Origin of the sequence: Streptomyces sp. NPDC057877, assembly GCF_042796855.1 — a bacterium.
GTDB lineage: Bacteria > Actinomycetota > Actinomycetes > Streptomycetales > Streptomycetaceae > Streptomyces.
In genome coordinates, this window is record NZ_JBHVMS010000002.1 from 511,215 (window position 1) to 624,287 (window position 113,073).

Annotated in this window: 104 protein-coding genes, 3 pseudogenes and 1 riboswitch (2 of these 108 running past the window's edge); of the genes and pseudogenes, 72 read left to right on the plus strand and 35 right to left on the minus strand. The window is 72.6% G+C overall.

Going from position 1 to position 113,073, the window contains the following annotated elements; all coding sequences use genetic code 11:
- A protein-coding gene (locus tag ACFVQG_RS06120) for an ATP-binding protein (RefSeq protein ID WP_383377365.1) crosses the window boundary here: on the plus strand, positions 1-93 show its 3' portion. Its footprint begins 2,601 nt before the window's first position; the window shows 93 of its 2,694 coding nt (coding positions 2,602-2,694); the start codon falls outside the window, past its left edge; it ends in the stop codon at positions 91-93.
- 7 nt (positions 94-100) lie between these two features.
- Here the strand turns inward: ACFVQG_RS06120 and pcaD are convergent, their stop codons facing one another.
- From pcaD to ACFVQG_RS06155, 7 genes are all read right to left on the minus strand, one after another.
- A complete protein-coding gene (pcaD, locus tag ACFVQG_RS06125; RefSeq protein ID WP_383377367.1) occupies positions 101-1,225 on the minus strand; it encodes a 3-oxoadipate enol-lactonase in 1,125 nt (374 codons plus the stop codon).
- Complete coding sequence (gene pcaB, locus ACFVQG_RS06130) at positions 1,222-2,562, minus strand: 3-carboxy-cis,cis-muconate cycloisomerase (RefSeq protein WP_383377369.1); 1,341 nt, start codon at positions 2,560-2,562, stop codon at positions 1,222-1,224. Before pcaB ends, pcaD begins: the two co-directional genes overlap by 4 nt.
- Positions 2,559-3,164, minus strand: a complete 606-nt coding sequence (gene pcaG, locus ACFVQG_RS06135) for a protocatechuate 3,4-dioxygenase subunit alpha (RefSeq protein ID WP_383377371.1) — start codon at positions 3,162-3,164, stop codon at positions 2,559-2,561. Before pcaG ends, pcaB begins: the two co-directional genes overlap by 4 nt.
- Positions 3,165-3,171: 7 nt before the next feature.
- Positions 3,172-3,945, minus strand: coding sequence for a protocatechuate 3,4-dioxygenase subunit beta (gene pcaH, locus ACFVQG_RS06140; RefSeq protein WP_383377373.1), 774 nt, complete (start codon positions 3,943-3,945; stop codon positions 3,172-3,174).
- Between the two features lie 67 nt (positions 3,946-4,012).
- The gene (locus ACFVQG_RS06145) at positions 4,013-5,215 is read right to left on the minus strand and encodes a thiolase family protein (protein ID WP_383377375.1); all 1,203 of its coding nucleotides are present in this window, start codon (positions 5,213-5,215) and stop codon (positions 4,013-4,015) included.
- Positions 5,212-5,856 (minus strand): CoA transferase subunit B, encoded by a 645-nt coding sequence (locus tag ACFVQG_RS06150; RefSeq protein WP_383377378.1) that lies wholly within the window; start codon positions 5,854-5,856, stop codon positions 5,212-5,214. The genes ACFVQG_RS06145 and ACFVQG_RS06150 overlap by 4 nt, the downstream gene beginning before the upstream one ends.
- On the minus strand, positions 5,856-6,611 hold the full coding sequence (locus ACFVQG_RS06155; RefSeq protein WP_383377379.1) for a CoA transferase subunit A: 756 nt from the start codon (positions 6,609-6,611) through the stop codon (positions 5,856-5,858). Before ACFVQG_RS06155 ends, ACFVQG_RS06150 begins: the two co-directional genes overlap by 1 nt.
- A 233-nt stretch (positions 6,612-6,844) precedes the next feature.
- Here ACFVQG_RS06155 and ACFVQG_RS06160 point away from each other — a divergent pair, with 233 nt between their 5' ends.
- Complete coding sequence (locus tag ACFVQG_RS06160; RefSeq protein ID WP_383377381.1) at positions 6,845-7,309, plus strand: MarR family winged helix-turn-helix transcriptional regulator; 465 nt, start codon at positions 6,845-6,847, stop codon at positions 7,307-7,309.
- An 11-nt stretch (positions 7,310-7,320) separates the two neighbouring features.
- On the opposite strand, the gene ACFVQG_RS06165 is transcribed toward ACFVQG_RS06160, so the two are convergent.
- Complete coding sequence (locus tag ACFVQG_RS06165; RefSeq protein WP_383377383.1) at positions 7,321-8,277, minus strand: DUF3048 domain-containing protein; 957 nt, start codon at positions 8,275-8,277, stop codon at positions 7,321-7,323.
- 281 nt (positions 8,278-8,558) lie between these two features.
- On the opposite strand from ACFVQG_RS06165, the gene ACFVQG_RS06170 reads away from it, so the two are divergent.
- Positions 8,559-9,749 carry a zinc-dependent alcohol dehydrogenase gene (locus tag ACFVQG_RS06170; protein WP_383377385.1) on the plus strand — a complete coding sequence of 397 codons (1,191 nt, stop codon included), beginning with the start codon at positions 8,559-8,561 and terminating at the stop codon, positions 9,747-9,749.
- On the opposite strand, the gene ACFVQG_RS06175 is transcribed toward ACFVQG_RS06170, so the two are convergent.
- On the minus strand, positions 9,746-10,819 hold the full coding sequence (locus tag ACFVQG_RS06175; protein ID WP_383377387.1) for an ATP-dependent DNA ligase: 1,074 nt from the start codon (positions 10,817-10,819) through the stop codon (positions 9,746-9,748). The two genes, ACFVQG_RS06170 and ACFVQG_RS06175, sit on opposite strands and share 4 nt — an antisense overlap.
- A gap of 83 nt (positions 10,820-10,902) precedes the next feature.
- Here ACFVQG_RS06175 and ACFVQG_RS06180 point away from each other — a divergent pair, with 83 nt between their 5' ends.
- Together ACFVQG_RS06180 and ligD are read left to right on the plus strand one after the other, a co-directional pair.
- Positions 10,903-11,301 carry a PPOX class F420-dependent oxidoreductase gene (locus tag ACFVQG_RS06180; RefSeq protein ID WP_383377389.1) on the plus strand — a complete coding sequence of 133 codons (399 nt, stop codon included), beginning with the start codon at positions 10,903-10,905 and terminating at the stop codon, positions 11,299-11,301.
- 74 nt (positions 11,302-11,375) lie between these two features.
- The gene (gene ligD, locus ACFVQG_RS06185; protein WP_383377392.1) at positions 11,376-12,386 is read left to right on the plus strand and encodes a non-homologous end-joining DNA ligase; all 1,011 of its coding nucleotides are present in this window, start codon (positions 11,376-11,378) and stop codon (positions 12,384-12,386) included.
- Positions 12,387-12,442: 56 nt separating this feature from the next.
- Here ligD and ACFVQG_RS06190 read toward each other — a convergent pair whose 3' ends face one another.
- Entirely contained in the window at positions 12,443-14,653 is a 2,211-nt protein-coding gene (locus tag ACFVQG_RS06190; protein WP_383377393.1) for an OmpL47-type beta-barrel domain-containing protein, read from the minus strand.
- Positions 14,650-17,100: a ThuA domain-containing protein gene (locus ACFVQG_RS06195; RefSeq protein WP_383377395.1), complete on the minus strand. Its 2,451-nt coding sequence runs from the start codon at positions 17,098-17,100 to the stop codon at positions 14,650-14,652. The genes ACFVQG_RS06190 and ACFVQG_RS06195 overlap by 4 nt, the downstream gene beginning before the upstream one ends.
- 248 nt (positions 17,101-17,348) lie before the next feature.
- On the opposite strand from ACFVQG_RS06195, the gene ACFVQG_RS06200 reads away from it, so the two are divergent.
- From ACFVQG_RS06200 to ACFVQG_RS06215, 4 genes are all read left to right on the plus strand, one after another.
- Complete coding sequence (locus ACFVQG_RS06200; protein WP_383377397.1) at positions 17,349-18,341, plus strand: multicopper oxidase domain-containing protein; 993 nt, start codon at positions 17,349-17,351, stop codon at positions 18,339-18,341.
- Positions 18,342-18,482: 141 nt separating this feature from the next.
- Positions 18,483-19,532 (plus strand): LacI family DNA-binding transcriptional regulator, encoded by a 1,050-nt coding sequence (locus ACFVQG_RS06205; protein WP_383377399.1) that lies wholly within the window; start codon positions 18,483-18,485, stop codon positions 19,530-19,532.
- Positions 19,533-19,583: 51 nt separating this feature from the next.
- Positions 19,584-20,759: a sensor histidine kinase gene (locus ACFVQG_RS06210; protein WP_383377401.1), complete on the plus strand. Its 1,176-nt coding sequence runs from the start codon at positions 19,584-19,586 to the stop codon at positions 20,757-20,759.
- Complete coding sequence (locus ACFVQG_RS06215) at positions 20,756-21,418, plus strand: response regulator (protein ID WP_383377403.1); 663 nt, start codon at positions 20,756-20,758, stop codon at positions 21,416-21,418. Before ACFVQG_RS06210 ends, ACFVQG_RS06215 begins: the two co-directional genes overlap by 4 nt.
- Positions 21,419-21,443: 25 nt before the next feature.
- Here the strand turns inward: ACFVQG_RS06215 and ACFVQG_RS06220 are convergent, their stop codons facing one another.
- Both ACFVQG_RS06220 and ACFVQG_RS06225 read right to left on the minus strand, forming a co-directional pair.
- Positions 21,444-21,857 (minus strand): DUF6223 family protein, encoded by a 414-nt coding sequence (locus ACFVQG_RS06220; protein ID WP_383377405.1) that lies wholly within the window; start codon positions 21,855-21,857, stop codon positions 21,444-21,446.
- Between the two features lie 269 nt (positions 21,858-22,126).
- Positions 22,127-22,927 (minus strand): VOC family protein, encoded by an 801-nt coding sequence (locus ACFVQG_RS06225; RefSeq protein WP_383377406.1) that lies wholly within the window; start codon positions 22,925-22,927, stop codon positions 22,127-22,129.
- Between the two features lie 453 nt (positions 22,928-23,380).
- Here ACFVQG_RS06225 and ACFVQG_RS06230 point away from each other — a divergent pair, with 453 nt between their 5' ends.
- Positions 23,381-23,623 carry a WhiB family transcriptional regulator gene (locus tag ACFVQG_RS06230; protein WP_383377408.1) on the plus strand — a complete coding sequence of 81 codons (243 nt, stop codon included), beginning with the start codon at positions 23,381-23,383 and terminating at the stop codon, positions 23,621-23,623.
- A gap of 4 nt (positions 23,624-23,627) precedes the next feature.
- Here ACFVQG_RS06230 and ACFVQG_RS06235 read toward each other — a convergent pair whose 3' ends face one another.
- From ACFVQG_RS06235 to ACFVQG_RS06250, 4 genes are all read right to left on the minus strand, one after another.
- Complete coding sequence (locus ACFVQG_RS06235) at positions 23,628-24,602, minus strand: acyl-ACP desaturase (RefSeq protein WP_383377410.1); 975 nt, start codon at positions 24,600-24,602, stop codon at positions 23,628-23,630.
- A 206-nt stretch (positions 24,603-24,808) separates the two neighbouring features.
- Positions 24,809-25,585, minus strand: a complete 777-nt coding sequence (ddaH, locus tag ACFVQG_RS06240) for a dimethylargininase (RefSeq protein WP_383377412.1) — start codon at positions 25,583-25,585, stop codon at positions 24,809-24,811.
- A gap of 163 nt (positions 25,586-25,748) precedes the next feature.
- Positions 25,749-28,010 carry an ATP-binding cassette domain-containing protein gene (locus tag ACFVQG_RS06245; protein ID WP_383377414.1) on the minus strand — a complete coding sequence of 754 codons (2,262 nt, stop codon included), beginning with the start codon at positions 28,008-28,010 and terminating at the stop codon, positions 25,749-25,751.
- 10 nt (positions 28,011-28,020) lie between these two features.
- Positions 28,021-29,646: an ABC-F family ATP-binding cassette domain-containing protein gene (locus ACFVQG_RS06250; RefSeq protein WP_383377416.1), complete on the minus strand. Its 1,626-nt coding sequence runs from the start codon at positions 29,644-29,646 to the stop codon at positions 28,021-28,023.
- A 331-nt stretch (positions 29,647-29,977) separates the two neighbouring features.
- Here ACFVQG_RS06250 and ACFVQG_RS06255 point away from each other — a divergent pair, with 331 nt between their 5' ends.
- Complete coding sequence (locus ACFVQG_RS06255; RefSeq protein ID WP_383377418.1) at positions 29,978-30,820, plus strand: isocitrate lyase/phosphoenolpyruvate mutase family protein; 843 nt, start codon at positions 29,978-29,980, stop codon at positions 30,818-30,820.
- On the opposite strand, the gene ACFVQG_RS06260 is transcribed toward ACFVQG_RS06255, so the two are convergent.
- On the minus strand, positions 30,817-31,233 hold the full coding sequence (locus tag ACFVQG_RS06260) for an SsgA family sporulation/cell division regulator (protein ID WP_383377419.1): 417 nt from the start codon (positions 31,231-31,233) through the stop codon (positions 30,817-30,819). The two genes, ACFVQG_RS06255 and ACFVQG_RS06260, sit on opposite strands and share 4 nt — an antisense overlap.
- A 235-nt stretch (positions 31,234-31,468) precedes the next feature.
- Between ACFVQG_RS06260 and ACFVQG_RS06265 the strand changes: the two genes are divergently transcribed.
- The 3 genes from ACFVQG_RS06265 (at position 31,469) to mmpA (ending at position 32,888) form a co-directional block, all read left to right on the plus strand.
- Entirely contained in the window at positions 31,469-31,792 is a 324-nt protein-coding gene (locus tag ACFVQG_RS06265; RefSeq protein ID WP_383377421.1) for a plasmid stabilization protein, read from the plus strand.
- Positions 31,793-31,847: 55 nt separating this feature from the next.
- Positions 31,848-32,540, plus strand: coding sequence for an endonuclease V (locus tag ACFVQG_RS06270; protein ID WP_383377423.1), 693 nt, complete (start codon positions 31,848-31,850; stop codon positions 32,538-32,540).
- A gap of 201 nt (positions 32,541-32,741) precedes the next feature.
- Entirely contained in the window at positions 32,742-32,888 is a 147-nt protein-coding gene (mmpA, locus tag ACFVQG_RS06275) for a morphogenic membrane protein MmpA (RefSeq protein WP_383377425.1), read from the plus strand.
- 28 nt (positions 32,889-32,916) lie between these two features.
- Here mmpA and ACFVQG_RS06280 read toward each other — a convergent pair whose 3' ends face one another.
- Positions 32,917-34,095: a saccharopine dehydrogenase family protein gene (locus ACFVQG_RS06280; RefSeq protein ID WP_383377426.1), complete on the minus strand. Its 1,179-nt coding sequence runs from the start codon at positions 34,093-34,095 to the stop codon at positions 32,917-32,919.
- Positions 34,096-34,303: 208 nt separating this feature from the next.
- Between ACFVQG_RS06280 and ACFVQG_RS06285 the strand changes: the two genes are divergently transcribed.
- From ACFVQG_RS06285 to ACFVQG_RS06295, 3 genes are read left to right on the plus strand one after another with little or no spacing between them, the layout of a single operon-like run.
- Complete coding sequence (locus ACFVQG_RS06285; RefSeq protein ID WP_383377428.1) at positions 34,304-35,485, plus strand: CaiB/BaiF CoA transferase family protein; 1,182 nt, start codon at positions 34,304-34,306, stop codon at positions 35,483-35,485.
- Positions 35,482-36,696 (plus strand): acetyl-CoA C-acetyltransferase, encoded by a 1,215-nt coding sequence (locus tag ACFVQG_RS06290; RefSeq protein WP_383377430.1) that lies wholly within the window; start codon positions 35,482-35,484, stop codon positions 36,694-36,696. Before ACFVQG_RS06285 ends, ACFVQG_RS06290 begins: the two co-directional genes overlap by 4 nt.
- Positions 36,697-36,729: 33 nt before the next feature.
- Positions 36,730-38,916 (plus strand): 3-hydroxyacyl-CoA dehydrogenase NAD-binding domain-containing protein, encoded by a 2,187-nt coding sequence (locus tag ACFVQG_RS06295; protein WP_383377432.1) that lies wholly within the window; start codon positions 36,730-36,732, stop codon positions 38,914-38,916.
- On the opposite strand, the gene ACFVQG_RS06300 is transcribed toward ACFVQG_RS06295, so the two are convergent.
- Positions 38,902-39,606 (minus strand): MerR family transcriptional regulator, encoded by a 705-nt coding sequence (locus ACFVQG_RS06300; RefSeq protein WP_383377434.1) that lies wholly within the window; start codon positions 39,604-39,606, stop codon positions 38,902-38,904. The two genes, ACFVQG_RS06295 and ACFVQG_RS06300, sit on opposite strands and share 15 nt — an antisense overlap.
- Positions 39,607-39,679: 73 nt before the next feature.
- On the opposite strand from ACFVQG_RS06300, the gene ACFVQG_RS06305 reads away from it, so the two are divergent.
- Positions 39,680-40,159, plus strand: a complete 480-nt coding sequence (locus ACFVQG_RS06305; protein WP_383377436.1) for a macro domain-containing protein — start codon at positions 39,680-39,682, stop codon at positions 40,157-40,159.
- 50 nt (positions 40,160-40,209) lie between these two features.
- Entirely contained in the window at positions 40,210-40,701 is a 492-nt protein-coding gene (locus tag ACFVQG_RS06310; RefSeq protein WP_383377438.1) for an ATP synthase F0 subunit B, read from the plus strand.
- Between the two features lie 165 nt (positions 40,702-40,866).
- Here ACFVQG_RS06310 and ACFVQG_RS06315 read toward each other — a convergent pair whose 3' ends face one another.
- Positions 40,867-41,823 carry an FAD-dependent oxidoreductase gene (locus ACFVQG_RS06315; RefSeq protein ID WP_383377440.1) on the minus strand — a complete coding sequence of 319 codons (957 nt, stop codon included), beginning with the start codon at positions 41,821-41,823 and terminating at the stop codon, positions 40,867-40,869.
- A gap of 66 nt (positions 41,824-41,889) precedes the next feature.
- On the opposite strand from ACFVQG_RS06315, the gene ACFVQG_RS06320 reads away from it, so the two are divergent.
- Entirely contained in the window at positions 41,890-42,918 is a 1,029-nt protein-coding gene (locus ACFVQG_RS06320; RefSeq protein ID WP_383377442.1) for an oxidoreductase, read from the plus strand.
- A 36-nt stretch (positions 42,919-42,954) separates the two neighbouring features.
- Positions 42,955-44,595, plus strand: a complete 1,641-nt coding sequence (locus ACFVQG_RS06325; RefSeq protein ID WP_383377444.1) for an ABC-F family ATP-binding cassette domain-containing protein — start codon at positions 42,955-42,957, stop codon at positions 44,593-44,595.
- 2 nt (positions 44,596-44,597) lie between these two features.
- Here ACFVQG_RS06325 and ACFVQG_RS06330 read toward each other — a convergent pair whose 3' ends face one another.
- From ACFVQG_RS06330 to ACFVQG_RS06340, 3 genes are all read right to left on the minus strand, one after another.
- The gene (locus tag ACFVQG_RS06330) at positions 44,598-45,764 is read right to left on the minus strand and encodes a serine hydrolase domain-containing protein (RefSeq protein ID WP_383377446.1); all 1,167 of its coding nucleotides are present in this window, start codon (positions 45,762-45,764) and stop codon (positions 44,598-44,600) included.
- Between the two features lie 114 nt (positions 45,765-45,878).
- Positions 45,879-48,254 carry a Tex family protein gene (locus ACFVQG_RS06335; RefSeq protein ID WP_383377448.1) on the minus strand — a complete coding sequence of 792 codons (2,376 nt, stop codon included), beginning with the start codon at positions 48,252-48,254 and terminating at the stop codon, positions 45,879-45,881.
- 78 nt (positions 48,255-48,332) lie between these two features.
- A complete protein-coding gene (locus tag ACFVQG_RS06340) occupies positions 48,333-48,470 on the minus strand; it encodes an LPFR motif small protein (protein ID WP_383377450.1) in 138 nt (45 codons plus the stop codon).
- Between the two features lie 193 nt (positions 48,471-48,663).
- On the opposite strand from ACFVQG_RS06340, the pseudogene ACFVQG_RS06345 reads away from it, so the two are divergent.
- Positions 48,664-48,975 (plus strand): annotated as a pseudogene (locus tag ACFVQG_RS06345) (DJ-1/PfpI family protein); the annotation flags it as partial.
- Here the strand turns inward: ACFVQG_RS06345 and ACFVQG_RS06350 are convergent.
- Complete coding sequence (locus tag ACFVQG_RS06350) at positions 48,962-49,711, minus strand: enoyl-CoA hydratase/isomerase family protein (RefSeq protein WP_383377452.1); 750 nt, start codon at positions 49,709-49,711, stop codon at positions 48,962-48,964. The pseudogene ACFVQG_RS06345 and the gene ACFVQG_RS06350 overlap by 14 nt on opposite strands.
- 66 nt (positions 49,712-49,777) lie before the next feature.
- On the opposite strand from ACFVQG_RS06350, the gene ACFVQG_RS06355 reads away from it, so the two are divergent.
- Both ACFVQG_RS06355 and ACFVQG_RS06360 read left to right on the plus strand, forming a co-directional pair.
- On the plus strand, positions 49,778-50,395 hold the full coding sequence (locus ACFVQG_RS06355; protein WP_383377454.1) for an HdeD family acid-resistance protein: 618 nt from the start codon (positions 49,778-49,780) through the stop codon (positions 50,393-50,395).
- Between the two features lie 183 nt (positions 50,396-50,578).
- Positions 50,579-51,088: an ATP-binding protein gene (locus tag ACFVQG_RS06360; RefSeq protein ID WP_383377960.1), complete on the plus strand. Its 510-nt coding sequence runs from the start codon at positions 50,579-50,581 to the stop codon at positions 51,086-51,088.
- Between the two features lie 41 nt (positions 51,089-51,129).
- Here the strand turns inward: ACFVQG_RS06360 and idi are convergent, their stop codons facing one another.
- The 3 genes from idi to galE all read right to left on the minus strand — a co-directional run bounded on the left by idi (position 51,130) and on the right by galE (position 54,026).
- The gene (gene idi, locus ACFVQG_RS06365; protein WP_383377457.1) at positions 51,130-51,723 is read right to left on the minus strand and encodes an isopentenyl-diphosphate Delta-isomerase; all 594 of its coding nucleotides are present in this window, start codon (positions 51,721-51,723) and stop codon (positions 51,130-51,132) included.
- A gap of 230 nt (positions 51,724-51,953) precedes the next feature.
- Positions 51,954-52,898 carry a cation diffusion facilitator family transporter gene (locus ACFVQG_RS06370; RefSeq protein ID WP_383377459.1) on the minus strand — a complete coding sequence of 315 codons (945 nt, stop codon included), beginning with the start codon at positions 52,896-52,898 and terminating at the stop codon, positions 51,954-51,956.
- 156 nt (positions 52,899-53,054) lie between these two features.
- Positions 53,055-54,026 carry a UDP-glucose 4-epimerase GalE gene (gene galE / locus ACFVQG_RS06375; protein ID WP_383377461.1) on the minus strand — a complete coding sequence of 324 codons (972 nt, stop codon included), beginning with the start codon at positions 54,024-54,026 and terminating at the stop codon, positions 53,055-53,057.
- Positions 54,027-54,365: 339 nt separating this feature from the next.
- On the opposite strand from galE, the gene ACFVQG_RS06380 reads away from it, so the two are divergent.
- The 20 genes and pseudogenes from ACFVQG_RS06380 (at position 54,366) to ACFVQG_RS06475 (ending at position 75,805) form a co-directional block, all read left to right on the plus strand.
- Positions 54,366-56,159, plus strand: coding sequence for a DUF5941 domain-containing protein (locus ACFVQG_RS06380; RefSeq protein WP_383377463.1), 1,794 nt, complete (start codon positions 54,366-54,368; stop codon positions 56,157-56,159).
- A complete protein-coding gene (locus tag ACFVQG_RS06385) occupies positions 56,156-56,908 on the plus strand; it encodes a sugar phosphate nucleotidyltransferase (RefSeq protein ID WP_383377464.1) in 753 nt (250 codons plus the stop codon). Before ACFVQG_RS06380 ends, ACFVQG_RS06385 begins: the two co-directional genes overlap by 4 nt.
- Complete coding sequence (locus ACFVQG_RS06390; RefSeq protein WP_383377466.1) at positions 56,896-57,957, plus strand: iron-containing alcohol dehydrogenase family protein; 1,062 nt, start codon at positions 56,896-56,898, stop codon at positions 57,955-57,957. The genes ACFVQG_RS06385 and ACFVQG_RS06390 overlap by 13 nt, the downstream gene beginning before the upstream one ends.
- Positions 57,935-58,714, plus strand: coding sequence for a CDP-alcohol phosphatidyltransferase family protein (locus tag ACFVQG_RS06395; RefSeq protein ID WP_383377468.1), 780 nt, complete (start codon positions 57,935-57,937; stop codon positions 58,712-58,714). Before ACFVQG_RS06390 ends, ACFVQG_RS06395 begins: the two co-directional genes overlap by 23 nt.
- 47 nt (positions 58,715-58,761) lie before the next feature.
- On the plus strand, positions 58,762-59,607 hold the full coding sequence (locus ACFVQG_RS06400) for a glycosyltransferase family 2 protein (protein WP_383377962.1): 846 nt from the start codon (positions 58,762-58,764) through the stop codon (positions 59,605-59,607).
- Positions 59,608-59,683: 76 nt separating this feature from the next.
- Positions 59,684-60,622, plus strand: coding sequence for an ABC transporter permease (locus ACFVQG_RS06405; protein WP_383377470.1), 939 nt, complete (start codon positions 59,684-59,686; stop codon positions 60,620-60,622).
- Entirely contained in the window at positions 60,615-61,430 is an 816-nt protein-coding gene (locus ACFVQG_RS06410; RefSeq protein ID WP_383377472.1) for an ABC transporter ATP-binding protein, read from the plus strand. Before ACFVQG_RS06405 ends, ACFVQG_RS06410 begins: the two co-directional genes overlap by 8 nt.
- A gap of 334 nt (positions 61,431-61,764) precedes the next feature.
- Positions 61,765-62,697: a squalene synthase HpnC gene (gene hpnC, locus ACFVQG_RS06415; protein WP_383377473.1), complete on the plus strand. Its 933-nt coding sequence runs from the start codon at positions 61,765-61,767 to the stop codon at positions 62,695-62,697.
- Positions 62,694-63,644, plus strand: coding sequence for a presqualene diphosphate synthase HpnD (gene hpnD / locus ACFVQG_RS06420; protein WP_383377475.1), 951 nt, complete (start codon positions 62,694-62,696; stop codon positions 63,642-63,644). Before hpnC ends, hpnD begins: the two co-directional genes overlap by 4 nt.
- A complete protein-coding gene (locus ACFVQG_RS06425; protein WP_383377477.1) occupies positions 63,644-63,787 on the plus strand; it encodes a DUF6380 family protein in 144 nt (47 codons plus the stop codon). The genes hpnD and ACFVQG_RS06425 overlap by 1 nt, the downstream gene beginning before the upstream one ends.
- Entirely contained in the window at positions 63,784-65,211 is a 1,428-nt protein-coding gene (gene hpnE, locus ACFVQG_RS06430; RefSeq protein ID WP_383377481.1) for a hydroxysqualene dehydroxylase HpnE, read from the plus strand. Before ACFVQG_RS06425 ends, hpnE begins: the two co-directional genes overlap by 4 nt.
- Before the next feature lie 71 nt (positions 65,212-65,282).
- Positions 65,283-66,347 (plus strand): polyprenyl synthetase family protein, encoded by a 1,065-nt coding sequence (locus ACFVQG_RS06435; protein ID WP_383377964.1) that lies wholly within the window; start codon positions 65,283-65,285, stop codon positions 66,345-66,347.
- A gap of 119 nt (positions 66,348-66,466) precedes the next feature.
- Complete coding sequence (shc, locus tag ACFVQG_RS06440) at positions 66,467-68,476, plus strand: squalene--hopene cyclase (protein ID WP_383377485.1); 2,010 nt, start codon at positions 66,467-66,469, stop codon at positions 68,474-68,476.
- Positions 68,476-69,117, plus strand: coding sequence for a 1-hydroxy-2-methyl-2-butenyl 4-diphosphate reductase (locus tag ACFVQG_RS06445; RefSeq protein WP_383377487.1), 642 nt, complete (start codon positions 68,476-68,478; stop codon positions 69,115-69,117). Before shc ends, ACFVQG_RS06445 begins: the two co-directional genes overlap by 1 nt.
- Before the next feature lie 5 nt (positions 69,118-69,122).
- A complete protein-coding gene (gene hpnH, locus ACFVQG_RS06450; RefSeq protein WP_383377489.1) occupies positions 69,123-70,145 on the plus strand; it encodes an adenosyl-hopene transferase HpnH in 1,023 nt (340 codons plus the stop codon).
- A 4-nt stretch (positions 70,146-70,149) separates the two neighbouring features.
- On the plus strand, positions 70,150-71,325 hold the full coding sequence (gene ispG, locus ACFVQG_RS06455) for a flavodoxin-dependent (E)-4-hydroxy-3-methylbut-2-enyl-diphosphate synthase (RefSeq protein ID WP_383377491.1): 1,176 nt from the start codon (positions 70,150-70,152) through the stop codon (positions 71,323-71,325).
- Positions 71,326-71,362: 37 nt separating this feature from the next.
- Positions 71,363-73,234 (plus strand): annotated as a pseudogene (gene dxs, locus ACFVQG_RS06460) (1-deoxy-D-xylulose-5-phosphate synthase); the annotation flags it as partial.
- Positions 73,235-73,536: 302 nt separating this feature from the next.
- Complete coding sequence (locus tag ACFVQG_RS06465) at positions 73,537-74,988, plus strand: aspartate aminotransferase family protein (protein ID WP_383377493.1); 1,452 nt, start codon at positions 73,537-73,539, stop codon at positions 74,986-74,988.
- A 69-nt stretch (positions 74,989-75,057) separates the two neighbouring features.
- Entirely contained in the window at positions 75,058-75,687 is a 630-nt protein-coding gene (locus ACFVQG_RS06470; RefSeq protein ID WP_383377495.1) for a helix-turn-helix domain-containing protein, read from the plus strand.
- Complete coding sequence (locus tag ACFVQG_RS06475; protein WP_376736078.1) at positions 75,680-75,805, plus strand: DUF6126 family protein; 126 nt, start codon at positions 75,680-75,682, stop codon at positions 75,803-75,805. Before ACFVQG_RS06470 ends, ACFVQG_RS06475 begins: the two co-directional genes overlap by 8 nt.
- 19 nt (positions 75,806-75,824) lie before the next feature.
- On the opposite strand, the gene ACFVQG_RS06480 is transcribed toward ACFVQG_RS06475, so the two are convergent.
- Complete coding sequence (locus ACFVQG_RS06480) at positions 75,825-76,622, minus strand: tyrosine-protein phosphatase (RefSeq protein ID WP_383377497.1); 798 nt, start codon at positions 76,620-76,622, stop codon at positions 75,825-75,827.
- Positions 76,623-76,813: 191 nt separating this feature from the next.
- Here ACFVQG_RS06480 and ACFVQG_RS06485 point away from each other — a divergent pair, with 191 nt between their 5' ends.
- From ACFVQG_RS06485 to ACFVQG_RS06495, 3 genes are all read left to right on the plus strand, one after another.
- Positions 76,814-78,895 carry an alpha-galactosidase gene (locus tag ACFVQG_RS06485; RefSeq protein ID WP_383377499.1) on the plus strand — a complete coding sequence of 694 codons (2,082 nt, stop codon included), beginning with the start codon at positions 76,814-76,816 and terminating at the stop codon, positions 78,893-78,895.
- A 306-nt stretch (positions 78,896-79,201) separates the two neighbouring features.
- Positions 79,202-79,361, plus strand: a riboswitch (cyclic di-AMP (ydaO/yuaA leader).
- A gap of 4 nt (positions 79,362-79,365) precedes the next feature.
- Positions 79,366-80,328 (plus strand): peptidoglycan DD-metalloendopeptidase family protein, encoded by a 963-nt coding sequence (locus tag ACFVQG_RS06490; RefSeq protein ID WP_383377501.1) that lies wholly within the window; start codon positions 79,366-79,368, stop codon positions 80,326-80,328.
- A 192-nt stretch (positions 80,329-80,520) separates the two neighbouring features.
- Positions 80,521-81,306 carry an SGNH/GDSL hydrolase family protein gene (locus ACFVQG_RS06495; RefSeq protein ID WP_383377966.1) on the plus strand — a complete coding sequence of 262 codons (786 nt, stop codon included), beginning with the start codon at positions 80,521-80,523 and terminating at the stop codon, positions 81,304-81,306.
- 12 nt (positions 81,307-81,318) lie between these two features.
- On the opposite strand, the gene ACFVQG_RS06500 is transcribed toward ACFVQG_RS06495, so the two are convergent.
- Entirely contained in the window at positions 81,319-81,921 is a 603-nt protein-coding gene (locus ACFVQG_RS06500; RefSeq protein WP_383377503.1) for a TetR family transcriptional regulator C-terminal domain-containing protein, read from the minus strand.
- A 102-nt stretch (positions 81,922-82,023) separates the two neighbouring features.
- A complete protein-coding gene (locus tag ACFVQG_RS06505) occupies positions 82,024-83,208 on the minus strand; it encodes a Glu/Leu/Phe/Val dehydrogenase dimerization domain-containing protein (RefSeq protein ID WP_383377505.1) in 1,185 nt (394 codons plus the stop codon).
- A gap of 145 nt (positions 83,209-83,353) precedes the next feature.
- On the opposite strand from ACFVQG_RS06505, the gene ACFVQG_RS06510 reads away from it, so the two are divergent.
- Positions 83,354-84,580 (plus strand): MBL fold metallo-hydrolase, encoded by a 1,227-nt coding sequence (locus tag ACFVQG_RS06510; RefSeq protein WP_383377507.1) that lies wholly within the window; start codon positions 83,354-83,356, stop codon positions 84,578-84,580.
- A 30-nt stretch (positions 84,581-84,610) separates the two neighbouring features.
- Here ACFVQG_RS06510 and ACFVQG_RS06515 read toward each other — a convergent pair whose 3' ends face one another.
- On the minus strand, positions 84,611-86,155 hold the full coding sequence (locus tag ACFVQG_RS06515; protein ID WP_383377967.1) for a SpoIIE family protein phosphatase: 1,545 nt from the start codon (positions 86,153-86,155) through the stop codon (positions 84,611-84,613).
- 345 nt (positions 86,156-86,500) lie between these two features.
- Between ACFVQG_RS06515 and ACFVQG_RS06520 the strand changes: the two genes are divergently transcribed.
- Together ACFVQG_RS06520 and ACFVQG_RS06525 are read left to right on the plus strand one after the other, a co-directional pair.
- Complete coding sequence (locus ACFVQG_RS06520) at positions 86,501-86,965, plus strand: Crp/Fnr family transcriptional regulator (RefSeq protein ID WP_383377509.1); 465 nt, start codon at positions 86,501-86,503, stop codon at positions 86,963-86,965.
- A 148-nt stretch (positions 86,966-87,113) separates the two neighbouring features.
- On the plus strand, positions 87,114-87,725 hold the full coding sequence (locus ACFVQG_RS06525) for a hypothetical protein (protein WP_383377511.1): 612 nt from the start codon (positions 87,114-87,116) through the stop codon (positions 87,723-87,725).
- Between the two features lie 102 nt (positions 87,726-87,827).
- Here ACFVQG_RS06525 and ACFVQG_RS06530 read toward each other — a convergent pair whose 3' ends face one another.
- Positions 87,828-88,493 carry a CBS domain-containing protein gene (locus tag ACFVQG_RS06530; protein WP_383377513.1) on the minus strand — a complete coding sequence of 222 codons (666 nt, stop codon included), beginning with the start codon at positions 88,491-88,493 and terminating at the stop codon, positions 87,828-87,830.
- Positions 88,494-88,867: 374 nt separating this feature from the next.
- Between ACFVQG_RS06530 and ACFVQG_RS06535 the strand changes: the two genes are divergently transcribed.
- The 4 genes from ACFVQG_RS06535 to ACFVQG_RS06550 all read left to right on the plus strand — a co-directional run bounded on the left by ACFVQG_RS06535 (position 88,868) and on the right by ACFVQG_RS06550 (position 93,569).
- Positions 88,868-90,274 carry an APC family permease gene (locus ACFVQG_RS06535; RefSeq protein WP_383377969.1) on the plus strand — a complete coding sequence of 469 codons (1,407 nt, stop codon included), beginning with the start codon at positions 88,868-88,870 and terminating at the stop codon, positions 90,272-90,274.
- Between the two features lie 126 nt (positions 90,275-90,400).
- Entirely contained in the window at positions 90,401-91,615 is a 1,215-nt protein-coding gene (locus ACFVQG_RS06540) for an arginine deiminase (protein ID WP_383377515.1), read from the plus strand.
- Positions 91,616-91,640: 25 nt separating this feature from the next.
- Positions 91,641-92,642, plus strand: a complete 1,002-nt coding sequence (gene argF, locus ACFVQG_RS06545; protein WP_383377517.1) for an ornithine carbamoyltransferase — start codon at positions 91,641-91,643, stop codon at positions 92,640-92,642.
- A gap of 3 nt (positions 92,643-92,645) precedes the next feature.
- The gene (locus ACFVQG_RS06550) at positions 92,646-93,569 is read left to right on the plus strand and encodes a carbamate kinase (protein ID WP_383377519.1); all 924 of its coding nucleotides are present in this window, start codon (positions 92,646-92,648) and stop codon (positions 93,567-93,569) included.
- A gap of 86 nt (positions 93,570-93,655) precedes the next feature.
- On the opposite strand, the gene ACFVQG_RS06555 is transcribed toward ACFVQG_RS06550, so the two are convergent.
- Positions 93,656-94,033, minus strand: coding sequence for an STAS domain-containing protein (locus ACFVQG_RS06555; protein ID WP_383377521.1), 378 nt, complete (start codon positions 94,031-94,033; stop codon positions 93,656-93,658).
- Positions 94,034-94,252: 219 nt separating this feature from the next.
- On the opposite strand from ACFVQG_RS06555, the pseudogene ACFVQG_RS06560 reads away from it, so the two are divergent.
- The 5 genes and pseudogenes from ACFVQG_RS06560 to ACFVQG_RS06580 form a co-directional block, all read left to right on the plus strand.
- A pseudogene (locus ACFVQG_RS06560) lies at positions 94,253-94,687 on the plus strand (pyridoxamine 5'-phosphate oxidase family protein); the annotation flags it as partial.
- Positions 94,688-94,843: 156 nt separating this feature from the next.
- The gene (locus ACFVQG_RS06565) at positions 94,844-95,473 is read left to right on the plus strand and encodes a hypothetical protein (RefSeq protein WP_383377523.1); all 630 of its coding nucleotides are present in this window, start codon (positions 94,844-94,846) and stop codon (positions 95,471-95,473) included.
- A 102-nt stretch (positions 95,474-95,575) separates the two neighbouring features.
- Entirely contained in the window at positions 95,576-98,266 is a 2,691-nt protein-coding gene (locus ACFVQG_RS06570) for a GNAT family N-acetyltransferase (RefSeq protein ID WP_383377525.1), read from the plus strand.
- Between the two features lie 26 nt (positions 98,267-98,292).
- Positions 98,293-99,027: a CBS domain-containing protein gene (locus ACFVQG_RS06575; RefSeq protein ID WP_383377527.1), complete on the plus strand. Its 735-nt coding sequence runs from the start codon at positions 98,293-98,295 to the stop codon at positions 99,025-99,027.
- Positions 99,028-99,043: 16 nt separating this feature from the next.
- Positions 99,044-99,553: a flavodoxin domain-containing protein gene (locus ACFVQG_RS06580; protein ID WP_383377529.1), complete on the plus strand. Its 510-nt coding sequence runs from the start codon at positions 99,044-99,046 to the stop codon at positions 99,551-99,553.
- Positions 99,554-99,640: 87 nt separating this feature from the next.
- On the opposite strand, the gene ACFVQG_RS06585 is transcribed toward ACFVQG_RS06580, so the two are convergent.
- Positions 99,641-100,129, minus strand: a complete 489-nt coding sequence (locus ACFVQG_RS06585) for a universal stress protein (RefSeq protein WP_383377531.1) — start codon at positions 100,127-100,129, stop codon at positions 99,641-99,643.
- A gap of 267 nt (positions 100,130-100,396) precedes the next feature.
- On the opposite strand from ACFVQG_RS06585, the gene ACFVQG_RS06590 reads away from it, so the two are divergent.
- The 13 genes from ACFVQG_RS06590 to ACFVQG_RS06650 form a co-directional block, all read left to right on the plus strand.
- Positions 100,397-101,380, plus strand: coding sequence for an Acg family FMN-binding oxidoreductase (locus ACFVQG_RS06590; RefSeq protein ID WP_383377534.1), 984 nt, complete (start codon positions 100,397-100,399; stop codon positions 101,378-101,380).
- A 404-nt stretch (positions 101,381-101,784) separates the two neighbouring features.
- Positions 101,785-103,581, plus strand: a complete 1,797-nt coding sequence (locus ACFVQG_RS06595; RefSeq protein ID WP_383377537.1) for an ATP-binding protein — start codon at positions 101,785-101,787, stop codon at positions 103,579-103,581.
- Positions 103,582-103,664: 83 nt separating this feature from the next.
- On the plus strand, positions 103,665-104,099 hold the full coding sequence (locus ACFVQG_RS06600) for a roadblock/LC7 domain-containing protein (protein WP_383377539.1): 435 nt from the start codon (positions 103,665-103,667) through the stop codon (positions 104,097-104,099).
- A 2-nt stretch (positions 104,100-104,101) separates the two neighbouring features.
- The gene (locus tag ACFVQG_RS06605) at positions 104,102-104,473 is read left to right on the plus strand and encodes a DUF742 domain-containing protein (protein WP_383377971.1); all 372 of its coding nucleotides are present in this window, start codon (positions 104,102-104,104) and stop codon (positions 104,471-104,473) included.
- 196 nt (positions 104,474-104,669) lie between these two features.
- Complete coding sequence (locus ACFVQG_RS06610) at positions 104,670-105,230, plus strand: ATP/GTP-binding protein (protein WP_383377973.1); 561 nt, start codon at positions 104,670-104,672, stop codon at positions 105,228-105,230.
- A 60-nt stretch (positions 105,231-105,290) separates the two neighbouring features.
- Positions 105,291-105,863, plus strand: a complete 573-nt coding sequence (locus ACFVQG_RS06615) for a GAF domain-containing protein (protein WP_383377541.1) — start codon at positions 105,291-105,293, stop codon at positions 105,861-105,863.
- 159 nt (positions 105,864-106,022) lie between these two features.
- On the plus strand, positions 106,023-107,051 hold the full coding sequence (tdh, locus tag ACFVQG_RS06620; RefSeq protein ID WP_383377543.1) for an L-threonine 3-dehydrogenase: 1,029 nt from the start codon (positions 106,023-106,025) through the stop codon (positions 107,049-107,051).
- A 79-nt stretch (positions 107,052-107,130) separates the two neighbouring features.
- A complete protein-coding gene (locus tag ACFVQG_RS06625; protein WP_383377545.1) occupies positions 107,131-108,330 on the plus strand; it encodes a glycine C-acetyltransferase in 1,200 nt (399 codons plus the stop codon).
- A gap of 18 nt (positions 108,331-108,348) precedes the next feature.
- Complete coding sequence (locus tag ACFVQG_RS06630; RefSeq protein ID WP_383377547.1) at positions 108,349-109,251, plus strand: LysR substrate-binding domain-containing protein; 903 nt, start codon at positions 108,349-108,351, stop codon at positions 109,249-109,251.
- A 107-nt stretch (positions 109,252-109,358) separates the two neighbouring features.
- Positions 109,359-109,886, plus strand: coding sequence for a (2Fe-2S)-binding protein (locus tag ACFVQG_RS06635; protein WP_383377549.1), 528 nt, complete (start codon positions 109,359-109,361; stop codon positions 109,884-109,886).
- Positions 109,883-110,869 (plus strand): FAD binding domain-containing protein, encoded by a 987-nt coding sequence (locus ACFVQG_RS06640; RefSeq protein WP_383377551.1) that lies wholly within the window; start codon positions 109,883-109,885, stop codon positions 110,867-110,869. Before ACFVQG_RS06635 ends, ACFVQG_RS06640 begins: the two co-directional genes overlap by 4 nt.
- Positions 110,869-112,977: a xanthine dehydrogenase family protein molybdopterin-binding subunit gene (locus ACFVQG_RS06645; protein WP_383377553.1), complete on the plus strand. Its 2,109-nt coding sequence runs from the start codon at positions 110,869-110,871 to the stop codon at positions 112,975-112,977. Before ACFVQG_RS06640 ends, ACFVQG_RS06645 begins: the two co-directional genes overlap by 1 nt.
- A gap of 63 nt (positions 112,978-113,040) precedes the next feature.
- On the plus strand, positions 113,041-113,073 hold the start of the coding sequence (locus ACFVQG_RS06650) for a helix-turn-helix domain-containing protein (protein ID WP_383377555.1). Its footprint extends 546 nt past the window's final position; 33 of the gene's 579 nt are visible here — the first part of the coding sequence; it begins with the start codon at positions 113,041-113,043; its stop codon lies beyond the right edge, outside the window.

Consider the following 113,073-nt stretch of genomic DNA (forward strand, 5'->3'; position numbering starts at 1 on the left):
CTGGCCCTGGCCCGCTCCTGCGGCGCCGACGGACTGGCCCAGCAGGCGCTGACGGCCCGCCGCACCCTGGAGACCGGCAGCGCCCTGCCGTGACGGCACGTCAGCTGCCGGGGTCGTCCTCGGCCAGCACCCGCTGCGCCACCGAGAACGCCGAGTTCGCCGCCGGAACCCCGCAGTACACCGCCGTCTGCAGCAGCACCGCGCCGATCTCCTCGGGCGTGAGCCCGTTGCGGCGCGCCGCGCGGACGTGCATCGCCAGCTCGTCGTAGTGCCCGTGCGCGACCAGCGCGGTCAGCGTGACCATGCTGCGCTCGCGGCGGCTGAGCGTCGGGTCGGTCCAGATCTCGCCCCAGGCGTAGCGGGAGATGAAGTCCTGGAAGCGTGCGGTGAAGGGCGTCTGCCGTTCCTGCGCCCGGTCCACGTGCGCGTCGCCCAGCACCTCGCGCCGTACCGCCATGCCCCGTAGCGCGCCCCCGCCGAAGTGCGCCCGCAACGCGGTCAGCACGGCCTCGGGGCGCTCGGCGGGCGCCAGATGCGAGGCACCGGGGATCTCCACCAGCGCGGCGCCCGGCACCGCGTCCGCGATCTCCCGCAGGTGCGCGGGCGGGGTCGCCGGGTCCTCGCGCCCCGCCACCAGCAGCGTCGGCACCGTGATCCCGGCAAGCGCGTCGCGCAGATCGAACCCGGCGAGCGCGTCACAACAGGCCGCGTACGCCTGTGGATCGGCGTCCCGGTGGTCCCGCACCAGCTCCGGCACGCTGAACCCGGGCGTGAACCAGCGGTCGGGCGCCCCGTCGGCCAGCGCGCCCAGCCCTTCCCGCCGCACCAGCGCCGCCCGCTCCCGCCAGGGCCGCTCCCCGTCGAAGTGGGCGGAGGAACAGAGCACGGCGAGGGACGTCAGCCGCTCGGGATGGTGGACGGCGAGGTACAGCCCGACCGCGCCGCCCAGCGACACACCCGCGTAGGCGAACCGCTCGACGCCGAGCGCGTCCGCGAGCGCCAGCACCAACGCGGCCAGATCGCCGACGGTGGCCCCCGGCCCGACCAGCTCCGCCGCCGAACCCCCGTGCCCCGGCAGGTCCCAGCGCACCACCCGGTGCGTGCTCGACAGCTCGGGCGCCACCTTGTCCCACAGCGCGTACGACGTCCCGAGCGACGGTCCGAGCAGCAGCGGGGGAGCCGAGGGGGGCCCTTCGGCACGGTGGTTGAGGAGTTTCCCGGTCAACGTCGCTCCAGCGCACGGTCGGTGAGGGCTCCGGCGGAGCCGGTGTAACGGGCGGGGTCGGTGAGGTCGCCGAGGTCGACACCTCGCAACTCCGGCTGTTCGGAGAGGAGTTCGGCGAGCGTGCGGCCCTCGGCGTGGGTGCGCCGGGCCAGCTCGGTGAGCAGTTCCCTGGCGCGGGCGCGCCCGAGGACCGGCGCCAGCTCGGCGGACAGCCGCTCGGAGACGATCAGCCCCTGGGTGAGGCCGAGGTGGTCGCGCATCCGCTCCGGGAACACCCTTAGCCCCCCGGCCAGTTCGGCGGCGTCCCGCGCGGCGCCGCCGACCAGCCGCAGCAGGTCCCGCAGCGGCTCCCACTCGGCGTGCCAGGCCCCGGCCGGACGCTCGTCCTCCGCCGCCAGCGCGCCGTACAGGACCGCCGCGAGCTGCGGCGCCCGCCGGGCCGCGGCGGCGATCAGCGTGGCCCGTACCGGGTTGGCCTTGTGCGGCATCGCCGACGAACCCCCGCCGCCGCCCTCGGCGTCCTCGGCGATCTCCGCGATCTCGGTGCGGGACAGCACCAGCACATCGGCGGCGAGCTTGCCCAGCGCGCCCGCCGTGAACGCCAGACACCCGGCGAGATCGGCGACGGGCGTCCGCAGGGTGTGCCAGGGCAGTACGGGTTCCCGGAGCCCGAGTTCCCGCGCGTACGCGCCGGGAAGCGACAGCGGCTCCTGGACGCCGTACGCCCCGAAGGCGGCCAGCGTCCCGGCGGCGCCGCCGAGCTGGGCGGGCAGGGAGCCTCGTACCGCCGTCACCCGGTCGCGGGCGTCCAGCACCAGGGAGCGCCATCCGGCCGCCTTCAGCCCGAACGTCGTCGGTACGGCGTGCTGCGTGAGCGTCCGGCCGGGCAGTGCCGTGTCCCGGTGGTCGGCGGCGAGCCGGGCCAGCGCCCGTTCGGTGCGGGCCAGGTCGGCGAGGACCGGTTCCAGGGCGCGCACGGCGACCAGCATCGTCGCCGTGTCCATGATGTCCTGGCTGGTCGCGCCCTGGTGCACATACGGCCCGTACTCCGCGCCGACCGCCTTGGTCAGCTCGGCGACCAGCGGAATGACCGGGTTGCCGCCCGCTCGGGCCCGACCGGCCAGTTCGCGTACGTCGAACCGCCCGGCGTCGGCCGCCCCGGTCACCGCCGTCGCCGCCCCGGCCGGGGCCTGCCCGAGCGCGGCCTGCGCGCGCGTGAGGGCGGCCTCCGCGTCGAGCAGCGCCCGCAGGAAGGCGGTGTCGCTGGTCGCGGAGGCGGTGGCGGAGCCCGCCCAGCCGGGGGCGAGCAGGCCGGTGCCGTCGTCGTCAGCTGTCACTGGTACTCCAGGAAGACCGTTTCGCCTTCGCCCTGAAGGCGGATGTCGAAACGGTAGGTGCCCCTGCCGTCATCGGCGGCGACCAGCGTGGCGCGTCGCTCCGGGTCCAGCCGGGCGAGCAGCGGATCTGCGGCGTGCGCGGCCTCGTCGCCCGGCAGGTAGATCCGGGTGAACAGATGGACCAGCAGGCCGCGCGCGAACACGCACACACTCACGTACGGCGCACTGGTGCCGCGCGCTCCGGGCCGCAGCGTCCGCGCGTACCAGTGGCCGTTGGCGTCGGTCTGGACGCGGCCCCAGCCGGTGAACTCCACGCCGTTGCGGCCGAGGTAGCCGCCGGTCGCCGGGTCGCGCCGGATGGAGCCGTCCACCTGCGGAACCTGCCCGTCCGGGTCGGCGCCCCACAGCTCCACGAAGGCGTCGGGCAGCGGTGCGCCCTCGCCGTCCAGGACGTGACCCTGGAGGGTGATGGTGTCCGGGTGGCCCACCGGGGCGATGTCGCCGCCACCGGGGAACGGCAGCGCGTAGCCGTAGAAGGGGCCGACCGTGTGCGAGGGGGTGGGCAGCACGTTCTCCGGGCCGCTCGTGTCGGTCTTCGTCATCTCGGGGTCAGCGTCCTTCTTCGATCCAGGTGGCGTTCGGGCCGTCGAGCACGATGTCCCAGTGGTAGCCCAGCGAGAACTCCGGCACCGAGAGGCCGTGGTCGTAGGTGGCCACCAGCCGCTGCCGGGCGGCGTCGTCCGTCACGGACTGGAGGATCGGGTCGTAGGGGAAGAGGGGGTCGTTCGGGAAGTACATCTGGGTGACCAGGCGCTGGGTGAACGCCGTCCCGAAGAGGGAGAAGTGGATGTGCGCCGGACGCCAGGCGCCCACGTGGTTGCGCCAGGGGTAGGGGCCGGGCTGGATGGTGGTGAACCGGTAGAACCCGCTGTCGTCGGTGAGGGTGCGGCCGACGCCGGTGAAGTTCGGGTCCAGCGGGGCGTCGTGCTGCTCGCGTTGGTGGGCGTAGCGCCCGGCCGAGTTCGCCTGCCAGATCTCGACGAGCTGGCCGCGGATCGGCTTGCCGTCGCGGTCCAGCAGCCTGCCGGAGACGGTGATGCGCTCCCCGATCGGCTCGCCGTGGTGCTGGCGGGTCAGGTCGTTGTCGATCTCCGTGATGTCGCGCTCCCCGAAGGCGGGGGAGGACAGCTCCACCAGCTCCGGGTCCTTGGTGACGTCGATGGTGACCGGTGGCTGGTGGGGGTGGCGCAGCAGCGAGGAGCGGTAGGGGGCGTAGTCGCGGCGCGGGTGGTGTTCCACGGGGCCGCCGTCGGCGACCCGCTTGCCGTACGCCGCGTGCTCGGCCGCGATCTCGGCGTCGATGTCGTGCTGGGTGAGTGTCATGGGGGTTCCCGTGGGGTGACTGGCGGCGGGGGCGGTCTTCTCGGTGCTCGCGGCTTTCCGGGCGCTCTCAGCGTTCGAGGACGAGGGCGAGGCCCTGGCCGACGCCGATGCAGAGGGTGGCGACACCGGTTCCGGTGCCCTTGCGGGCGAGCTGGTGGGCGACCGTACCGGCGAGCCGGGCACCGGAGGCGCCGAGGGGGTGGCCGAGGGCGATGGCGCCGCCCTGGGGGTTGAGGACGGCCGGGTCGAACTCGGGCCACTCGGCGACACAGCCCAGCACCTGCGCGGCGAACGCCTCGTTCAGTTCGAGGACGTCCAGGTCGGCGAAGGTGCGGCCCGCCTTGGCGAGCGCCCGGTTGACGGCTTCGACGGGGGCGAGGCCGAAGTAGTCGGGGTCCAGGGCGTGCACGCCGGTGGCGGAGATCCGGGCGAGGGGCTCGCGGCCGGTGGCCTTCAGGCCCTCCTCGTCGGTGAGGAGCAGGGCGGCGGCGCCGTCGTTGAGCGGGGAGGCGTTGCCTGCTGTGACGGTGCCGCCGTGCTCGCGGAAGGACGGCCTGAGCCGGGCCATCGCGGCGAGGGAGGCGTCGGGGCGGACGCATTCGTCGGCGGCGCAGGGGACGGGGTCGCCCTTGCGCTGGGGGACGGGGACGGGGGTGAGTTCGGCGTCGAAGAGGCCGTCCGCCTGGGCCCGGGCGGCCTTGCGGTGGGAGGCGAGGGCGTACTCGTCCTGCTGCTCGCGGGTGATCTTGTGCCTGTCGGCGATGAGTTCGGCCGACTCGCCGAGCGGGATGGTCCACTGCGGGTCCATGGCCGGGTTGACCATGCGCCAGCCCAGGGTGGTGGAGTACAGCTCGGTGTGCCCGGCGGGGAAGGGGCGGTCGTTCTTGGGCAGGACGTAGGGGGCGCGGGTCATGGACTCGACGCCTCCGGCCACGGCGACGGAGGCGTCCCCGACGGCGATGGCACGGGCGGCCTGGACGACGGCCTCGAGGCCGGAGGCGCACAGCCGGTTGACGGTGACGCCGGGGACGGAGGTGGGGAGCCCGGCGAGGAGGGCGGCCATGCGGGCGACGTTGCGGTTCTCCTCGCCCGCGCCGTTGGCGTTGCCGAAGTAGACGTCCTCGATCCTTGCCGGGTCGAGGGCGGGGGTGCGGGCGAGGAGCGCGCGCAGGGTGTGGGCGGCGAGGTCGTCGGGGCGGACGGACGCCAGGCCGCCGTTGTACCTGCCGAACGGGGTGCGTACGGCGTCGACGAGGTAAACCGGGTTCACAGCAGGTTCTCCGCGATGGTCAGTTTGGCGTCGGTCCTGGTGGTGATCTCGTCAACGGACACCCCGGGGGCGGTCTCGACGAGCCGCAGCCCGTCGGGTGTCACGTCGATCACCCCGAGGTCGGTGATGACTCGGTTCACACATGCCCGGCCGGTCAACGGCAGCGCGCAGTCCTCCAGGATCTTCGGGGAGCCGTCCTTGGCGGTGTGCGTCATGACGACGATGACGGTACGGGCGCCGTGCACCAGGTCCATCGCCCCGCCGATCCCGGTGATCATCTTCCCGGGGACGGCCCAGTTGGCGAGGTCACCACGGGCGGAGACCTGCATCGCGCCCAGCACCGCCACGTCGATGTGGCCGCCGCGGATCATCCCGAAGGACAGCGCGGAGTCGAAGAAGGAGGCGCCGGGCAGAACGGTGACCGTCTCCTTGCCCGCGTTGATCAGATCCGGGTCGACGGCGTCCTCGGTGGGGTAGGGGCCGGTGCCGAGGATGCCGTTCTCCGACTCCAGGACCACCTCCACGCCCTCGGGCAGGTGGTTCGGGATCAGCGTCGGCAGCCCGATGCCGAGGTTGACGTACTGCCCGTCGCGCAGCTCGCGCGCGGCACGGGCCGCCATCTGCTCGCGTGTCCAGGCCATCAGGCGCTCACCGTCCGCTGCTCGATCCGCTTGTCCGCCGCCTGCTCGGCGGTCAGGGCGATGACCCGCTGCACGAAGACGCCGGGCAGGTGCACCGCGTCCGGGTCGATCCCGCCGGGCTCGACCAGCTCCTCCACCTCGGCGATCGTCACGCGTCCGGCCATGGCGGCGAGGGGGTTGAAGTTCCGGCTGGACTTGTTGAAGACGAGGTTGCCGTGCCGGTCCCCGCGGGCCGCGCGGACCAGCGCGAAGTCGGTGCGGATGCCGTGTTCGAGGACGTACTCGGTGCCGTCGAACTCCCGTACCTCCTTCGGCGGGGAGGCGAGGGCGACGCCGCCGGAGCCGTCGTAGCGCCAGGGCAGCCCGCCGTCGGCGACCTGGGTGCCGACCCCGGCCGGGGTGTAGAAGGCGGGGATGCCCGCGCCACCGGCGCGCAGCCGCTCGGCCAGCGTGCCCTGCGGGATCATCTCGACCTCGATCTCCCCGCCCAGGTACTGCCGGGCGAACTCCTTGTTGCCCCCGATGTAGGAGCCGGTCACCCGGGCGATCCGTCCGGCCGCCAGCAGGACCGCGAGGCCGGAGTCCAGCGCCCCGCAGTTGTTGGAGACGACGCTCAGCCCGCCGACGCCCCGCTCGTGGAGCGCCTGGATCAGTACGTTCGGCACCCCGCTCAGCCCGAACCCGCCGACGGCCAGCGACGCGCCGTCCGGCACATCGGCCACGGCCTCCGCGGCCGTGGCGACCACCTTGTCCATGCGTGCAGTCCCATCTCTCCCGAGCGTCCGGACCCCGATCAGTCAGGGCTGATCAGTCAGGGCACTGACTATTTCAGTGAAGTTTTCTTCACGCTGCCATCAGCGCGTCTTGGCGTCAAGGGCCGGGTATTGTTCAGTGCACCGATCGACATCGCTTAGCTCACTGACGACATTGCTCAGGGCACTGACGACATTGCTCAGGGCACGGACGACATCATGACCAGGGGGCGCGCATGGCCGCGGTGGACCTCTCCAACCACCCCGGGCACCTGGCCCGGCGGCTCCAGCAGGCGCACCACCTGCTGTGGACCACGATGGTCTCCGAGAAGACCACCTCGCCGCAGTTCGGCGTCCTCAACGTGCTCGTCTTGGAGCCGGGCCTCGACCAGCGCACGGTGGGGGAGCGGGTGGGCCTGGACCGGTCCACCATCGCCGAGGTGATCAGCAGGCTGAGCCGCCGGGGGCTGCTCGACAAGGTCCGCGACCCCCAGGACGGCCGCCGCTTCCTGCTGCGCCTGACCGAGGACGGCGTCCGCGTCCACCGCAAGCTGGCCGTGCGCACGGCCCGGATGAACCAGGTCCTCCTGGCCCCGCTCTCCCCGGCGGAACAGGCCGTCTTCCTCGATCTCATCCGCCGGGTCGCGGACGCGGCCGAGGGGCTCCGCAACCCCGCGGAACCCCTCGTCACCCAGTCCTGAACGACGGCCCCTCAGGCCTTCACGAACACCACCCACACCTGTCCGTCGGCGAAGTTCATCGGCGTACCGTCCTCGGTCGTGAACCGGGTGCCGTCCGTGGCGACCTCGCGCTTCCAGTGGGCGTCGTAGGCCTTCCCGTCGCGCAGCACCTCGGCCCGCCCGGAGCCCACCGTCTCGATGAACGGCGTGTAGTTGCCGTTGGAGTCGTGGAAGTCGGACGGGCGGATGTGCACGTGCTGGACGACGACCGTCGCGGGGGCCAGCTGGAGCCCGTCCGTGGGCTTCGCGTCCGCCCCGTCCATCGCGACCAGCCAGCCGTCGCGGCGGTCGGACCAGGTGAAGGTGAAGGAGGCCGCGGGGAAGCGGACGGTGCGCGCGTTCTCGGGTGTGCCGCCCGTGGGCGCGGGGCCGTAGCGGAAGCCGGTGCTCAGGGCGTACGGGCCGGGCGCGGAGTCCAGCAGCCGGGTGGGCCGCAGGAAGAGGTTGTGCGGGGCGGGGCGGTCGGTACCGCGGAAGTAGGCCTCGCGGGTGCGGCCGGGCGGCTCGGCCTGCAGGGGCGCCTCGTCGATCAGCGGCAGCAGCTTGCGCTGTGCCCCCGAGAAGGCGAGCGTGGGCCGGTGGAACTGGCGCAGCAGCTCCAGGTCGGACTCCCGGGCGCTGCGCACCGGCCCCACGACCTTCGGCAACCGGGTGGCGTAGACCGCCATCAGTCGGCTGAGTCCGCCCTCGACCTGCTCGGCGTAGACGATGTCGGCGGCGTCGAGCCCGGTGTGGGGCCGTGCCTTGCGGGCGTTGTCGATCTTCACGGCCAGCACCGGGCCCGCGTCGGGCGGGGTGCCCTCGGCGGCCCGGGAGCTGGATGCGGAACCCCGCTCCGGCGCCCGGCCGTCGTCGCGGTCGTCACCGCCCGGGGAGCAGCCCGCCGTCAGGGACGCCGTCAGCGCGACGGCCAGCGTGGCCGCGGTCATGGCGGCGCGCGCCCCGCGCCCATGTCGTCTCGAACCCTGTCTGGAACCCCGCCGTGTACCCACCGCTGCCACCCGCCCTGCCTGTGCCATTAATTGTGCGCTTATAGATGCATCGATGGCCATACCCGAATGGATATGACTACTTCTGCCACTCCATGGCGAATCCACCGTCGGACAGCAGCCGCTACGCCGAACGGCGCACGGCCCGCGCCCACCCCATGCTTCGGCTCCGGACGGCGGGGGTACCCGGGCGGCCCACGTCAAGGAGGGAGCGGGACGCGATGAAGGCAGTGACCTGGCAGGGCAAGCGCGACGTGCGCGTGGAGGACGTGCCCGATCCGCGCATCGAGGAACCGACCGACGCCGTCATCCGCGTGACCTCCACCGGGTTGTGCGGTTCCGACCTGCACCTCTACGAGGTGCTCACCCCGTTCATGACCCCGGGCGACATCCTCGGCCATGAGCCCATGGGCATCGTCGAGGAGGTCGGCGCCGCGGTGCCGGACCTCCAGGTCGGCGACCGGGTGGTGGTGCCGTTCCAGATCGCCTGCGGCAACTGCTGGATGTGCCTGACCGGGCTGCCCACCCAGTGCGAGACCACCCAGGTCACCAGCGAGGGCATGGGCGCCGCCCTGTTCGGCTACACCCGGCTGTACGGCGCGGTGCCCGGCGGCCAGGCCGAGTACCTGCGGGTGCCCCAGGCCCAGTTCGGGCCGATCAAGGTGCCCGAGGGCCCGCCCGACGACCGCTTCGTCTACCTCTCCGACGTCCTGCCCACCGCCTGGCAGGCCGTCGCCTACGCCGACGTCCCGCAGGGCGGCAGCATCGCCGTCCTCGGCCTCGGCCCCATCGGCGACATGGCCTGCAGGATCGCCCAGCTCCGGGGCGCCGGGCGGGTGTTCGGCGTCGACCTGGTGCCCGAGCGGCTGGAACGGGCGAGGTCGCGCGGCGTGCAGACGTACGACCTCAGGTCCTTCGACAAGGAAAAGGACCTCGTCGCCGCCATCCAGGACGAGACCGACGGCCGGGGCCCGGACGCCGTGATCGACGCCGTCGGCACCGAGGCGCACGGCAGCGCCGCCGCCCGGCTGGCGCAGCAGGCCACGTCCGTGCTGCCCCGCGCGGTCAGCGGCCGTCTCGCCGAGCGCATCAGCATCGACCGGCTGGCCGCCCTGTACCTCGCCATCGACCTGGTGCGGCGCGGCGGCACCATCTCGCTGTCCGGGGTCTACGGCGGCACCGCGGACCCGCTGCCGATGCTCACCCTCTTCGACAAGCAGATCCAGCTGCGGATGGGGCAGGCCAACGTGCGGCGCTGGAGCGACGACATCCTGCCGTACCTGACGGACGAGGACCCGATCGGTGTCGAGGACTTCGCCACCCACCACGTCCCGCTCACCGACGCGCCGCACGCGTACGAGATGTTCCAGCGCAAGCAGGAGGGCGCGGTGAAGGTGCTGATGCGGCCCTAACGCCCGGGCGCGCCGAAGATCTCCCCGAGGTCGTAGCGGACCGGCTCCTCCAACTGGCCGTAGGTGCAGCTCCGCGGGGTGCGGTCCGGGCGCCAGCGGCGGAAGCGGGCCGTGTGGCGGAAGCGCTGGCCGTTCTCCATGTGGTCGTAGGCCACCTCGGCCACCCGCTCCGGTCGCAGCGGTACCCAGGACAGGTCCTTCTTGCCCGACCAGCGGCTCGGCGCGCCCGGCAGCCGGGCCGACTCGTGCGCCGCCTCGTCCGCCCAGGCCGCCCACGGATGCCCGGCCACGTCGTCCATCCGCAGCGGCTCCAGCTCGTCGACCAGCTCACGGCGCCGCTGCATGGAGAAGGCGGCCGACACGCCCACGTGCTGGAGGGCGCCCTGGTCGTCGTAGAGGCCGAGCAGCAGTGAGCCGACCACGGGGCCGGACTTGTGCAGCCGGTAGCCCGCGACGACCACGTCCGCCGTGCGCTCGTGCTTGATCTTGAACATGGCGCGTTCGTCCGGCCGGTAGCGCAGCGTCGGCGGCTTGGCGATCACGCCGTCCAGCCCTGCCCCCTCGTACCGCTCGAACCACTCCCGCGCCACCTCGATGTCCGTCGTCGCGGGCGCCACGTGCACCGGCGCCGTCACCTGGCCGAGCGCGGTGAGCAGCAGCGCGCGCCGCTCGCTCAGCGGTACGTCCATCAGCGACTCGTCACCGAGGGCCAGCAGGTCGAACACCACGAACGACGCCGGGGTGCGCTCGGCCAGCGTCCGCACCCGGGAGTCGGCCGGATGGATCCGCTCGGTGAGCGCGTCGAAGTCGAGGTGCCCCTCCCGCGCGATCACGATCTCCCCGTCCAGCACACACCGCTGCGGCACCCGCTCCCGGAGCGCCGCCACCAGCTCCGGGAAGTACCTGGTCAGCGGCTTCCCGGTACGGCTGCCCAGCTCCACCTCGTCGCCGTCGCGGAACACGATCGCCCGGAAACCGTCCCACTTCGCCTCGTACTGCATGCCCGGGGGGATCCTCGCCACCGACTTGGCGAGCATCGGCTTGACCGGGGGCATCACGGGGAGGTCCATGATGCAACTCTGTGCGGACGCCGAGAGCCCCGCAAACGGTCGGGGCGGGTGACACGGCAGGGGGCCCGTGGCTCCATGGAGAGATGAACGCCCCCGGCACCGGCCCGGAACTCCGCGTGTTCAGCAAGCCCTACGCCGCCCTGCTGACCACCTGCAGAAGGGATGGCACGGGCGTCGGCACCCCCGTGAACCTGGCCGTCGACGGCGACCACGCCTACTTCCGTACCCCGGGCACCGCCTGGAAGGTCGAACGCCTCCGCGACAACCCGGAGATCACCCTCGCCCCCTGCACCGTCCGGGGACGGCCCACGGGACCGACGATCCAGGCCCGGGCCGGCGACCCGGAGGACCGGCGCGCGGCCCGGCTGCCGCGCCGCAGGCACCCCGTCCTCCAGGGGCCGGTGGTGCCGCTGATCCACAGACTGTGGCGGACGGGCACCCTGCACTACGAAGTGCGCTCGGTGGGCGGACCCGAGGCCTGACGCCGGGGCGGAGCGCTCGACCGCGACCGCCGGTCGGTGTGCGCGGTTTGTCCCTTGCGCCTACCGTGGCTCGCATGGGTGAAGCGGTGGAGCTGGAGGTCGACGGGCGGACCGTACGGCTGTCCAACCCGGGGAAGGTCTTCTTCCCGGAGCGGGGCTACACCAAGCTGGACCTCGCCCGGTACTACCTCGCCGTCGGCCCCGGCATCCTGCGCGCCCTGCGCGACCGGCCCACCACCCTGGAGCGCTACCCGGACGGGGTGGGCGGGGAGTGGTTCTACCAGAAGCGGGCGCCCAAGGGCATGCCCGAGTGGATCCCGACCGCGCACATCACCTTCCCCAGCGGGCGCAGCGCCGACGAGATGTGCCCGACCGAGGTGGGCGCGGTGGTGTGGGCGGCCCAGTACGGGACGCTGACCTTCCATCCGTGGCCGGTGCGCCGGGCGGATGTCGACCGGCCCGACGAACTCCGCATCGACCTCGATCCGCAGCCCGGCACCGACTTCGCGGACGCCGTGCGCGCCGCGCAGGAACTGCGCGCCGTCCTCGACGAGTTCGGTGGACTGCGCGGCTGGCCCAAGACCTCCGGCGGACGCGGGTTGCACGTCTTCGTGCCCATCGAGCCGCGCTGGACCTTCACCCAGGTGCGGCGGGCCGCCATCGCCGTGGGGCGGGAGCTGGAGCGGCGGATGCCCGAGAGGGTCACCACCAAGTGGTGGAAGGAGGAGCGGGGGCGGAAGATCTTCGTCGACTACAACCAGACCGCCCGGGACCGCACCATCGCCTCCGCCTATTCCGTACGGCCCAGGCCGCACGCCCCCGTCTCCGCCCCGCTGCGCTGGGAGGAGGTCGACGACGCCCGACCGGAGGACTTCGACCTCACGACCATGCCCGCGCGCTACGCCGAGGTCGGCGATGTGCACGCGGGCATGGACGACCACCGTCACTCGCTGGACGCGCTGCTGGAGCTGGCGACGCGCGACGAGCGGGAGCACGGGCTCGGCGACCTGCCGTACCCGCCCGAGTACCCCAAGATGCCGGGGGAGCCCAAGCGGGTACAGCCGAGCCGGGCCCGCAAGCCCTGACGGGGCCTGCGGTTCTGTTCCGCGCCGTTCCTTCGAGCGGTCTCTCGCAGCGGGTACTACAGGTCCCTGATCCGGATGTCGCGGAACGAGACCACATCCGTCGTGCCGTGGACCTGGAGCCCGATGTAACCGGACGCGAACCGCCGTCCGTCGGTGCCGGGGTCGTCCGCGCGGGGCGGGGTGAACTCCTGGCCGCCGATGTTGTCGAACTCGTTGATCAGCACGCCGTTGCGGTAGATCGCGTAGTGCTGGTCGACCACACGGATCTCGTAGTCGTTCCAGGTGCCCTTCTGGGTGACCCCGGCTCCGGCGAGGCCCACCCGGTCGAAGCCGTACACCGACCCCGTCTTGTACATGTCGCCGTCGGGCCGGTCGAACACCTGCACCTCGTGCCCGTACTTGATGGCCGCCCACTCGGGACGTGACTCCTCGGGGTGGTCATGGACCCACGGGAAGCGCACGAACACACCGGAGTTGGCGTTGCCGGTGCCCGGTGCGTCGTCACGCCACTGCAGGCGCAGCGAGAAGTCGCCGTACTTGCGCTGCGGGAACCAGAGCATGCCGAGGCCGGACTTCGTGGTGCCGCTGGTCATGGACCCGTCGGCGTTCAGTCCGAAGGAACCGCCGCCCACGTGCTGCCACTGCGCGAAGGTCTCCGCGCTGCCGTCGAAGATCTTCCGGTAGCCCTCGGTCTGCCCGGGCTTGCCGATGCCGGACTGCCGGGCGGCCTTGGTGACCGCGTTGTACTCGCGCTGGTCGACGACGCCCTGCCGGAGCAGCCCGTCGAGGACCGACTTCACATGCTTGAGGAACAGCGCGTGGGACGTCCAGTCCTTCTCGTCCTCGATCAGCTCGCCGATCCGGCACCGGTTGCCGGTGACCCGGTTGGGCACCCCCGAGTCGACCGTGCCGACGAAGACCGTCAGCCGCTCGTCGTACTCCGGGCAGTTGGGCGGCGGGACCGGGCTCGACACCACGGTGAAGCTGACGGTGCGGGCGGCGGCGGTGTTGCCCGCCTTGTCGGTGGCGCGGTAGGCGAGGGTGTGGGCTCCGGCGCGGTCGACAATGACCGGGTTGCTGTATGCGATGTACGGTCCACCGTCGAGTGAGTACTCGATCCGGTCGACACCCGACCCGCCCGCGTCGGTCGCCGTCACCGTCACCTCGGCCCGGCCGATGTACGCCCCGTCCGAGTTCCGGTCACCGGCCACGGCCACCCCGGTCACCGGCGGAGTGGTGTCCGTCGGCGGCGCGCCGACGACCGTGAACTGCACGCTCCGCTCGGCCGCGACGTTGCCCGCCTTGTCGGTGGCGCGGTAGCGGACGGTGTGCGTGCCGACCTGATGGACCATCACCGGAGCGGTGTACGGCTGCCACGCGCCGGACGCGCCGATCGCGTACTCGACGGTGTTCACCCCCGACCCGGTGTCGGAGGCGCTGACGGTGACCGTCGCCATGTCGATGTACGTACCGTCCGGATTCCGTTCACCGGCGACCGTCGCCGAGGTCTCCGGCGGGGTCGTGTCCTCCGACTGCGGGGCGACGACCGTGAAGCCGACGCTCCGCTCGGCGGAGACGTTGCCCGCCTTGTCGAAGGCGCGGTAGCGGACCGTGTGCTCGCCCACCTGGTCGACGACGACCGGTGCGGTGTACGGCTGCCAGGCGGTCGAGTCGTCGACGGCGTACTCGATACGGTCGACACCCGACCCGCCGTCGTTGTCGGTCGCCTCGACGGTGACGGTCGCCGATCCCACGTAGGCGCCGTCCGTGTTCTGCGTGCCGCTCACCCGCGCCGTGGCCCCGGGCGCGGTGGTGTCCTCGCCGCCGCCCTCGGTCACCACGAGGATGCCCTGCATCTGGCCGTGGCCGGGGATGGTGCAGTGGTAGAAGTAGCGGCCCGGGGTCAGGGTGACCTCGGCGGTGTGCTTGCCGCCCTGGGCGTCGTTGGGACTGGCCAGGATGTTCAGCTGGACATCGCTGTTGAACTCCGGGTCGCTGGTGACGAACGTCAGCGTGTGCGGCATGCCCGTGGTGTTGCCGGTCGCCGCGCTGTTCTCGAAGACGATCGTCGCCGGACCCGCCACCGCCGTGGCCGGAGCGGAGGTGTACTTGGTGATGTCGTCGTTCGCCGTCCAGGTCAGCACCTGGGCCGCGGCGGCCCCGGCACTGTCCGACGGCTCGCTCCCGACGGCGGGAGCCGACTGCAGACCCAGGATCACCAGGACGGCCGCCAGCAGGGCCGTCCACACTCTTCGTCGGCCCGTCACTGCGCCGCCCCTCTCGCCAACTGGTCGGCGGCCGGGGTCGCCCCGCCACCGGTGTACGTGACCCGCCACAGCGCGGACTTGGCGTCCGAGGTGAAGAAGCCACGGCCGTAGTCGAGGACGTACAGCGCCCCGTCCGGGCCGAACTTCCAGTCCATGAGGTTCTTGATGCCGTCGTTGCCGATCGGCACGATCCTCTTCAGCGACTCGGAGTGCACCGGCAACCCGCCGTCGCCCTGGTTCCTCGGATCCATCAGCACCGCGTTGCGCGGCTGGTCGGAGTCGTAGAAGTCGCCGACGAACCACTTGCCGTCCCAGTACGCGGGCCACTTGACCGCGCTGTCGCCCTGGACGTCGTCGTACCGGTAGACCGGCCCGTTCATCGCGGCCTGCCCGCCGCCCTTGAGCCACGGCAGCCGGTACGTCGCCTCGTCCTGCTGGTACGACGGCACACCGGCCGCGTCGCGCGGGAAGTCGGGGGCGCCGCCCTGGGGCGAGTACCAGATGTTGTTGCCGGTGACCGGCGGGAGGTTGACGAGGCCGTCGTTGTTCGGGGACTCGTTCTTCGGGTGGTCGCAGTCGTACCAGCCCAGCGGCTGCGTCGGGTCCGGCAGATTGCGGTCGCGGTAGGGCTGCTTGTTGCCCATGCAGTACGGCCAGCCCCGGTTGCCCGCCTCGGTGATGGCGGCGAAGGTGTCGTACTTGGCCGGGCCCCACACCGGCGACGGCGCCGAGGCGTCCGGGCCGACCCAGCCCGCGTACAGGACGTCGGTGCGTTGGTCGACGAAGATGCGCGCCGGGTTGCGCACGCCCATCACATAGATCTCGCCGCGCGTCTTGCCACCGCCCTCGTCGGTCTCGCGGCCGGTGAAGAGGTTGCCCTCCGGCAGGGTGTAGGTCCCGTCGGGCTCGGGGTGGATGCGCAGGATCTTGCCGTTGAGGTTGTTGGTGTTGCCGGCGGTGCGGCGCGCGTCCGCGAAGGAGACGCCCTGGTAGTGGGGCTGCGGGTTGTTGCCGGAGTAACCGTCGCTGAAGCGGCTGGAGTTGTTGTCGCCGGTGGCGATGTACAGGTTGCCCTTGGAGTCCCAGGCCATCCCGCCGCCCGCGTGGCAGCAGCTGTGGATCTGCACCGGCCACTCCAGCAGCACCTTCTCGCTGCTCAGGTCGAGCCGGTCGGTGGCCGGGTCGAGGGTGAAGCGGGAGACGCGCCGCTGCGCCATGCGGGTGTCGCGGTCGATCTCCGAGTGGGGTGTGTAGTGCAGGTACACCCAGCCGTTGCGCTCGAAGTCCGGGTCCAGCTCGATGCCGAGCAGGCCCTCCTCGACCTTGACCAGCTCGTCGCCGCCGCCCTTGTTGCCGAACACCGTCAGCTCGCCCGCGAGGGTGACCTGCTTGGTCTTCGGGTCATAGACGTGGATCTGGCCCTTGCCCTTGCCGATGTCCGGGTTGTTCCAGTCGGTCACCACGGGCTGGGTGGAGTCGCCGCCGCCGCGGCCGATGTAGAGGACGCGCCCGTCGGGGGCGGTGACCAGGCCGTGCGGCTCGCCGATCTGGTCGCTTTGGCCCGGCTGGTTGGGCCGGGTGAGGCGCTCGGCCTTGTAGTTGCCGGTGATGGTCGCCTTGCAGTCCGCCTGGGCGATCCGCGTGGTCCACAGCAGCGCGCCGCGCAGATGGGTGCGGAAGTCCGTCTCGTCGTAGGACGAGACCGTGCCGCCCATGCCGGTGTAGAAGGACCGGCCGCCGTCGTAGTCCCGGCACCAGCTGATCGGATGGTCCCAGCCGTTGGCGGTCGACCCCGGCTGGTAGGTCGTCTCCCGTACGCGGGCGACTGTATGCACGTCACCCGAGGGATTCCGTGTCCAGTTCAGCCACCGGTCGGGCCGCTTCCACTCCACCGGCAGGTCCTTGGTGGCCGGATGACGCCGGTCGCCCACCTCGACGGTGGCCCGCTGTACGGCAGTTGGTGAGGACGCCGCCGGGCGGGCGCCGATCAGCCCGGTGAACCAGTCCGAGTACGGTTCGGCGCGGGCCGCGTCATGGAGGCCGACGAAACCGCCGCCCGCCTCCATGTAGGCCTCGAGACCGGCCTCCTGCTCCGGGTCGAGGACGTCCCCGCCCCCGGTCAGGAACACGATCGCGTTGAACCGGCCCAGCTTCGTCTCGTTGGTGAAGACCGAGGCGTCGTTGGTGGCCTCGACCTTGAAGCGCTCGTTCGCCGGTCCGGACAGGCCGATCCGTTCGATCGCCTCGATCCCGGCATTGACCAAGGGGGACTCGTCGCCGGGCGCGGCGGAGCCGTGGAAGAGCAGCACTCGTACGTTCGCGCCGCCCGGGGGCGACTTCACGGACATCGTTGTCAGCGTGGGCTCGGGCGCCGGACGCGCGTTCGCGGCGGTGCCGGTGAGCAGCCCCGCGGTGACGAATCCGGCGGTCAGTACGGCCGCCAGCATCCGTCTCCGGCGGGTCAGTCGTCGGGATTTGTCGGGCCGTTGGTGCGAAGTGGACCGCATGTGGTCACCCACCCCTCGTCGGTCACAGCAACAGCGCCAAGGAAGCTAGACCTCTTTGCGTGGTTCGCCAAGGGGTATGACCGGAACAGAACAAACTTTGTCCTGAGTGTGGATAAACGGGCCGAGCCCGGCTACGGTCTCAAGGCCCGTACCGGAGTGGGGAGTTCGACCGGAGTGGGGAGTTCCGTATGGATGGACGTGAGTTCGACAGACGTGGGTTCAACCGTCGGGTGCTGCTGGGTGGCGCGGTCGTCGCGACATCGTTGTCCCTGGGCCCGGAGGCGGGTACCGCAGAGGCCCTGCCCGCCCGGTCCGCACCGGCGGGCGGCGAGGTCAGACACCTCAGGCTCTACATGGAACGGCTCTCGGACGGCCGTATGGGCTACGGCCTGGAGAAGGGCAAGGCGACCATCCCCGGCCCGTTGATCGAACTCAACGAGGGCGACACCCTGCACCTCGAGGTCGAGAACACCATGGACGTGGCGGCCAGCCTCCATGTCCACGGCCTGGACTACGAGATCTCCAGCGACGGCACCCGGCAGAACAAGAGCCACGTCGAACCCGGCGACACCCGCACCTACACCTGGCGCACCCACGCCCCCGGCCGCCGCAAGGACGGCACCTGGCGGCCCGGCAGCGCGGGCTACTGGCACTACCACGACCATGTCGTCGGCACCGTGCACGGCACGGGCGGCATCCGCAACGGCCTCTACGGCCCCGTGATCGTCCGGCGCAAGGGCGACCTCCTGCCGGACCGGACCCACACGATCGTCTTCAACGACATGTCGATCAACAACCGTGCCCCGCACACCGGCCCCGACTTCGAGGCCACGGTGGGCGACCGGGTGGAGTTCGTGGTGATCACGCACGGCGAGTTCTACCACACCTTCCATATGCACGGTCACCGCTGGGCGGACAACCGCACCGGCCTGCTGACCGGCCCCGAGGACCCCAGCGCGGTCATCGACAACAAGATCGTGGGCCCGGCGGACTCCTTCGGCTTCCAGGTGATCGCGGGGGAGGGGGTCGGCGCGGGGGCGTGGATGTACCACTGCCATGTGCAGAGCCACTCCGACATGGGGATGGTGGGGCTGTTCCTGGTGAAGAAGACGGACGGCACGATTCCCGGGTATGAGCCGCATGATCCCCACGAGGGCCACGAGGGCCATGAGGAGCACTAGGCCTACGGCATGCACCCCACCCGGGCCGCACGAGAAGTACTAGGCGCGCCCACTGGGCGCGCCTGGCGGGGCGAGAGCGCTCTCACCTCCCCTCCCGCCCGCGGCTATCCTGATCCGCAGCCGCGCAGGAGGGTGCTCGAAGTGACCGAGGCAGTGTCGCGTCCCACGCTGGAGGCAGTCGCCGAGCGGGCGGGCGTGTCGCGGGCCACCGTCTCCCGGGTGGTCAACGGCGGCACCGGCGTGCGCAAGGCCCTCGCCGAGCGGGTCCGGCGGGCCGTGGAGGAACTCGGCTACGTCCCCAACCAGGCCGCCCGCACCCTGGTGACCCGGCGCCACGACGCGATCGCCGTCGTCATCGCCGAACCGGAGACCCGGGTCTTCGCCGACCCCTTCTTCGCCCGGCAACTGCGCGGCATCAGCAAGGAGCTGACGGCCCACGACAACCAGCTTGTGCTGCTGCTCACCGAGGGCCGCGACGACCACGCCCGCGTCGCCCGCTATCTCGCCGGTGGCCATGTCGACGGCGCGCTGGTGTTCTCGCTGCACCTCGACGACCCGCTGCCCGGCCTGATCCGGGGCGCCGGGGTGCCGACGGTGTTCGGCGGGCGGCCCGGCTGGGGCGAGGGCACGCATCCCGAGGCCCCCGCTGCGGTCTTCGTCGACAGCGACAACCGCGGCGGCGCCCGGGACGCCGTACGCCATCTCGTCGACCTCGGCCGCACCCGCGTCGCGCACATCGCCGGGGCGCTCGACCAGACCTCCGCGGTGGACCGGCTCGACGGCTACCGGGACGTCATGGGGGACGCCGACCCCCGGCTGGTCGTCGAGGGCGACTTCACCCCGTCCGGCGGTGAGCGGGCGATGCGGGAACTCCTCGACCGCCGTCCCGACCTGGACGCCGTCTTCGCCGCCAACGACCTCACCGCCTCCGGCGCCCTGCGGGTGCTGCGCGAGCGCGGGCGCCGGGTGCCCGAGGACGTCGCCGTGGTCGGCTTCGACGACATGTCACCGATCGCCGAGCAGACCGACCCACCGCTCACCACCATCCGCCAGGACATCGAGGAGATGGGCCGCCTGATGGCCCGCCTCCTGCTCCACCGCCTCGACCGCCGCGCCACCGGCGGCCCGGCGGAACTCCCCCCGACGAGCGTGGTCCTGCCGACCACCCTGGTGCGCAGGGCCTCCGCCTAGCCCCGCCGTTCCCGCCTTCTCCGCCCTCTCACGGGAGGTTAGGCTCAACGCATGGTGAGGTGGCGGTGGCAGGGCCCGGTGGCGGAGACGGCGCTGGTGCTGGTGGTCGGTCTGGTGGCCCTCCTCGGCCTGGCCGTGCAGTCGCGTGGCCTCGACACCACCGCCGAATGGGCCGCGCTCTGGGTGGTGTTGGTCTCCTCCGGCGCGCTCGTCCTGCGGCGCCGCCATCCGGTCGCGGTGGGCGCGGTCGCGCTGGCCGCCGTGTCCGCGTACGGGGCGCTGCTGCACCAGCCCGGCCCGATCATGCTGGTGTTCGTGCTGGCGCTCTACACCGTCGTCGACGAGGGGCACCTCGCGGTCGCCATCGGCTTCGGCGCCGCCTCGGTGGTCGCCTTCGCCCTCGCGGACGGCTACGACAGCGAGTCCGGCGGCGGCAACGGCGCGACGCTGCTGCACGCGGGCTGGCTGGTCGCGGTCATCGTCGGCGTGACCCGCAACCGCCGTGCCTACGTCGCCGAGGCGCGGGCCCGTGAACGCGCCGCGGAGCAGCGCAAGGAGGAGGAGGCCCGGCGCCGGACCACCGAGGAACGGCTGCGCATCGCCCGCGAACTGCACGACGCCCTCGGCCACCATCTCTCCCTGATCAACGTGCAGGCCAGCGCCGCACTGCACCGCCCCGACCCGGCCCGCTCCACCCAGGCGCTCACCGCGATCAAGCAGGCCAGCAAGGAGACGTTGCACGAGTTGCGCACGACCCTCGGGATCCTGCGGAGGGAGGACGACGCCGCCCCGGCCGAGTCGGCCCCCGGCCTGGCCCGCCTCTACGAACTGGTCACCACGGCCGGGCGTTCCGGCCTCGCGATCCGCACCGAACTGGCCGAGACGCGCCCCCTGCCGCCGGAGGTCGACCTGGCGGCGTACCGGATCGTGCAGGAGGCGCTCACCAACGTGACCCGGCACGCCCACGCCACCGCCGTGGTGATCCGGGTCCGGCCCGACCACGACGACGTACTCGTGGAGGTCGACGACGACGGCACCGGCACCCCCGGCCCCGGCGGCTACGGGATCCGCGGCATGGACGAGCGGGCCCGGGCGCTGGGCGGCTCGCTGACCACCGGCTCCGCACCGGGCGGCGGCTTCCGGGTGCGCGCCCGCCTCCCGCTGCGGCCCGCCCCGGTGCCCGTGGGCGCGGCGGCGCCGGGCGCGGAACCGGGGGGTGCCGCGTGATCCGCCTGCTGCTCGCCGACGACCAGACCCTGGTGCGTGCCGGGTTCCGGTCCATCCTGGAGGGCGAGGACGGCATCGAGGTGGTCGGCGAGGCCGCCGACGGCGCCGAGGCGGTCCGGCTCGCCCGGAGCCTGCGGCCGGATGTCGTCCTGATGGACATCCGGATGCCCGGCCTCGACGGGCTCGCCGCCACCGAGGAGATCGCCGCCGCCACCGACGTCCGCGTGATCATCCTGTCCACCTTCGACCTGGACGACTACGTCTACGGCGCCCTGCGGGCCGGTGCGAGCGGCTTCCTCGTCAAGGACACCGAACCGGCGGAACTGATCCACGGGGTGCGGGTGGTGGCGCGCGGCGACGCGCTCATCGCGCCCTCGATCACCCGGCGGCTGATCTCCGAGTTCACCGCCCGGGCCCCGCACCCCGACCCCGGGCCCCGGCTGAGCGCCCTCACCGAGCGGGAGCGCGAGGTGATGGCGCTGGTCGCCGAGGGCCTGTCCAACGACGAGATCGCGGCCCGCCTGGTACTGAGCCCGGCCACCGCCAAGACCCACGTCAGCCGGATCATGACCAAGACCGACGTCCGGGACCGGGCCCAACTGGTGATCCTGGCCTACGAGTCCGGCCTGACCGTGCCCGGCTGGATCGCCCGCTCCTGAGGACGAGGCGGCTCCCGGAGACGGTTCAGGGCGTGGGCACCGGCCCCGTGCCCCGGCCCGACCCGGTGGTACGGCGGGAGCGGGCCAGGGCCAGTCCGCCGAGGGCGACGCCGGTCAGCGCGAACAGCAGGCCGAGGACGGCCCCGGCGCGCCCCTGGCCGTTGCCGAAGCCGCCGGTGGTCTGGGCGAGGTGCAGCGCGCTGAGGACCAGGCTGACCGGTCCCGCCGCCAGCGCCGTCAGGGCGCCCGTGCGGGCGTTGCCGCCGCGGAGCCTGCCGAGCGCGCGGGCCAGCGCCAGCCCGCCGACGATCGCGCTGAACAGCCCCAGCAGGGCGAACGCGGACGCCCCGGCGCGCCCGGAACCGCCCACGCCGTCGGCGGCGACCGAGACGTGCGCGGCCACCGGTACGGCGTCGGCGAGCATGAGGTGGACGGACATGGAAGGTCCCTTCGATCGCATCAGCGGATACGTCTCGAAGCCTAGGAAAAGGGCCGGTGACCTGGCGTCATGCCGGAGTTGCCAAGGGGCGTACCACCCGGGTCGCGGGTGCCCGGGGCGCCGTACCACCGGAGTTGTGTCACCCCGGGACACGAACGAGGCCGGGACCTGTTGGCGGTCCCGGCCCGCGAGAGGTCGCCGCGAAGGTTCGGGTGTCGACGGGCTGTTCTTCTGGTGGGTCGAGGGCGAGCCGTGACGCGCTGGCCGGGTCAGCCCGTCGGGGGTGCGGGGGGTGCGCTCTTGAGGACGGCGAAACGGGCGCCGTAGGGGTCGGCGAGCTTGGCGATGCGGCCGACGTCCGGCAGGTCCATGGGCTCCATCCGCACCGTGCCGCCCAGTTCCCGGGCGCGGGCGACCGTGGCGTCCGTGTCGGTGACCTCGAAATACGGCAGCCAGTACGGGTCCGACCCCGCCTCCGTGGGGTCGTCGGCCAGCGGAACGAGTCCCCCGAACATGGCGCCCTCCCCGGCTCCGGCGGGGTTGACGCAGGTGTAGATGCCGTCCGGGTAGGTGACGGACGAGGTCTCCCAGCCCAGCACGGCGTTGAAGAAACCGGCCGCCGCCGCGATGTCCGGGGAGTACAGCTCCAGCCAGCACAGCGATCCGGGGACCTCGAACACGTCCAGGCCCGCGAGCTGCCCCGGCTGCCAGATGCCGAACGGTACGCCCGCGCGGTCGGCGAGGATCGCCGTGTGCCCTTGGCCCAGCACGTCCACGGGGGGCGTCAGCACGGTGCCGTGCGCCTCCTCGACGGCCTTGGCGGTGGCCTGGGCGTCACCGCTGTGGAAGTACGCCGTCCAGGACGGCGGGCCCTGGTCCGGGGCGGTTCGCGTCCCGGCGGCGACGGTGCGGCCGTCGAGCTGGAAGAAGCCGTACCCTCCGGCCTCCGGCCCCGCCGACCGGAACCCCCAGCCGAACAGTCCGCGGTAGAAGTCGACGGCACCCTCGAGGTCCGGACTCCCGACCTCGAGCCAGTTCGGAGCGCCGCCTACGAAACGGGTGGTGAGCATCCTCGGCCTCCTCGCGCAGAACCCGCTGCCTGCACTGCCGAGTCTCGCACCGCCCACTGACAATCGCCGCCGCGACACCGACGACGGCCCGCGGGTCCTGCCCGCACGCGCCCGTGCCCTGGCCGGGCGTTGTGCCGCGCCGTGACCGTGCCCGGCGCCGCGGGACCGTGGACCCGGCTCGGCACGCTGATGCCGGACGTGCCCCGTGTCCTGGCCGGGTGTCGGGCGCCGCCTTGGGGCCGCGCCCGACACCCAGAGGCATCCGGCGCCCCCGACCGCCCCAGGGCCCCCGTCCAGTGCCGTTGCCGCGTCCGAACCCCCGCCGCCCGCTCCCGCGCGCCGCCGTGCCTTCCCTCCTCCCGACCGTCATCATCAGGTCGGCCGGAGGCCACGGGCTGCCGCGTTGAGCGGGCGTTGATCGAACGTTTTTCGCCGTTAGGCACGCTCTCGGCCATGCACTCCGAAACAATCGGCCCGGCCGGTACCACCTGGGAGCAGGCGCTGTGTGCGCAGACCGGGGCGGAATTCTTCTTTCCCGAGCCGGGCAGCTCGGTGCGGGAGGCCAAGCGCATCTGCGGGATGTGCGAGATGCGCGAGGCCTGCCTCGAGTACGCGCTGGCCAACGACGAACGCTTCGGCGTCTGGGGCGGTCTCTCCGAGAAGGAACGCCTCAACCTCAGGCGTACGCCCCGGTGAGGGGTCAGGCGCCCGCGCGGGCCGCCATCCGTGCCTTGCGCGCCGCCAGCTTCGCGTCGAACTTGGCGGCCTCGGCGTCCAGGCCGCCCATGTACAGACCCAGCTCCTCCTGCGCCTGCTGGCCCTCCGGGCCGAGGCCGTCGATCTCCATGACCCTCAGGAAGCGCAGCACGGGCTGCAGCACGTCGTCGTGGTGGATGCGCAGGTTGTAGACCTCGCCGATGGCCATCTGCGCGGCGGCGCGCTCGAAGCCGGGCATGCCGTGGCCGGGCATGCGGAAGTCGACGACGACATCGCGGACGGCCTGCATGGTGAGGTCGGGGGCCAGTTCGAACGCGGCCTTCAGCAGGTTGCGGTAGAAGACCATGTGCAGGTTCTCGTCGGTCGCGATGCGGGCCAGCATGCGGTCGCAGACCGGGTCGCCCGACTGGTGGCCGGTGTTGCGGTGGGAGATCCGGGTGGCCAGCTCCTGGAAGGCGACGTAGGCGACCGAGTGCAGCATCGAGTGCCGGTGGTCGTGCTCGAAGCCCTCGCTCATGTGGGCCATCCGGAACTGCTCCAGCTTGTCCGGGTCCACCGCGCGCGAGGCGAGGAGGTAGTCACGCATGACGATGCCGTGCCTGCCCTCCTCGGCGGTCCAGCGGTGCACCCAGGTGCCCCAGGCGCCGTCGCGGCCGAACAGGGTGGCGATCTCGTGGTGGTAGCTGGGGAGGTTGTCCTCCGTCAGGAGGTTCACGACCAGCGCGATCCGGCCGATCTCGGTGACCTTGGACTGCTCCTTGCCCCAGGCCTCGCCGTCCTCGAAGAAGCCGGGGAAGTTCCGGGCGTCGCTCCAGGGGACGTACTCGTGCGGCATCCAGTCCTTGGCGATTTTCAGATGCCGGTTCAACTCTGTCTCGACCACTTCCTCCAAGGCGTACAGCAGCTTGGCGTCGGTCCAGACGGACGGGCTGCCAAGATGGGGGGAAGTGATCGTCACGAGTACTCCAGGGGGACGTGGCGCAAAGCGGTAACGTTCCGGCTGACCGATGCCGGGAACCTACGGGATCGTAGGCTACGAAGCCGTAGGTTACGAAGCCGTAGGTTAAGAGTGCTGTAAAGAGTGCTGATCAGGCCACGGGCCGGGCATGTCGAAAAGCCCCGGGACGCGCAGGTCCCGGGGCTCCTGGGGGAGTCGATCGCCCCTCAGACGTACAGCTCACGCAGCCTGACTGAGAGGCACGTCACACAGCCCTCGAGTTTCTCGAACTCGCTGATGTCCACGACGACCGGCTCATAGCCCAGATCGGTGAACAGCTCCGCGGTCTTCGGCGCGCTCGCCGCCATCAGCAGCTTGGCGCCGCCGAGCAGCACCACATGGGAGCCGGACTCCTCCGGAACCGGCAGGAAACGGCCGAACAGGGACGGCATGTCCATCCGCGGGATATGGCCGATGACCGTCCCGTCCGGCAGCGCCGTGACCGCCGACTTCAGATGCAGCACCTTGCTCACCGGCACACTCACGACCCGCGCCCCCAGTGGCGCGAACGCCGCGCGCAACTGCTGCACCCCGGCCGCGTTGGTCCGGCCGCCGCGCCCCACGTAGACGGTGTCGCCGATCTTCAGCACGTCGCCGCCGTCCAGGGTGCCCGGCTCCCAGATCCAGTTGACCGAGCAGCCCAGACCGGCGACGGCCTCCTCCACCGCGGCGGTCTCGCCCCGCCGGGACTCGGCGCCGGAGCGGGCGATCAGGGCCACGTTCCTGTACATGACCACCGTGTCCTCCACGAACACGGAGTCCGGGCAGTCGTCCGCCGGGCCGACCTCGATCGTCTCCCAGCCGTGGGCGCGCAGCGCCTCCCCGTACGCCTCCCACTGCCGCACGGCCAGCTCGGCGTCGACGTCCGCCCGTTCGACATGCGTCACCAGTCCCTCGGCGAGACGCGGGCTGGGGCGGCGGACGAGGGCCTTCTTGCTGGGCACGGGCGGGTCTCCGTATCGGATGGGCGGTGCAGGTGGTTCGAGATGTGGCCGAAACCCAGAGGGGCGCGTCGGCGCACATCGTGCAACCCATTGTGGGAGACGGCCGCCCTCCGCTTCACATCACCTGCCCCGCCCCCACCCATCACCCATCACCCATCACCTGTCACCCGTCGCCCACCGCCCGCCGCAGATGCTCACCGGTGAAGGACCCGGCCGCGGTGAGCAGCCGGGCGGGCGGTCCCTCGAAGACGACCCGCCCGCCGTCGCGTCCGCCGTCCGGCCCCAGGTCGATGACCCAGTCCGCGTGCGCCACGACGTCGAGGTTGTGCTCGACGACCACCACCGTGTTGCCCGTGTCGACGAGCCGGTCGAGCAGGGCGAGCAACCCGTCGACGTCCGACATGTGCAGCCCGGTCGTCGGTTCGTCGAGGACGTACACCGCACCCGACCGGTGCAGTCGGGTGGCCAGTTTCAGCCGCTGCCGCTCGCCGCCGGAGAGCGTGGACAGCGGCTGGCCGAGCGTGAGGTAGGTCAGGCCCACATCGCGCAGGGCGGCGAGCCGTCGTCGTACGCCCGGGTCGTCGAAGAAGTCGAGCGCCTGCCCCGCCGTCATCGCCAGCACATCGGCGATGGAGCGGCCGTCGACGGTGAGCCGCAGCACCTCCTCCTTGAAGCGGCGGCCCTCGCAGTCGTGGCAGACGGTGGTGACCGGGTCCATGAAGGCCAGGTCGGTGTAGATGACGCCACGGCCCTCGCAGGTGGCGCAGGCGCCGTCGGAGTTGAAGCTGAACAGGCCCGCCCGCGCGCCCGTCGCCCGGGCGAACAGCCTGCGGACCGGGTCCATCAGCCCGAGGTACGTCGCCGGGGTGGACCGCGCGGAGATCCCGACGGCCGACTGGTCGACCACCACCACGTCGTCGTGCGCCTCGGTGAACTCCGCGACCAGGGTGCTCTTCCCGGACCCGGCGACCCCGGTGACCGCGGTCAGCACCCCGGTCGGGAACCGCACCGTCACCTCCCGCAGGTTGTGCCGGTCGGCGCCCTTCACCCACAGCCCCCCGGTGGCCTCCCGGGGCCGTTCCCGCACGACGGTACGGCGGCCCAGGCACCGCCCGGTGAGCGTCCCGGAGTCGGCCAGCTCGCGCGGTGTGCCCTCGAAGACGACCCGCCCGCCCCCGGTGCCCGCGCCCGGCCCCATGTCCACGACGTGATCGGCGAGCGCGATGACGTCCGGGTCGTGCTCGACGACCAGCACGGTGTTGCCCTTGTCGCGCAGCCGCAGCAGCAGATCGCCGAGACGGCTGACGTCGCGAGGGTGCAGCCCGACGGTGGGTTCGTCGAAGATGTACGTCATCCCGGTCAGGCTGGAGCCCAGGTGCCGCACGGTTTTGAGCCGCTGCCCCTCACCGCCGGACAGCGTCGCGGTCTCCCGGCCCAGGCTGAGATAGCCGAGGCCGATCGCCGCGATGCGCTCCAGGGCGGCCACGGCGGCCCCCGCGATCGGGCGCGCCACCGGGTCGTCGATCTCCTTCAGTACGGGGATCAGATCGGTGACCTGCATCCGGGCGCAGTCGGCGATCGACCGGCCGCCGATCCGCGTCGCCAGCGCCGCCGCGTTCAGCCGGTCGCCGTGGCAGTCGGGGCAGACGCCCTCGGCCAGGAACTGCCGCACCAGGTCCCGGGTCTTCTGGCTCATCGCCGACAGGTCCCGCTTCAGGTACAGCCGTTCGAACCGATCGGCCAGGCCCTCGTACTCCGTGGTCCAGGTGCCGCCCGCGCCGCTGACGGTGACCTTGCTGCCGGGCCGCCCGCGCATCAGGAACTCCCGCTCGGCGGCGGTGAAGTCGCCCACCGGCTTGTGCGGGTCCAGGTCGTCGCTGTTGGTGTACGCCTGCCCCTGCCAGGTCCCCGCGGCGAACGGCGGGAAGCGGACCGCGCCGTCCGCGAGGGTCCGGGCCGGGTCCAGGATGCGGTCCCAGTCGGGCTGGACGGTCCGGCCCAGCCCGTCGCAGCGCGGGCACATCCCCGAGGGGTCGTTGAACGAGTACGCCGTCGCCGGACCGGCGCTCGGGGTGCCGTGCCGGGAGAACAGCACGCGCAGCACCGACCAGACGTCCGTCATGGTGCCGACCGTGGACCGGGAGTGGCCCCCGACCGGCCGCTGGTCGACGACGATCGCGGGCGTCAGGTGCTCCAGCGACTCCGCGTGCGGCCGCTCGTACTTGGGCAGCCGGTTGCGGACGAACCACGTGAACGTCTCGTTCAGCTGGCGCTGCGACTCCACCGCGATCGTGTCGAAGACGACCGAGGACTTCCCCGATCCCGAAACGCCGGTGAACACGGTCAGCCGGCCTTTCGGGATGCGGAGCGTGACGTCCCTGAGGTTGTTCTCCCGGGCTCCGGTGAGGGTGATGAAAGCGGACATGCGGACGAAGCTAGGCGATAATCCCGACAGCTTCTGGCGTGATTTCCGTGAGCTTCCCGTCCAGCAGCAGCCAGCGGGTGATGCCGATCGACTCCAGGAACGGCAGATCGTGACTGGCCACGACCAGCGCCCCCTCGTACGACTCCAGGGCGGTGGTGAGCTGTCGTACGCTCGCCATGTCCAGGTTGTTCGTCGGCTCGTCCAGCATCAGCAACTGCGGTGCGGGTTCCGCCAGCATCAGCGCGGCCAGGGCCGCCCGGAAGCGTTCGCCGCCCGACAGCGTCGCCGCCCGCTGGTCGGCGCGGGCGCCCCGGAACAGGAAGCGGGCCAGCCGCGCCCGGATCCGGTTGTTGGTGGCGCCCGGCGCGAACCGGGCCACGTTCTCGGCGACGCTCAGCCCGTCGTCGAGGACGTCAAGGCGCTGCGGCAGGAACCGCAGCGGGACGTGCGCCGTCGCCTCGCCCGCCAGCGGCGCCAGCTCCCCGGCGATCGTCCGCAGCAGCGTGGTCTTGCCCGCGCCGTTGCGCCCGATCAGCGCGATCCGCTCCGGGCCGTGCAGATCCAGGCCGCCCTCGACCCGTGCGCCGTACGCCAGTTCCAGCTCCCGCAGGCTCAGCACGGCCCGCCCCGGCGGTACGGCCGTGTACGGCAGGTCGACGCGGATCTCGTCGTCGTCCCGTACCGCCTCCGCGGCCTCGTCCAGCCTCTCCTTCGCCTCGGCGAGCTTCTCCTCGTGCATGATGCGGTGCTTGCCCGCGGAGACCTGTGCCGCGCGCTTGCGTGCCCCCATGACGATCTTCGGCTCGCGTTTCTGCTCGAACATCTTCTGCCCGTAGCGCTTGCGCCGGGCCAGCTTGACCTGGGCGTCGACCAGCTCGCGCTTCTGCTTGCGCAGATCGGCCTCGGCGACCCGCACCATCCGCTCGGCCGCCTCCTGCTCGGTGGCGAGCGCCTCCTCGTACGCCGAGAAGTTGCCGCCGTACCAGGAGATCTCCCCGGAGCGCAGGTCCGCGATCTGGTCGACCAGGTCGAGCAGCTCACGGTCGTGGCTGACGACGACCAGCACGCCGGGCCAGGACGCCACGGCCGCGTACAGCCGCCCGCGGGCGTACAGGTCCAGGTTGTTGGTCGGCTCGTCCAGCAGGAGGACGTCCGGGCGGCGCAGCAGCAGCGCGGCCAGGCGCAGCAGCACCGACTCGCCGCCGGAGACCTCGCCGACGGTGCGGTCCAGGTCGATGTGGCCGAGCCCGAGTTCGCCGAGGGTGGCGAGGGCGCGTTCCTCCACGTCCCAGTCGTCGCCGAGCGTCTCGAAGTGCTCCTCCGCCGCGTCACCCGCCTCGATGGCGTGCAGCGCGGTCCGCCGCGCGGCGATGCCGAGCGCCTCGTCGACCCGTGCGGTGGTGTCGAGCGTGACGTTCTGCGGGAGGTAACCGACCTCGCCCGCGACGCGCACGGACCCGTCGACGGGAGTGAGTTCACCGGCGACGAGCTTCAACAGGGTGGACTTGCCGGACCCGTTGACACCGATCAGGCCGGTGCGGCCGGGGCCGAAGGAGGTGTCCAGGTCCTCGAAGACGGGGGTGCCGTCGGGCCAGGTGAAGGCGAGGGACGTAACGGTGATGGAAGGGGTAGCCATGTGGCCTCCGCGTTGCTCGAAACGATCAGGGGCGAACGCGTATGGAGACACCTGCGACCTGCGGGAGGGGACGAGGAGGCCGTGGGCATGAGAAGGCCCTGTGCCCGGGGGACGGGTCGGACGGCTCGTACGCCGAGGTCGCACGCAGCGCACACCACAGGAACGGGTGATACGCGGTGTCTCAGGACCTCAGACGAGCAACGTCCTTCTCCAATCGACGGCAACAGGACTTCACAGACGGTACGGACGGCTTCCGGGAGCTGTCAACGGATTAACGTCCCTGTCGGATTCCTGCCAGCCAGGCCCCGGACCCGGCTGGTTCAGTGGCCGCATGACCGACGAGAACACCACCACCCTGCACGACCGCGCCCTGGCCTTCCGCGCCCTGCACGTCCCGGGACGGCCCCTCGTCCTGCCCAACGCCTGGGACCTCGCCAGCGCCCGGATCGTCGCGGACGCGGGTGCCGCGGCCGTGGCCACCACCAGCGCCGGGCTCGCCTGGGGCCTGGGCGCGGCGGACGGCGACCGGCTGGGGCGGGACGCGGCGCTCGGCGTCGTCGCGGACATCGCCGCCGCGGTACGGGTCCCGGTGACCGCCGACGTCGAGAGCGGCTACGCGACCGGACCCGAGGGCGTCGCCGAAACCGTCCGCGCGGTGCTCGCGGCGGGCGCCGTGGGCGTCAACCTCGAGGACGCGCTGTACGAGCCGGGCCAGGGGCCGCTGCGGCCGGTCGGGGAGCAGGCCGAGCGGATCGCCGCCGCCCGGGAGGCGGCCGACGCGGCGGGTGTGCCGCTGTTCGTCAACGCCCGGATCGACACGTTCCTGCGCGGGGCCGGGGGAGTGGACCTCACCCTGGAGCGGGCCGCCGCCTTCCGGGCAGCGGGCGCCGACGGGATCTTCGTCCCCGGGGCCGTCGAGCCGGGGACGGTCAAGCTGCTCGCCGACGGGGTGGACGCCCCGCTGAACGTGATGGCGGGGCCGGGCGCGCCCGCCGTCGCCGAACTGGCGGCGCTCGGCGTCGCCCGCGTCAGCACCGGCGCGCAACTCGCGCAGGCCGCGCACGCCCTGGTCCGCCGCGCCGCACGGGAGCTGCTGGGCGCGGGGAGGTACGACGCCCTGGCCGGTGGCCTGGACTACGGCGAGCTGAACGCGCTCCTTGGCGGGGCGCGCTAGCAGGCGTCCCGCATCAGCTCCGCGAGGTCGTGGTCCAGGTCGAGCTGGAGGTGCTCCAGGCCCTCGGGCACCAGCTCCCCGGTGGCCTCCAGGAAGCGGCGTACGTCGCCGGAGCGCAGATGCACCACGGCGGTGCCCTCGGGGGCGTGGAACTCCAGGACGGTGCGGTCGTAGCCGTAGGGCCGCACCCGGACGTCGCCGTGGCCCACGGTGTCGTGCAGACCGGCCGCCAGCAGCTCGCGGGCGAAGGTCCAGCACACCTCCACGCCCTCCAGGGTGGCCTGGGCCGGGAAGGTCATGCGGACGGCGAACGGATCATGGCGCTCGTAGCGCAGCACGGCGGGGATGTTCGGCATCCGTGGCGCCGCGGCCACGAGGCGGGCCTCGACGGGCTGCTCGATGACGGTGGTCAACGCCTTGCTCCCTTGTGACGGCGGGACGACTGGACGACTGGACGGCCTGGGGACATGGACCGGCATGGGAAGAGACGACGGAATCCGTCAATCCGTGCACCTTCGGCGAGTGACCTCCGTCACCGTCCTCAATCGTGGTGGTGGCGGGCGGTTCCCCTGGGTCCGGCAGGGCCCGTGTGGCGTTCGGCGGCGACGCGGGTACCCGGTCACCGCACCCGAGAGGAAGTGAGTGGACATGCCACGCGGTTCCAGCTCCAAGCGGGAACGCCAGTACGAGCACATCAAGGAGAGCGCGCGGGACCGGGGCGAGAGCCCGGGACGCGCCAAGGAGATCGCGGCGCGCACCGTGAACAAGGAACGCGCCCGCTCCGGTGAGTCGAAGACCGCGAGCCGCACCTCGACCCAGGACATGTCGTCCGGCAAGCGCGGCGGCCAGCGGTCGGGGCAGGGCTCCCAGGGGCCCACCCGCGACCAGTTGTACGAGGAGGCCAAGCGGCGCAACATCCAGGGCCGTTCGGACATGAACAAGGACCAGCTGCGGCGGGCCCTCGGCAAGTGACCCCCCAGGGGTGAGCGGGGCCGCCCGCCGCGGTCCCCGTACGCTCGTCACCACCATGACGACCGTACGCGTTCCCGCGGGCTGGCCCGCGACCGAGGAGCAGGCGCTCGCCGTCCAGGACGAGCTGCGGCGGCGGGTGGTCCGCGACGAACCGGGGCCGCCGCCCGGCACGGGGTACGTCACCGGGGTCGACGTCGCCTACGACGACGAGCGCGATGTCGTCGCCGCGGCGGCCGTCGTGCTGGACGCGGCGAGCCTCGACACCGTCGCCGAGGCCACCGCGGTGGGGCGGATCTCCTTCCCGTACGTGCCGGGGCTGCTGGCCTTCCGGGAGATCCCGACCGTGCTGGCCGCCCTGGACGCCCTGCCCTGCCCGCCGGGCCTCGTCGTCTGCGACGGCTACGGTCTCGCCCACCCCCGCCGGTTCGGCCTCGCCAGCCATCTCGGCGTGCTCACCGGCCTGCCCACGATCGGTGTCGCCAAGAACCCCTTCGCCTTCACCCACGACGAACCGGGCCACCCGCGCGGGTCGTCGTCCCCGCTGCTCGCGGGCGACGAGGAGGTGGGCCGCGCCCTGCGCACGAGGGACGGCGTGAAGCCGGTCTTCGTCTCCGTCGGCCACCGGGTCCGGCTGGACACGGCCTGCGCGCACGTGCTGCGGCTCACCCCGAGCTACCGCCTCCCGGAGTCCACCCGCCGCGCCGACGCGCTGTGCCGCCGGGCGCTGCGGGAGACGGCCGGTGCCTGAGTACCTCCAGGGTGCCTGAGCAGCTCTACGGTCCCTGAGTACCTACCGGGCCGACTGAGGACGAGTGCCGACTGAGGACGAGTGCCGACTGAATACGAGTGCCGACTGAATACGAGTGCCGACTGAATACGAGTACTGAGTACGAGTACTGAGTACGCGTACGGATGTCCGGGGCCCGGCCCGCGCGGCAGGCTGGGCCCCATGACGACGCACCGAGCCCCGAAGCCCCTGTCCGACCCGGACCGTCCCGTCGAGCGCGCGGTGGTGCTCGGGCTGGCGCTGGCCGTGCTGGCGGGCGTCGGCTGGATCGGCGGGATGATCTACACGCTGGTGAGCTGGCCGATGTGAGCGCCGCGCGCCGGGAAGGCCGCGGCGGCTAGCGGCTCGCCGCCACCCGGAAGACGACGCCCGCGCGGCGCAGCCGTTCGGTGAGGGCGTCGCCCATGGCCACCGCCGTGGTGACCTGCCCGGCGGTCGGCGGCAGGTCGTCGCAGGCCAGGGAGAGCGCCGCCTCGGCGAACATCTTCGCCGTCTCGTCGTACCCGGGGTCACCGCCCGCGACCTCGGTGTAGACACGCCGTCCGCCGCCCTCGCCGACGAAGCGGGCGGAGAACCAGCTCCGGGCCCGCTTCTCCGCGCTCGGCCCGTCGCCGGGCTGGAGCCGCCCCGACAGCCAGCGCCGCACGGGCGGCACCTGCGCCGCCGCGACGACCGCGCCGACGGCCGCCATCCCGCCCACGGCGACGGGCAGACGGCGTACGGCCGCGTAGTGGCGGTAGCGGAAGTCGGGGCCGTAGCGCCGCAGGGAGCGGGCGGACCGGCGCACGATCTGCGGGTCGACGGTCGGCAGCGGCAGCGCCCACGCGCCGACCTCCCCGGCGAACCGCGGCGCCCCCGGCGTCGCGACCGCCCGGCGCCCCATCAGCCGCGGCTCGTGCCGTCGCCGGTCCCGTGCCGCCGCGGTCAGTTGCCGCCCGCGCGCGAACTGGTCCAGCGCGGAGGCGAACGTGCCGCCCGAGAAGGTGGCGTCGGCGGTCACATAGCCGTCCACGGTCAGCGGCACGTCCTCGGGCAGTTGCCGGACGGTGAAGTAGACGCCCAGATCGTGCGGGACGGATTCGAAGCCGCAGGCGTGCAGCAGCCGTGCGCCCGTCTCACGCGCGCGTGCGTCATGGCGGACGTAGGTCAGGTCCACGAACTCCGGCTCACCGGTGAGATCGAGGTAGTCGGTGCCGTGGTCGGCGCAGGCGGCGACCAGGTCCTCGCCGTAGCGCACATAGGGGCCGACCGTGGTGGCCACCACGCGCGCGCGTGTGGCGAGTTCGCGCAGTGACGCGGGGTCGGACACCTCCGCCCGCAGGACGCCGACGTCCGCCCCGCCGGGCAGCCGCTCCCGCAGCTCCTCCAGCCTGCGCGCGTCCCGGCCCGCGATCGCCCAGCGCAGTCCGCCGGGCGCGTGCGCGGCGAGGTACTCGGCGGTGAGTGTCCCCACGAAGCCGGTGGCCCCGAAGAGCACGATGTCGTACGGACGGTCCGCCCTGTTCAGCCTGTTCATGACACCCCTCGGATTCGCGTCGCGCGCCGTTGTCGGTGGCTGAGGCTAGCGTGGGACGTGCGGGACCCTGCGCCGAGCCCGCCGGTCGCGGGGGTCCTGTCCCCCGTAGAGTGGCCAAGCGCTTGCTTTCCGGGGCTTGTGCCGACTGGGACGCGTTCTTAGCATCATTGGTGTTACATCAATTGTGTCACGACCCTGGGGGCGGACCATGACAGCGGCCACCACACCACCGCACGGCCCGCTCACCGGCGTGCGCGTCGTCGAACTGGCGGGGATCGGCCCGGGCCCGTTCGCCGCGATGCTCCTCGCCGACCTGGGCGCCGACGTGGTGCGCGTCGACCGCCCCGGCGGCCAGGCCCTCGGCGTCGACCCGGCACACGACATCACCAACCGCGGCAAGCGCTCGGTGATCGTCGACCTGAAGGACCCGGACGGCCCGGCCCGCGTCCTGGACCTGGCCGAGCGCGCGGACATCCTCGTCGAGGGCTACCGCCCCGGCGTCGCCGAACGCCTCGGCGTCGGCCCCGGGGACTGCCACGCCCGCAACCCCGCCCTCGTCTACGGCCGGATGACCGGCTGGGGCCAGCAGGGCCCCCTCGCCCAGCGCGCCGGGCACGACATCGCCTACATCGCCGTCACCGGCGCCCTCGGCCTGATCGGCGACCCGGACCGGCCCCCGGCCGCCCCCGCCAACCTCCTCGGCGACTACGCGGGCGGCTCCCTGTACCTCGTCGTCGGCGTCCTCGCCGCCCTCCAGCACGCGCGGGCCACCGGCACCGGACAGGTCGTCGACGCCGCGATCGTCGACGGCACCGCGCACCTCTCCGCGATGATCCACGGCATGCTCGCGGCGGGAGCCTGGCAGGACCGGCGCGCCGCCAACCTCCTCGACGGCGGCTGCCCGTTCTACGGCACCTACGAGACCGCCGACGGCCGCCATGTCGCCGTGGGCGCCCTGGAGCAGCAGTTCTACGACGAGTTCATGACCCTGCTCGGCCTCACCGAGCTGGCGCCCGCGCGCCGCGACCCGGCCCGCTGGGGCGAGCTGCGCGAGGCGGTCGCCGCCCGCCTGAAGTCCCGTACCCGCGACGAGTGGACGGCCGTCTTCGAGGACTCCGACGCCTGCGTGGCGCCCGTACTGTCGCTGCGCGAGGCGCCGCACCACCCGCACCTCGCCGCCCGCTCCACCTTCACCGACCACGGCGGCCTCACCCAGCCCGCCCCCGCGCCCCGCTTCTCCGCGACCCCCACCGCCGTCCGCGGCGGTCCCGCGCTGCCCGGCGCCGACACCGCCGAGGTGGCCCGCGACTGGGCCGTCCCGCGACTCACCGACCCGCGAACCGGCACCGATCCGCAACCCCGCACCCCTGAGGGAAAGGCCTCCCCGTGACCACCGAAGCGTACGTATACGACGCGATCCGCACCCCGCGCGGACGCGGCAAGGCCAACGGCGCCCTGCACGGCACCAAGCCGGTGGACCTGGTCGTCGGACTCATCCACGAGATCCGCGCCCGCTTCCCCGGCCTGGACCCGGCCGCCGTCGACGACATCGTGCTCGGCGTCGTCGGCCCCGTCGGCGACCAGGGCTCCGACATCGCGCGGATCGCCGCCATCGCCGCCGGACTGCCGGACACGGTCGCGGGCGTCCAGGAGAACCGCTTCTGTGCCTCCGGTCTTGAGGCCGTCAACATGGCGGCGATGAAGGTCCGTTCGGGCTGGGAGGACCTCGTCCTCGCGGGCGGCGTGGAGTCGATGTCCCGGGTGCCGATGGCCTCGGACGGCGGCGCCTGGTTCAACGACCCGATGACCAACCTCGCCACCAGCTTCGTGCCGCAGGGCATCGGCGCCGACCTGATCGCCACCCTGGAGGGCTTCTCCCGCCGCGACGTCGACGAGTACGCGGCCCTGTCGCAGGAGCGGGCGGCCACCGCCTGGAAGGAGAGCCGCTTCGAGCGCTCCGTCGTGCCGGTGAAGGACCGCAACGGGCTCGTCGTCCTCGACCACGACGAGCACCTGCGCCCCGGCACCACCGCCGACTCCCTCGCCGGGCTGAAGCCGTCCTTCGCCGACATCGGCGACCTCGGCGGCTTCGACGCCGTGGCGCTCCAGAAGTACCACTGGGTGGAGAGGATCGACCACGTCCACCACGCGGGCAACTCCTCCGGCATCGTCGACGGCGCCGCCCTCGTCGCCATCGGCTCGAAGGAGACCGGCGAGCGCTACGGCCTCACCCCGCGCGCGCGGATCGTCTCCGCCGCCGTCTCCGGCTCCGAACCGACGGTCATGCTCACCGGGCCCGCCCCGGCCACCCGCAAGGCGCTCGCCCGCGCGGGCATGACCATCGACGACATCGACCTCGTGGAGATCAACGAGGCGTTCGCGGCGGTCGTGCTGCGCTTCGTGAAGGACATGGGCCTGTCCCTGGACAAGGTCAACGTCAACGGCGGCGCCATCGCCCTCGGCCACCCCCTCGGCGCCACCGGCGCGATGATCCTCGGCACCCTCGTCGACGAACTGGAGCGCCAGGACAAGCGGTACGGCCTCGCCACCCTGTGCGTGGGCGGCGGCATGGGCATCGCCACGATCGTCGAGCGCGTCTGACCCCCTCCCGACGGATTCCCTGGAGCACACCTGATGACCACCGAACGCACCACCATCCGCTGGGAACAGGACGACACCGGCGTCGTCACCCTCGTCCTCGACGACCCCGCGCAGTCCGCGAACACCATGAACCAGGCGTTCCGCGAGTCGATCGCCGCGATCGCCGACCGGCTCGAGGCCGAGAAGGACGCCATCCGGGGCGTCATCGTCACCTCCGCCAAGAAGACCTTCTTCGCGGGCGGCGACCTGCGCGACCTCATCCGGGTCACCCCGGAGACGGCGCAGGACGTCTTCGAGGCGGGCCTGGCCATCAAGCGCCAGCTGCGCCGCATCGAGACCCTCGGCAAGCCCGTCGTCGCGGCGCTCAACGGCGCGGCCCTGGGCGGCGGCTACGAGATCGCGCTCGCCTGCCACCACCGCGTCGCCCTCGACGCCCCCGGCTCGAAGATCGGCTGCCCCGAGGTCACCCTCGGCCTGCTCCCCGGAGGCGGCGGCGTGGTCCGCACCGTCCGGCTCCTCGGCATCGCCGACGCCCTGCTGAAGGTCCTCCTCCAGGGCCAGCAGTACAGCCCCCGGCGCGCCCTGGACAACGGACTCGTCGACGAGGTGGTGGACACCCCGGAGGAGATGATCGCCAGGGCCCGCGCCTTCATCGACGCCCACCCGGAGTCCCAGCAGCCCTGGGACCGGCCCGGCTACCGCGTCCCCGGCGGCACCCCGGCCCACCCGAAGTTCGCGGCGAACCTGCCCGCCTTCCCGGCCAACCTGCGCAAGCAGACCAATGGCGCCCCCTACCCGGCGCCCCGCAACATCCTCGCCGCCGCCGTCGAGGGCGCCCAGGTCGACTTCGAGAACGCCCAGGTCATCGAGGCCCGCTACTTCGTCGAGCTGGCCGCCGGGCAGATCTCGAAGAACATGATCCAGGCGTTCTTCTTCGACCTCCAGGCCGTCAACTCCGGCGCCAACCGCCCGCAGGGCATCGAGCCCCGCCCGGTGCGCAAGGTCGCCGTGCTCGGCGCCGGGATGATGGGCGCCGGAATCGCCTACTCGTGCGCCCGCGCGGGCATCGACGTGGTCCTGAAGGACGTCTCCCTGGAGGCGGCCGTCAAGGGCAGGGGCTACTCCGAGAAACTGTGCGCCAAGGCGGTCTCCCGGGGCCGTACGACGCGGGAGAAGGCCGACGCGCTGCTCGCCCGCATCACGCCCACCGCGGAGGCGGCCGACCTCGCGGGCTGTGACGCGGTGATCGAGGCGGTGTTCGAGGACACGGCGCTCAAGCACAAGGTGTTCCAGGAGATCCAGCACGTCGTCGAGCCCGACGCGCTGCTGTGCTCCAACACCTCCACCCTCCCCATCACCACCCTCGCCGAGGGCGTGGAGCGCCAGGAGGACTTCATCGGGCTGCACTTCTTCTCGCCCGTCGACAAGATGCCGCTGGTGGAGATCATCAAGGGTGAGCGGACCGGGGACGAGGCCCTCGCGCGCGCCTTCGACCTGGTCCGGCAGATCAAGAAGACACCGATCGTCGTCAACGACTCGCGCGGGTTCTTCACCTCCCGCGTGATCGGGCACTTCATCAACGAGGGCGTGGCCATGGTCGGAGAGGGCGTCGAGCCCGCGTCGGTCGAACAGGCGGCGGCCCAGGCGGGCTACCCCGCGAAGGTCCTCTCCCTGATGGACGAGCTGACCCTCACCCTGCCCCGGAAGATCCGCAACGAGAGCAGGCGGGCCGTGCAGGAGGCGGGCGGCACCTGGCAGGAGCACCCCGCCGAGGCCGTCATCGACCGCATGGTGGACGAGTTCGAGCGCCCCGGCCGCAGCGGGGGAGCGGGCTTCTACGACTACGGCGACGACGGCAGGCGGACGGGCCTGTGGCCGGGCCTGCGGGAGCACTTCACCAAGCCGGGCTACGAGATCCCGTTCGCGGACATGCAGGAGCGCATGCTGTTCTCCGAGGCCCTGGACACCGTCCGCCTGCTGGAGGAGGGCGTCCTGACCTCGGTCGCGGACGCCAACATCGGCTCGATCTTCGGCATCGGCTTCCCCGGCTGGACCGGCGGCGTGCTGCAGTACATCAACGGCTACGACGGCGGCCTGCCCGGCTTCGTGGCACGCGCGCGTGAACTCGCCGAGCGCTACGGGGAGCGGTTCGCGCCGCCCGTGCTGCTGGTGGAGAAGGCGGAGAAGGGGGAGGCGTTCAGCGACTCACCCCGCGTCTGACCGGGTGAGCACCTCGCCCAGCTCCTCCCGCAGCGACCGCTGGAACGTCGTCAGCAGCGCCTGCACCACCAGCGGGTGCATGTGCGCCGACAGGGACCGCACGTCGCGGGTGTCGCGCTCCGACACCTCGTCGAGGAACAGCCGGGCCAGCTCCTGAGCCGCGGCGCGCGAGTGTTCGGTGAGAACCTCGCGCGCCGCGAGGATCGCCTCCTGGGACAGCGGTACGTCCAGCAGCCGCACCCCGAGCCGCAGCACACCGAGGTCGACGTGGTAGCCGTCCGGTCCGGACCGCACCACGTCCATGGCCACCAGCCGCTCCACCTCGTCGTCGTCGAGCGCCCGCCCGGCCCGCCGGTCCAGCTCCTCGCGCGTCACCAGTTCCTCGGAGTCCGGCGCCCAGGAGGCGACCACGGCCCGCTGGATGGCCAGGCCGTGCGCGCTGAGGTCCGGCGGCAGTTGCTGGAGGTACCGCTCGATCCCGGCCAGGGTCATGCCCTGCCGCTGCAACTCCTCGATGAGTTCCAGCCGCGCCAGATGCGCACGCCCGTACTGCCCGACCCTGCGCGGCCCGATCACCGGGGGTGGCAGCAGCCCCCTGGTGCCGTAGAACCGCACCGTACGCACCGTGACCCCGGCCCGCGCGGCCAACTCGTCCACGGTCAGCGTCAGCTCCTCGGCGTGCGTGTCCATGTGCAGCAGTATCGCTGTCTCACCAGAAGTGTGAAACCCGGCCGTTGTCAGTGGGGGCGCCTACGGTGGTGTCATGACGGGGATCACTTACCTCCGAGGCGACGCCACGGCGCCCTCGGTGAAGGGCGTGAAGATCATCGCCCATGTCTGCAACGACATCGGCGGCTGGGGCAAGGGCTTCGTCGTCGCCCTCTCCCGGCGCTGGCCCCAGCCCGAGGCCGCGTACCGCGCCTGGCACCGCGACCGTGCCGCGGGCGACTTCGCCCTGGGCGCGGTCCAGCTCGTCCAGGTGGAGCCGTACATCTGGGTGGCCAACATGATTGGCCAGCGCGGGACACGCACCGGCAGCAAGGGCGTCCCCGTGCGCTACGAGGCGATCGGCACCGCCCTCGGCCACCTCGCCGGACACGCGGCCCGCCTCGACGCCTCCGTCCACATGCCCCGCATAGGCTGCGGCCTCGCGGGCGGCAAGTGGTCCCGGGTCGAACCCCTCGTCACCGACCGGCTGACAGCACGCGGTATCAGCGTCACCGTCTACGACCACGGCGACTGAACGGCCGCATCGGGGGATGGCTTCGGAGGGCCAGCGGGTAGGGGAGCGGCATGGAGCTGCTGCCCGTCGACATCGGACCGTTGAATCCGCTGGTCCCGGACCTGGTGGTCGGGCTGGTGCTGTTCGCCCTCTGCTATGCCGCGCTGGTGCGGCTGCTCAAGCGGGCGCGGGCCGTGCTGGAGCTGCGTGAGCGGATGACGCAGGGGACCGCCGACCAGGCCGAGGAGGTGCGGGCCCGCGCCGAGGAGAAGCGGGACGAGGCACGTGCCGTGCTCGCCCAGGCCCGGCACGAAGCGGCCCGCATCCGGCGGCGCGCCGAGCAGGAGGGTGCCGCCCTCATCGCCTCCGCCCGCGCCGACGGCGTCCGCGAACGGGACGGCATGCTCGCCCAGGCCGCCGCCCGCCTCGAGTCCGAGCGGGCCGCGGCCGAGGCGGAACTACGGGTGTACGTCTCCGAGTTGGCGTCGGAACTGGCCGGACGCCTGGTCGGCGAACCGCTCGGCCAGAGCGAGCCGACGTCCCCCGCGACCGACGGCCGGTGAACCGGCCCGCGTGACAGGCTCCGCCGGACCGGCCCCGGGCCCCGCCGTCGTGCCAGCGCCGCCCGGTACGCGCGCTGTGCCGCCGATCCGCCCCAGCGGACGTTCCGCACGCGCCCTCACGCCGCCGCGCCGCGGACCCGGCCCCTCACTCGGCAGCCCCAGCCCTCACCGACCCGCCCCCGCCAGCCCCGCCGCCTCCTCCGCACACCCCCACGCCACCGTCACGCCCCCGCCCCCGTGACCGTAGTTGTGCACCAGCACGCGCCCGTCGGGCAGCCGCAGCCGTTCGAGTCGTACGGAGTCACGTGCCGGACGCAGTCCCACCCGGTGCTCCAGGACCCGGGCCCCGGCGATCTCCGGCCGCAGGGCCGCGCAGCGACGTACGATCGCGTCCGCCACCGCCGGGTCCGGGGTGCGGGACCAGGCGTCCTCCTCGGCCGTGCCGCCCAGGACCAGGCCGCCCGGCTGGGGGAAGAAGTAGGCCATCGCGCCCGAGGCGGCCGTGGAGACCAGCCAGGTGTGGATGCCGGGGTTGGTCACCACGACCAACTGCCCGCGCACCGGCCGCACCGACCCGTCCGGCACGAGGGCGCGGGCGCCCAGGCCCGTGCAGTTGACGACCACCGCCGCGTCGGCGTCGGGGAGGGCGGAGACCGTACGGTCCTCGACCGTGCCGCCCGCCGCCCGCAACCGCTCCCGCAGCCACGGCAGATGAGTCGACATGTCGATGAGAGGCAGGCGCGCCCACAGGCCCGTCCCGGCGTACTCGGCGGGCGTCGAGGCCCGCAGCCCCGGCAACCGCGCCGTCGCCCAGCCGTCGACCTCGTCCAGCCCCGTCTCGCCCAGTACCCCTTCGACCATCCGTACGCCGGTCACCCCCGGCCGCCCGGCCAGCTCCTCGTACACGTCCAGCGACCGCAGCGCCCAGGCCCGCGCCCGCGCCACCGGCTCGATCCGGTACGGCCACCACAGGGCCCCGGCAACCGCCGAGGTGGTCCGCTCGACCGGGTCCCGGGTCCACAGCCGCACCCGCCGCCCGCGCTCGGCCAGCACCACCGCCGTCGTCAGCCCGATGACCCCGCCGCCGACGACGATCACCTCGTCCCCGCTGTCACTCACCACGCCTGGACCGTAGCGGAATGTGTCATGCCGCGCTCAGGGCGGGTCCGCTCCGGGAATACTCACAGCATGTCTGCCGTGTACGCGACCTTCGGCCTGGCCCCGGCGATACGCGCCGGTGGCGTCCTCGCGGACGGCGGCTACCAGGTCCACCGGGACTTCCTGGACTTCATCGTCGACGGACGCCCGCTGCTGTACCAGCTCTCCGACCTGGACGCCGTCTCCCCGCTCGCCTCCGACGTCCCGCCCGCCATCTTCACCGCCCAGGTCCGCGGCCTGCTGCTGGAGGCCGACGCCCCCCTGCCCGGCGGCCGTTACCTCATCTACGGCTGCCCCGAATGCGCCGACCTGGCGTGCGGCGCGGTCACCGCCGTCATCGAACGGGCCGACGACGACTACATCTGGCGGGACTTCGCCTGGCAGACCGGCGACGAGGTCGACCTCCAGCTCAACGGCTACCACGGCATAGGCCCGTTCCGGTTCGCGGGCGTCGCCTACCGCACGGCGCTCGGCGCACTGCTCGACCCCGCGGACACCGACCCCGCGGCCCGCCGCCGCGTCCTGCTCATCGGCGCCCGCGTCGCCGTCCTCGCCAAGCTCGCCGCCGCCCTGCGCACCATCGGCATCGGCGCCGACATCACCCGCGACGCCGAACACGTCCCCGCCGACGAACTGCGCGGCTACGGCGCCGTCGCCTTCGGCCGCGCCGTCGGCGAGCGGGAACGCACCGCCGTACGTGGTGCTTTCGAACGCGCCGGAATCGAGGTGTCCTACGTCGACGGACTCGCCCCGATCGTCCCCCTGCTCGTCGCCCAGATCGAACACGCCCTCGACCGCAGCCCCCGCGAGCGGCGCCGACTGACCCGCCTGGTCGCCGCCGACGGCGAGGCGGGCGTCGAGGTCACCTCACCGTGCCGGGTCCGCCTGACCGCGTACCGTCTCGACCGCCTCTACCGCACCCACACCCGGGAACTCTTCGACGACGTCCTCGAACCGGGCGGCCACCGCATCCCGCTGGACGCCAGGGCCGTGAAGGGGGAGTCCTACGTGGTCGCGCGGACGGCGGGCGGCGTGCTGGTGGCGGCGGTGGCCCACTGAGGACCGTCACCCGCGCCCACTAGAATTCCCCGCCTGATGACTGCCACCCTCGTCGCCAAGAACCTCGCCGCCGGACACGGCGACCGCTCCCTGTTCGCCGGGCTCGACCTGGTCGTCGCGCCCGGCGACGTCATCGGGCTGGTCGGCGCCAACGGCGCGGGCAAGTCCACGCTGCTGCGGATGCTCGCCGGACTGACCGCCCCCGAACAGGGCGACCTGCGGCTCTCCCCGCCGACCGCGACGGTCGGGCACCTGCCGCAGGAGCCGGAGCGGCGGGAGGGGAAGACCGTACGCCAGTTCCTCGGCCGCCGCACCGGCGTCACCGCGGCCCAGCGGGCCATGGACGAGGCCACCCAGGCCCTGGTCGACGGGGCACCGGGCGCCGACGACGCGTACGCCACCAGCCTGGAGCGCTGGCTCGGCCTCGGCGGCGCCGACCTCGACGAGCGCGCCGAGGAGGTCGCCGACTCCCTCGGCCTCGCCGTCGACCTCGACCAGCCGATGACCTCCCTCTCCGGCGGCCAGGCCGCCCGCGCCTCACTCGCCTCCCTGCTGCTCTCCCGCTACGACGTCTTCCTGCTCGACGAGCCCACCAACGACCTCGACCTCGACGGCCTCGAACGCCTGGAACGCTTCGTCACCTCGCTGCGCGCGGGCACCGTCGTCGTCAGCCACGACCGCGAGTTCCTCACCCGCACCGTCACCAAGATCCTCGAACTCGACCTCGCCCAGCAGCGCGTCACCCTCTACGGCGGCGGCTACGCGGCCTATCTGGAGGAGCGCGAGGTGGCCCGCAGGCACGCCCGCGAGGACTACGAGGAGTACGCCGACAAGAGGTCCGCCCTCCAGGAGCGGGCGCAGACCCAGCGCGCCTGGACGGACAAGGGCGTCAAGAACGCCCGGCGCAAGGCGGGCTCCGACAACGACAAGATCGGCCGCAAGTTCCGCAGCGAGGCCAGCGAGAAGCAGGCCGCCAAGGCCCGGCAGACCCAGCGCATGATCGAACGCCTCGAGGTCGTCGAGGAGCCCCGCAAGGAGTGGGAGCTGCGGATGGAGATCGCCGGCGCACCGCGCTCCGGCGCCGTCGTCGCCTCCCTGCGCGACGCCGAGGTCCGCCGCGACGGCTTCGTCCTCGGCCCGGTCTCCCTGCAGATCGACTGGGCCGACCGGGTCGCGGTGACCGGCGCCAACGGCGCGGGCAAGTCCACCCTGCTGGGCGCCCTGCTCGGCCGCGTCCCGCTGGACGCGGGGCACGCGGCGCTCGGCTCCGGGGTGCTGCTCGGCGAGGTCGACCAGGCACGCGGGCTGTTCCTCGGCCCGGAGCCGCTGCTGGACGCCTTCCACGCCGCGGTCCCGGACACCGAACCGGCCGAGGTCCGCACCCTGCTGGCCAAGTTCGGCCTCAGGGCGGACCACGTCCTGCGCCCGGCCGCGACCCTCTCCCCGGGCGAACGCACCCGCGCCGCCCTCGCCCTCCTCCAGGGCCGTGGCGTCAACCTCCTCGTCCTCGACGAGCCGACGAACCACCTCGACCTGCCCGCCATCGAACAACTGGAGTCGGCCCTCGACGCCTACACCGGCACCCTGCTCCTGGTCACCCACGACCGCCGCATGCTGGACGCCGTGCACGTCACCCGGCGCCTGGAGGTCGCGGACGGCAAGGTGACCGAGCGGTAACGCTAACGCTTGCCGCGCAGCAGCGCGCACACGAAGTCCTCCTGCACCGCCCGCATCCTGCTCAGCAGCTCGGGCTTCAGGCCCTCGTTGATCTGGGTGGTCGAGGAGAAGGTCAGCGAGCGGCGGCCGTCCGGGGTGGCCGCGATCAACTGGGTGTAGCCGGGGAGGTTGCCGGTGTGGCCCAGCACCGTGCCGCACCGGGTGGTGTAGCGGAAGATGCCCAGCCCGGCCTCGTTGCGGCCCGGACCGGCGGGCTGGGAGGCGCCGTTCACCCAGCGGCGCTGCTCGCGCACGACCCGGTCGCCGTACAGCGCGCCCCCGGCGTAGCCGCGGACGAAGCGGGTCAGGTCGGCGGGCGTGGACACGATGCCGCCCGACGCCCACACGCCCGACATGCTCAGCGCCTCACTGACGTCCTCCGTGCCGTCGTAGCCGTGCAGGTACGGCTCCGGCATCTCGTACCCCTGCGGCAGGCTGGTCCGGCGCAGTCCCAGGTGGCGGTAGACCAGTTCGTCCAGCAGGCGTTCGTACGGGGTGCGGGTGACCGCCTCCGCCATCAGGGCCACGGCGATGTTGTCGGAGTTGGAGTACGCGTAGCGGGCGCCCGGCCGGAAGCGCAGGGGCTCGTCGGCGCCGTAGTCGAGCAGGCGGCGGGAGTCGAAGCGCCGCCGGGGGTCCTCCCGCACCTCCGCGAGGAACTCGGGGCTCTCGATGTAGTCCGGCAGTCCGCTGGTGTGGTTGAGGAGCTGGCGCAGCGTCACCGCGTGCCAGGCGCGCGGCAGTCGGGGCAGCCGGGAGCCGATGGTGTCGTCCAGGCGCAGGTCACCCATATTGACGAGGGAGAGCGCGACCGCGCCGCTGAACGCCTTCGCCGTACTGGCGATCCGCATGTGGTCGTCGATGTCCGGCGCCCGGTCGGTGCCCAGCTCCGCGACGCCCGTGCGGACGACCCGGGTGCGCTCGCCGTCGCGCAGTACGGCGATGACGCCGGGCGGACCGCCCGGCGCCCGGACCAGCGTTTCGAGCTGCCGCCGTAGATCGGACGGGGTGGCCGAGGGGTCGGCGACGGCCGGGGTGACCGGCGCGAGACAGGCCGCCACCAGCGCGATCACCCCGAGCCGGGGGCCGAGCGGAACACGGTGACGGGAGGTCGTGGTACGGATGTGCATCGGCTCTCCGGGAGCGGGAGGTGGACGGGCGTCCAGCTTCGCCCGCCCTCCCGCGCCCCGGCCGCCGGTGCTGCTGCATCCGGCGCAACCCCCGTCCCCGGCTCACGCCAGACGTCAGCGGCGGCCGTTCTTCGGGTCGACCAGACCCGCCCGCCGCAGGGCGTCCGCCATCGCGCTGTTCGCCGGGGCCGGTGCCTGACGGCCGCCACCGCCACCGCCGCCTCCGCCACGCCCCTGCCGCTGCTGCGGCGGACGCCCACCGCGCTGCTGACGGCCGCCACCGCCACCGGCCTGCCGGTCCTGCGGGGCGGCCTCGTCGTCCAGCCGCAGCGTCAGCGAGATGCGCTTGCGCGGGATGTCGACGTCGAGGACCTTCACCTTGACGATGTCGCCCGGCTTGACCACATCGCGCGGGTCCTTGACGAAGGTCCTGGACATCGCGGAGACATGCACCAGACCGTCCTGGTGGACGCCGATGTCGACGAAGGCCCCGAACGCGGCGACGTTCGTGACGACGCCCTCCAGGACCATCCCGGACTCCAGGTCCGCGATCTTCTCGACGCCCTCCTTGAACACGGCCGTCTTGAAGGCGGGCCGCGGGTCGCGCCCAGGCTTCTCCAGCTCCTTGAGGATGTCGCTCACCGTCGGCAGACCGAACGTCTCGTCCACGAAGTCCTGGGGCCGCAGCGAGCGCAGCACACCGGTGTTGCCGATCAGCGCGGCGACCTCCTGCCCGGCGGTCTTCACCATGCGCCGCACCACGGGGTACGCCTCGGGGTGCACGCTGGAGGCGTCCAGCGGGTCGTCGCCGCCGCGGATGCGCAGGAAGCCCGCGCACTGCTCGTACGCCTTCGGGCCCAGCCGGGCCACCTTTTTCAGCTCCGAGCGGGACGTGAACGGCCCGTTGGTGTCGCGGTGGGCGACGATGTTCTCGGCGAGGCCGGAGGAGATGCCGGACACCCGCGCGAGCAGTGGCGCGGAAGCGGTGTTGACGTCGACTCCGACGCCGTTCACACAGTCCTCCACCACCGCGTCCAGCGAACGCGACAGCTTCACCTCGGACAGGTCGTGCTGGTACTGGCCGACGCCGATCGACTTCGGGTCGATCTTCACCAGCTCGGCCAGCGGGTCCTGCAGCCGCCGGGCGATGGACACCGCGCCGCGCAGCGACACGTCCAGGCCGGGCAGTTCCTGCGAGGCGAAGGCGGAGGCGGAGTACACCGAGGCACCCGCCTCGGACACCATCACCTTGGTGAGCTTCAGCTCCGGGTGCTTGGTGATCAGCTCGGCGGCGAGCTTGTCGGTCTCGCGGGACGCGGTGCCGTTGCCGATCGCGACCAGCTCGACCGCGTGCTCCTTCGCCAGCCGGGCCAGCCTGGCGATCGCCTCGTCCCAGCGGTTCTGCGGGACGTGCGGGTAGATCGTGTCGGTGGCGACGACCTTGCCGGTGGCGTCGACGACGGCGACCTTCACCCCCGTACGGAAACCGGGGTCCAGGCCCAGCGTCGCGCGGGTCCCGGCCGGGGCGGCCAGCAGCAGGTCCCGCAGGTTCGCCGCGAACACCCGCACCGCCTCGTCCTCCGCGGCCGTCCGCAGCCGCAGCCGGAGGTCGATGCCGAGGTGGACCAGCACACGGGTGCGCCACGCCCAGCGGACGGTGTCGAGCAGCCACTTGTCGGCGGGCCGCCCGCGGTCGGCGATCTGGAAGCGGTGGGCGATCATCCCCTCGAACGACGACGGGCCCTCGGTCGGCTCCTCCGGCTCCAGGACGAGGTCGAGGACCTCCTCCTTCTCGCCGCGCAGCATCGCCAGGACGCGGTGCGAGGGCAGCGCCGTGAACGGCTCGGCGAAGTCGAAGTAGTCGGCGAACTTGGCGCCCTCCTCCTCCTTGCCCGCACGGACCTTGGCGGCCAGCCGCCCCCGCACCCACATCCGCTCACGCAGCTCGCCGATCAGGTCGGCGTCCTCCCCGAACCGCTCGGTGAGGATCGCCCGGGCGCCGTCCAGCGCCGCCTGCGGATCGGCCACGCCCTTGTCGGCGTCGACGAACGAGGCCGCCGCGGACAGGGGTTCGACCGTCGGATCCCCGAGCAGGCCGTCGGCCAGCGGCTCGAGCCCCGCCTCACGGGCGATCTGCGCCTTCGTACGCCGCTTGGGCTTGAACGGCAGGTAGATGTCCTCCAGGCGCGCCTTCGTCTCGGCGCCCCGGATCCGGGCCTGAAGCTCCTCGGTGAGCTTGCCCTGCTCGCGCACCGACTCCAGGATCGCGGTCCGCCGCTCCTCCAGCTCCCGCAGATAGCGCAGCCGCTCCTCGATCGTGCGCAGTTGCGCGTCGTCGAGGGTCTCGGTCGCTTCCTTTCGGTAGCGGGCGATGAAGGGCACCGTCGAACCGCCGTCCAGCAGCTCCACGGCAGCCCTGACCTGCCGCTCCCGTACGCCGAGTTCCTCGGCGATCCTGCCTTCGATGGACCCTGTGAGGGGTGTCGTCACGATCCCGTACCGCCTTCTCCACTTCGGGTTGCGCGGCAATTGTGGCAGGTCGCACCGACAGCCGGGGATCAGGGCGGGTCAGACCCGGCGCGCCCCGCGCCGGGACGAGCCGGAGGCGCCGCCGAACAGCCGGGCCAGTGCCCGGAACGGCAGCGTCACCACAGTCGCCACGGCGCCTCCGATCTGGCGGAGCACATCCGCGATGGCACGAAGCACGTGAGTCCCCTTTCGTTGCCCCCGTCCGATGAGTGGCGTCCGGGTACCCGTCTGTCACCGATCATGCCTGCCACCGCGCGACCGCAGGGCGGAGAAGCACATTCCGGGCAGCTACCGCGTCCGCTCCGCCAGCCCGGACGGCGGCACCGTACGCGCCACCAGCGGCCGACCCCCGTACCGGACCACTCCCTGGGCGGGACTGCTCGAGGGGCGCCGCGTGACCTCCCACTGGCTGGCCCTGGACGTCCTGGAGCGGTTCGGGGCGGAGCCCACCGGGGAGCGGGTGGTCACCGACGGCACGTACGTCGCCGCCGCCGGGGTCTCCTCCGGCATCGACAGGGGGCTCGCCCCGCTCGGCCGGATCGCGGGCGACGAACACGCCCGGTCCGTCCAGTGGCTGACCGAGTACGACCCCCGGCCGCCCTACGACGCGGGATCCCCCGACAAGGCCCCGGCCCACCTCGTGGAGCGGTTCCGCGCACGCAGCGGGCTCAAACTGACGTAGCCCAGGTGAAGCGCGGCTGCCTGCGCTCCAGGAACGCGGCGACACCTTCCGCGGTGTCGTCTCCGGCGCGCGCCTGCTTCGCCCAGTGGGCCTCCCGGTCCGCGCGGCCGTCGGCGAACTCCTTCGCCGCCGCCTGCGTCAGCAGCGAACGCGAGGCGAGAGTGCGGGTGAACTCCGCCACCCGCTGGTCGAGTTCGCCCTCGGGCAGTACCTCGTCCACCAGGCCCGTGCGCAGCGCCCGGTCGGTGCCGATCAACTCGCCCGAGAACAGCAGGTACTTGGCGGCAGCCGGTCCCACCAGGGACACCAGCCGCCGGGTCGCGGACGCCGGGTAGACGATCCCCAGCTTCGCCGGGGTCACCCCGAACAGCGCGCCGTCCTCGGCGAACCGCAGATCGCAGGCCGCCGCCAGCTGCGCCCCGCCGCCCACACAGTGCCCGCGCACCGCTGCCAGCGTCGGCTTCGGAAACGCGGCGAGGGCCTCCTCGGCGGCCACCGCCGCCTCCTGCGCCTCCTGCGGCGACCCCTGGAGCGTCGAGATGTCGGCCCCCGCGCAGAAGGTGCCGCCCGCGCCGGTCAGCACCAGCACCCGTACGGCCGGGTCGGCGGCCAGGGCGTCCAGCAGGGGCGGCAGCGCCCGCCACATCGCGGCGGTCATGGCGTTGCGCTTGGCCGGGTACTCGATGACGACCGTGGCCACGGAATCGGCGACGGTGTGCGACAGCTGGGGCTCCATGCGCGGGATGCTAGCCGTGACCGTCCCGCACACGATCATCGAGGGGCCCCTGGAAGGAGGGCACCGATGGCCGGACACACGCGGGACGGGACGCGGGAGGACCAGACGCGCAAGCTGAGCCGGGACTTCGGATGGCTCGCGGCGCTCGGGGTGATCCTGGTGATCGCGGGGCTCGTCGGACTCGTCTACACCGCCGTCGCCACCCTCACCACCATGCTCCTGTTCGGCTGGCTGCTGCTGGTCGGCGGCGCCGTCGGCCTGCTGCACGCCGTCCAGGCACGCGGCAGCAACTTCTTCTGGCTGGGCGTGGTCGTGGCCGCCCTGAACATCGCGGCCGGTGTGGTGATCCTCAGCGAGCCGGAGGCCGCCGCCGAGGCGCTGACCATGTTCGCCGCGCTGCTGTTCCTCACCGGCGGGGTGTTCCGCCTGGTCGGCAGCCTGGTGGTGCGCGGCCCGCAGTTCGGCTGGACCCTGGTGCAGGGCGCCTTCGGTCTGCTCCTGGGCGTCCTGGTGCTGGGGTCCTGGCCGAGCAGCAGCAAGTACGTCATCGGTACGTTCTTCTCACTGGCGCTGCTTTTCGACGGGCTCGGGCTGGTCGCGACGGGGTTCGGCGGGCGCCGGGTCATCGGCATGGTGTCGGAGGCGAGCGCGCCGGACGCCACCAAACCCGTACAACCCGAATAGTTCGCCAAGTCGGCACGAGTGGTGCAGGAGCAGTCCCTCAACTGACCGCGTCATACGCAGGCGGTCAGATGTGCTCATTAGTCGCTGACTTGCGTTCAGCTTGGCGGCGCGGAGCGGCTCGTTACCAACACTCGACGTGTGGCGACAATCGAGCACATCGAGCACAAGGGTGGCGACCGGACCATGGACGACCACGGGCGCGGGCCCGACCCACGCCCCGCGGGCGGCACGGACGCTGCCCCCGAACCGCCGACGCCCGCACCGCTGCCGTACGAAGGCGTGTGGCGGTTCACCGCGCCCGCTGTGGACGCCTCGGTCCCGCAGGCGCGGCACGCCGTGCGGGACCTGCTGCTGCGGCAGGGCGTACCGGCCTCGGACGACCTGGTGCAGGGTCTGCTGCTGATCGTCTCGGAGCTGGTCACGAACGCCGTCCGGCACGCGGCGCTGCTGTCGCCGATGCTGGCCGTCGAGGTCGCCGTCGGCGCCGAGTGGGTGCGGGTGTCGGTGGAGGACAACCACCCCTACCGCCCCACCGCCCTGGAGGCCGACCACGCCCAGACCGGTGGCCGTGGCCTGCTGCTGGTGCGCGAGGTGACCAGGGAGGCGGGCGGCGCGTGCGACGTCGAGCACACGACGACCGGCGGCAAGGTCATCTGGGCCGCACTGCCGCTCAAGCCCACGAGACCCTTCTAGACCGGCCCGTCGGGTCCGTCAGGTTTTCGCGGACCGGCCCGTCACCAGCCCGCCGACGGACCCGTCAGCTCCCGGACCGCGGGGCGGGCCGCGTCCAGGACGGTCATGAACCACGCCGAGAAGGGGTCCTTCGCATGCCGCTCCGCCAGCTCCGCGGGCGTCACGAAAGCCGTGGCGCCGACCTCCTCGGGGTCCGGCCGCAGCGGCGACTGCACCATGCCGACGAAGAGGTGGTTGTACTCCTGCTCCACCAGGCCGGAGGCCGGGTCCGGGTGGTTGTAGCGCACCGTGCCCGCCTCGGCGAGCAGCGACGGCGAGACACCCAGCTCCTCGTACGTCCGCCGGGCCGCCGCCGCGAAGGGGGACTCGGCGGGGTACGGGTGGCCGCAGCAGGTGTTGGACCACACACCGGGGGAGTGGTACTTGCCCGGGGCCCGCTGCTGGAGCAGCAGACGGCCGTGTTCGTCGAAGAGGAAGACCGAGAACGCCCGGTGCAGTTGTCCGGGCGGCTGGTGGGCGGTGAGCTTCTCCGCGGTGCCGATGGTCACGCCGTTCTCGTCGACCAGTTCCAGCAAGATCGCTTCCGCGGTGCCGTCCGTCGAGCCGGGCGTCGCGGTGGCAGGTGTGATCGGCATACCCATCCTTAACATCGGTCCTCGCGCCCCCAGTCTGCCGTACGAATCCGGCACTCCCGGCACTTCCCGGCGCGTCCGCATGTCCCGCGCGCGACGCGGTCGGCGACCACGCCGTTCGGCTGCCGGAAGCGGGGCCCGGTAGGTGATCGTTCCCGCCCGGGTGGGCCCGGAACCGTCCGGAAAGGGGCGCACGCCGGGCTCCTCAGCGCACGACCGCACCACCGGCCCCGTCAGTGGCACAGCCGTGCCTCGTGCGCCGCGTGCCCGCCCGGCTCCAACTGGAACGTGCAGTGCTCCACGTCGAAGTGGTCGCCCAGGCAGCCCTGGAGTTCATGGAGCATCTTCTCGTGCCCTATGGCGCTCAGCACCTCCGAGCGCACCACCACATGCGCGGAGAGCACCGGCATCCCCGAGGTGATGGTCCAGGCGTGCAGGTCATGGACGTCCTCGACGCCGTCGAGGGCCAGTATGTGCGTCCTGACCTCCGCCACGTCGACGCCCTTGGGCGCGGACTCCAGCAGCACGTCGAGGGTCTCGCGCAGCAGCCGCGCCGTCCGCGGCACGATCATCAGGCCGATCAGCAGCGACGCGATCGGGTCGGCGTACAGCCAGCCGGTGGCGAGGATCACCACCGCCGACACCAGCACCGCCACCGAGCCCAGCGCGTCCGCCGCCACCTCCAGGAACGCCCCGCGCACGTTCAGGCTCTCCCGCTGCCCGCGCATCAGCAGCGACAGCGAGACCATGTTGGCGGCCAGACCGATCAGGGCGAAGACGACGGTCAGACCGCCGTCCGTCGGGGCCGGGGTGATGAAGCGGTCGATCGCCTCGTACAGGACGTAGCCGCCGACGCCGAGCAGCAGCAGGCAGTTGGCGAGCGCGGCGAGGATCTCGGCGCGGGCGTAGCCGAAGGTGCGCTTCCCGCTCGGCGGCAAATTGGCGAAGTGGATGGCGAGCAGCGCCATGCCGAGGCCCAGCGCGTCGGTGGCCATGTGCGCCGCGTCCGCGACCAGGGCGAGCGAGTCGGCGAGGACGCCGCCGACGATCTCGACGACCATCACGGTGAGCGTGATCGACAGGGCGACCCGCAGCCTGCCGCGGTAGGCAGCCGCCGCCGTGCCCCGGGGCGGCCCGGCGTGCCCGTGCGCATGCCCGTGGTCGTGCCCAGCCCCCATGAAAGCCGCCTCCTGTGAACGTGCCGGGATCGGTCCGGGAGCCCAGTGAACTACGGGCGGGGGGTATCGGGCAACGCGACGCTGAACACCGTTGTCATATGCTCTGACCTGCGTAAACGAAGGATGGATGAAGCGCAGGTCAGAGCGCCCGGCGGATCAGCCGCCGTGCCGGAGCCGCCAGCCCGACCACGCCGACTCGACCATCTCGCCTACCCCGCGGCGGGCCGTCCAGCCCAGCTCCCGGGCCGCCAGTTCCGCCGAGGCGACCGAGACCGGCGCGTCCCCGGCGCGGCGCGCCTCGACCACCGGCGGGGTGCGGTCGCCGGTCACCTCGCCGATGGCGTCGATCATCTGCCGTACCGAGACGCCCTCCCCGCGACCGATGTTCAGCGTGAGATCGCCCGCCGCCCCGGGCGCGGCCAGCCGCCCGGCCGCCGCGAGGTGCGCCTCGGCCAGGTCCGCGACATGGATGTAGTCCCGGATGCAGGTGCCGTCCGGGGTCGGATAGTCGTCCCCGAAGATCCGCGGGGCCTCGTCACGGGTGAGCCGGTCGAAGACCATGGGGACCAGGTTGAACACGCCCGTGTCGGCCAGCTCGGGCGCCGCCGCGCCCGCCACGTTGAAGTAGCGCAGGCACACCGTCGCGATCCCGTGCGCCCGCCCGGCCGCCCGCACCAGCCACTCGCCGGTGAGCTTGGTCTCGCCGTACGGGTTCACCGGGGCGCACGGGGTGTCCTCCGTGATCAACTCCACATCGGGGTTGCCGTAGACGGCCGCCGAGGAGGAGAAGAGGAAGCGTCCGATCCCGGCGTCCGCGACCGCGTCCAGCAGGGTGCCGAGCCCGCCCACGTTCTCCCGGTAGTAGCGGGTCGGCTGGGCCACCGACTCCGCGACCTGCTTGCGCGCCGCGAGATGCACCACACCCGTGACCGCGTGCTCGGCAAAGACCTTGCGCAGCAGCTCGCCGTCCAGTGACGAGCCCCGGACCAGCGGCACGTTGGCCGGAAGCCGCGCGGGCACCCCGGCGGACAGGTCGTCCAGCGCCACGACGCGCTCCCCGGCCCCGGCCATCGCCCGCGCCACATGAGCCCCGATGTATCCGGCACCGCCGGTGATCAGCCAAGTCATGGTCGCACCCTAAGCCGACCGCGCGGGCGACGCCCGCTCCGAGCCGGGTGCGCCATGCGGCGAAGGGGACCTTCCGTCCGCGCGGTGCCCGTGCCCCGCCGCCGCGATATGCGCCGTTTCGCCGGTGCGATTTTGTACGCCGGGCCCCGCATCCCCGATGATGATCGACGCGGAGGTCCCAGCAGACCGTGTCGTCCGGATCATGAACGGCCGGTGAACACAGTCCCATCATCATCCGATAGCCTCTGCCGACATGCCGCCCGCCTGGTGCAGCCAAGGGGCGCCCCCACCATGCACACGCCCGGCGCCACGGCGTCGGCACCCAGGGAGTGAGTTCGGTTGCCGACCGCCATCCTCACCGGTCAGCCGGTCCCGGGATCGTCGCTCGAGGGCGATCTGCGGTCCCTCGGGTACGACGTGCGCACCGCCGAAGGCGCCGCCGAGGCCGAGACGCTGCTCGCCCAGGTCCCCCGGGACCAGCGGGTCGCCCTCGTCGACGCCCGCTTCGTCGGCCACCCGCACGCCCTGCGCCTCGGTCTGACCGACCCCCGCTTCCCGCTGGCCGCCGTCCCCGGCGCCGTCACGGCCCAGCCCGCCGGACGCCAGGCGCTGACCCGGGCGCTGGCCCGCGAGAGCGCCTCCGGCACCAGCGCCACCCTGGTCGCCAGCGACAGCCTCGCCGACCGGATCGTCACCGCCCTGGACGCCGACGGCAGCGCCCCGCACCGCCCCGAGCTGGGCAGCCTCGTCGCCACCGTCCCGGCCGACCCGCAGGCCCGCAACGAGGCACGGCAGGCCGTCGCCGCCGTCGACGACGAGGCCGTACGCCTGAAGTCGGCCGTGAAGGCCCGCGACGGCTTCTTCACCACCTTCTGCGTCAGCCCCTACTCGCGCTATCTCGCCCGCTGGTGCGCGCGCCGGGGCCTGACCCCCAACCAGGTCACCACCGCCTCCCTGCTCACCGCGCTGATCGCGGCGGGCTGCGCGGCCACCGGCACCCGCGGCGGCTTCGTCGCGGCGGGCCTGCTGCTGATCTTCTCCTTCGTGCTGGACTGCACCGACGGCCAGCTCGCCCGCTACTCCCTGCAGTACTCCACCCTCGGCGCCTGGCTGGACGCCACCTTCGACCGGGCCAAGGAGTACGCCTACTACGCCGGACTCGCGCTGGGAGCGGCCCGCGGCGGCGACGACGTCTGGGCCCTCGCCCTCGGCGCGATGGTCCTCCAGACCTGCCGTCATGTGGTCGACTTCTCGTTCAACGAGGCCAACCACGACGCCACCGCCAACACCAGCCCCACCGCCGCCCTCTCCGACAAGCTCGACAGCGTCGGCTGGACGGTCTGGGTACGGCGGATGATCGTCCTGCCGATCGGTGAGCGCTGGGCGATGATCGCCGTCCTCACCGCCGTCGCCACGCCCCGCATCACCTTCTACGCGCTGCTCATCGGCTGCGCCTTCGCGGCGACGTACACGACGGCGGGCCGGGTGCTGCGCTCGCTGACCCGCCGGGCCGAGCGCACCGACCGGGCGGCCCGGGCGCTGGCCGACCTCGCCGACAACGGCCCGCTCGCCGAGGGGCTGAGCCGGGTCGCCTGGCCGCTGAAGGCCCCGTTCGCCGCGGCGCTGACCGGCACCGCCGCGCTGCTGCTCACCGCCGCCCTGGCCCCGTACGGCAGCTGGCTGCCCGCCCTCGCCGCCGTCTTCTCCGTGGCCTTCGCCGCTCTCGCCCTGGCCCGCCCGCTCACGGGCGCCCTGGACTGGCTGGTTCCGCCCCTTTTCCGGGTGGCCGAATACGGCACCGTCCTGATCCTCGCCGCCACCTCCGAGGTGAACGGAGCACTTCCTGCGGCTTTCGGCCTGGTGGCCGCTGTCGCCTACCATCACTACGACACGGTGTACCGCATCCGCGGCAACGCCGGAGCGCCCCCGGCCTGGCTGGTGCGCACGGTCGGGGGGCACGAGGGGCGGACCCTGCTCGTCACCGTGCTGGCCGCGCTGCTCACCGCATCGCAGTTCACGGTCGCGCTCACGGCCCTCGCCGTGGCCGTGGCCGTGGTGGTGGTCGTGGAGAGCATCCGCTTCTGGGTCTCCGCGGGGGCGCCCGCCGTACACGACGAAGGAGAAACCGCATGATCGGCCTCGTGCTGGCGGCCGGCGCCGGCCGGCGTCTGCGCCCTTACACGGACACCCTGCCCAAGGCGCTGGTGCCGGTCGGGCCCGAGGGCGTCGAGGGCGAGCCGACGGTCCTGGACCTGACCCTCGGCAACTTCGCCGAGGTCGGGCTGACCGAGGCGGCGATCATCGTGGGCTACCGCAAGGAGGCCGTGTACGAGCGCAAGGCCGCCCTGGAGAAGACGTACGGCCTGCGGCTCACCCTCATCGACAACGACAAGGCCGAGGAGTGGAACAACGCCTACTCCCTGTGGTGCGGCCGTGACGCCCTCAAGGACGGCGTCATCCTCGCCAACGGCGACACCGTCCACCCGGTCTCCGTCGAGCGGACGCTGCTCGCCGCCCGCGGCGACGGCAAGAAGATCATCCTCGCCCTGGACACGGTGAAGTCGCTGGCCGACGAGGAGATGAAGGTCGTCGTCGACCCCGGACAGGGTGTCCGGAAGATCACCAAGCTGATGGACCCCGCCGAGGCCACCGGCGAGTACATCGGCGTCACCCTCATCGAGGGCGACGCCGCCCCGGAGCTGGCCGACGCCCTGCGCACCGTCTGGGAGACCGAGCCGCAGCAGTTCTACGAGCACGGCTACCAGGAGCTGGTCAACCGCGGCTTCCGCATCGACGTGGCACCGATCGGCGACGTGCCGTGGGTCGAGATCGACAACCACGACGATCTCGCCCGGGGACGGGAGATCGCGTGCCGGTACTGACCCGACTCATCCCCTCCCCGGTCGTCGTCGACATCCGCCCCGGCGCCCTCGACGACCTGGGCTGCGTCCTCGACGACGAGCGGATCTCGCACTCCGGCAAGCTCGCCGTCGCGGTCAGCGGCGGCTCGGGCGCCAGGCTGCGCGAGCGGCTGGGCCCGTCGCTGCCCGGCGCCTCCTGGTACGAGGTCGGCGGCGGCACCCTCGACGACGCGGTCCGGCTGGCCGCCGACATGCGGGCCGGGCACTACGACGCCCTGGTGGGCCTCGGCGGCGGCAAGATCATCGACTGTGCCAAGTTCGCGGCGGCCCGCGTCGGCCTGCCGCTGGTCGCCGTCCCCACGAACCTCGCGCACGACGGACTGTGCTCCCCGGTCGCCACCCTCGACAACGACGCCGGGCGCGGCTCCTACGGCGTGCCCAACCCGATCGCGGTCGTCATCGACCTGGACGTGGTCCGCGAGGCCCCGGTGCGCTTCGTCCGGGCCGGGATCGGCGACGCCGTCTCCAACATCTCCGCCATCCGCGACTGGGAGCTGGCGGGCCGGGTCAAGGGCGAGAAGATCGACGGCCTGGCCGCCGCCATGGCCCGGCAGGCGGGCGAGGCGGTGCTGCGCCACCCCGGCACCATCGGCGACAACGACTTCCTCCAGGTGCTCGCCGAGGCCCTCGTCCTCTCCGGCATCGCCATGTCCGTGTCCGGCGACTCCCGCCCCTCCTCCGGCGCCTGCCACGAGATCAACCACGCCTTCGACCTGCTGTACCCCAAGCGCGCCGCCGCCCACGGCGAGCAGTGCGGGCTCGGCGCCGCCTTCGCGATGTGGCTGCGCGGCGCCCACGAGGAGTCCGTGTACATGGCCGGGGTGCTGCGCCGCCACGGGCTCCCGGTGCTGCCGGAGGAGATCGGCTTCACACCGGAGGAGTTCTTCCGCGTCGTGGAGTACGCCCCGCGGACCCGCCCCGGCCGCTACACGATCCTCGAACACCTCGACCTGAACACCCACCAGATCAAGGACACTTACGCCGACTATGTCAAGGCCATCGGTAGCTGAACTCCGTCCGGTCGTCCACCCCGCGGGGGTCAAGGACCGGCGCAGCGGTGAGCACTGGGGCGGACGCCTCTACATGCGCGAGGTGTCGCTCAGGATCACCCGCCTGCTGGTGAACACCCGGGTCACGCCCAACCAGCTGACGTACCTGATGACCCTCTTCGGCGTCCTCGCCGCCCCCGCCCTGCTGGTGCCGGGCATACCCGGCGCGGTCCTCGGGGTGCTGATGGTCCAGCTCTACCTGCTGCTCGACTGCGTCGACGGCGAGGTGGCCCGCTGGAAGAAGCAGTTCTCCCTCGGCGGGGTCTACCTCGACCGGGTCGGCGCCTACCTGTGCGACGCCGCCGTGCTCGTCGGCTTCGGGCTGCGCGCCGCCGACCTGTGGGGCGGCGGACGGATCGACTGGCTGTGGGCCTTCCTCGGCACCCTCGCCGCGCTCGGCGCGATCCTGATCAAGGCCGAGACCGACCTGGTCGGTGTCGCCCGGCACCAGGGCGGGCTGCCGCCGGTGCAGGAGTCGGCGTCCGAGCCGCGCTCCTCCGGCATGGCGCTGGCCCGCCGCGCCGCCGCCGCGCTGAAGTTCCACCGGCTGGTGCTCGGCATCGAGGCGTCCCTGCTGATCCTGGTCCTCGCGGTCCTCGACACGGTCCGCGACGACCTGTTCTTCTCCCGGCTCGGGGTCGCCGTACTGGCGGGCATCGCGCTGCTCCAGACCCTGCTGCACCTGGTGTCCATCCTCGCCTCCAGCAGGCTGCGGTGAGCGCCGCGGACGCGTCCGCGCTGAAGGTCGGCGCGGTCGTCATCACCATGGGCAACCGCCCCGACGAACTGCGCGCCCTGCTGGAGTCGGTCGCCAAGCAGGACGGCGACCGGGTCGAGGTGGTCGTCGTCGGCAACGGCTCGCCCGTGCCCGACGTCCCCGCCGGGGTACGCACCATAGAGCTGCCCGAGAACCTCGGCATCCCCGGCGGCCGCAACGTCGGCATCGAGGCCTTCGGCCCCGGCGGCCGGGACGTCGACATACTCCTCTTCCTCGACGACGACGGCCTGCTCGCCCGCACCGACACCGCCGAGCTGTGCCGCGAGGCCTTCGCCGCCGACGCCCGCCTCGGCATCGTCAGCTTCCGCATCGCCGACCCCGACACCGGCGTCACCCAGCGCCGCCACGTCCCCCGGCTGCGCGCCTCCGACCCGATGCGCTCCTCCCGGGTCACCACCTTCCTGGGCGGCGCCAACGCCGTCCGCACCGCGGTGATAGCCGAGGTCGGCGGGCTCCCGGACGAGTTCTTCTACGCCCATGAGGAGACCGACCTGGCCTGGCGGGCGCTGGACGCGGGCTGGATGATCGACTACCGCGCCGACATGGTGCTGTACCACCCCACGACCGCCCCCTCCCGGCACGCGGTCTACCACCGGATGGTCGCCCGCAACCGCGTCTGGCTCGCCCGGCGCAACCTGCCCGCCCTCCTCGTCCCCGTCTACCTGGGCGTCTGGCTGCTGCTCACCCTGGCCCGCCGCCCCTCGCGGCCCGCACTGAAGGCGTGGTTCGGCGGCTTCCGGGAGGGCTGGGCCACCCCCTGCGGTCCCCGCAGGCCCATGAAGTGGCGTACGGTGTGGCGGCTGACCAGACTGGGCCGACCCCCGGTCATCTGACAAGCTCGTCCCTGAGAGCATCGACCGGTGCCGGGCCCGCGCGGGCCGCTCGGATCGAAGACGAAAGTTTCCACTTGTGAGTGAGACAACGCACGACGGAGGAGTCGCGGTGACGACCACGCTCCCGTCGCCCGACGAGTCCCTGACCGCGGCGCAGCTCGCCGCGAAGTACGGCCTGTCCGTGAGCGGCGCCCGGCCCTCGCTCGCCAGTTACGTCCGCCAGCTCTGGGACCGGCGCCACTTCATCCTCGCCTTCTCCCGGGCGAAGCTGACCGCCCAGTACAGCCAGGCCAAGCTGGGCCAGCTGTGGCAGGTGGCGACGCCGCTGCTGAACGCCGCGGTGTACTTCTTCATCTTCGGCCTGCTGCTGGGCGCCCGCCGCGGCATCCCGCACGACATCTACGTGCCGTTCCTGGTGACCGGCGTGTTCGTGTTCACCTTCACCCAGAGTTCGGTGCTGGCCGGGGTGCGGGCCATCTCCGGCAACCTCGGGCTGGTGCGGGCGCTGCACTTCCCCCGGGCCTCGCTGCCGATCTCCTTCGCGCTCCAGCAGCTCCAGCAACTGCTGTACTCGCTGATCGTGCTGGTCGCGGTCATGATCGGCTTCGGCAGCTACCCGAGCCCGGCGTGGCTGCTGGTGATCCCGGCGCTGGTGCTCCAGTTCGTGTTCAACACCGGCCTCGCGCTGACGTTCGCCCGGATGGGCAGCAAGACGCCCGACCTGGCCCAGCTGATGCCGTTCGTGCTGCGCACCTGGATGTACGCCTCGGGCGTGATGTTCAGCATCCCGGCGATGCTCGCCGACAAGGACGTCCCCGGCTGGGTCAGCGACATCCTCCAGTGGAACCCCGCCGCGATCTACATGGACCTGGTCCGCTTCGCGCTCATCGACGGATACGGCTCCTCGTACCTGCCGCCGCACGTGTGGGCCTTCGCACTGGGCTGGGCGGTGCTCGCGGGCGCGTTCGGCTTCGTGTACTTCTGGAAGGCTGAGGAGCAGTACGGCCGTGGCTGACCTCGACAAGACCGACCACGTCAGCGCCTACGACGACGGCGCCCGCGTCCCCACCGTCATCGCCGACGACCTGCACATCGTCTACCGCGTCAACGGCGCCAGGACCGGCCGGGGCAGCGCCACCGCCGCCCTCAGCCGCATCCTCAAGCGCGGCTCCGACGACAGCGCGAGGGGCGTGCGCAAGGTGCACGCCGTACGCGGTGTCTCCTTCGTCGCCTACCGGGGCGAGGCCATCGGCCTGATCGGCTCCAACGGCTCCGGCAAGTCCACCCTGCTGCGCGCCATCGCCGGGCTGCTGCCCGCCGAGCAGGGCAGGGTCTACACCGACGGGCAGCCCTCGCTGCTCGGCGTGAACGCGGCCCTGATGAACGACCTGACCGGCGAGCGCAACGTCATCCTGGGCGGCCTGGCGATGGGCATGTCCCGGGAGCAGATCAGGGAGCGCTACCAGGACATCGTCGACTTCTCCGGCATCAACGAGAAGGGCGACTTCATCACCCTGCCGATGCGCACGTACTCCTCCGGCATGGCGGCCCGGCTGCGGTTCTCCATCGCCGCCGCCAAGGACCACGACGTCCTGATGATCGACGAGGCGCTGGCCACGGGCGACGGCCGCTTCCGCAAGCGCTCCGAGGCCCGCATCCGCGAGCTGCGCAAGGAGGCCGGGACCGTCTTCCTGGTCAGCCACAACAACAAGTCGATCCGCGACACCTGCAACCGCGTCCTGTGGCTGGAGCGCGGCGAGCTGCGCATGGACGGCCCGACCGACGAGGTGCTCAAGGAGTACGAGAAGTTCTCCGGCAAGTGACACGTCCCAAGGCCGTGACGGCCCCGCCGGAACTGCTCCGGCGGGGCCCGCGTCTGCAAAGGAAACGTCAACTCTGCGCGGCCTTAGGAATCTTGGGGCCAATCGGTGTGTTGTTGTGATGTGCAGGACACCCCCGGGCACCCTGCTCCGCTGTACAACGTAAGCTGTACCGGTGCCGAATCACGGCAATCAGGGCCATACTGCTCGACACTCTGCTCCGGGACCGCCGCACCGGGCGCCGGGCGGCGTGTCCGAAATAGTGTGTATTGGGTCCGCAGTGTAGAACGGGAGATGTGACGGCAATGGCTACGGAAACTCCCCGGCTCCGCGCAGCATGTGCCGTCCCCGCCCCGGGCAGCGAACGGTGACGGGAACAGCGACGACGCGCCCGGGGGACCCGGAGCGCGTGACGCTCGACAAGGCCACGACGGAGAACTTCCCCGTGGCCCCCTTCTTCCTGCCCCGCGCCTGGCGCACCGACCTCATGGCCGTCTACGGCTTCGCCCGTCTGGTCGATGACATCGGCGACGGCGATCTGGCCCCCGGCGGCGCCGACGCGGCCCTGCTCGGCGTGGCACCCGACGAGGCCGACGACCGGCTGGTCCTGCTCGACGCCTTCGAGGCCGACCTGCGCCGCGTCTTCGACGGCACCCCGCGCCACCCGCTGCTGCGCCGCCTCCAGCCCACGGTGCGCGCCCGCGCGCTGACCCCCGAGCCGTTCCTCGGACTGATCGCCGCCAACCGCCAGGACCAGCACGTCAAGCGGTACGAGACCTACGACGACCTGCTCGCCTACTGCGAGCTGTCCGCCAACCCGGTGGGCCGTCTCGTCCTCGCCGTCACCGGCACCGCCACCCCCGAGCGGATCCGCCGCTCCGACGCCGTCTGCACCGCCCTCCAGATCGTCGAGCACCTCCAGGACGTGGCCGAGGACCTCGGCCGCGACCGGATCTATCTGCCCGCCGCGGACATGAGGCGCTTCCATGTCCAGGAGGCGGACCTCGCCCCACGGAGCGCGGGCGCGTCGGTGCGCGCCCTGGTCGCATACGAAGCACAACGCGCTCGCGAACTCCTGAATGAAGGCGCCCCCCTCGTGGGTAGCGTCCACGGCAGGCTGAGGCTGTTGCTCGCAGGGTTCGTGGCGGGAGGAAGGGCGGCGCTCGACGCGATCGTCGCCGCCGATTACGACGTACTTCCCGGCCCGCCCAAGCCCGGCAGGATCCGGCTGCTGCGTGAGGTGGGCGTGACTCTGCGAGGAGAGGGGTGATCCGGACCGTGGAGTCTCCACCACACGCGTCCGCGCCGGTACTCGCCGCCTACAGCTACTGCGAGACCGTCACCGCACAGCAGGCGCGCAACTTCGCCTACGGCATCAGGCTGCTGCCGACGCCCAAGCGGCGCGCGATGTCGGCGCTGTACGCGTTCTCCCGCCGGGTCGACGACATCGGCGACGGCAAGCTGGACGACGACGTGAAGGCGGCCAGACTCGAGGACACCCGGGCGCTGCTCACCCGGATCCGCGAGGCGGGCATCGACGAGGACGACACCGACCCGGTCGCCGTCGCCCTCGCGCATGCCGCGCGCGCCTTCCCGATCCCGCTGGACGGCCTGGACGAGCTGATCGACGGCGTGCTGATGGACGTCGGCGGCGAGACCTATGAGACCTGGGACGACCTGAAGGCGTACTGCCGCTGTGTGGCGGGCGCCATCGGGCGGCTCTCGCTCGGCGTCTTCGGCACCGAGCCGGGCGCGCGCGGCGCCGAGCGGGCTCCTGAGTACGCCGACACCCTCGGCCTCGCGCTCCAGCTCACCAACATCCTCAGGGACATCCGCGAGGACGCCGAGGACGGCCGCACCTATCTGCCCGCCGACGACCTCGCCAAGTTCGGGTGCTCGGCCGGGCTCAGCGGGCCGACCCCACCGGAGGGCTCCGACTTCGCGGGCCTCGTGCACTTCGAAGTGCGTCGGGCCCGCGCCCTTTTCGCCGAGGGCTACCGGCTGCTCCCGATGCTCGACCGCCGCAGCGGCGCCTGTGTCGCCGCGATGGCGGGGATCTACCGCAGGCTCCTGGACCGCATCGAACGCGACCCCGAGGCGGTGCTGCGCGGCCGGGTCTCGCTGCCCGGGCGCGAGAAGGCCTATGTCGCCGTGCGCGGGCTGTCCGGTCTTGACGCCCGCCATGTGTCCCGGCGGACCGTCAGGAGGCGCGCCTGATGGACCACCTCGACCCGGGCCCGGACACCGGCCCGAAGCGGCGGGCAACCCTCCGCCTCGGCGGGGCGTCCCTGACTGCAACGGCCCGCCGTTCATGCCGCACACGGCACCACGCCGGGTGCGCGGGGGAGGGGGCGCGATGACCGACCGTACCGACCTGGACGGGCCGCGCGCACACGCCACCGCGGGCTCCGCACGGGACGCCGTGGTGATCGGCGGTGGGCTCGCCGGGATCACCGCCGCGCTCGCGCTCGCCGACGCGGGAGTCAAGGTCACCCTGCTGGAGGGCCGACCGCGCCTGGGCGGGCTCGCCTTCTCCTTCCAGCGCGGTGAGCTGACCGTCGACAACGGCCAGCACGTCTATCTGCGCTGCTGCACGGCCTACCGCTGGTTCCTCGACCGGATCGACGGCACCCGCCTCGCCCCGCTCCAGGACCGCCTCGACGTACCCGTCGTCGATGTCACCCGACCCGAGGGACGACGCCTCGGCAGGCTGCGGCGCGACGCGCTGCCCGTGCCCCTGCACCTGGGGCGCAGCCTCGCCACCTATCCGCACCTTCCGCTCGCCGACCGCGCCCGGGTGGGGCGTGCCGCGCTCGCGCTCAAGGGGCTCGACCTCGCCGATCCGAGCCTGGACAGCCAGGACTTCGGCAGCTGGCTGACCGCACGCGGTCAGTCGGCGCGTGCCATCGAGGCCCTGTGGGACCTGGTCGGGGTCGCCACCCTGAACGCGGTCGCGGGCGACACCTCGCTGGGGCTCGCCGCGATGGTGTTCAAGACCGGTCTGCTCTCCGACCCGGGCGCGGCCGACATCGGCTGGGCACATGTCCCGCTGGGCGAACTGCACGACCGGCTGGCGCGCAGGGCGCTCGACTCCGCGGGCGTACGCATCGGACTCCGGACACGCGTCACCTCCATCTCCCAACAGGACAACGGACGTTGGAGCGTCTCGGTTCCCGGCGAGCGCGTCGAGACCGACGCGGTCGTCCTCGCCGTACCCCAGCGCGAGACCCACTCCCTGCTGCCCGACGGCGCCCTGGACGACCCCGGACGGCTGCTGCGCATCGGCACCGCGCCGATCCTCAACGTCCACGTCGTCTACAACCGCGAGGTGCTCGACGCCCCCTTCCTCGCCGCGCTCGGCACCCCGGTGCAGTGGGTCTTCGACCGCACCGCCGCCTCCGGCCTGGAATCCGGCCAGTACCTGGCCCTGTCCCAGTCGGCCGCGCACGACGACATCGACGCGCCCGTGGCCGACCTGCGCGACCGCTATCTGCCCGAACTGGAGCGGCTGCTGCCGCGCACCCGGGGAGCCGAGGTGCGCGACTTCTTCGTCACCCGCGAGCGCACCGCCACCTTCGCCCCCGCCCCCGGCGTCGCACGGCTGCGGCCCGGCGCCCGTACCCGAGCCCCCGGCCTGTACCTGGCCGGTGCGTGGACCGCCACTGGGTGGCCCGCGACCATGGAGAGTGCGGTCCGCAGCGGCATCAGCGCGGCGGACGCCGCGCTGGCGGCCCTCGGACGCCCCCGCCCCGCCCATCTCTTCGACGTCGAGGAGGCGGCGTGACGCTCGATCAGCAGCGCGCGGCAGGCACCCGCACCCCCCGCACAGCAACAAGAGGAGAGAACGTGTCCCCTGTGCCCCCGGCCTCGACGGCCGCTCGAGAGACCGCGGTCGACGTGACCGCGCTCCTGGAGCGTGGCCGGACCCTGGCCACGCCGGTGCTGCGGGCGGCCGTCGACCGCCTGGCGCCGCCCATGGACACGGTCGCCGCCTACCACTTCGGCTGGATCGACGCACACGGCAACCCCACCGCGGGCGACGGCGGCAAGGCCGTGCGCCCCGCCCTCGCCGTGCTCTCCGCCGAGGTCACCGGTGCCGCGCCGGAGACCGGCGTCCCGGGCGCCGTGGCCGTCGAACTGGTCCACAACTTCTCCCTGTTGCACGACGACCTGATGGACGGCGACGAACAGCGCCGCCACCGCGACACCGTCTGGAAGGTGCACGGCCCCGCCCAGGCCATCCTCGTCGGCGACGCCCTGTTCGCGCTGGCCAGCGAGGTGCTGCTGGAACTCGGCAGCGTCGAGGCGGGCCGCGCCGCCCGTCGGCTGACCACCGCGACCCGCGCGCTGATCGACGGCCAGGCCCAGGACATCTCCTACGAGCACCGCGACCGCGTCAGCGTCGAGGAGTGCCTGGAGATGGAGGGCAACAAGACCGGCGCCCTGCTCGCCTGCGCCAGCTCCATCGGAGCCGTCCTCGGCGGTGCCGACGACCGCACCGCCGACGCCCTGGAGCGCTACGGCTACCACCTCGGCCTCGCCTTCCAGGCCATCGACGACCTGCTCGGCATCTGGGGCGACCCGGAGGCCACCGGCAAGCAGACCTGGAGCGATCTGCGACAGCGCAAGAAGTCCCTGCCGGTGGTGGCCGCGCTCGCCGCGGGCGGCCCCGCCTCCGACCGGCTCGCCGAACTGCTCGCCGCCGACGCCAAGGCAACCGACTTCGCGAACTTCTCCGAGGAGGAGTTCGCGGTCCGCGCCGCCCTCATCGAGGAGGCGGGCGGACGCGGGTGGACCGCCGAGGAGGCGCGCCGCCAGCACACCATCGCCATCGAAGCCCTCGACGCCGTCGGCATGCCCGACCGGGTACGCGACCGGTTCACGGCGCTCGCCGACTTCGTCGTCGTACGAAAGAGATGATCATTATTGGCCGAATAGATCTCGCGTAGTCGCCGGCCGGGGCAGCGCGCAGGCGCGCTCCGGCCGACGGCGGACCCACAGCAGACGCACCATTTGCAGCACTGCACGAAGGGGAAGCCATGACAGCGACGACCGACGGAAGCACCGGGGCCACACTGCCGCCCCGCGCTGCCGCGGCCAGCGAAACCCACATCACCACCCCCGAGGCGGCCGGGGTCAAGGAAGCCGCCGTGCGCGCGGTGCAGCGCGCCACGGAGCACCTGCTGGCCCGGCAGGACGCCGAGGGCTGGTGGAAGGGCGACCTCGAGACCAACGTCTCCATGGACGCCGAGGACCTGCTGCTCCGTCAGTTCCTCGGCATCCTGGAGGAGCCGACCGCCCACGCCGCCGCCCTGTTCATCCGCGGCGAGCAGCGCGAGGACGGCACCTGGGCCACCTTCTACGGCGGCCCCGGGGACCTCTCCGCCACCATCGAGGCGTACGTCGCGCTGCGCCTGGCCGGGGACACCCCCGACGCCCCGCACATGGCGAAGGCGGCCGAATGGATCCGGGCCCGCGGCGGCATCGCCTCCGCCCGCGTCTTCACCCGGATCTGGCTGGCCCTGTTCGGCTGGTGGAAGTGGGAGGACCTGCCCGAACTCCCCCCGGAGATGATCTACTTCCCGACCTGGGTACCGCTCAACATCTACGACTTCGGCTGCTGGGCGCGGCAGACGATCGTCCCGCTGACCATCGTCTCCGCCAAGCGTCCGGTGCGGCCCGCGCCGTTCCCGCTCGACGAACTGCACACCAATCCCGCCGACCCCAACCCGTACCGGCCGCTCGCCCCCGCGGCGAGCTGGGACGGCGCCTTCCAGCGCATCGACAAGGCGCTGCACGCCTTCCGCAGGGTCGCCCCGCGCCGACTGCGCCGGGCCGCGATGAACACCGCCGCCCGCTGGATCATCGAGCGGCAGGAGAACGACGGCTGCTGGGGCGGCATCCAGCCCCCTGCCGTGTACTCGATCATCGCGCTGCACCTGCTCGGCTACGACCTCAAGCACCCCATCATGCGTGCCGGTCTGGAGTCGCTGGACCGTTTCGCCGTCTGGCGCGAGGACGGCGCCCGGATGATCGAGGCCTGTCAGTCCCCGGTCTGGGACACCTGCCTCGCCACCATCGCGCTCGCCGACGCGGGCGTCCCCGCCGACCACCCGCAACTGGTGAAGGCCGCCGACTGGATGCTCGGCGAGCAGATCGTGCGCCCCGGCGACTGGTCGGTGCGGCGGCCCGGACTGCCGCCCGGCGGCTGGGCGTTCGAGTTCCACAACGACAACTACCCCGACATCGACGACACCGCGGAGGTGGTCCTGGCGCTGCGCCGGGTCAAGCACCACGACCCGGAGCGGGTGGACAAGGCGATCGGCCGCGGCGTCCGCTGGAACCTCGGCATGCAGTCGAAGAACGGCGCCTGGGGCGCGTTCGACGTCGACAACACCAGCCCCTTCCCCAACCGGCTGCCGTTCTGCGACTTCGGCGAGGTCATCGACCCGCCGTCGGCGGACGTCACCGCGCACGTGGTGGAGATGCTCGCGGTGGAGGGCCTCGCCCACGACCCGCGCACCCGCCGCGGCATCGCCTGGCTGCTCGACGCCCAGGAGCCGGACGGCTCGTGGTTCGGGCGCTGGGGCGTCAACTACGTCTACGGCACCGGGTCCGTCGTCCCCGCCCTGGTCACCGCCGGACTGCCCGGCTCGCACCCGGCGATCCGCCGCGCGGTGAGCTGGCTGGAGCGCGTGCAGAACGAGGACGGCGGCTGGGGCGAGGACCTGCGCTCCTACAAGTACGTCAGGGAGTGGCGGGGCCGCGGCGCCTCCACCGCCTCCCAGACCGCGTGGGCGCTGATGGCGCTGCTCGCGGCCGGGGAGCAGGAGTCCAAGGCCGTCGAACGCGGCATCGAGTGGCTGGCGGCCACCCAGCGCGAGGACGGCTCCTGGGACGAGCCGTACTTCACCGGCACCGGCTTCCCCTGGGACTTCTCCATCAACTACCACCTCTACCGGCAGGTCTTCCCGGTGACCGCGCTCGGCCGGTACGTGTACGGAGAGCCCTCGGTCCTACAGCCGCACCACGCGGCCAAGGGGGGCTGATGCCGCCACCGTCCGCCCCGGCCCCGCTGCTGATCGCCTGCGCGCTCGGCATCGAGCAACTCGCCCTGCGCACCGGCGAGAAGGGCGGCGCCGGAGCACCCTTCACCGTGCTGCGCACCGGCATGGGCCCCAAGGCGGCCGAGCGCTCGGTCACCCGGTTCCTCGCCGACCCGGCGCGGCGCGACGCCGCCGTCCTCGCCACCGGCTTCTGCGCGGGGCTCGCCCCCGGCATGCACCCCGGTGACCTGGTCGTCGCCGAGGAGACGCGCGACCCGCGCGGGCGCACGCCCTGCGTGGGCACCGAACTCCTGGTCAAGGAGCTGGTGCGGGCCCTGCCCGGCCGTACCGTCCACACCGGGCCGCTCACCGGCACCGACCATGTCGTCCGGGGGCACGAGCGGGGCGAACTGCTCACCACCGGCGCGATCGCCGTGGACATGGAGTCCGCGGCCACGCTGCTGAGCGCCGTCCGAGCGGGCGCGCGCCCCGTTGCGGCCGTCCGGGTGGTCGTGGACGCTCCAGAACATGAACTCGTCCGGATCGGCACGGTGCGCGGTGGAATATCGGCTTTCCGTGTCCTTCGTTCCGTACTTCCCGCTTTCTTCGAATGGCACCGTTCCTTGCTGCTCCCCAGGAGGTGAGCCAGATGGCCATGCCGCTTCGTCAGTCCATCAAGGTCGCTACATACTTGGCCGAACAGAAGCTCCGCAGGCGGGACAAGTTTCCGCTGATCGTCGAGCTGGAACCGCTTTTCGCCTGCAATCTCAAGTGCGAGGGCTGCGGGAAGATCCAGCATCCGGCGGGCGTACTCAAACAGCGCATGCCGGTCGCGCAGGCCGTGGGCGCGGTGCTCGAGTCCGGCGCACCGATGGTGTCGATCGCCGGGGGCGAGCCCCTGATGCACCCGCAGATCGACGAGATCGTGCGCCAGTTGGTCGCCAAACGGAAATACGTCTTCCTGTGCACCAATGCCATGCTGCTGCGCAAGAAGATGGACAAGTTCAAGCCCTCGCCGTATTTCGCGTTCGCCGTCCACATCGACGGCCTGCGCGAACGGCACGACGAGTCGGTGGCGAAGGAGGGCGTCTTCGACGAGGCCGTGGCCGCCATCAAGGAGGCCAAGCGGCGCGGCTTCCGGGTCACCACCAACTCGACCTTCTTCAACACCGACACCCCCCAGACCGTCATCGAGGTGCTCAACTACCTCAACGACGACCTGAAGGTCGACGAGATGATGATCTCGCCCGCCTACGCCTACGAGAAGGCGCCCGACCAGGAGCACTTCCTGGGCGTCGACCAGACCCGCGAACTGTTCAAGAAGGCCTTCGCGGGCGGCAACCGGCGCAAGTGGCGGCTCAACCACTCGCCCCTCTTCCTGGACTTCCTGGAGGGCAAGGTCGACTTCCCGTGCACGGCCTGGGCGATCCCGAACTACTCCCTCTTCGGCTGGCAGCGCCCCTGCTACCTGATGAGCGACGGGTACGTGCCGACGTACCGCGAACTGATCGAGGAGACCGACTGGGACAAGTACGGCCGCGGCAAGGACCCGCGCTGCGCCAACTGCATGGCGCACTGCGGCTACGAGCCCACGGCCGTCCTCGCCACCATGGGCTCGCTGAAGGAGTCCCTGCGCGCGATGCGCGAGACGGTCTCCGGGAACCGGGAGTGACCCCATGACCGCCGTCCCCTTGGGCGTCCCCGAGGTACCGGTCCGGCCGGTCGCCGAGCGGCGTGCGTCGCGGCGGATCCAGGTCGGGCCGGTGGCGGTCGGGGGCGGGGCCCCGGTGTCGGTGCAGTCGATGACGACGACGCGTACGTCGGACATCGGTGCCACCCTCCAGCAGATCGCGGAACTCACCGCGTCGGGCTGCCAGATCGTGCGCGTGGCGTGTCCGACGCAGGACGACGCGGACGCGCTGGCGACGATCGCCCGCAAGTCGCAGATCCCGGTGATCGCGGACATCCACTTCCAGCCGAAGTACGTGTTCGCCGCGATCGAGGCGGGGTGTGCGGCCGTACGCGTCAATCCGGGCAACATCAAGCAGTTCGACGACAAGGTCAAGGAGATCGCGCGGGCCGCGAAGGACCACGGCACCCCGATCCGGATCGGCGTGAACGCGGGCTCCCTGGACCGGCGTCTGCTCCAGAAGTACGGCAAGGCGACCCCGGAGGCGCTCGTCGAGTCGGCGCTGTGGGAGGCGTCGCTGTTCGAGGAGCACGACTTCCGGGACATCAAGATCTCGGTCAAGCACAACGACCCGGTGGTGATGATCGAGGCCTACCGCCAGCTTGCCGCGCAGTGCGACTACCCGCTGCATCTGGGGGTGACGGAGGCGGGTCCGGCGTTCCAGGGCACGATCAAGTCGGCCGTGGCCTTCGGGGCGCTGCTCTCGCAGGGCATCGGCGACACCATCCGGGTCTCGCTGAGTGCGCCCCCGGCCGAGGAGGTCAAGGTCGGCATCCAGATCCTGGAGTCGCTGAACCTCAAGGAGCGCGGCCTGGAGATCGTCTCCTGCCCGTCCTGCGGCCGGGCCCAGGTCGACGTCTACAAGCTGGCCGACGAGGTGACCGCGGGCCTGGACGGCATGGAGGTCCCGCTGCGGGTCGCCGTGATGGGCTGTGTGGTCAACGGGCCGGGGGAGGCCCGCGAGGCCGACCTCGGGGTGGCCTCCGGCAACGGCAAGGGCCAGATTTTCGTCAAGGGCGAGGTCGTCAAGACCGTCCCCGAGTCCAAGATCGTCGAGACGCTCATCGAAGAGGCGATGAAGATCGCCGAGAGCATGGAGCAGGACGGTGCCGGGTCCGGCGCCCCCACCGTCACGGGGAAACCGGAAGTGACTGTGAGCTAGAGGCTGGAAACAGCACGGACCGAGAGGGGGCCCGAGCGTGACGATACTTGAGACGATCCGGGGACCACGCGACCTGAAGGCGCTGTCCGAGGCGCGGCTTGGCCAACTGTCCGAGGAGATCAGGGAGTTCCTGATCCACGCGGTCGCCAGGACCGGTGGTCATCTCGGGCCCAATCTGGGGGTGGTGGAACTCTCCATCGCGCTCCACCGGGTCTTCGAGTCGCCCGTCGACCGCATCCTGTGGGACACCGGCCACCAGAGCTACGTACACAAATTGCTGACCGGCCGTCAGGACTTCTCCAAGCTGCGCGGCAAGGGCGGCCTGTCCGGCTATCCCTCGCGCGAGGAGTCCGAGCACGACATCATCGAGAACAGCCACGCCTCCACCGCGCTCGGCTGGGCCGACGGCCTCGCCAAGGCCCGCCAGGTACAGGGCGAGAAGGGACACGTCGTCGCGGTCGTCGGCGACGGCGCGCTCACCGGCGGCATGGCCTGGGAGGCGCTGAACAACATCGCCGCCGCCAAGAACCGGCCCCTGATCATCGTCGTCAACGACAACGAGCGGTCCTACTCGCCCACCATCGGCGGCCTCGCCAACCACCTCGCCACCCTGCGCACCACCGACGGCTACGAGCAGGTCCTGGCCTGGGGCAAGGACGTGCTCCAGCGCACCCCGGTGGTCGGCGGCCCGCTCTACGAGGCGCTGCACGGCGCCAAGAAGGGCTTCAAGGACGCCTTCGCGCCGCAGGGCATGTTCGAGGACCTGGGCCTGAAGTACGTCGGCCCGATCGACGGTCATGACATCGGCGCCGTCGAGTCCGCGCTGCGCCGCGCCAAGCGCTTCCACGGGCCGGTCCTCGTGCACTGCCTCACCGAGAAGGGCCGCGGCTACGAACCCGCCCTCGCGCACGAGGAGGACCACTTCCACACCGTCGGGGTGATGGACCCGCGCACCTGCGCGCCGCTCGCCCCGTCCGGCGGGCCGTCCTGGACGTCCGTGTTCGGCGAGGAGATCGTCCGCATCGGCGAGGAGCGCGCGGACATCGTGGCGATCACCGCCGCCATGCTGCACCCGGTCGGCCTCGGCAAGTTCGCCGAGCGCTTCCCCGACCGCATCTACGACGTCGGCATCGCCGAGCAGCACGCGGCCGTCTCCGCGGCGGGCCTGGCCACCGGAGGACTGCACCCGGTCATCGCCGTCTACGCCACCTTCCTCAACCGCGCCTTCGACCAACTGCTGATGGACATCGCCCTGCACCGCTGCGGGGTGACCTTCGTCCTGGACCGGGCCGGGGTCACCGGTGTCGACGGCGCCTCCCACAACGGCATGTGGGACATGTCGGTCCTCCAGGTCGTCCCCGGGCTGCGCATCGCCGCGCCGCGCGACGCCGAGCAACTGCGCGCCCAACTGCGCGAGGCGGTCGCCGTCGACGACGCGCCGACGCTGGTCCGCTTCCCGAAGGAGAGCGTCGGCCCCGAGATCCCGGCGTGCGACCGCGTCGGCGGCGTCGACGTACTGCACCGGGCCGATCAGCCGGAGGTCCTGCTGGTCGCCGTGGGCGTGATGGCGCCGGTCTGTCTCCAGGCCGCGGAGCTGCTGGAGGCCCGCGGCATCGGCTGCACCGTCGTCGACCCCCGCTGGGTCAAGCCGGTCGACCCGGCGCTGCCGGGGCTCGCCGCCCCGCACCGGCTGGTGGCGGTCGTCGAGGACAACAGCCGCGCGGCCGGAGTGGGTGCGGCGGTGGAGCTGGCGCTGCGGGACGCCGAAGTGGACGTGCCGCTGCGGCGGTTCGGCATCCCGGAGCAGTTCCTCGCGCACGCCAAGCGGGGCGAGGTGCTCGCCGACATCGGGCTGACGCCGGTGGAGATCGCGGGGCGGATCGGTGCGAGCCTGGCGGTGCGGCAGGAGCGGGCGCGGGAAGGCGTGAAGTCCTCCGAGAAGGCCGCGAACGCCGGGCGGGCCGCGCACACCGAGAAGGCCGCGAACGCCGGGCGGGCCGCGCACACCGAGAAGGCCGCGAACGCCGGGCGGGCCGCGCACACCGAGAAGGCCGCGAACGCCGGGCGGGCCGCGCACACTGAGAAGGCCGCGCGCATCGAGCAGGCCGCGCCCATCGCGCCCACCGAGGGGGCCGCCCGCGTGGCCCACGCCGAGAAGGGCCCGCACGCCGAGAAAGCCGTCCCAGAGCCGTCCTCCGAGGAGCAAGCTGAATGACCACCGCGGAATCCGTGCCCCAGCCGTCCGCGCCGGTGCCGTCCCCGTCACGTCCGGCGTCGGGCGGTGGCGCGGAGTTCGACCTCGGTGCCCTGCTGACGGAACGCGGCGGTGAGCGCTACGAGCTGCACGCCCGGCACCTCAACCACCAACTGCCGCGCATGCTGCACACCATCGGCTTCGACAAGGTCTACGAGCGGGCCGAGGGCGCCTACTTCTGGGACGCGGACGGCGCCGACTACCTGGACATGCTCGCCGGGTTCGGGGTGATGGGCCTGGGCCGCCACCATCCCGTCGTCCGCAAGGCGCTGCACGACGTCCTCGACGCCCAGCTGGCCGACCTCACCCGCTTCGACTGCCAGCCGCTGCCCGGACTGCTGGCCGAGCGGCTCCTCGCCCACAGCCCGCACCTGGACCGGGTGTTCTTCGGCAACAGCGGCACCGAGGCGGTGGAGACCGCGCTGAAGTTCGCCCGGTACGCCACGGGCAGGCCGCGCGTGCTGTACTGCACGCACGCCTTCCACGGCCTGACCACCGGCTCGCTGTCGGTCAACGGCGAGACCGGCTTCCGCGACGGCTTCGCCCCGCTGCTGCCCGACACCGCCGTACCGCTCGGCGATCTCGACGCCCTCGCCCGCGAGCTGAAGCGCGGCGACGTCGCCGCGCTGATCGTCGAGCCCATCCAGGGCAAGGGCGTGCACGCGGCGCCGCCCGGCTATCTGCGCGCCGCGCAGGAGCTGCTGCACCGGCACAAGGCGCTGCTCATCGCCGACGAGGTGCAGACGGGCCTCGGCCGCACCGGCGACTTCTACGCCTACCAGCACGAGGAGGGCGTCGAGCCGGACCTGGTCTGTGTGGCCAAGGCGCTCTCCGGCGGCTATGTCCCGGTGGGCGCCACCCTCGGCAAGGACTGGATCTTCAAGAAGGTCTACTCCTCGATGGACCGCGTCCTCGTCCACTCGGCCAGCTTCGGCTCCAACGCCCAGGCCATGGCGGCGGGCCTCGCGGTGCTGTCGGTCATGGAGCGGGAGCAGATCGTCGCGGGCGCCCGGGCCACGGGCGACCTGCTGCGCACCCGGCTCGCCGCCCTCGTCGACCGGTACGAGCTGCTCGCCGACGTGCGCGGCCGGGGCCTGATGATCGGGATCGAGTTCGGCAGGCCCAGGTCGCTGAAGCTGCGCACCCGCTGGAGCATGCTCCAGGCCGCGCGCAAGGGCCTGTTCGCGCAGATGGTGGTCGTGCCGCTGCTCCAGCGGCACCGGATCCTCACCCAGGTCTCCGGTGACCATCTGGAGGTGATCAAGCTGATCCCACCGCTGGTCATCGGTGAGCGGGAGGTGGACCGGTTCGTCGACGCGTTCACGGCCGTGATGGACGACGCGCACGACGGCGGGCTGGTGTGGGACTTCGGGAAGACACTGGTGAAGCAGGCGGTCGCCAACCGTTAGCCTCAGGGGCGAGTTTGCCTCTCAGGCAAGAAAATTGCCCGAGGGGCAAAAATCCGGCTCAATGGGAGCATGCGCTCACCGGAAGCCGACGCGGGGCCCGGAGGTTCCGAGGCCCTGCCGCCCACCATCGCACCCCAGCTGCGCGCGCTGCGCCGCCGGGCCTCCCTCACGCTGGAGGCGGCGGCCCGCTCGGCGGGGCTGTCGCCCGCCCACCTGTCCCGCCTGGAGACCGGGCAGCGCCAGCCCTCGCTGCCGATGCTGCTCGGTCTGGCCCGTGTCTACGGTACGACCGTCTCGGAGCTGCTCGGCGAGACCGTCGCCGACCGGGACGCCGTACTGCGCGGCGCGGAGCTGGAGCCCACGCGCGCGGGCGGCTGGACCTACTGGAAGGCGGGCGCTCCCGGGCGCGGGATGCAGGCGCTGCGCGTCCATGTGCCGCACGGCTCCCAGGGCGACATCGTCCGGGTGCACCCCGGTGAGGAGTGGCTGTACGTGCTGCGCGGCCACCTCGACCTGCGGCTCGGCGACGCGGCGCACCGCCTCGGGCCGGGTGACAGCGCCCACTTCGACTCCCTGACCCCGCACCGCCTCGCCGCCGGGGGCGAGGACGGGGTCGACCTGCTGTTCGTCCACACACTCCTGCAGAGCCCCACCACCGCGCTGTGCCTCGGCCCGACCCCTGGAGACACCCATGAGTGACAGAGACATCGAACAGAAGCTGCCCCGGGGCATCTGGTTCCGGCTGTTCGTCTACGTGGTGGCGGGGCACCTCTTCGCGGCGTTCCTGTATCTGCTGTTCGAGGTGGGCGCCAAGTAACGCGTCGGCGGCGTACGCCTCAGTCGAGGAGGCGCTCCCGCAGCCGGTCGCGCACCTCGGGGGTGACGCCCAGGCCCTGCCGGAGATAGTCGTCGACGCCGCCCCAGGTCTCCTCGATGGTGTCGAAGGCGGCCGACAGGTACTCCGCGCGGGCGTCGAAGAGGGGGCTGAGCAGTTCCATGACCTCGGGGGAGTAGGCCGAGGACGAGCTGCCGCTGCGGTGCACCTTGTAGCGGCGGTGGGTGGCGTTGGACTCCAGGTAGTCGGCGACGATGGCCTCGCGCTCCACGCCCAGGGCCAGCAGGGTCACCGCGATCGACAGGCCCGCGCGGTCCTTGCCCGCGGCGCAGTGCATCAGCGCGGGGACGCTGTCCTCGGCGAGGGAGCGCAGCACCTGGGAGTGCTCGCTGGTGCGGTCCTGGATGATCATGCGGTACGAGACGATCATCCGGTTGGCCGCCTTGCCGTCGGAGAGCATTCCGCGCAGCTGCTCCAGATCGCCGTCCCGGACCATCCGCCAGAACTCGGCGCCGTCCGCCGGGTCGGACAGCGGCAGGTTCACATTGCGCACGCCGGGCAGCTCGATGTCCGGCCCCTCCAGCTTCTGGTCCGCGGCGTTGCGGAAGTCGAAGACCGTGTGCAGGCCCAGGGAGCCGAGGAACGCGGCGTCCTCCTCGGTCGCGTGGGCGAGGTGCCCGCTGCGGAACAGCACTCCGTGCCGCACCCGGCGGCCGTCCACGGTCGGCAGTCCGCCCACATCACGGAAGTTGCGCACACCGGCCAGTTCGGGCTCGGTCGACGGGATCTGCTGCGTCACGGGGGCTCCCTCCCATCGGCCCCGGCGGCGCCGATCGCCGACGGGTACGCCCCTGACGATACGACATGGATTCCTGGGGCAATGAGTTGTCCACAGGGAGTTGCCGCGGTTGTCCACAGGCGTTGCCCCGCTGCTCCGAAACGGTCGATGATGTTCGTCGTTGAGCGGAGCTGTCGGGATCTGTGGGGTGGGTGGGTCGAGTGCCGGTGGAGATCGCCGAGAACGGCCGTACGTGGCTGCTGTCCGGGCCCGCGAGCGGTTACGCCGTCCATCTCACCGACGCCGACGAGCTGGTGCATCTGCACTGGGGCCCCCGTATCGCCCTCGCCGACGCCGAGGCGCTCGCCGCGCGCCCGCTGCCGGACGACTGGCCCTTCGAGTCCCGGCTCGACGGACGCGAGGAGTACCCCGTCGAGGGCGGCCCCCGCTTCGTGCGCCCCGCCCTGTCCGTGCGCACCGGCGAGCGGCGCGGCACCGAGTGGCGCTTCGAGCGGTACTCCAGCGACGGTGACGTGTTGCGGCTGTGCTTCCGGGACGCGGACCTGACCGTCACCCTGCACTACCGGATGCGGCACGACGTGGTCGAACGCTGGGTCACCGTCGCCAACGCCGGTGCCGAGGCCGAGCTGCTGCGCGCCGACTCCGCCACCTGGACGCTCCCGGAGCGCGACGCCTGGCGCCTGACCCAGCTGCACGGCCGCTGGGCCGCCGAGTCCCGGCTGACCGCCGCCCCCCTCACCTACGGTGAGAAGGTCATCGGCAGCCGCCGCGGGCACACCGGCCACCAGCACCTGCCCTGGGTCGCGCTGGACACCGACGCCACCGAGGAGCGGGGCGAGGTCTACGGCTGTGCGCTGGGCTGGTCGGGCTCCTGGCGGATCTGCGTCGCCCAGCTCCCGGACGCGCGCGTGCAGATCACCGGCGGCGCCGGACACGACGACTCGGGCCTGCTGCGGCTGGCGGCCGGGGAGTCGTTCACCACACCGGTCTTCGCCGGGCTGTGGAGCGACGGCGGCTTCGGCGGCGCGAGCCGCGCGTGGCACCGCTACCAGCGGGCGTACGTCGTTCCCGACGCGGACCGGGACCGGCCGGTGCTGTTCAACTCCTGGGAGGCGACCGGGTTCGGCATCTCCGAGGACCAGCAGCGGGCCCTCGCGCGGCGGGCCGCCGCGATCGGCGTCGAGCTGTTCGTGGTCGACGACGGCTGGTTCGGCGCCCGCACCGGCGACCGGGCCGGGCTCGGCGACTGGACGCCCAGCCCGGACCGCTTCCCGCGCGGGCTGGCGCCGCTCGCCGCGGACGTGCACGCGCTGGGCATGGACTTCGGTATCTGGGTCGAGCCCGAGATGGTCAACCCGGACAGCGACCTGTACCGGGCCCATCCGGACTGGGTGCAGTACCAAGCGGGCCGAAAGCGGACAGAGTTCCGCAATCAGCTTGTACTGAACCTCGCTCGCGAGGACGTCCAGGAGTACCTCTTCGAGCGTCTCGACGCCCTGCTGTCCAGCGCCCCGATCGACTACGTGAAGTGGGACTTCAACCGCTGCTTCACCGACGCCGGGTGGCCCGGGGAGCCGTATCCGCAGCGGCTGTGGGTGGACCATGTGCGGGCGCTGTACGCGCTCCTGGACCGGCTGCGGGCGGCCCACCCGGGGGTCGCCTTCGAGTCCTGCTCGGGCGGCGGCGGCCGGATCGACCTCGGCGTCCTGAGCCGTACGGACCAGGTGTGGACCTCCGACAACACCGACCCGCTCGACCGGCTCGCCATCCAGTACGGCTTCAGCCAGATCCATCCCGCGCGCGTGATGGCCGCCTGGGTGACCGACAGTCCCAACGAGCAGCTCAACGGGCGGGCCAGCTCGCTGCGCTTCCGGTTCGTGAGCGCCATGGCGGGGGTGCTGGGGGTGGGCGGTGACCTGACCCGCTGGACCGAGGCGGAGCTGGCCGAGGCCCGCGACTGGGTGGCGCTCTACAAGGCGATCCGGCCGCTGGTGCAGCGCGGGGACCTCTACCGGCTCCGGCCGCCGGAGGGCGGGCTGAGCGCGGTGCAGTACGTGCTCGACGGGGAGACGGCCGTCGTCGCCTGCCTCCAGTCGCAGCGCCACGGGGAGCCGGTTCCGGCGCTGCGACTGCGCGGCTTGGACCCGGCAAGCTCGTATGAATGCCGTGAAACGGGCGAAATTCACCGAGGTGCGGTACTGCTGCACCACGGGTTGCGGCTGAGGCTGCGCGGGGACCTTGATGCGACGGTTATCCGCCTGCGTCGCATCTGAGTCATCTGTCCGAATTAATGGCTTCCATTCCAACTCGCCTTGGAATGGGGTGCCCTGGAGAACTGTCGCGTGAGCAGCGTCATATTCGTGACCGTGAGTCGCCCGTCATGTTCACGTAATTCGGGTCCTTTTCAAGGGCTTTTACGGAAAGCGGTGCCGTCCGGAACAACTCACCGTGACCGGCAATTCCCCTTAGGGATCAAGAAGAAGGCGTTCGGGCGGAACCTCTCGCTTGTCCCTTTGCGTCTTGCTCGCTTACGTTCCACACCGACCCCGGGCGGAACGCCGAATCCTGCCGCCGCCCGGACTCCGCGCACACTCACCCGTATCGGCAGGAGCGGGGGACCCACAGGTAAACCGCCTGTTCCGGTCTCCGGAACGGCTCGGGGTAAAGCCGCACCTCGGTGTGGCCGGGCATCTCCAGTCCGCACCCGACAGCTCACCTCGCAGGCGCCGGAGAGGAATTCGCCATGCCCGCCAAGGGTAAGCACCGCCGTCCCAAGTCCCTGCGTATCGCCCGCTCCATCGCCGTCGCCGGCACCGGGGGCGCCGCGCTCGCACTGCCCCTGATGGGTGCTTCCGGCGCCCACGCCGCCACCCCGCAGTCCGTTTCGGAAAAGGCCGTCCAGTCCGCCCCCGTGGTGGTGCAGAAGTCGGCCGCCGAGAAGAAGTCCACCGCCAAGAAGGCGGGCGTGCGGACCTATTCCGTGCGGGCCGGTGACTATCTGTCGAAGATCGCCGACGAGCAGAACGTCAGCGGTGGCTGGAAGAAGCTCTACGCCGACAACCGCGAGGCCGTCGGCGCGGACCCGTCGCTGATCCACCCGGGTCTGAAGCTCACGATCGGGCAGAAGGCGGAGACGGGCGGCAAGCCGTCGAAGCCGTCCGCCGCTTCCACGGAGTCCTCGAAGCCGTCGAAGCCGTCGCAGTCCTCCGAGACCTCACCGTCCTCGGAGTCCTCCGCGAAGACGTCGGCCCCGGAGTCCTCCTCCAACGCCGCCACGGCCGCCCAGTCCGCCGCCACCGGTTACAGCTCTCCCGTCGACGGTGCCGCCGTCGGCACCGCCTACAAGGTGGCGGGCAGCATGTGGTCCAGCGGCTACCACACCGGCGTCGACTTCGCCGCCGCGACCGGCACCCCGCTCAAGGCCGTCGGTCCGGGCACCGTGGTCTCCGCGGGCTGGGCCGGTGCGTACGGCAACCAGGTCGTCATCAAGCTCGACGACGGCTACTACGCCCAGTACGCCCACCTGTCCTCGCTGTCCGTCTCCAGCGGCCAGAGTGTGACGGGCGGCCAGCAGATCGGTCTGTCGGGCTCGACCGGCAACTCGACTGGCCCGCACCTGCACTTCGAGATCCGCACCACGCCGAGCTACGGGTCGGACATCGACCCGGTGGCCTACCTGCGCTCGCACGGCGTCTCCATCGGCTGACGCCCGCACCGCACACCGCCGACGGCCGGACCCGCCCACCGGGTCCGGCCGTCGCCGTATTCCCGAGTTGACCAAGGCTTGGCCGTGGCTTATCTCACCGCCCGTCAACCCTTTCCTACGGTCGCGTAGGTCACATTCGACGGGGAAAGATGAGCCGATGTGGCAGACGATTCGAAGAATGACAGCAGATCAGTGATCGGGTCGTACGTGGCGGTGGGGGACAGCTTCACCGAGGGCGTCGGCGACCCCGGCCCCGACGGGGCGTTCGTCGGCTGGGCCGACCGGTTCGCGGTGCTGCTCGCCGACCGGCGGCCCGAGGGCGACTTCCGGTACACCAACCTCGCGGTGCGCGGGAAGCTGCTCGACCAGATCGTGGCCGACCAGGTGCCGCGCGCCGTCGAACTCGCCCCGGACCTCGTGTCCTTCTGCGCGGGCGGCAACGACATCCTCCGGCCCGGCACGGACCCGGACGAGGTGGCGGAGCGGTTCGAGCAGGCGGTGGCCCGGCTCGCGGCGGTGGCGGGCAGGGTCATGGTGACCACCGGCTTCGACACCCGCGGCGTCCCCGTCCTCAAGCACTTGCGCGGCAAGATAGCCACCTACAACGGGCATGTGCGCGCCATCGCCGACCGGTACGGCTGTCCGGTGCTCGACCTGTGGTCCCTGAGGTCGGTGCAGGACCGCCGGGCCTGGGACCACGACCGGCTGCACCTGTCACCCGAGGGGCACACGCGCGTGGCGCTCCGCGCGGGTCAGGTGCTCAGTCTCGAGGTCCCGGCCGACCCGGACCAGCCGTGGCCCCCGCTGCCGCCGCGCGGCACGCTGGAGGTGCGGCGCGACGACGTCCAGTGGGCGCGCGAGTTCCTGGTGCCGTGGATCGGCCGCAGGCTCCGGGGCGAGTCCTCGGGCGACCACGTGACGGCCAAGGGGGCGCTCTCGCCGGACGACATCAGGATGCGGATCGGCGCGGTGGCGTGAGGGCGGTGGGCCTCAGGCTGCCGCCTTCGGCCCCAACTCCCGCGCGAGTGCCTCGTCCACCCACTCCTGGGCACGCGCGCGGGAGACCGCGCCCGGGTACGACGTCAGCTGTACGGCGAGCCCGTCGAGCAGGGCGGTCAGGCGCAGGGCGGTGGCGGCGGGGTCGGGGCAGTGGAACTCGCCGTTGGCCACGCCCTCGGCGATCACCTCGGCGAGGGCGGCCTTCCACTGCCGGTCGAGATCGCGGGTGACCTCCTGGAGGGCGGGCTCGCGCAGCGCCGCCGCCCAGCCCTCGATCCACAGCCGCCAGCCCTTGGCGGGGCCGGTGGGGGCGTACCAGCGCACCGCCGCGCGCAGTCGGCGCAGTGCCGTGGTGCGGCGGCCGAGCAGCTTGCGCAGATGCGCGAGATCGCCCTCGGCCGCGTGCGCGAAGGCCGCGGCGACCAGCTTCTCCTTGGACGAGAAGTGGTAGAGGACCAGCGCGTTGCTCACCCCCAGCGCGGTGGCCACGTCGGAGATCCGCACCGCGGCGACCCCCCGTGCCTCGATCTGCTCCACCGCGGCCCCCAGCAACTCCGCCCGCCGCTCAGCCACACTCAACCGCACTCTCGCCACGCGGCTCACCCTAACCGCCCCGCGACCGGGACCCGCGGCGCCCTCGGGGCCTCGGGGCCTCGGGGCCTCGGCCGAGGGTTCCCCGTGACCCGCCGCCCCCGGTCACCCGTACCACCCGAACCGCTCCGCGATCACCGGCAGCCGGTCCGCGGCGATCGCGTGGGCCGCCGTGCGCGGTGTCGTGCCGTCGGCGTCCGCGCGGGTGAGCATCGTGGTGACCAGGGTGCGCATGGCGTGGCGGATGTGGGCGAAGGCCTCGGACGCGTCGGGGCCGATGTCGCCGAAGAGGGTCCACCACCACCAGGCGTTGGTGCAGGAGTTGACGACCACGTCGGGCAGGACGGTCACCCCGCGCGCGGTCAGGAGCCGCTCCGCCTCGGGGAGGACGGGCATGTTGGCGGCCTCGACGATCCAGCGGGCGGTGACGCGGGACTGGTTGGCGGGGTCGATGGCGTAGGAGGTCGCTGCCGGGACAAGGACCTCCGCGTCGGTGGACAGCCAGGCGTCGGGCGGCAGTTCCAGGTCCCCGGGGCGCAGTGCGGCGCGGTCCACCGTGCCGTGGGCGTCGCGCGCGGTGAGCAGTGACTCCACGTCGAGGCCCGCCGGGTTGGCGATCGTGCCCTTGATGTCGGCGACGGCGACGACCGTCAGCCCCGCGCGCGCGAGGAAGCGGGCGGTGGCGCCGCCCATGGTGCCCAGGCCCTGCACGGCGACCCGGGTGCCCGGGTGCGGGACCCCGGCCCGTTCCAGGGCGACCAGGACGGACTCGGCGACGCCGCAGCCGCCGACCAGCTCGTCCAGGCCGATGCCGTCCACCTCCAGGGCGAAGGCGTCGGCCAGGCGTTCGCGGGCCGCCGTCTCGTCGTCGAGCAGGGGGTACACGGCCTGCACCGAGGAGACCAGTCCCGCCTCGGCGGCGGCCCGGTCGACCAGATCTTGGCTGAGACCCAGGTCCTCGCCCGTGGTCCAGCAGCTCTCCACGTACGGCCGCATCGCCCGGAGGTAGCGCACCAGCAGCGCGTACGCCCCCGGATCCCGGGGGTCGCAGTCGATGCCGCCCTTGGCGCCGCCCAGGGGGACGTAGCGGCCCGCGGGGTCGTAGTGCAGCGCCTCCTTCATGGTCATGCCACGGGCCAGTCCGGCGACCTCGTCCAGCGTGCAGCCCTCCCGCATCCGCAGCCCGCCGCTGGCCACGCCCCGTACCAGCCGGTCGACGACCAGGAAGCCCCGACGGCCGGTGAGGTGATCCGTCCAGGTCAGGGACAACAAGGGGGCGGTGGTCGGCATCCGGGCTCCTGGGGGGTGGCGGCGGGGAACGCTCCGCCGACTACTGAATGGCCGGTCAGTATGGAAACGCTTTCGCGGTCATGTCAACGCGTTGTCACACCGGCCGACCATAATGGGAGTCTCACCGACTCCACCGGGAGGTACCGTGGCCGGTTTCCGTTCCCTGCGCTCCGGGCTTCGCTCGCTCCAGCCCGCGGCCTTCGGCGCGGACCCCAGCGGTGAGCGCATGGCGCGCATCCGCAGATCACCGCACTTCGAGAACGGCGTCTTCCGGAACCCCGGTCCGCCCACCCGGATGCGGCCCTCGGGGTCGGCGCTGGAGTTCGCCAAGATCTTCTTCGACAAGGAGGAGCGGTCCCGCCGCTCCCCCAAGGGCAACATCCCGCTGCACTCCACCACGCTCGCCGACATCGCCCGGCCGCCGGCCAGCGGACTGCGGCTGACCTGGATGGGCCACTCCAGCGTGCTCGCGGAGATCGACGGGCAGCGCGTCCTCTTCGACCCGGTGTGGGGCGAGCGCTGCTCACCCTTCCCCTTCGCCGGACCCCGGCGACTGCACCCCGCGCCCCTGCCGCTCGCGGCGCTCGGCCCGGTCGACGTGGTCGTCATCTCGCACGACCACTACGACCATCTCGACCTGCCCACGATCAAGGCGCTGGCCGGGACCGACACCCTGTTCGCCGTGCCCCTCGGCGTCGGAGCGCACCTGGAGCACTGGGGCGTCTCCCCGGACCGGCTGCGCGAGCTGGACTGGCACGAGGAGACCCGGGTCGGCTCCCTCACCCTGACCGCCACCCCGGCCCGCCACTTCTGCGGCCGGGGCCTGCGCAACACTCAGCACACCCTGTGGGCCTCCTGGGTCGTCGCGGGCGAGCGGCACCGGATCTACCACAGCGGAGACACCGGCTACTTCGACGGCTTCAAGGAGATAGGCGCGGCGCACGGCCCCTTCGACGCCACGATGATCCAGATCGGCGCCTACAGCGACTACTGGCCCCGGGACCGGGGCGCGGACGAGGGCCCGGAGCCCGGCTCCTGGCCCGACATCCACATGAACCCCTCCCAGGGCGTCCAGAGCCACCTCGACCTGCAACAGGGTCGGCCCGGCGGCGTACTGCTGCCCATCCACTGGGGCACCTTCAACCTCTCCCTGCACCCCTGGGCCGAGCCCGGAGAGTGGACGCTCGCGGCGGCCGAAGCGGTCGGCCAGGCCGTCGCCGTACCCGTCCCGGGCCAGCCCTTCGAGCCCGCCGGGGACCTCCCCGTACGCCCCTGGTGGCGGGACGTGTCCCAGCGGCTCACCCGCAGGTGGCCGGTCCCGGAGACCGCCCTGCGCACGACCCGCGGACTCGACCTGGTGGGCGAGGACTGACACTCCCGCGCGCGGACCCCGCCACCGTGCTCACAGCTTGAGCGTGAACCAGGTCGTCTTCCCCTCGTCGGTCGGCCGCACGCCCCAGCTGTCGGCCAGGGAGCGCACCAGCAGCAGGCCCCGCCCCGACTCCGCGTCCTTCGCAGCGAGCCGGGGCCGGGGCATGTGCGAGCTGCGGTCGCCGACCTCGACCGTCAGCTCCGTGAGGGTCCGGCACAGCCGCAGCCCGATGGGCCCCTCGGCGTGCTGCACGGCGTTGGTGAGGATCTCCGAGAGCAGCAGCAGGGCGTCGTCCGCCTTCGCCGTGCAGTGCCACGAGCACAGCGTCTTGTGCAGGAAGGCGCGCCCCTCCGGCACGGAGGACGGCACCGCGGGCAGATCGGTGACGGCGGAGTCGACGGGTGCCGCCGGGAGCTGGGCCAGCAGCAGCGTCACGTCGTCGTTGTGGCTCTCGGCGTCCGGCACCATCCCGGCCAGCACATGGTCCGCGACCGCCTCGAGGCGGGGCGTGGCGGTCAGGGTGAAGAACTCGTCGAGGACACCGGTGAGTTCGCCGATCCGTTCCTCGATGTCGCTGCCGGGCGTCTCGATCAGACCGTCGGTGTAGAGGATGAGCGTCGCCCCCGGCGGGACCTCCGCGCGGGACTGCTCGTAGAGCACGTCACCGACGCCCAGCGGGGCGTTCACGGGCGCGGTGAGCTGGTGCACGCGGCCCGCCGGACCGGCCACCAGGGTCGGCAGATGACCGGCCGAACAGACCGTCACCGTGCCGGTGTCCGGGGCGACGACCAGATAGCAGCAGGTGACGAGCTGGTCGGGCACATCGAGGTCGGCCACACAGGTGTCCAGCGCCTGCATCAGCTGCCGGGGCTGCATCCCCGTCTTGGCCAGCGCGTGCGCCGCCGACCTCAACTGCCCCATCACGGCCGCGGCTTCCAGCCCCCGGCCCATCACGTCCCCGATGAGGACGCCGACCCGGCCCGCGCCCAGCGGTATCAGGTCGAACCAGTCGCCGCCCACGCCCGCCCCCTGGGTGGCGGGCCGGTAACGGCTGGCCGTCGCCAGGCCCGGGATCGAGGGCGGGGTGCCCATCAGACTGCGCTGCAGGGTCAGGGCGATGTGCCGCTGCTGCTCGTACAGGGCGGTCAGTTCGGCCTCGGCGCGCTTGCGGTCGCTGACGTCCCGGACGGCCGCCGACACCAGCAGCCCGTCCGCCGTCTCCAGCGGGCTGAGGCTGATCTCCACGGGGAACTCGGTGCCGTCCTTGCGCACCCCGTGCAGCTCCAGACCGGCGCCCATCGGCCGCACCTGCCGGTTGGCGGCGTAGCCGTCGCGGTGCCGGGTGTGGTGGGCGCGGAACCGCGAGGGCACCAGCAACTCGACCGGACGCCCGAGCAACTCCTCGCGGCGGAAGCCGAACAGCGCCTCCGTCTGCGCGTTGACGAGTCTGATCGTCCCGGTGTCGTCGACGATGACCATCGCGTCCGGAGCCGCCTCCAGCAGCCCTCTGAACAACTCCTCGGCCACCGAAGGACCACGGCCCCGTGGTCTCGCTGAGCACCGGCAGCCTCCCACGACCGCGGTGCTGTCCGGAGTGGCTGCCTTCTGGTCCAAAGCGCTCACGTCCGATACCCCCCTTGCCTACCGTTCGCCGTCATCACAGCGCACCCGGGAAGCAACCGCGCGGACATGTTGGCTTCTGTCCTGGCTCTGGCCGAAGCGTGCCGCAATCCGTCACACCTTGACCGTCCGTTCCTTGTCGGCGATGCCCCCGGCGTCAAAGGACAGGGCCCTACCGGGACCCACGGTCGGGGCCACTCGGCCCAAGCCGTGCCCGGCCGCGCGGTCGACCCTGGAGGCAGGGGCCGACCGCCGCGCCCCTCCGGCGGCCACCGTCGGGACCCGTGAGGAGGCGCAGCCATGACCACAGCGATCACGCCCCGACTCACCAGAAAGCTGCCCGCCGAGTACCGCGGCAGGCTGATGGGCGCCGCCCGCGAGGTGGACATCCCCTCGGGTTCCCGCATCTTCGAGGAGGGGAGCCGGGCCGACCACTTCTGGATCGTGCGCTCCGGCACCGTCGCCCTCGACGTCCGGGTGCCCGGCCGCCGTCCGGTCGTCGTCGAGACCGTCGGCTTCGGTGAACTCGTCGGCTGGTCCTGGCTGTTCCCGCCGTACGTGTGGCAGCTGGGCGCCCAGGCGGTGGGCCCGGTGCGCGCCTACGAGTTCGACGCCGGGGCCGCGCGGCGGATGTGCGCGGCCGACCCCGCCATGGGAGAGGCGGTGGCGCTGTGGATCGGCCAGGTGCTCGCCCACCGGCTGCACGCCACCCGCGCCCGCCTCCTCGACCTCTACGCCCCCTACGGCAGCGGCATCCCCGGCTGACCGGGCCGCCCGACGACTCTCGGAGGAACCATGTACGGCCATGTGCTGCCCGCGCCCGACGCGCACCCCGGCGCCCACCCGACCGACGGCCGTCGGCGGTCCGCCGCCGCGGCCCGTACCGCCTGACGGGGGAGAGGGGGGACGGGTCATGGAAGAGGAACCCCGCGCGACGCCCAGGAGGGTCAGGCGGCTGTGGCTGTGGCGGTGGCGGAGCAATCCGCTGCGCCGCCCCAGCGACCGGATGGAGGCCTGGTTCCTGCTCACCGTCTGGGTGGGCGCCCTGCTCGGCGCCGTGCTCACCGGCTGGGTGACACAGACGGCCACCATGGACAGCCTCGCCGCGAGCCGCTCGGCGGCGGAGCGCGTGTCGGCCGTCGTCACCCAGATGCCGCTCGGCGGCACCGAGGGCAAGGTCACCGTCGAGACCTACAGCGACCAGGCCTGGGCCCAGGTGCGCTGGACCGCCGACGACGGCACGGCGCACACCGGGGCGGCCTGGATCGACGCCGAGGCCGCCGTGGGCACCTCGGTCACCGTGTGGACCAACGGCGCGGACAAGGTGATCCCCGAGCCGGTCGGCGGGAGCCAGGCGGAGCGGCAGGCCGTGCTGCTCGGTGTGCTGGCGGGCCTGGCCGTCGCGGCGGTCGGCCTGTCCGGCGGCCACCTGGCACTGCGGCGGCTGGAGAACCGGAGCGTGGCCGGGTGGGAGACCGAGTGGGCGCTGGTGGAGCCCCAGTGGCGGAAGCGGATGCTCGGCTGAGGCACGGCTGGTCGGGCCACCTCCGGACGCGTGTCCCGAGGTGGCCCTTCCCTTACCGCTACCGGTGGCCCTTCCCTTACCGCTACCGCGGGTCCCTTCCCGCTACCGCGGGCCGGTGTGGTCCGTGGGACCGGTGACGTGGAACTCCACGTCCACCACGCCCTCCACGGCGCGGATCAGCCGGGCGGCCACCGGGATCAGCGCGGTGTCCCTGACACTTCCGCTGACGGTGACACGGCCGTCGTCGACCCGCACCGACAGCGGCTGCGGGGGCGTGAGGAAGACGGACGAGACGACCTCGCGGCGCACCTCGTCGGCGATCTCCTCGTCCGGCCGCAGGAACACCTTGAGCAGGTCCGCCCGGCTGACCAGCCCCTCCAGCAGGTCCGTGGGGCCGACCACGGGCAGTCTCTTCACCCTGCGCTGCGCCATGATGCGGGCCGCCTCGGCGAGCGGGGCGTCGGCGTGCACCGTGACGGCCGGGCTGCTCATCAGCTCCCCGGCGGTCAGGGCGCCCGCCTTGGCCAGGTCGGACAGCCGCTCCCGCTGGGTGAACCGGTCGGGATCGCTGTCCCGGAACTCCTCCTTGGGCAGCAGATCGGCCTCGGAGACGACGCCGATGACCCGGCCCTCGCCCGCCAGCACGGGCAGGGCGCTGATCCTCCACTGCTCCATGAGCCTGACGATGTCCTTGAACGAAGCGTCGCGGCCGACGGCGACGACGGTGTGCGTCATCACATCGCTCACGACGTAGGGGCTGCGCTGCACGGTGCCCTCCTCCAGGCATGGGACTCCTGATTCCAGCGTCGGTCCGGAAGGCACCGGGGACCACGGGCCGACCGTCCCCGGGGAGGGGTCGATGGGCCTCGCCGGAGCCGTCCCCGGCCCTCCTCGACCGGCCTCGGCCGACAGGGGCCGGTCGGGCCAGCGGCAGCCGGGACCTCCGGGCCCGGGCGGGGACCTGTGGGCCTGTCCCGGTGATCGACCCCGCGCAGAAGGATCGGGACCGGAGGCGGTCGTCACAACGGCCGTTCTCCGCCCCAGCCTTCAGCGCAAGGAGCACAGCCATGTCCCCGACCGAACCGGGCGGCACCAGGACACCGCCCAGCGCGGCGCTCGGCCTCCCCGCCGCCTCCGCCCTTGTGATCGGCAGCATCATCGGCACCGGCGTCTTCGCCCTGCCGTCCGCGCTCTCGCCCTACGGCCCCATCGCGCTGGTCGCCTTCGTCGCCGTCACCCTCGGCGCGCTGGCCCTGGCGCTGACCTTCGGCGCGCTGTCGAAGCGGGCGACGGCGAGCGGAGGGCCGTACGTCTACGCCCGTGAGGCGTTCGGCGAGTTCGCCGGGTTCCTCAACGCCTGGTCGTACTGGATCACCGCGTGGGCGGGCAACGCCGCGATCGCGGTGGCCTGGGTCGGGTATGTCGAGGTGTTCGTCAACACCGGGCACGACAAGACCGCATCGGTGCTGATCGCGCTGGTCGGGCTGTGGATCCCGGCCGCGATCAACCTCACCGGGGTGCGCAACACCGGCGCGTTCCAGGTGATCACCACGGTGCTGAAGTTCGTACCGCTGGTGTTCATGGCGACCATCGGGCTGCTGTTCATCGACCCGGACAACTTCGGCGCGTTCAACTCCAGCGGTCAGTCCGCGCTCGGCGCGATCTCGGCGGCCGGGGCGATCGCGCTGTTCAGCTACCTCGGTCTGGAGGCGGCGGCGGTGGTCGCGGGCCGGGTGCGCGACCCGGAGCGGAACGTGCCGCGGGCGACCGTGTACGGCACGCTCGTGTGCGCCGTGATCTACATCCTCGGCACCCTCGCCGTCTTCGGCACCGTCTCGCACACCCGGCTCGGGGAGTCCAGCGCGCCGTTCACCGACGCCGCGAACAACATCCTCGGCGGCACCTGGGCGGGCGACGCGGTCGCCATCGCCGCGATCATCTCCGGGATCGGCGCGCTCAACGGGTGGACCATGCTGTGCGCGGAGATGCCGTACGCCGCCGCCCGTGACGGACTCTTCCCCGGCGCCTTCGCCCGGCTGCGCGGGGAGAACGGCGTCCCGGTGTTCGGCATCGTCGCCTCCACCGTGCTGGCCTCGCTCATCACCGTCTTCAGCTACACCCGCTTCGACGACGTCTTCACCAAGATCGTCCTGCTGAGCGTGCTGACCGCGGTCATCCCGTACCTCTTCTCCGCCGCGGCCCGGCTGTACTGGCTGCTGCGCGGCCGGGCCGGACTCAGCCGGGGCGCCCTCGCCAGGGACCTCACGGTGACCGTGCTCGCCATGGCCTTCTCCTACTGGTCGATCCAGGGCAGCGGCTACCAGACCGTCTACTACGGCCTGTTCGTGCTCCTCCTCGGGCTGCCGGTGTACGTCTGGCTCAAGCGCGACAGCGGCGTGTACGACGGTGAGCTGGCCGCGGACGGCGACCCGTCACCCACGGCCACGGACACCACCGACGGCCGGGCACCGGAGACGCCGCCGGTCGTACCCGCCCCGCGCCGCCCGCGCACCGGAGTACTGCACAACCTCCTGCGGCATCACGACTGACGGCCCCGACCACGGCGCCTCGGCCCCACCCCACCCCGGACAACACGCCGAGGCGCCCCCCACCCTCCGACGCCACAGCCCACCCCACGCCGTGCCGTCGGCCCCACCACTGGAGGAGACCCCGCCATGAACACCTTCCACGTCGACTCGGAGGCCGGACGTCTGAGGCAGGTGATCCTGCACCGCCCGGGGCTGGAGCTGTCCCGGCTGACGCCGCGCAACGTCGACGCGCTGCTCTTCGACGACATCCTGTGGGCCAAGCGGGCCAGGGAGGAGCACGACGCGTTCGCGCAGGTGCTGCGGGACCACGGGACCCGGGTGCACTACTTCGCCGAGCTGCTGGCCCAGACCCTGGACGTGCCCGAGGCGCGGGAGTGGCTGCTGGACCGGATCGTCACCCCGGCCGTGGTCGGCCCGGCGCTGGCCGACCCGGTGCGCGCCTTCGCCGCCGACCTCGACGGGGAGACCCTCGCCGGGTACCTCATCGGCGGGATGCTCAAGAGCGATCTGCCGATCGCCGCGCCGCACAGCCTGGTCTGGAGCGCCCTCGGCGCCGAGGAGTTCGCGCTGGCCCCGCTGCCCAACCACCTCTTCCCGCGCGACAACTCCTGCTGGGTCTACGACCGGCTGTCGGTGAACCCGATGGCCAAGACCGCCCGGCGCCGCGAGAGCCTGCACGCCCAGGTCATCTACCAGTTCCATCCGATGTTCGCCGACACCGCCCCGAAGCCGCTGCTCGACGGGCCCGTGGGCACCCTCGAGGGCGGTGACGTGCACGTCCTCGGCAACGGCGCCGTCATGGTCGGCATGGGCGAGCGCACCACCGCGCAGGCGGTGGAGAACCTCGCCGCCCGCCTCTTCGCCGAGGGCACCGCCCGGCGGCTGATCGCCGTGCAACTGCCCGCCGAGCGGGCGTACATGCACCTGGACACCGTCCTCACCATGGTCGACCGGGACGCCTTCGTCATCTACCCCGGTCTGGCCGACTCGCTGCGCTCCTGGACCCTGCTGCCCAGCGAGGCGCACGAGGCGGGCTTCTCCGTCACCCCGGACGCCGACCTGCCCACCGCGCTCGCCGAGGCGCTCGACCTGGACAAGGTGCGGATGCTCTCCGCCGAGCAGGACATCCGCAACGCCGAACGCGAACAGTGGGACGACGGCAGCAACTTCCTCGCCCTCGCCCCCGGCGTGATCGTCGGCTACGAGCGCAACGTCACCACCAACACCCATCTGCGCAAGCAGGGCATCGAGGTCGTCACCATCGCCGGCGGCGAACTCGGCCGCGGGCGCGGCGGCCCGCGCTGCATGAGCTGCCCCATCGAACGCGACCCGGTCGCCTGACCGCACGGACCCCGAGGGAACCACCATGACCGTCGATCTGCGAGGCCGCTCCTACCTGAGCGAACTCGACTTCACCGCCGAGGAGATCACCCACCTCCTCGACCTGGCCGCCGACCTCAAGGCGGCCCGCAGGGCCGGAACCGAACGGCCCCGCCTGACCGGCCGCCACCTCGCGCTGATCTTCGAGAAGACCTCCACCCGCACCCGCTGCGCCTTCGAGGTCGCCGCCGCCGACCAGGGCGCCGCCACGACCTACCTGGGCCCCGGTGACACCCATGTCGGCACCAAGGAGTCCGTCGCCGACACCGCCCGGGTCCTCGGCCGGATGTTCGACGCCATCGAGTACCGGGGCTCCGCCCAGTCCGTCGTCACCGACCTGGCCACCCACTCCGGTGTCCCCGTCTACAACGGCCTCACCGACACCGCCCACCCCACCCAGAGCCTGTGCGACGTCCTCACCATGCGCGAGCACAGCCCCAAGCCGCTGACCGACATCGCCTACTGCTACCTCGGCGACGCCCGCAACAACATGGGCAACTCGCTGCTGTCCATGGGCGCCCTGCTCGGCATGGACGTCCGCATCGCCGCCCCCGCCTCACTCCACCCGGACCCGGCCCTGGTCGCCGCATGCCGGGCACTGGCCGAGCGCAGCGGCGCCCGGATCACCCTCACCGAGGACGTCGAACACGCCGTACGGGGCGCGGACTTCCTGCACACCGACGTATGGGTGTCGATGGGGGAGCCCGCCGAGACCTGGGGCCAGCGCATCGACCTGCTGCGGGACTACCGCGTCGACACCAAGACCCTCGCCGCCACCGGCAACCCGGACGTCGGGTTCCTGCACTGTCTGCCGTCCCTGCACGACGACCGCACCCGCCTCGGCCGCCAACTGCGCGACAGCTACGGCCTGACCGGCCTGGAGGTCTCCGACGAGGTGTTCTCCTCGCCCGCCTCCCTGGTCTTCGAACAGGCGGAGAACCGGCTGCACACCATCAAGGCCGTCCTCGTCGCCACCCTGGAGGACTGAACCGTGCGCATCGTCATCGCCCTCGGCGGCAACGCCCTGCTGCACCGCGGTGAGCGCCCCGACGCGGACGTCCAGCAGGCCAACATCGACCGGGTCGCCACCGCCGTCGCCGCCCTCGCCCAGGAGCACGAGGTCGTCGTCACCCACGGCAACGGCCCCCAGATCGGCCTGCTCGCCGTGGAGAGCGCCACCGACCCCGCCCTCAGCGCCCCGTACCCGCTGGACCTGCTGGGCGCCCAGACCCAGGGCATGATCGGCTCCCTGCTGGTGCGCACCCTCTACGACACCCTGCCCGGGCGGCGCGTCACCGCGCTGGTCACCCACACCGTCGTACGGGCCGACGACCCCGCCTTCCGGCACCCGACCAAGTTCGTCGGGCAGGTCTACCCCCGCTCGGAGGCCCGCGCGCTCGCCCACCGGCACGGCTGGCGGATCGCCCAGGACACCACCGGCTGGCGGCGCGTCGTGCCCTCCCCGTCGCCCGAGCGGATCGTGGAGGCCGACATCGTCCACGAACTGCTGAACGCCGGCACCCCGGTGGTCTGCGCGGGCGGCGGGGGCGTCCCGGTCACCGCCGACCCGGACACCGGGGCCCTGCACGGCGTCGAGGCGGTCGTCGACAAGGACCTGACCGCCGCGCTGCTCGCCGAGGACCTCAAGGCCGACTTCCTGCTCATCCTCACCGACGTCCCCAACGTCTACGCGGACTACGGCACCCCCGAGCAGCGGCCCGTCCTCGACGCCACACCCACGGACCTGAGGCGCGGCGGCTTCCCGGCCGGTTCCATGGGGCCCAAGACGGAAGCCGCCGCCCGGTTCGTGGAACGCACCGGCGGCCTGGCGGCGATCGGCGCCCTGGAAGCCGCCCAGGAGATCGTCCACGGCCGGTCGGGCACACTCGTACGGCCGGAGATGCCCGTGCCGTGAGCGAGCGGGGGAAACACGGCGGCGGGCACATCACACGCGATGTGCCCGCCGCCGCCCCGTCCGCCCCCATCCGGCGGCCGAGGTCCCTAGCCCGCCACGGCGAGCGGGTCCGGTACGGCCCGCGGCAACCGGGCCCGTACCTCGAAGACGTCGTCCAGGCGCAGCGCCCCCAGGACCCGCAGGAACCGCGGGTCGGTACTGACCAGCCGCAGCCGGCCGCGCCGGGTCAGCACCCGGTTGCGGGCCCGGCACAGCGCGCCGATGCCCGTGCAGTCGATGAAGGACATCCCACGCAGGTCCAGCACCAGGTCCGGGCACGGCCCGGCGGTGAGGGCGTCCAGCCGTGCCGTGACGAACCGCGCCGTGTGGACGTCGATCTCGCCGCGCAGCTCCAGGACCGTGCTGCCGCCGACGCGACGCGCCGGGGAACACGGGGTCAGCCAGGTGTGCGTCGTCTCGGGCATGGAGGAAGACAACCGAAGACGCGGGGCGGCGAGGTAGGGCCGGTCGGCCCCGTTCGGCGGGTCGACCGGGACCCTGGGCCCCTCGTGGCGGCCATCCGCCCCAGGGCCGGTCTCCGGCGTGCACGGGACAGAAGGTCCCTCACGCCCGGGTCGGCACCTGCTGACCATGGAAGGACAACGCAGCCGACCGTGTGCCCTCAGGCGAAAGATGGAATGGCCATGTACCGCAACGACGGTTTCCGTGAACTCAGTCGGCAGGAATGCCTGCTTCTGATGGGCCGCGCCGACATCGGCAGGATCGTCCACACCCGCCAGGCCCTCCCCGCGGTCCTGCCCGTCAACTTCTCCCTGGACCACGACCATGCCGTCCTCGTGCGCACCGCCGCGGGCTCCGAGCTGGTGCGCGCGGTCGACGGCGCGGTGGTCGCGTTCGAGACCGACGAGGTCGACCGCGCCTCCGAGTCGGGCTGGAGCGTGGTCGTCACCGGCACCGCCACCGTGGTCACCGACCCCGCCGCGCTGCGCCGCCTCGCACACCACGGCCCGCGCTCCTGGGCGCCCTCCCCACGGGAGGTCTTCCTGCGCATCGAGCCCGAACTGGTCACCGGCCGGGAACTGGTCCGCGGGCGCACCATGTACGGCGTCGACCTGCCCGCCGAGCGCATCCCGGCGGTCGCCGAACGACCCTCCGGAAATAGGGCTGTTCAGCCCAGCGGGCGCGGACCTTCGGCATCCGGCGCACCCGGTCCCGTACCAGCAGAGTGAAGGTGTCAGGCACCACCCGGACCGCTCCCCGAAGGGAACACCGTCATGGCCGTGCACAACCACCCGCACCAAGGTACGGGCTTCCACCTGCCGTCGCTGCGCCGAGGCCGGACCACCGCCACCCCGGAGTCCGACGCCGCCGCTCTCAGTGACACGCACACCGCGCGGGCGTACGTCTTCGGGTCCGTCCGGCTGCTGATGGGCTTCGTCTTCCTGTGGGCCTTCCTCGACAAGACGTTCGGCTTCGGCTACGCGACCCCGTCGGGCAAGGGCTGGATCGACGGAGGCTCGCCCACCCTGGGCTTCCTCAGCTCGGTCAACGTCGGGCCGATGGAATCGACCTTCCACTCCTGGGCCGGTGACACCTGGACCGACTGGATGTTCATGCTCGGTCTGCTCGGCATCGGTGTCGCCCTGATCAGCGGCGTCGCGCTGCGGCTCGCGGCGGTCGCGGGCACCTTGATGATGGCGTTCATGTGGATCGCCGAATGGCCGCCCGCCAAGCACCTCTCGGACGGCTCGGCCAGCATGTCGACGAACCCGTTCGCCGACTACCACCTCGTCTACGCCGCCATCCTGATCGCCCTGGCCGTCGTCTCCGCCGGGAACACCCTCGGCCTCGGCCGCCTGTGGGCCAAGCTCCCGTTCGTCCGCACCAACGGCTGGCTCCGCTGAACCGCGCGGGACATCCGAGGGCCGCACCCCCGGGCCCTCGGATCGTTCCCGCCCCCTCCGGGACGCCCAATGACGCGCGACCACCAAGGAGACCGATCCGCGATGACGGACGACGTGCTGCACAGCCCCCCGGTCCACGCCCTGCTCGCCGACGGCACCACCGTGCGCATCCGCCCCGTCGAGCCCGCTGACCGCGCCCAGCTGGAGGGCCTCTACCAGGAGATGTCCCCGGAGAACCTGCGCCTGCGGTTCTTCGCCGCCAGCCGCCGGGCCGCCGACCAGGCCGCCGAGCGGGCCTGCGCACCCTGCCGCCCCGGCCACCGGGCACTGCTCGCCGAGCGGGCACAGCAGGTGCTCGGCCTCGCCGAGTACCACACCGGCGACGACGCGGTCACGGCGGACTTCTCCATCGCCGTCGCCGAGGGGCTGCACCACCGCGGCGTCGGCACCCTCCTCGTCGAGCACCTGGTCTCCGCGGCCAGGAACGACGGCATCACCACCTTCACGGCCGACGCCCTCAGCGAGAACCACCGGGTGATCCGCCTCTTCACCGACCTCGGCCTGCACCTCACCCGGCGCCTCGACGGCCCGGAGCTGCACTGCACCATCGCCCTCGACCCCGACGACACCTACCTGTCGGCCGTCGAGGAACGCGGCCGGACCGCCGACGTCGCCAGCCTCGAACCCCTGCTGCGGCCCACGACGGTCGCCGTCATCGGCGCCGGACGCAAACCGGGCTCCGTCGGCCGGGCCCTGCTGCACCATCTGCACACCGGCGGCTTCGCGGGCCGCCTGTTCGCGGTGAACCCGCGCTGCACCTCCGTCCTCGGCGTCCCCTCGTACCCGTCCGTCGCCCTGCTCCCCAAGGTGCCCGACCTCGCGGTGATCGCCGCCCCCGCCGCCACCGTGCCCGGCATCGCCGAGGAGTGCGGCAGGGCGGGCGTACGCGCCCTGGTGGTCGTCTCCGCGGGCCTCGACAGCGGCACCGCGAGGGCGCTGGTCACCGCCTGCCGCGCCCACGGCATGCGCCTGGTCGGCCCGAACTGCCTCGGCATCGCCAACACCGAACCCGGCCTCGCCCTGGACGCCACCTTCGCCGCCACCCACCCCCGCCCCGGCACCGCCGGGGTCGCCGTACAGTCCGGCGGGGTCGGCATCGCCCTGCTGGACGGGCTGTCCCGGCTCGGCATCGGCGTCTCCAGCTTCGTCTCGCTCGGCGACAAGTACGACGTCAGCGGCAACGACCTGCTCCAGTGGTGGGAGAGCGACGACCGCACCGACCTGGCTCTGCTGCACCTGGAGTCCTTCGGCAACCCGCGCGCCTTCTCCCGCACCGCCCGGCGCGTCACCCGCCGGATGCCCGTCCTGACCGTGGACGCCGGGCGCACCGACGCCGGACGCCGGGCCGCCGCCTCGCACACCGCTGCCGCCGCCACCGGCACCATGACCCGCCAGGCCCTGTTCACCCAGGCCGGGATCACCGCCACCCACTCCATCGGCGAACTCCTGCAGACCGCCGCCCTGCTGCACTCCCAGCCGCTGCCCACCGGCACCCGCGTCGCCGTCGTCACCAACGCGGGCGGCGCCGGGGTGCTGGCCGCCGACGCCTGCGCCGAGGCGGGCCTGGTCCTGCCGCAGCCCACCCCCGACCTCGTCGACGACCTGCTCGGCGTGCTGCCCGAGGGCGCCTCGACCGGCAACCCCGTCGACGCCACCGCCGCCGTCACCGAGGCCGAACTGCGCGCCTGTGTCGACCGGCTGATGGACCATCAGGGCATCGACGCGGTCCTGGTCGCCCTGGTGCCCACCGCCGTCGCCGTCGCGACCGGCGACGACCTGGTCCGCGCCCTCACCCGCCAACCGGCCCGCCGGGCCCACCCGGTCGCCGTCGTACGCCTGGAACAGGAGGCGCCCGTCACCCTGCTGCCCGCCGTCGACGGCACCGTGCCCTCGTACGCCGAACCCCGCGCCGTCGCCCGCGCGTTCGCCCACGCCGCCCGCCGCGCCACCTGGCTGGCCCGCCCGGCCGGAACCCCCGCGGAACTCGACGACGTCGACACCGCACGCGCCCACGAGGTGGCCGAGGACTTCCTCGCCGCCCACCCGGACGGCGGCTGGCTCGACCCGCGCACCTGCGCCGAACTGCTCGCCTGCTACGGCATCCCCCAGCTGTCCTGGGCCTGGGCCGAGACCGAGGACGACGCCGTACTCGCCGCCGAGCGGCTGCGCGGCGCGGACGGCCGGGTCGTGCTGAAGGCCCACTGGCCCGGCCTGGTCCACAAGAGCGAACAGCGCGCCGTCCATCTCGACCTGCGCGGCGACGCCCAGGTCCGGGCCGCCTTCCGGGACCTGGAGACCCGGTTCGCCGGACTGCTGACCGGGGTGGTCGTCCAGCCCCTCGCACCACGCGGCACCGAACTCTTCGCCGGGGTCGTCCAGGACGAGGTCTTCGGACCGCTGGTGCTGTTCGGGCTCGGCGGCACCGCCACCGAGGTGCTCGCCGACCACGCCGCCCGCCTCGCCCCGCTCACCGACCACGACGTCCACGACCTGATCACCGGCCCGCGCTGCGCCCCGCTGCTGTTCGGCGCGCACGGCAACGGCCCCGTCGACCTCGACGGCCTGGAGCAACTGCTGCACCGCCTGTCGCGGATGGCGGCCGACCTGCCCCAGCTCGCCGAGGCCGACTTCAACCCCGTACTCGCCACTCCGGAACACGTCACCGTCCTCGACGCCCGGCTGCGGCTGCTGCCGCGCCGCTCCCAGGACCCCCATCTGCGCCGACTGCGCTGAAACGCGCCGCAGGGAAGGACCCCGCCATGAAGCACAACAAGGTCGGCTCCGTGATGACGACCGACGTCGTCCGGGCCGAGTACGGCACCACGTTCAAGAGGGTCGCCCGGCTGCTCGCCGAGCACGACATCAGCGGGCTGCCCGTGGTCGACGAGGACGAGCACGTCATCGGTGTCGTCTCCGAGACGGACCTGATGATGCGGCAGGCGCAGACACCCGATCCGTACGCCCCGCCCGCGCGGCGGCGGTTCATCGCCCTGCGGCCCGGGGCGCGGCGCCGCGCGGCGAAGGCCGAGGCCCGTACGGCGGGGCGGCTGATGACCGAGCCGCCGGTGACCGTGCACGCCGACGACACCATCGTGGCCGCCGCCCGCACCATGGCCGAGCGGCACGTGCAGCGGCTGCCGGTGCTCGACGAGGAGAACCGGCTGGTCGGCATCGTCACCCGGCGCGACCTGCTCAGGGTCTTCCTGCGGCCGGACGAGGAGATCCGCCAGGACGTGTTCCGCGAGGTGCTGGAGCGGACGCTGTGGCTGCCGCCGCACAGCATCGACGTGTCCGTCACGGAGGGCGTGGTGACGCTCTCCGGCGACATGGAACGCAAGAGCGAGACCGAGATCGCGGTGTCCATGACCCGCCAGATCGACGGCGTCGTGGGGGTCGTCGACAGGCTCACCCACCGACTGGACGACTCACGCCTGCCCGCCGCCGACGGACGGGCCCTGCACGGCGTGGCCGACGACTGGCTGCGCAGACTGTGAAAGGAGGCGGACGACCATGACAGGCAAGGTGCTGATCGCCTACGGCACGACGAACGGCTCCACGGCCCGGATCGCCGAGACGGTCGCGGAGGTGCTCCACCGCGAAGGCGTCGACGCGGAGGCACTGCCCGCCCGGGCCGTGCCCGACGCCGCGGTGTACGACGCGGTGGTGGTCGGCGGGGCGCTGTACGCCGGGCGCTGGCACAAGGACGCCCGCCGCTTCGTCCGGCGCCACCGCGGCGAACTGGCCGGGCGGCCCGTGTGGTTCTTCAGCAGCGGCCCGCTCGACGCCTCGGCCTCCGAACGCGAGATCCCACCCGTCCCCGGCGTCCGGCGCGCCATGACGGCCCTGGACGTCTCCGGCCACGTCACCTTCGGCGGCCGACTGGAGGAGGGCGCCCGCGGCCGGGTCGCCCACATGATCCTCCGCTCCGGCAAGGGCGGCGACTACCGCGACTTCAGTGCCATCGAGTCCTGGGCGACCGGCATCGCCCGCGACCTGACGGCGAACGAGAGGAAGGACTGACGGACCAGGAGGGGAGCGGGGCGCTGTGTGCCCCCGACGCCCGGGCGGGGGCCCGGGCGTCGGGGGCACGGGCGTGCGCTACGAGGGTCAGGGCGAGGCCCCGACCAGTGCGAGCGGCGCCGGGACCGGGGCGGGAACCACGACCACCGGCACCGTCGCGAGCCGTAGGCACTCGCGGCTGACCGGGCCCGCCGCGGGGGCGCCGTCCTGCGGGTGGGCGGTGCGGCCGAGGGCCAGCAGGGCCGCGCCGCGGGCGCGGTGCAGGAGGACGCGGGCGGCCGGGCCCTGGATCAGTTCGGCGCGTACGCCGGTGCCGATCCGCGGGCCCATGACCCGGCGTACCGTCCCGGCGAGCAACTGGGCGGCGGCGAGTTGTTCCTCGTCCGGTGCCGGGAGGGCCGCGGCCGGGGCGTACGGGGCGATGCGCGGGCCGCTGGGTTCCCAGGCGTGTACGGCGACGACGTCGACGAGCAGCGCGCGGCCCTGCGCGGCGGCCCAGCGCAGGGCCGCCGCGGAGGCCTCGGAGCCGTCGACGCCGACCACGATGGCCGGACGGTGGTGGACGGGTACGGACATGACAGCCTCCCGAAACAGGTTCCCGGGACTCCCGAACAAGGGCCCGCGGAACGTGCCTTCGAAACAGCTCCTCACCCCAGCCTGACCCGGCCACTCGCCCCCGCGCCCTGGGCCCACCGGCACCCGCCAACCGCCGACCGGCCCTAGTCGCCGCCTTCCCGGGCCCTCATGAGGCCCCTCGGCCCGCGCCGGGGACCTGCGGCCCCTCCTGCCGTCGCAACGCCCGGACCAGCATGGGGACAGGAAGCTGGAGAAAGGGCGACACCCATGTCCGTCGTCATCGCACCCCCCGGTCACGCCTCCGCCTATCTGGTGCGCGCGGCCGTCACGGCACCCTCGGTCTACAACACCCAGCCCTGGTACTTCGTCGCCGACGGGGACCGGGGCATCCAGGTGTACGCGGACCCCGACCGAGGAATGCCCCGCACCGACCCCAACGGCCGCGAACTGGTCGTCAGCTGCGGGGCGGCCCTGTTCAACATCCGCCTCGCCATGCGGCACCTGGGCTTCGCCCCGGTCGTACGGCCCTTCCCCCGCCCCCACGACCCGACCCTCCTGGCCCGCGTCGGCTGGGGCCCGTACGCCAGGCCCACCGGCGACGAGCAGCGCATGTACGGCGCCCTGCGCCGTCGGCACACCGTCCGCGGCCCCTTTCGCAACGATCCGCTGCCCGCCGGCATGGTCGACGCCCTGCGCGTCCAGGCCACGGAGGAGGGCGCCGTCCTGCACGTCGTGGACGACGTCGCGAGCCGCAAGCACCTGGCCGCCCTGGTCAAGGAGGCCGAGGGCATGCACCGGAAGGACCCCGGGCACACCGCCGAACAGGCCTCCTGGACCTGGCGCTCGGCCCAGCCCCGCACCGACGGGGTGCCCGCGGACGTGAGCGTGGCGCACCCCGACTGCACCGGCTTCGCCGGACGCGACTACGCCGGTCTGACGAGCATGTTCCCGGTCCCGCCCGGACGCTGGCCCGCCCCCGCCGGACTGGTGGCGGTGCTGAGCACGGACCGGGACGACCGGCTGGCCTGGCTGCGCGCCGGACAGGCGCTGGAGCGCATCCTGCTGTACGCCGCCGCCCAGGGCGTGATGGCCGCCTTCCACACCCAGCCGCTCGAGGTCGCCCGGCTGCGCACCCGGCTGCGCCGGGAGTTCCTCCCCGGCGACTTCCCGCAGATGATCCTCCGGCTGGGCTTCGCCCCGGTCCAGCGGATCGTGCCCCGCCGCCCCGCCGCGGAGGTGCTGCTCCGCTGACTCCCTGGCCCACCTTGAGCGTCACAGAGCGTGATTGTCTGGCCTTGGCTCGAAGGTGGCGGAATCCCGCCCGGAAAGGTCCGTCCCCTTCGTCGGATTGACTGCGCGCGAAGGGATGAAGGGGTGGTGCGGAGTTGACCTCGCGCTACATCGGTGACCCGTCATGAGCGTTTCTGATCAGGGAAGTTCGACTTCTTCCGGGCGCGCGACCGTTGTTCCGGCCTCTTGTCGGACTCCCGTGCGAAGCCTCATACCAGAGCGGGACGAAGGGCGAGGGACTTTGTCAACTGCCCACCGCACGTGTGGCACAGGCGACTACTGTGAGTGTCCGTCGGGCGACGCGGGGCCGAATTCCCGGCCCTCCCGACAAGGCCCCCGACCGACGGACCAGTACGAGGACGCCGATGTCTCACCTCCGCGCACCGGCCGCACGCGCAGACCGCCGTGAGGGCGGCGGGCGGCACGGACGGCCGGTCGCCCGCCCCGCCCCCGCACTGCCCGAGGCCCACATACGGCCGCAGCTCCTGCGGCTCGCCGTACTGCCGCCCACCGCGGTCGCCCTCAGCGCCTGCGCGGCCGTCCTGTTCACCGTCCGCTCCACCGGCGCCCGCCCCGGCCCCACCCTGTGGGCGGTGCTCGCCGGAGCCCTCTTCGTGACCGGCGCGGGCATCGTGATCGCCGCGATCGCCGCGGGCCGCGCCGCCCGGTCCGTACGGGACCGCCTCACCGCCCTGCGCCGCGGCACCGCCCGCCGCGAAGCCGATCTGCGGTCCCTCGTCGAGGCACTGCGCCGCGGCGAGACCCCGCCCCAGCGCAAGCCGCGCGGCGGCCCGCCCGAGGACGCGGACGACTTCGAACTGCTCGCCGCCGACCTCTCCCGCGCGCACGACGCCGCCGTCACCGCCGTCGTCCAGGCCGCCCAGCTCTCCAGCCGCACCCGCAGCGAACAGAAGCTCGAGGTCTTCGTCAACCTCGCCCGGCGGCTGCAGTCCCTGGTGCACCGCGAGATCTCCATCCTCGACGAGCTGGAGCACGAGATGGAGGACCCCGAACTGCTCAAGGGCCTCTTCCACGTCGACCACCTCGCCACCCGCACCCGCCGCCACGCCGAGAACCTCGCCGTCCTCGGCGGCGCCGTCTCCCGCCGCCAGTGGAGCAACCCGGTCACCATGACGGAGGTGCTGCGCTCGGCCATCGCCGAGGTCGAGCAGTACTCCCGGGTCCGGCTGGCCCCGCCCATCGACGGCGACCTGCGCGGCCACGCCGTCGCCGACGTCATCCACCTGCTCGCCGAACTCGTCGAGAACGCCACGGTGTTCTCCGCCCCGCACACCCATGTGCTGCTGCGCGCCAGCCATGTCACCTCCGGGCTCGCCATCGAGGTGGAGGACCGCGGCCTCGGCATGCCCGTCGCTGAGCAGGCCAAGATGAACGCCCTGCTCACCGACCCCGACCAGGTCAACGTCGCCCGGCTGCTCGCGGACGGCCGCATCGGCCTGTTCGTCGTCTCCCAGCTCGCCCGGCGCCATGGCATCACCGTCCGCCTCCAGGGCAACATCTACGGCGGCGTCCAGGCCGTCATCGTCGTCCCCCAGGGGCTCCTCGGCACGCTCCCGCAGCCGCCCGCCGCCACCGGCCAGACACCCGCCGCCACCGCCGTACCACCGCACCCCCAGCAGCCGTCCCGGCTCAGTGGCACGCCCGGCGGCACGCTCGGCGCCACCCCCGGCGCCACCCCCGGACCGCTTCCCGTCCGCGGCGACCACACCCAGCGGCCCACCCCCGCCGACGCCGTGCCCGGCATCCGCCCCGAGGACCGCGTCGTCGCCGAGCACACCGCCGCACCGCCCGTCCCGCGCACCGGCACCGTCCGCGGCACCATGGGCAAGCCCCAACTGCCCAGGCGCCGCGCCCAGGAACACCTCGTACCCCAGCTGCGCGGCGGCCCCCTGCCCCGCCAGGACGACGAGCACCACGTCGGCCACGACCCGAACCTGATGGCGGCCTTCCAGCGCGGCATCAGCCTCGCCGAGGCCCAACAGGGCCTGGACGCGGCTCCCGTGGGCGTGACCTACGGCGGGCGCCTCACGCCCCTGGAACCCAGACCGGTGCACACCTCCGCCGCGTCGGAGCCGCCCGGCATCACGCCCGCCCCCGACCACACCACCACCCGGCACGACGGGAGCCCATCGGGCGGATGACCACCGCACCCGACGCGCTCCCGACCCCGCCCCTGCCCCCCACCGCTGACGCGGACACCCGTACCCCAAGGAGTCGATCCCCCATGGCGAGTGACACGCCCACCGGCCATGTATCCGATCTCGACTGGCTGATGAGCGGCCTCGTGCAGCGCGTACCGCACACCAGCAGTGCGGTGCTCCTGTCCAGCGACGGCCTCGTGAAGTCGGTTCACGGCCTCGACCCGGACAGCGCCGACCACATGGCCGCCCTCGCGTCCGGCCTGTACTCCCTCGGCCGCAGCGCCGGAATCCGCTTCGGCGACGGCGGTGACGTCCGGCAGGTCGTCGTCGAACTCGACTCGACGCTGCTGTTCGTCACCACCGCCGGATCCGGCACCTGTCTCGCGGTACTGGCGGGCCGGGAGGCCGACGCGGCCGTGCTCGGCTACGAGATGGCGATGCTCGTCAAGAGCGTCCGCCCGTACCTGGTCACCGCGCCCCGCCAGCACGCCGTCGAACCCACGGCGCTGAGGCCTTGAGCGTGGCGGCGGCCGGTGACGGGCCGTGGCTGGACGACGCGGCCGGACGGCTGGTACGCCCCTACGCGGTCAGCAACGGACGGACCCGTCCGAGCACCGTTCTCGATCTCATGTCGCAGGTGATGGCCACCGGGGCCACCCCCCTCGGCTACCTCGGCCCCGAGCACGCGCAGGTCCTGAACCTGTGCCGAGCGCCTGTCCCGGTCGCCGAGGTCGCCGCCCACCTGAAACTGCCGGTGGCCGTCACCAAGGTGCTGCTGGCGGACCTCCTCGACAGCGGGGCGCTCACCACCAAGCCCCCCGCGTTCCACCACAACCCCACGGACCGGGCCCTTCTGGAGGCAGTGCTCGATGGACTACGACGACAGCTCTGACTACGACGGCCGCTCCGGCCCCGACTATGAAGGACCCCAGAACTATGGAGGACCCCATAACCATGAAGGATCCCAGAACTACGAAGGACCCGAGAACCACGCAGGACCCGACTACGGCGGACCCGACCGCGCCGATCCCGACCGCGCCGATCCCGACCGCGCCGATCCCGACGGGGAGGATCCCTTCCCCACCGCCCTGAAGATCCTCGTGGCGGGCGGCTTCGGGGTCGGCAAGACGACCTTCGTCGGCGCCGTCAGCGAGATCGCGCCCCTCAGCACGGAGGAACTGCTCACCACCGTGAGCGCCGCCACCGACGACCTCACCGGTGTCGAGAACAAGGTCGAGACGACCGTCGCCATGGACTTCGGCCGGATCACCCTCGACCGGCAGCACGTGCTCTACCTCTTCGGCACCCCCGGACAGCAGCGCTTCTGGTTCATGTGGGACGAACTGTGCGAGGGCGCCCTCGGCGCGGTCATCCTCGTCGACACCCGGCGCCTGGAGGACTGCTTCGCCGCCGTCGACTTCTTCGAGGAACGCGGACTCGGCTTCATCGTCGCCGTCAACGAGTTCGACGGCGGCCACCGCTACGACCCCGCCGAGGTACGCGCCGCCCTCGACCTCGACGAGCGGATCCCCGTCGTCCTGTGCGACGCCCGGATCTCCGCCTCCGGCGTCCAGACCCTGCTGACCCTCGTCCGGCACCTCATCGCCCATGCCCCGGCGCCCGCGCCGAGCCATGGCGCTTCCATGTGACACCCGCACCCACCGCACGGAGCCGCACATGACACACGCCCATCGCGACGGAGCCCGGCCATGAGCTACGAGCCGCCGCATCCGGTCGGTCGGCTGCTGCTCACCCCCGACGACAAGGAGGCCCCCGCCCGCGCGCGGCGGCTGCGCCACCTCGGCCTCGGTGAGCGCCCCGAACCCGCCCTCGACTCGTTCGCCGCCCGGCTCGCCGGTCACACCCAGGCGCCGTACGCCATGGTCAACTTTCTCGACGAACGCGGCCAGTTCTTCGCGGGGTTGCACACCCCGCCCGCCGGACCGGCCGTGCGGGACGACGGCACCCGGCCGCTGATCGGCCGCTACCTGCCCCGCGACCACGGCTTCTGCCCCCATGTGGTGGTCCGGCACAAGGCCCTCGTCCTGGAGGACGTACGCGACTACCCGCGGTTCGCGGGCAACCCGGTCGTCGACGGGTTCGGCATCCGCTCCTACCTCGGCGCGCCGCTGATCGACACCACCGGCATGGTGCTCGGCACGGTGTCGGTGGCCGACGTACGGCCACGGGCCTGGGGCCGGGCCGGTCTGGACACCATCAAGTCGACGGCCGCCGATCTCGCCGCACAGCTGGAGCGGGGCGGCGACGGGCACGGGCCCTGACGGACGGTGTGAAGGAAACCTTCGGCGGTGCTTAAGAAATCCTCGATGGACCCGGGGTCCGCCGATACGGCAGATTGCTAGGCGTTTCCACTCCTTCCCCCCGTCGCGGGCGCCTTCGGCATGCCCGGTCGCGGGGTCTCACCCTCAGGAGCCGTAGCGTTGAAGGCGCTGGTCAAGGAGAAGGCGGAGCCCGGCCTGTGGCTCACGGACGTCCCGGAGCCCGCCGTCGGGCCCACGGACGTACTGATCAAGGTGCAGCGCACCGGCATCTGCGGCACCGACCTGCACATCCGGTCCTGGGACGGCTGGGCCCAGCAGACGATCCGCACCCCGCTCGTGCTCGGCCACGAGTTCGTCGGCGAGGTCGTGGAGACCGGCCGGGACGTCGCGGACATCGCCCTCGGCGACCGGGTCAGCGGCGAGGGCCACCTGGTGTGCGGCAAGTGCCGCAACTGCCTCGCCGGGCGCCGCCACCTGTGCCGCGCCACGGTCGGCCTCGGCGTCGGCCGCGACGGCGCGTTCGCCGAGTACGTGGCGCTGCCCGCCGCCAACGTCTGGGTGCACCGGGTGCCCGTGGACCTCGATGTCGCCGCGATCTTCGACCCGTTCGGCAACGCCGTGCACACCGCGCTGTCCTTCCCGCTCGTCGGCGAGGACGTGCTGATCACCGGCGCCGGACCGATCGGGCTGATGGCGGCGGCGGTGGCCCGGCACGCCGGTGCCCGCAACGTCGTGATCACCGACGTCAGCGAGGAGCGCCTCGAGCTGGCCCGCAAGGTCGGCGTCAGCCTGGCGCTGGACGTCTCACGGTCCTCGATCGCCGACGGGCAGCGCGCACTCGGCCTGCGCGAGGGCTTCGACGTGGGCCTGGAGATGTCCGGCAACCCCGTCGCCATGCGCGACATGATCGCCAACATGACCCACGGCGGCCGGATCGCCATGCTCGGCCTGCCCGCCGAGGAGTTCCCGGTCGACTGGGCCCGGATCGTCACCTCAATGATCACGATCAAGGGCATCTACGGCCGGGAGATGTTCGAGACCTGGTACGCGATGTCGGTGCTGCTGGAGGGCGGCCTCGACCTCGCCCCCGTGATCACCGGCCGCTACGGCTACCGCGACTTCGAGGCGGCGTTCGCCGACGCCGCCAGCGGCCGGGGCGGCAAGGTCATCCTCGACTGGACGGCGTAATCCGTCGCGTCATTCCTCGCGTTATCCCTCGCACCATTCCTCGCGTAATCCCTCGCGTCATTCCTTAGGAGCTTCTCCGATGTTCGACTCCGTGCGCGACGATCTGCGCGCCACCCTCGACGAGATCCGCGCCGCCGGACTGCACAAGCCCGAGCGGGTCATCGGCACCCCGCAGTCCGCGACGGTGAACGTGACCGCGGGCGGCCGTCCCGGCGAGGTCCTCAACTTCTGCGCCAACAACTACCTCGGCCTCGCCGACCACCCCGAGGTGATCGCCGCCGCCCACGAGGCCCTGGACCGCTGGGGCTACGGCATGGCCTCCGTGCGCTTCATCTGCGGCACCCAGGAGGTGCACAAGGAGCTGGAGGCCCGGGTGTCGGCGTTCCTCGGCCAGGAGGACACGATCCTGTACTCCTCCTGCTTCGACGCCAACGGCGGCGTTTTCGAGACCCTGCTCGGCCCCGAGGACGCCGTCATCTCCGACGCCCTCAACCACGCCTCGATCATCGACGGCATCCGCCTGTCCAAGGCCCGCCGCTTCCGCTACGCCAACCGTGATCTGGCGGACCTGGAACAGCAGTTGAAGGAGGCCGTCGAAGGAGGCGCCCGGCGCCGCCTGATCGTCACCGACGGCGTGTTCTCCATGGACGGCTATGTGGCGCCCCTGCGCGAGATCTGCGACCTCGCCGACCGCTACGACGCCATGGTCATGGTCGACGACTCGCACGCCGTCGGCTTCGTGGGCCCCGGCGGGCGCGGCACCCCCGAGCTGCACGGCGTCATGGACCGCGTCGACATCATCACCGGCACCCTCGGCAAGGCCCTCGGCGGCGCCTCCGGCGGCTATGTCGCCGCCCGCGCCGAGATCGTCGCCCTGCTGCGCCAGCGGTCGAGGCCGTACCTGTTCTCCAACACCCTCGCCCCGGTGATCGCGGCGGCCTCCCTGAAGGTGCTGGACCTGCTGGAGGCGGCGGACGACCTGCGCGTCCGGCTGCGCGAGAACACCGCGCTGTTCCGGCGCCGGATGACCGAGGAGGGCTTCGACATCCTCGCCGGTGACCACGCGATCGCCCCGGTGATGATCGGTGACGCGGCCGAGGCGGGCCGGATGGCGGAGCTGCTCCTGGAGCGCGGCGTCTACGTGGTCGGCTTCTCCTACCCGGTCGTCCCGCAGGGCCAGGCCCGCATCCGCGTCCAGCTGTCCGCCGCGCACTCCACCGAGGACGTCAACCGGGCCGTGGACGCCTTCGTCGCCGCCCGCGCGGAGCTGGCCGCCTGACCTGAGAGAATCGGTCGCATGATCGAGGCGCGGCGGCTCCACATCCTCCGTGCGGTGGCCGACCACCGCACGGTGACGGCGGCTGCCGCCGCGCTGTACCTCACCCCGTCCGCCGTCTCCCAGCAGCTCACCGCGCTGGAACAGGAGACCGGCCACCGGCTCGTCGAGCGCGGCGCCAAGGGCGTACGGCTGACCGCGGCCGGTGAGATCCTGCTCAGCCACACCAACGCCGTCCTCGCCCAGCTGGAGCGGGCCGAGGCCGAGCTGGCCGCGTACGCCTCCGGCGCGGCCGGGACGGTCACCGTCGCCTCCTTCGCCACCGGCATCGCGCTGGTCGTCGCGCCCGCCCTGGCCCGCCTCGCCCAGTCCGCGCCCGGCATCCGGCTGCGCGTACAGGACGCCGAGGGCGACGCCAGCCTGCCGATGGTGCTCGACCGGCAGGTGGACATCGCCGTCGCCGTCGAGTACCGGGGGGCGCCGCCCGCCGACGACCCCCGGCTGACGCACGTACCGCTGTACGCCGAGCCGTTCGACGCGGTCGTACCGGTCAGCCACCGGCTCGCGGACGCGGCGGAGGTGCCGCTGGCGGAGCTGGCGAAGGACTCGTGGATCGGGCCGTACCCCGGCAATCCGTGCCATGACGTGGTGGTGCTGGCCTGCGAGAGTGCGGGGTTCCAGCCGCGCCTCGAGCACCTGTCCGACGACTTCCGGGCTGTGGTGGCGCTGGCCTCCGCCGACGCGGGCGTGGCGCTGGTGCCGCGGTCGGCGCTGCGGGGGATGTCGCTCAGCGGGGTCGTGGTGCGGCCCGTCGACGGGGTCGCGCCCACGCGGCGGGTGTTCGCGGCGGTGCGGCGCGGGGCGGAGGCGCATCCGCTGATCCAGCCTGTTCTGGGGGCGTTGGCGGGCGTCGCCGGGGGGTGAGTGGTCTGCCGCGGGGCCCGTCGTGGTTGCTCGCGCCGTTCCCCGCGCCCGCCCCTATGGGGCGCGCTCAGCGTGCCGGAGTGTGTCACGTGCCCCACGCTGGTCGCATGGATGTGGACGCATACAGCTCCGTCATCACGGTCGAGGTCAACGGCACCGCGCACACCCTCACCGTCGACCACCGCCGGGTCCTGCTGGACCTGCTGCGCGAGGACCTCGGGCTGACCGGCACCAAGAAGGGGTGCGACCAGGGGCAGTGCGGGGCCTGCACGGTGCTCGTCGACGGGCGGCGGATGAACAGCTGCCTGCTGCCCGCGGTCGCCCTGGACGGCTCGGCCGTCACCACCGTCGAGGGCCTCGCCGACGGGGACGGGCTGCACCCGCTCCAGCGGGCGTTCCTCGACCGCGACGCCTTCCAGTGCGGCTACTGCACCCCCGGCCAGCTCTGCTCCGCCGTCGGCGCCATCGCCGAGGCCGAAGCGGGCCATCCCTCCCACGTGACCGGCGCCGACGTGCCCGCCGGGCGGCCGGTGCCGCTCACCCGGGACGAGATCAGGGAACGGCTGAGCGGCAACCTGTGCCGCTGCGGCGCCTATCCGCACATCGTCGACGCGGTGGAGGACGTACTGACGTGAAACCCTTCGGCTACGTCCGCGCCACCACCGTCGAGGAGGCGGCCGACGCCTACTCCGCCGCGCCGGGCGCCCGCTATCTCGCGGGCGGCACCAACCTGGTCGACCTGATGAAGCTGGGCGTCGAACGGCCGGGCACCCTGATCGACGTACGAAGGCTGCCCCTGGACGACGTGACGGAGCTGGACGACGGCTCGCTGCGGGTGGGTGCCACCGTCCGCAACAGCGACCTCGCGGCCCACCCCGCCGTCCGCGACCGTTACCCGGCGCTGTCCCAGGCGCTGCTGTCCGCCGCGTCGGGGCAGCTGCGCAACGCCGCCACCACCGGCGGCAACCTCCTCCAGCGCACCCGCTGCGCCTACTTCCAGGACGTCACCAAGCCCTGCAACAAGCGGGAGCCGGGCAGCGGGTGCGGCGCCCGCGACGGCGTCCACCGCGACCACGCCGTCCTCGGGCACTCCGCGCGGTGCATCGCCACCCATCCCTCGGACATGGCGGTGGCGCTGGCCGCCCTGGACGCGCGCGTGGAGCTGTACGGCGTCGAGGGCGAGCGGAGCGTTCCCGTGACCGGCTTCCACCGGCTGCCCGGCGAGCACCCGGACCGGGACACCGACATCCGCCCCGGCGAGCTGATCACGGCCGTGGTGCTGCCCGCCGCCACGGCCCGGCTGCCCTCCGGCTACCGCAAGGCCCGCGACCGCGCCTCCTACGCCTTCGCCCTCGCCTCGGCCGCCGCCGTGCTCCAGGTCACCGACGGGGTGATCAGCCATGTCGCGCTCGCCCTCGGCGCCGTCGCCCACCGGCCGTGGCGGGCCCGGCGCGCGGAACAGGCGCTGCTGGGCGTCGCCCCGGCCACCGACGCGTTCGAGCACGCCGTGGGCCTGGAACTGGCGGCGGCCGAGCCGCTGCGGGACAACGCCTACAAGGTGGCCCTCGCCCATGACGTCGCCGTGGACGTCCTGCGCTCCCTGCACCGGAGGACCTGATGGCCAGCACGCTCACCGTCCGTTCCCAGACCGCCGTCGGCGCGCCCGTCGAGCGCCGGGAGGGCCGGGAGAAGGTGACCGGCCGGGCCCGCTACGCCGCCGAGCACCACCCGCCGGACGGGGCTTACGCCTGGCCGGTCACCGCCGCCGTCGCCCGCGGCCGGATCCGCTCCGTGGACGCCGCCCGGGCCCTGGCCCTGCCGGACGTCATCGCCGTACTCACCCACGACAACGCGCCACGGCTGACCGCGCCGGACGATCCGATGCTCCGGGTGCTGCAGGACGACCGGGTGCCGTTCCACGGCGCGTTCGTCGCCCTCGTCGTCGCCGAGACCCCGGAGGCGGCGCGGGCCGGTGCCGCCGAGGTGCGGGTGGCGTACGACGCGGAGGCGTACGACGTGACGCTGCGCGCCGACCACCCGGACCTCTACGAGCCCGAAGAGGCCAACGCGGGGTACCCGGCCCGCACTGAACGGGGCGACCCCGAGGGCGTGTTCGCCGAGTCCACCGTGCGGCTGGACACCGTCTACCGGGTGCCGCCGCTGCACAACCACCCCATGGAGCCGCACGCCAGCACCGTCCACTTCGACGGTGACCGGCTGCTGGTGCACACCTCCAGCCAGGGCACCACGGCGGTACGGGCCGTGCTCGCCGCGCTCCTCGACATGCCGGAGGACCGGATCACGGTCACCGCCGAGCACGTCGGCGGCGGCTTCGGCTCCAAGGGCACTCCGCGCCCCGACGTGGTGCTCGCGGTGCTGGCCGCCCGGCACACCGGCCGCCCGGTGACCCTCGCCCTGCACCGCCGGGTGCTGCCGTCCGTCGTCGGGCACCGGGCGCCGACGCTGCACCGCGTCCGCCTCGGCGCGGGCGCGGACGGGCGGCTGACCAGCGTGCTGCACGAGGTGACCACGCACACCTCCCGGATCAAGGAGTTCGTGGAGCAGGCGGCGGTCCCGGCCCGGGTGATGTACGCCGCCCCGCACAGCCGCACCGTGCACCGCGTGGTACCGCTCGACGTGCCGATCCCGTCCTGGATGCGCGCGCCCGGCGAGACGCCCGGGATGTACGCGCTGGAGTCGGCCATGGACGAACTCGCCGACGAACTGGGCATGGACCCGATCGAGCTGCGGATCACCAACGAGCCGGACACCGAACCCGACAGCGGCAGGCCGTTCAGCAGCCGCCACCTCGTGGAGTGCCTGCGCGAGGGCGCCCACCGGTTCGGCTGGTCCCGCGACCGCACGCGCGAGGGACCCTGGCTGGTCGGACAGGGGGTGGCCGCGGCTACCTACCCGGTCCTGGTGTCCCCGTCCACGGCGAGCGCGCACGCCCTGCCCGACGGCACCTTCGTCGTCCGGGTCAACGCCACCGACATCGGCACCGGCGCCCGTACCGTCCTCGCCCAGATCGCCGCCGACGCGCTCGGCGTACCGCTGGAGCGCGTGCGCACGGAGATCGGCAGCACCGCGTTGCCGCCCGCGCCGCTGGCCGGGGGTTCCTCGGGCTCCTCGTCCTGGGGCTGGTCGGTGCACGGGGCGTGCACCCGGCTGGCGGCGGCGCTGGCCGTGCACGCCGGGCCGCTGCCCCCGAAGGGCCTCGCCGCCCACGCCGACACCACCGGCCGGGCGGACGCCGACAGCCCCTACGCGCGGCACGCGTTCGGCGCGCACTTCGCCGAGGTCGCCGTGGACACGGTCACGGGGGAGGTCCGGGTACGGCGGCTGCTGGGCATGTACGCGGCCGGGCGGATCCTCAACGCCCGCACCGCGCGCTCGCAGTTCATCGGCGGGATGACGATGGGGCTCGGCATGGCGCTGACCGAGGGCGCCACCCTGGACGCCGCGTTCGGCGACTTCGCGGAGTGCGACCTGGCGATGTACCACGTGCCCGCGCACGCCGACGTCCCGGACGTCCAGGCGCACTGGATCGACGAGGAGGATCCGCACGTCAACCCGATGGGCAGCAAGGGCATCGGCGAGATCGGCACCGTCGGCACGGCGGCGGCCATCGGCAACGCCGTCCACCATGCGACGGGCGTCCGCTTCCGGGAGCTGCCGCTGACGCCGGACAGGGTGGGGGAGGGGCTGCGGGCGGCAACCCGGTGAGGGGCGTCCCGCATCTGGTTGGCCCGTCCCGGGCTGTCTCGCATCTGGGATAGCATCCCGCATATGAAACGCCCGACTCTCGATCCCGACCCCGTC

Bases quoted from the DNA above. Each gene is read 5' to 3' on its own strand.
- idi (WP_383377457.1), bottom strand. From the start codon at position 51,723: ATGCCGATCACACCTGCCACCGCGACGCCCGGCTCGACGGACGGCACC.
- ACFVQG_RS06325 (WP_383377444.1), top strand. From the start codon at position 42,955: ATGACTGCCACCCTCGTCGCCAAGAACCTCGCCGCCGGACACGGCGAC.
- ACFVQG_RS06225 (WP_383377406.1), bottom strand. From the start codon at position 22,927: ATGCTCACCACCCGTTTCGTAGGCGGCGCTCCGAACTGGCTCGAGGTC.
- galE (WP_383377461.1), bottom strand. From the start codon at position 54,026: ATGACTTGGCTGATCACCGGCGGTGCCGGATACATCGGGGCTCATGTG.
- ligD (WP_383377392.1), top strand. From the start codon at position 11,376: ATGGGTGAAGCGGTGGAGCTGGAGGTCGACGGGCGGACCGTACGGCTG.
- ACFVQG_RS06310 (WP_383377438.1), top strand. From the start codon at position 40,210: ATGGAGCTGCTGCCCGTCGACATCGGACCGTTGAATCCGCTGGTCCCG.
- ACFVQG_RS06270 (WP_383377423.1), top strand. From the start codon at position 31,848: ATGACGACCGTACGCGTTCCCGCGGGCTGGCCCGCGACCGAGGAGCAG.
- ACFVQG_RS06470 (WP_383377495.1), top strand. From the start codon at position 75,058: ATGCGCTCACCGGAAGCCGACGCGGGGCCCGGAGGTTCCGAGGCCCTG.
- ACFVQG_RS06295 (WP_383377432.1), top strand. From the start codon at position 36,730: ATGACCACCGAACGCACCACCATCCGCTGGGAACAGGACGACACCGGC.
- ACFVQG_RS06280 (WP_383377426.1), bottom strand. From the start codon at position 34,095: ATGAACAGGCTGAACAGGGCGGACCGTCCGTACGACATCGTGCTCTTC.
- ispG (WP_383377491.1), top strand. From the start codon at position 70,150: ATGACCGCCGTCCCCTTGGGCGTCCCCGAGGTACCGGTCCGGCCGGTC.
- ACFVQG_RS06195 (WP_383377395.1), bottom strand. From the start codon at position 17,100: ATGCTGGCGGCCGTACTGACCGCCGGATTCGTCACCGCGGGGCTGCTC.
- ACFVQG_RS06525 (WP_383377511.1), top strand. From the start codon at position 87,114: ATGGAAGAGGAACCCCGCGCGACGCCCAGGAGGGTCAGGCGGCTGTGG.
- ACFVQG_RS06625 (WP_383377545.1), top strand. From the start codon at position 107,131: ATGTTCGACTCCGTGCGCGACGATCTGCGCGCCACCCTCGACGAGATC.
- hpnC (WP_383377473.1), top strand. From the start codon at position 61,765: ATGTGCCGTCCCCGCCCCGGGCAGCGAACGGTGACGGGAACAGCGACG.
- pcaG (WP_383377371.1), bottom strand. From the start codon at position 3,164: ATGACGAAGACCGACACGAGCGGCCCGGAGAACGTGCTGCCCACCCCC.
- ACFVQG_RS06245 (WP_383377414.1), bottom strand. From the start codon at position 28,010: ATGTCCGCTTTCATCACCCTCACCGGAGCCCGGGAGAACAACCTCAGG.
- ACFVQG_RS06350 (WP_383377452.1), bottom strand. From the start codon at position 49,711: ATGGAGCCCCAGCTGTCGCACACCGTCGCCGATTCCGTGGCCACGGTC.
- ACFVQG_RS06425 (WP_383377477.1), top strand. From the start codon at position 63,644: ATGGACCACCTCGACCCGGGCCCGGACACCGGCCCGAAGCGGCGGGCA.
- ACFVQG_RS06385 (WP_383377464.1), top strand. From the start codon at position 56,156: ATGATCGGCCTCGTGCTGGCGGCCGGCGCCGGCCGGCGTCTGCGCCCT.
- ACFVQG_RS06645 (WP_383377553.1), top strand. From the start codon at position 110,869: ATGGCCAGCACGCTCACCGTCCGTTCCCAGACCGCCGTCGGCGCGCCC.
- ACFVQG_RS06585 (WP_383377531.1), bottom strand. From the start codon at position 100,129: ATGTCCGTACCCGTCCACCACCGTCCGGCCATCGTGGTCGGCGTCGAC.
- ACFVQG_RS06595 (WP_383377537.1), top strand. From the start codon at position 101,785: ATGTCTCACCTCCGCGCACCGGCCGCACGCGCAGACCGCCGTGAGGGC.
- hpnH (WP_383377489.1), top strand. From the start codon at position 69,123: ATGGCCATGCCGCTTCGTCAGTCCATCAAGGTCGCTACATACTTGGCC.
- ACFVQG_RS06540 (WP_383377515.1), top strand. From the start codon at position 90,401: ATGAACACCTTCCACGTCGACTCGGAGGCCGGACGTCTGAGGCAGGTG.
- ACFVQG_RS06400 (WP_383377962.1), top strand. From the start codon at position 58,762: ATGGGCAACCGCCCCGACGAACTGCGCGCCCTGCTGGAGTCGGTCGCC.
- ACFVQG_RS06580 (WP_383377529.1), top strand. From the start codon at position 99,044: ATGACAGGCAAGGTGCTGATCGCCTACGGCACGACGAACGGCTCCACG.
- ACFVQG_RS06285 (WP_383377428.1), top strand. From the start codon at position 34,304: ATGACAGCGGCCACCACACCACCGCACGGCCCGCTCACCGGCGTGCGC.
- hpnE (WP_383377481.1), top strand. From the start codon at position 63,784: ATGACCGACCGTACCGACCTGGACGGGCCGCGCGCACACGCCACCGCG.
- argF (WP_383377517.1), top strand. From the start codon at position 91,641: ATGACCGTCGATCTGCGAGGCCGCTCCTACCTGAGCGAACTCGACTTC.
- ACFVQG_RS06165 (WP_383377383.1), bottom strand. From the start codon at position 8,277: ATGACCGCGGCCACGCTGGCCGTCGCGCTGACGGCGTCCCTGACGGCG.
- ACFVQG_RS06465 (WP_383377493.1), top strand. From the start codon at position 73,537: ATGACCACCGCGGAATCCGTGCCCCAGCCGTCCGCGCCGGTGCCGTCC.
- ACFVQG_RS06360 (WP_383377960.1), top strand. From the start codon at position 50,579: ATGGACGACCACGGGCGCGGGCCCGACCCACGCCCCGCGGGCGGCACG.
- ACFVQG_RS06255 (WP_383377418.1), top strand. From the start codon at position 29,978: ATGACCGACGAGAACACCACCACCCTGCACGACCGCGCCCTGGCCTTC.
- ACFVQG_RS06170 (WP_383377385.1), top strand. From the start codon at position 8,559: ATGAAGGCAGTGACCTGGCAGGGCAAGCGCGACGTGCGCGTGGAGGAC.
- ACFVQG_RS06265 (WP_383377421.1), top strand. From the start codon at position 31,469: ATGCCACGCGGTTCCAGCTCCAAGCGGGAACGCCAGTACGAGCACATC.
- ACFVQG_RS06555 (WP_383377521.1), bottom strand. From the start codon at position 94,033: ATGCCCGAGACGACGCACACCTGGCTGACCCCGTGTTCCCCGGCGCGT.
- ACFVQG_RS06520 (WP_383377509.1), top strand. From the start codon at position 86,501: ATGACCACAGCGATCACGCCCCGACTCACCAGAAAGCTGCCCGCCGAG.
- ACFVQG_RS06230 (WP_383377408.1), top strand. From the start codon at position 23,381: ATGCACTCCGAAACAATCGGCCCGGCCGGTACCACCTGGGAGCAGGCG.
- ACFVQG_RS06505 (WP_383377505.1), bottom strand. From the start codon at position 83,208: ATGCCGACCACCGCCCCCTTGTTGTCCCTGACCTGGACGGATCACCTC.
- pcaH (WP_383377373.1), bottom strand. From the start codon at position 3,945: ATGACACTCACCCAGCACGACATCGACGCCGAGATCGCGGCCGAGCAC.
- shc (WP_383377485.1), top strand. From the start codon at position 66,467: ATGACAGCGACGACCGACGGAAGCACCGGGGCCACACTGCCGCCCCGC.
- ACFVQG_RS06565 (WP_383377523.1), top strand. From the start codon at position 94,844: ATGGCCGTGCACAACCACCCGCACCAAGGTACGGGCTTCCACCTGCCG.
- ACFVQG_RS06320 (WP_383377442.1), top strand. From the start codon at position 41,890: ATGTCTGCCGTGTACGCGACCTTCGGCCTGGCCCCGGCGATACGCGCC.
- ACFVQG_RS06395 (WP_383377468.1), top strand. From the start codon at position 57,935: ATGTCAAGGCCATCGGTAGCTGAACTCCGTCCGGTCGTCCACCCCGCG.
- ACFVQG_RS06590 (WP_383377534.1), top strand. From the start codon at position 100,397: ATGTCCGTCGTCATCGCACCCCCCGGTCACGCCTCCGCCTATCTGGTG.
- ACFVQG_RS06210 (WP_383377401.1), top strand. From the start codon at position 19,584: ATGGTGAGGTGGCGGTGGCAGGGCCCGGTGGCGGAGACGGCGCTGGTG.
- ACFVQG_RS06300 (WP_383377434.1), bottom strand. From the start codon at position 39,606: ATGGACACGCACGCCGAGGAGCTGACGCTGACCGTGGACGAGTTGGCC.
- ACFVQG_RS06160 (WP_383377381.1), top strand. From the start codon at position 6,845: ATGGCCGCGGTGGACCTCTCCAACCACCCCGGGCACCTGGCCCGGCGG.
- ACFVQG_RS06355 (WP_383377454.1), top strand. From the start codon at position 49,778: ATGGCCGGACACACGCGGGACGGGACGCGGGAGGACCAGACGCGCAAG.
- ACFVQG_RS06220 (WP_383377405.1), bottom strand. From the start codon at position 21,857: ATGTCCGTCCACCTCATGCTCGCCGACGCCGTACCGGTGGCCGCGCAC.
- ACFVQG_RS06490 (WP_383377501.1), top strand. From the start codon at position 79,366: ATGCCCGCCAAGGGTAAGCACCGCCGTCCCAAGTCCCTGCGTATCGCC.
- ACFVQG_RS06250 (WP_383377416.1), bottom strand. From the start codon at position 29,646: ATGGCTACCCCTTCCATCACCGTTACGTCCCTCGCCTTCACCTGGCCC.
- ACFVQG_RS06150 (WP_383377378.1), bottom strand. From the start codon at position 5,856: ATGGCCTGGACACGCGAGCAGATGGCGGCCCGTGCCGCGCGCGAGCTG.
- ACFVQG_RS06370 (WP_383377459.1), bottom strand. From the start codon at position 52,898: ATGGGGGCTGGGCACGACCACGGGCATGCGCACGGGCACGCCGGGCCG.
- ACFVQG_RS06305 (WP_383377436.1), top strand. From the start codon at position 39,680: ATGACGGGGATCACTTACCTCCGAGGCGACGCCACGGCGCCCTCGGTG.
- ACFVQG_RS06635 (WP_383377549.1), top strand. From the start codon at position 109,359: ATGGATGTGGACGCATACAGCTCCGTCATCACGGTCGAGGTCAACGGC.
- ACFVQG_RS06600 (WP_383377539.1), top strand. From the start codon at position 103,665: ATGGCGAGTGACACGCCCACCGGCCATGTATCCGATCTCGACTGGCTG.
- ACFVQG_RS06200 (WP_383377397.1), top strand. From the start codon at position 17,349: ATGGATGGACGTGAGTTCGACAGACGTGGGTTCAACCGTCGGGTGCTG.
- ACFVQG_RS06575 (WP_383377527.1), top strand. From the start codon at position 98,293: ATGAAGCACAACAAGGTCGGCTCCGTGATGACGACCGACGTCGTCCGG.
- ACFVQG_RS06180 (WP_383377389.1), top strand. From the start codon at position 10,903: ATGAACGCCCCCGGCACCGGCCCGGAACTCCGCGTGTTCAGCAAGCCC.
- mmpA (WP_383377425.1), top strand. From the start codon at position 32,742: ATGACGACGCACCGAGCCCCGAAGCCCCTGTCCGACCCGGACCGTCCC.
- ACFVQG_RS06475 (WP_376736078.1), top strand. From the start codon at position 75,680: ATGAGTGACAGAGACATCGAACAGAAGCTGCCCCGGGGCATCTGGTTC.
- ACFVQG_RS06570 (WP_383377525.1), top strand. From the start codon at position 95,576: ATGACGGACGACGTGCTGCACAGCCCCCCGGTCCACGCCCTGCTCGCC.
- ACFVQG_RS06175 (WP_383377387.1), bottom strand. From the start codon at position 10,819: ATGGACCTCCCCGTGATGCCCCCGGTCAAGCCGATGCTCGCCAAGTCG.
- ACFVQG_RS06155 (WP_383377379.1), bottom strand. From the start codon at position 6,611: ATGGACAAGGTGGTCGCCACGGCCGCGGAGGCCGTGGCCGATGTGCCG.
- ACFVQG_RS06330 (WP_383377446.1), bottom strand. From the start codon at position 45,764: ATGCACATCCGTACCACGACCTCCCGTCACCGTGTTCCGCTCGGCCCC.
- ACFVQG_RS06445 (WP_383377487.1), top strand. From the start codon at position 68,476: ATGCCGCCACCGTCCGCCCCGGCCCCGCTGCTGATCGCCTGCGCGCTC.
- ACFVQG_RS06615 (WP_383377541.1), top strand. From the start codon at position 105,291: ATGAGCTACGAGCCGCCGCATCCGGTCGGTCGGCTGCTGCTCACCCCC.
- ACFVQG_RS06630 (WP_383377547.1), top strand. From the start codon at position 108,349: ATGATCGAGGCGCGGCGGCTCCACATCCTCCGTGCGGTGGCCGACCAC.